At 60.0% G+C, this 115,343-nt stretch carries 92 protein-coding genes and 4 pseudogenes; 40 read left to right on the top strand and 56 right to left on the bottom strand.

The window, feature by feature from the left end:
• Positions 1–589: 589 nt before the first annotated feature.
• Positions 590–1,342, bottom strand: a complete 753-nt coding sequence (locus ACIOWL_RS13795; protein WP_400386100.1) for an ATP-binding cassette domain-containing protein — start codon at positions 1,340–1,342, stop codon at positions 590–592.
• Positions 1,343–2,336: 994 nt separating this feature from the next.
• On the opposite strand from ACIOWL_RS13795, the gene ACIOWL_RS13790 reads away from it, so the two are divergent.
• The gene (locus tag ACIOWL_RS13790; protein WP_400386097.1) at positions 2,337–2,633 is read left to right on the top strand and encodes a substrate-binding domain-containing protein; all 297 of its coding nucleotides are present in this window, start codon (positions 2,337–2,339) and stop codon (positions 2,631–2,633) included.
• A gap of 14 nt (positions 2,634–2,647) precedes the next feature.
• Here ACIOWL_RS13790 and ACIOWL_RS13785 read toward each other — a convergent pair whose 3' ends face one another.
• Both ACIOWL_RS13785 and ACIOWL_RS13780 read right to left on the bottom strand, forming a co-directional pair.
• A complete protein-coding gene (locus ACIOWL_RS13785) occupies positions 2,648–3,439 on the bottom strand; it encodes a TIM barrel protein (RefSeq protein WP_400386095.1) in 792 nt (263 codons plus the stop codon).
• Positions 3,436–4,527 (bottom strand): Gfo/Idh/MocA family oxidoreductase, encoded by a 1,092-nt coding sequence (locus tag ACIOWL_RS13780; RefSeq protein ID WP_400386093.1) that lies wholly within the window; start codon positions 4,525–4,527, stop codon positions 3,436–3,438. Before ACIOWL_RS13780 ends, ACIOWL_RS13785 begins: the two co-directional genes overlap by 4 nt.
• Before the next feature lie 93 nt (positions 4,528–4,620).
• Between ACIOWL_RS13780 and ACIOWL_RS13775 the strand changes: the two genes are divergently transcribed.
• Positions 4,621–5,646, top strand: coding sequence for a LacI family DNA-binding transcriptional regulator (locus ACIOWL_RS13775; RefSeq protein ID WP_400386090.1), 1,026 nt, complete (start codon positions 4,621–4,623; stop codon positions 5,644–5,646).
• A gap of 217 nt (positions 5,647–5,863) precedes the next feature.
• Entirely contained in the window at positions 5,864–6,013 is a 150-nt protein-coding gene (locus ACIOWL_RS13770) for a hypothetical protein (protein ID WP_400386088.1), read from the top strand.
• A gap of 59 nt (positions 6,014–6,072) precedes the next feature.
• On the opposite strand, the gene ACIOWL_RS13765 is transcribed toward ACIOWL_RS13770, so the two are convergent.
• Together ACIOWL_RS13765 and ACIOWL_RS13760 are read right to left on the bottom strand one after the other, a co-directional pair.
• A complete protein-coding gene (locus tag ACIOWL_RS13765; RefSeq protein WP_400386086.1) occupies positions 6,073–6,432 on the bottom strand; it encodes a universal stress protein in 360 nt (119 codons plus the stop codon).
• A gap of 3 nt (positions 6,433–6,435) precedes the next feature.
• Positions 6,436–7,866, bottom strand: a complete 1,431-nt coding sequence (locus ACIOWL_RS13760) for a sugar porter family MFS transporter (protein WP_400386083.1) — start codon at positions 7,864–7,866, stop codon at positions 6,436–6,438.
• 551 nt (positions 7,867–8,417) lie between these two features.
• On the opposite strand from ACIOWL_RS13760, the gene ACIOWL_RS13755 reads away from it, so the two are divergent.
• Together ACIOWL_RS13755 and ACIOWL_RS13750 are read left to right on the top strand one after the other, a co-directional pair.
• On the top strand, positions 8,418–8,621 hold the full coding sequence (locus ACIOWL_RS13755) for a hypothetical protein (protein ID WP_400386081.1): 204 nt from the start codon (positions 8,418–8,420) through the stop codon (positions 8,619–8,621).
• A 30-nt stretch (positions 8,622–8,651) separates the two neighbouring features.
• Positions 8,652–9,422, top strand: a complete 771-nt coding sequence (locus ACIOWL_RS13750; protein WP_400386079.1) for a Fic/DOC family protein — start codon at positions 8,652–8,654, stop codon at positions 9,420–9,422.
• A 260-nt stretch (positions 9,423–9,682) separates the two neighbouring features.
• Here the strand turns inward: ACIOWL_RS13750 and ACIOWL_RS13745 are convergent.
• The 10 genes and pseudogenes from ACIOWL_RS13745 to iolC form a co-directional block, all read right to left on the bottom strand.
• Positions 9,683–10,462 (bottom strand): annotated as a pseudogene (locus ACIOWL_RS13745) (SDR family NAD(P)-dependent oxidoreductase).
• 178 nt (positions 10,463–10,640) lie between these two features.
• Positions 10,641–12,131, bottom strand: coding sequence for a sugar porter family MFS transporter (locus ACIOWL_RS13740; protein WP_400386076.1), 1,491 nt, complete (start codon positions 12,129–12,131; stop codon positions 10,641–10,643).
• 496 nt (positions 12,132–12,627) lie between these two features.
• Positions 12,628–13,593: a sugar phosphate isomerase/epimerase family protein gene (locus ACIOWL_RS13735; RefSeq protein ID WP_400386073.1), complete on the bottom strand. Its 966-nt coding sequence runs from the start codon at positions 13,591–13,593 to the stop codon at positions 12,628–12,630.
• A 65-nt stretch (positions 13,594–13,658) separates the two neighbouring features.
• On the bottom strand, positions 13,659–14,543 hold the full coding sequence (locus tag ACIOWL_RS13730) for a sugar phosphate isomerase/epimerase family protein (protein ID WP_400386070.1): 885 nt from the start codon (positions 14,541–14,543) through the stop codon (positions 13,659–13,661).
• A gap of 7 nt (positions 14,544–14,550) precedes the next feature.
• Positions 14,551–15,564 carry a Gfo/Idh/MocA family protein gene (locus ACIOWL_RS13725; protein ID WP_400386067.1) on the bottom strand — a complete coding sequence of 338 codons (1,014 nt, stop codon included), beginning with the start codon at positions 15,562–15,564 and terminating at the stop codon, positions 14,551–14,553.
• Positions 15,565–15,605: 41 nt separating this feature from the next.
• Positions 15,606–16,529 carry a sugar phosphate isomerase/epimerase family protein gene (locus ACIOWL_RS13720; protein ID WP_400386064.1) on the bottom strand — a complete coding sequence of 308 codons (924 nt, stop codon included), beginning with the start codon at positions 16,527–16,529 and terminating at the stop codon, positions 15,606–15,608.
• 62 nt (positions 16,530–16,591) lie between these two features.
• Entirely contained in the window at positions 16,592–18,106 is a 1,515-nt protein-coding gene (locus ACIOWL_RS13715; protein ID WP_400386061.1) for a CoA-acylating methylmalonate-semialdehyde dehydrogenase, read from the bottom strand.
• 41 nt (positions 18,107–18,147) lie between these two features.
• Complete coding sequence (gene iolD / locus ACIOWL_RS13710; protein WP_400386517.1) at positions 18,148–20,079, bottom strand: 3D-(3,5/4)-trihydroxycyclohexane-1,2-dione acylhydrolase (decyclizing); 1,932 nt, start codon at positions 20,077–20,079, stop codon at positions 18,148–18,150.
• 32 nt (positions 20,080–20,111) lie between these two features.
• A complete protein-coding gene (locus tag ACIOWL_RS13705) occupies positions 20,112–21,059 on the bottom strand; it encodes a deoxyribose-phosphate aldolase (RefSeq protein WP_400386058.1) in 948 nt (315 codons plus the stop codon).
• Between the two features lie 2 nt (positions 21,060–21,061).
• Positions 21,062–22,054, bottom strand: a complete 993-nt coding sequence (gene iolC, locus ACIOWL_RS13700) for a 5-dehydro-2-deoxygluconokinase (protein WP_400386055.1) — start codon at positions 22,052–22,054, stop codon at positions 21,062–21,064.
• A 338-nt stretch (positions 22,055–22,392) separates the two neighbouring features.
• Here iolC and ACIOWL_RS13695 point away from each other — a divergent pair, with 338 nt between their 5' ends.
• The 3 genes from ACIOWL_RS13695 (at position 22,393) to ACIOWL_RS13685 (ending at position 25,690) form a co-directional block, all read left to right on the top strand.
• Positions 22,393–23,400, top strand: coding sequence for a LacI family DNA-binding transcriptional regulator (locus ACIOWL_RS13695; protein WP_400386052.1), 1,008 nt, complete (start codon positions 22,393–22,395; stop codon positions 23,398–23,400).
• A 104-nt stretch (positions 23,401–23,504) separates the two neighbouring features.
• Positions 23,505–24,677 carry a Gfo/Idh/MocA family protein gene (locus tag ACIOWL_RS13690; protein ID WP_400386049.1) on the top strand — a complete coding sequence of 391 codons (1,173 nt, stop codon included), beginning with the start codon at positions 23,505–23,507 and terminating at the stop codon, positions 24,675–24,677.
• Positions 24,674–25,690 carry a sugar phosphate isomerase/epimerase family protein gene (locus ACIOWL_RS13685; RefSeq protein WP_400386046.1) on the top strand — a complete coding sequence of 339 codons (1,017 nt, stop codon included), beginning with the start codon at positions 24,674–24,676 and terminating at the stop codon, positions 25,688–25,690. The genes ACIOWL_RS13690 and ACIOWL_RS13685 overlap by 4 nt, the downstream gene beginning before the upstream one ends.
• Before the next feature lie 133 nt (positions 25,691–25,823).
• On the opposite strand, the gene ACIOWL_RS13680 is transcribed toward ACIOWL_RS13685, so the two are convergent.
• From ACIOWL_RS13680 to ACIOWL_RS13660, 5 genes are all read right to left on the bottom strand, one after another.
• The gene (locus ACIOWL_RS13680; RefSeq protein ID WP_400386043.1) at positions 25,824–26,852 is read right to left on the bottom strand and encodes a Gfo/Idh/MocA family protein; all 1,029 of its coding nucleotides are present in this window, start codon (positions 26,850–26,852) and stop codon (positions 25,824–25,826) included.
• A 36-nt stretch (positions 26,853–26,888) separates the two neighbouring features.
• Positions 26,889–28,112, bottom strand: a complete 1,224-nt coding sequence (locus tag ACIOWL_RS13675) for an MFS transporter (RefSeq protein ID WP_400386040.1) — start codon at positions 28,110–28,112, stop codon at positions 26,889–26,891.
• 73 nt (positions 28,113–28,185) lie between these two features.
• Entirely contained in the window at positions 28,186–29,145 is a 960-nt protein-coding gene (locus tag ACIOWL_RS13670; RefSeq protein ID WP_400386037.1) for an ROK family protein, read from the bottom strand.
• A gap of 83 nt (positions 29,146–29,228) precedes the next feature.
• Positions 29,229–30,422 (bottom strand): low temperature requirement protein A, encoded by a 1,194-nt coding sequence (locus ACIOWL_RS13665; RefSeq protein WP_400386514.1) that lies wholly within the window; start codon positions 30,420–30,422, stop codon positions 29,229–29,231.
• A 137-nt stretch (positions 30,423–30,559) separates the two neighbouring features.
• Positions 30,560–31,822, bottom strand: coding sequence for an MFS transporter (locus tag ACIOWL_RS13660; protein WP_400386034.1), 1,263 nt, complete (start codon positions 31,820–31,822; stop codon positions 30,560–30,562).
• 247 nt (positions 31,823–32,069) lie between these two features.
• Here ACIOWL_RS13660 and ACIOWL_RS13655 point away from each other — a divergent pair, with 247 nt between their 5' ends.
• From ACIOWL_RS13655 to ACIOWL_RS13640, 4 genes are all read left to right on the top strand, one after another.
• Positions 32,070–32,684 carry a helix-turn-helix domain-containing protein gene (locus ACIOWL_RS13655; protein WP_400386031.1) on the top strand — a complete coding sequence of 205 codons (615 nt, stop codon included), beginning with the start codon at positions 32,070–32,072 and terminating at the stop codon, positions 32,682–32,684.
• A 47-nt stretch (positions 32,685–32,731) separates the two neighbouring features.
• The gene (locus tag ACIOWL_RS13650) at positions 32,732–33,631 is read left to right on the top strand and encodes an EamA family transporter (RefSeq protein WP_400386028.1); all 900 of its coding nucleotides are present in this window, start codon (positions 32,732–32,734) and stop codon (positions 33,629–33,631) included.
• A 310-nt stretch (positions 33,632–33,941) separates the two neighbouring features.
• On the top strand, positions 33,942–34,766 hold the full coding sequence (locus ACIOWL_RS13645) for an isocitrate lyase/phosphoenolpyruvate mutase family protein (protein ID WP_400386026.1): 825 nt from the start codon (positions 33,942–33,944) through the stop codon (positions 34,764–34,766).
• Positions 34,767–34,775: 9 nt separating this feature from the next.
• The gene (locus ACIOWL_RS13640) at positions 34,776–36,410 is read left to right on the top strand and encodes a DNA-3-methyladenine glycosylase 2 family protein (protein ID WP_400386023.1); all 1,635 of its coding nucleotides are present in this window, start codon (positions 34,776–34,778) and stop codon (positions 36,408–36,410) included.
• Positions 36,411–36,459: 49 nt separating this feature from the next.
• Here the strand turns inward: ACIOWL_RS13640 and ACIOWL_RS13635 are convergent, their stop codons facing one another.
• Positions 36,460–37,407, bottom strand: a complete 948-nt coding sequence (locus tag ACIOWL_RS13635; protein ID WP_400386020.1) for a patatin-like phospholipase family protein — start codon at positions 37,405–37,407, stop codon at positions 36,460–36,462.
• Positions 37,408–37,679: 272 nt separating this feature from the next.
• On the opposite strand from ACIOWL_RS13635, the gene ACIOWL_RS13630 reads away from it, so the two are divergent.
• Entirely contained in the window at positions 37,680–38,474 is a 795-nt protein-coding gene (locus tag ACIOWL_RS13630; RefSeq protein WP_400386018.1) for a carbon-nitrogen hydrolase family protein, read from the top strand.
• An 18-nt stretch (positions 38,475–38,492) separates the two neighbouring features.
• Here the strand turns inward: ACIOWL_RS13630 and ACIOWL_RS13625 are convergent, their stop codons facing one another.
• A complete protein-coding gene (locus tag ACIOWL_RS13625; RefSeq protein ID WP_400386015.1) occupies positions 38,493–39,737 on the bottom strand; it encodes an NADP-dependent isocitrate dehydrogenase in 1,245 nt (414 codons plus the stop codon).
• Positions 39,734–42,394 (bottom strand): aconitate hydratase AcnA, encoded by a 2,661-nt coding sequence (gene acnA / locus ACIOWL_RS13620; RefSeq protein ID WP_400386013.1) that lies wholly within the window; start codon positions 42,392–42,394, stop codon positions 39,734–39,736. The genes ACIOWL_RS13625 and acnA overlap by 4 nt, the downstream gene beginning before the upstream one ends.
• A 155-nt stretch (positions 42,395–42,549) precedes the next feature.
• On the opposite strand from acnA, the gene ACIOWL_RS13615 reads away from it, so the two are divergent.
• From ACIOWL_RS13615 to ACIOWL_RS13595, 5 genes are all read left to right on the top strand, one after another.
• Positions 42,550–43,218, top strand: a complete 669-nt coding sequence (locus ACIOWL_RS13615) for a GntR family transcriptional regulator (protein ID WP_400386010.1) — start codon at positions 42,550–42,552, stop codon at positions 43,216–43,218.
• A 177-nt stretch (positions 43,219–43,395) separates the two neighbouring features.
• The gene (locus ACIOWL_RS13610; RefSeq protein ID WP_400386008.1) at positions 43,396–44,418 is read left to right on the top strand and encodes a Bug family tripartite tricarboxylate transporter substrate binding protein; all 1,023 of its coding nucleotides are present in this window, start codon (positions 43,396–43,398) and stop codon (positions 44,416–44,418) included.
• Between the two features lie 35 nt (positions 44,419–44,453).
• Positions 44,454–44,834, top strand: a complete 381-nt coding sequence (locus ACIOWL_RS13605; RefSeq protein WP_400386005.1) for a universal stress protein — start codon at positions 44,454–44,456, stop codon at positions 44,832–44,834.
• Positions 44,821–45,378, top strand: a complete 558-nt coding sequence (locus ACIOWL_RS13600; RefSeq protein ID WP_400386002.1) for a tripartite tricarboxylate transporter TctB family protein — start codon at positions 44,821–44,823, stop codon at positions 45,376–45,378. The genes ACIOWL_RS13605 and ACIOWL_RS13600 overlap by 14 nt, the downstream gene beginning before the upstream one ends.
• The gene (locus ACIOWL_RS13595) at positions 45,378–46,883 is read left to right on the top strand and encodes a tripartite tricarboxylate transporter permease (RefSeq protein ID WP_400385999.1); all 1,506 of its coding nucleotides are present in this window, start codon (positions 45,378–45,380) and stop codon (positions 46,881–46,883) included. Before ACIOWL_RS13600 ends, ACIOWL_RS13595 begins: the two co-directional genes overlap by 1 nt.
• 135 nt (positions 46,884–47,018) lie before the next feature.
• Here ACIOWL_RS13595 and ACIOWL_RS13590 read toward each other — a convergent pair whose 3' ends face one another.
• The gene (locus ACIOWL_RS13590) at positions 47,019–47,765 is read right to left on the bottom strand and encodes a GntR family transcriptional regulator (RefSeq protein WP_400385996.1); all 747 of its coding nucleotides are present in this window, start codon (positions 47,763–47,765) and stop codon (positions 47,019–47,021) included.
• Positions 47,766–47,856: 91 nt separating this feature from the next.
• Here ACIOWL_RS13590 and ACIOWL_RS13585 point away from each other — a divergent pair, with 91 nt between their 5' ends.
• From ACIOWL_RS13585 to ACIOWL_RS13570, 4 genes are read left to right on the top strand one after another with little or no spacing between them, the layout of a single operon-like run.
• The gene (locus ACIOWL_RS13585) at positions 47,857–49,350 is read left to right on the top strand and encodes an APC family permease (RefSeq protein ID WP_400385994.1); all 1,494 of its coding nucleotides are present in this window, start codon (positions 47,857–47,859) and stop codon (positions 49,348–49,350) included.
• A gap of 26 nt (positions 49,351–49,376) precedes the next feature.
• Positions 49,377–50,531, top strand: a complete 1,155-nt coding sequence (locus ACIOWL_RS13580) for an NAD(P)/FAD-dependent oxidoreductase (RefSeq protein ID WP_400385991.1) — start codon at positions 49,377–49,379, stop codon at positions 50,529–50,531.
• 33 nt (positions 50,532–50,564) lie between these two features.
• Complete coding sequence (locus ACIOWL_RS13575) at positions 50,565–51,980, top strand: FGGY family carbohydrate kinase (RefSeq protein ID WP_400385988.1); 1,416 nt, start codon at positions 50,565–50,567, stop codon at positions 51,978–51,980.
• A 20-nt stretch (positions 51,981–52,000) separates the two neighbouring features.
• Positions 52,001–52,378 carry a RidA family protein gene (locus ACIOWL_RS13570; protein ID WP_400385985.1) on the top strand — a complete coding sequence of 126 codons (378 nt, stop codon included), beginning with the start codon at positions 52,001–52,003 and terminating at the stop codon, positions 52,376–52,378.
• Between the two features lie 743 nt (positions 52,379–53,121).
• Here ACIOWL_RS13570 and ACIOWL_RS13565 read toward each other — a convergent pair.
• Together ACIOWL_RS13565 and ACIOWL_RS13560 are read right to left on the bottom strand one after the other, a co-directional pair.
• Positions 53,122–55,413, bottom strand: a complete 2,292-nt coding sequence (locus tag ACIOWL_RS13565) for a family 78 glycoside hydrolase catalytic domain (protein WP_400385982.1) — start codon at positions 55,411–55,413, stop codon at positions 53,122–53,124.
• Positions 55,414–55,470: 57 nt separating this feature from the next.
• A complete protein-coding gene (locus ACIOWL_RS13560; protein ID WP_400385979.1) occupies positions 55,471–56,757 on the bottom strand; it encodes an MFS transporter in 1,287 nt (428 codons plus the stop codon).
• A gap of 145 nt (positions 56,758–56,902) precedes the next feature.
• Here ACIOWL_RS13560 and ACIOWL_RS13555 point away from each other — a divergent pair, with 145 nt between their 5' ends.
• Positions 56,903–57,505, top strand: coding sequence for a TetR/AcrR family transcriptional regulator (locus tag ACIOWL_RS13555; protein WP_400385976.1), 603 nt, complete (start codon positions 56,903–56,905; stop codon positions 57,503–57,505).
• 77 nt (positions 57,506–57,582) lie between these two features.
• Here the strand turns inward: ACIOWL_RS13555 and ACIOWL_RS13550 are convergent, their stop codons facing one another.
• Positions 57,583–59,829, bottom strand: a complete 2,247-nt coding sequence (locus tag ACIOWL_RS13550; RefSeq protein ID WP_400385973.1) for a glycoside hydrolase family 3 C-terminal domain-containing protein — start codon at positions 59,827–59,829, stop codon at positions 57,583–57,585.
• A 131-nt stretch (positions 59,830–59,960) separates the two neighbouring features.
• On the opposite strand from ACIOWL_RS13550, the gene ACIOWL_RS13545 reads away from it, so the two are divergent.
• Positions 59,961–60,536, top strand: coding sequence for a TetR/AcrR family transcriptional regulator (locus tag ACIOWL_RS13545; protein ID WP_400385970.1), 576 nt, complete (start codon positions 59,961–59,963; stop codon positions 60,534–60,536).
• A gap of 897 nt (positions 60,537–61,433) precedes the next feature.
• Here the strand turns inward: ACIOWL_RS13545 and ACIOWL_RS13540 are convergent.
• Positions 61,434–62,795, bottom strand: a complete 1,362-nt coding sequence (locus tag ACIOWL_RS13540) for an APC family permease (RefSeq protein ID WP_400385967.1) — start codon at positions 62,793–62,795, stop codon at positions 61,434–61,436.
• A 325-nt stretch (positions 62,796–63,120) separates the two neighbouring features.
• Positions 63,121–63,810 (bottom strand): TetR/AcrR family transcriptional regulator, encoded by a 690-nt coding sequence (locus ACIOWL_RS13535; RefSeq protein ID WP_400385964.1) that lies wholly within the window; start codon positions 63,808–63,810, stop codon positions 63,121–63,123.
• A 102-nt stretch (positions 63,811–63,912) separates the two neighbouring features.
• Between ACIOWL_RS13535 and ACIOWL_RS13530 the strand changes: the two genes are divergently transcribed.
• The 6 genes from ACIOWL_RS13530 (at position 63,913) to ACIOWL_RS13505 (ending at position 71,393) form a co-directional block, all read left to right on the top strand.
• The gene (locus ACIOWL_RS13530) at positions 63,913–65,544 is read left to right on the top strand and encodes an amidohydrolase (RefSeq protein ID WP_400385961.1); all 1,632 of its coding nucleotides are present in this window, start codon (positions 63,913–63,915) and stop codon (positions 65,542–65,544) included.
• A gap of 75 nt (positions 65,545–65,619) precedes the next feature.
• On the top strand, positions 65,620–66,654 hold the full coding sequence (locus ACIOWL_RS13525; protein ID WP_400385958.1) for a Gfo/Idh/MocA family protein: 1,035 nt from the start codon (positions 65,620–65,622) through the stop codon (positions 66,652–66,654).
• 244 nt (positions 66,655–66,898) lie between these two features.
• A complete protein-coding gene (locus ACIOWL_RS13520; protein ID WP_400385955.1) occupies positions 66,899–67,255 on the top strand; it encodes an SdpI family protein in 357 nt (118 codons plus the stop codon).
• Positions 67,256–68,297: 1,042 nt separating this feature from the next.
• A complete protein-coding gene (ccsB, locus tag ACIOWL_RS13515; protein WP_400385952.1) occupies positions 68,298–69,278 on the top strand; it encodes a c-type cytochrome biogenesis protein CcsB in 981 nt (326 codons plus the stop codon).
• A 166-nt stretch (positions 69,279–69,444) separates the two neighbouring features.
• The gene (locus ACIOWL_RS13510) at positions 69,445–69,558 is read left to right on the top strand and encodes a lasso RiPP family leader peptide-containing protein (RefSeq protein ID WP_400385949.1); all 114 of its coding nucleotides are present in this window, start codon (positions 69,445–69,447) and stop codon (positions 69,556–69,558) included.
• A 23-nt stretch (positions 69,559–69,581) separates the two neighbouring features.
• A complete protein-coding gene (locus tag ACIOWL_RS13505) occupies positions 69,582–71,393 on the top strand; it encodes an asparagine synthase-related protein (RefSeq protein ID WP_400385946.1) in 1,812 nt (603 codons plus the stop codon).
• A gap of 10 nt (positions 71,394–71,403) precedes the next feature.
• On the opposite strand, the gene ACIOWL_RS13500 is transcribed toward ACIOWL_RS13505, so the two are convergent.
• Positions 71,404–71,790 (bottom strand): lasso peptide biosynthesis B2 protein, encoded by a 387-nt coding sequence (locus ACIOWL_RS13500; RefSeq protein WP_400386512.1) that lies wholly within the window; start codon positions 71,788–71,790, stop codon positions 71,404–71,406.
• A 29-nt stretch (positions 71,791–71,819) separates the two neighbouring features.
• Positions 71,820–72,068 carry a PqqD family peptide modification chaperone gene (locus ACIOWL_RS13495; RefSeq protein WP_400385943.1) on the bottom strand — a complete coding sequence of 83 codons (249 nt, stop codon included), beginning with the start codon at positions 72,066–72,068 and terminating at the stop codon, positions 71,820–71,822.
• A gap of 298 nt (positions 72,069–72,366) precedes the next feature.
• Here ACIOWL_RS13495 and ACIOWL_RS13490 point away from each other — a divergent pair, with 298 nt between their 5' ends.
• Positions 72,367–73,269, top strand: a complete 903-nt coding sequence (locus ACIOWL_RS13490) for a cytochrome P450 (RefSeq protein WP_400385941.1) — start codon at positions 72,367–72,369, stop codon at positions 73,267–73,269.
• On the opposite strand, the gene ACIOWL_RS13485 is transcribed toward ACIOWL_RS13490, so the two are convergent.
• The 3 genes from ACIOWL_RS13485 to ACIOWL_RS13475 form a co-directional block, all read right to left on the bottom strand.
• Positions 73,231–74,493: an ISL3 family transposase gene (locus ACIOWL_RS13485; RefSeq protein ID WP_400385939.1), complete on the bottom strand. Its 1,263-nt coding sequence runs from the start codon at positions 74,491–74,493 to the stop codon at positions 73,231–73,233. The genes ACIOWL_RS13490 and ACIOWL_RS13485 overlap by 39 nt on opposite strands.
• A 541-nt stretch (positions 74,494–75,034) precedes the next feature.
• A complete protein-coding gene (locus ACIOWL_RS13480; protein WP_400385937.1) occupies positions 75,035–76,399 on the bottom strand; it encodes a hypothetical protein in 1,365 nt (454 codons plus the stop codon).
• Between the two features lie 302 nt (positions 76,400–76,701).
• Positions 76,702–77,313, bottom strand: coding sequence for a hypothetical protein (locus tag ACIOWL_RS13475; RefSeq protein ID WP_400385934.1), 612 nt, complete (start codon positions 77,311–77,313; stop codon positions 76,702–76,704).
• Positions 77,314–77,583: 270 nt separating this feature from the next.
• On the opposite strand from ACIOWL_RS13475, the pseudogene ACIOWL_RS13470 reads away from it, so the two are divergent.
• Positions 77,584–77,774, top strand: a pseudogene (locus ACIOWL_RS13470) (ISL3 family transposase); the annotation flags it as partial.
• An 86-nt stretch (positions 77,775–77,860) separates the two neighbouring features.
• Here the strand turns inward: ACIOWL_RS13470 and ACIOWL_RS13465 are convergent.
• From ACIOWL_RS13465 to ACIOWL_RS13445, 5 genes and pseudogenes are all read right to left on the bottom strand, one after another.
• Positions 77,861–78,847 (bottom strand): annotated as a pseudogene (locus tag ACIOWL_RS13465) (IS4 family transposase); the annotation flags it as partial.
• Between the two features lie 941 nt (positions 78,848–79,788).
• Positions 79,789–80,624, bottom strand: a pseudogene (locus ACIOWL_RS13460) (IS5 family transposase).
• A gap of 330 nt (positions 80,625–80,954) precedes the next feature.
• On the bottom strand, positions 80,955–82,832 hold the full coding sequence (locus ACIOWL_RS13455; protein ID WP_400385931.1) for a UvrD-helicase domain-containing protein: 1,878 nt from the start codon (positions 82,830–82,832) through the stop codon (positions 80,955–80,957).
• The gene (locus ACIOWL_RS13450) at positions 82,829–85,015 is read right to left on the bottom strand and encodes an ATP-dependent nuclease (protein ID WP_400385928.1); all 2,187 of its coding nucleotides are present in this window, start codon (positions 85,013–85,015) and stop codon (positions 82,829–82,831) included. The genes ACIOWL_RS13455 and ACIOWL_RS13450 overlap by 4 nt, the downstream gene beginning before the upstream one ends.
• Before the next feature lie 359 nt (positions 85,016–85,374).
• Positions 85,375–85,695 carry a hypothetical protein gene (locus ACIOWL_RS13445; protein WP_400385925.1) on the bottom strand — a complete coding sequence of 107 codons (321 nt, stop codon included), beginning with the start codon at positions 85,693–85,695 and terminating at the stop codon, positions 85,375–85,377.
• A gap of 341 nt (positions 85,696–86,036) precedes the next feature.
• On the opposite strand from ACIOWL_RS13445, the gene ACIOWL_RS13440 reads away from it, so the two are divergent.
• Positions 86,037–86,531: a hypothetical protein gene (locus ACIOWL_RS13440; protein WP_400385922.1), complete on the top strand. Its 495-nt coding sequence runs from the start codon at positions 86,037–86,039 to the stop codon at positions 86,529–86,531.
• A 24-nt stretch (positions 86,532–86,555) separates the two neighbouring features.
• Here ACIOWL_RS13440 and galK read toward each other — a convergent pair whose 3' ends face one another.
• The 8 genes from galK to ACIOWL_RS13400 form a co-directional block, all read right to left on the bottom strand.
• The gene (gene galK, locus ACIOWL_RS13435) at positions 86,556–87,752 is read right to left on the bottom strand and encodes a galactokinase (protein WP_400385919.1); all 1,197 of its coding nucleotides are present in this window, start codon (positions 87,750–87,752) and stop codon (positions 86,556–86,558) included.
• The gene (galT, locus tag ACIOWL_RS13430; RefSeq protein ID WP_400385916.1) at positions 87,749–88,876 is read right to left on the bottom strand and encodes a galactose-1-phosphate uridylyltransferase; all 1,128 of its coding nucleotides are present in this window, start codon (positions 88,874–88,876) and stop codon (positions 87,749–87,751) included. The genes galK and galT overlap by 4 nt, the downstream gene beginning before the upstream one ends.
• On the bottom strand, positions 88,873–89,664 hold the full coding sequence (locus ACIOWL_RS13425; protein ID WP_400385913.1) for a DeoR/GlpR family DNA-binding transcription regulator: 792 nt from the start codon (positions 89,662–89,664) through the stop codon (positions 88,873–88,875). Before ACIOWL_RS13425 ends, galT begins: the two co-directional genes overlap by 4 nt.
• Before the next feature lie 107 nt (positions 89,665–89,771).
• Positions 89,772–90,725 (bottom strand): aldose 1-epimerase family protein, encoded by a 954-nt coding sequence (locus tag ACIOWL_RS13420; RefSeq protein WP_400385910.1) that lies wholly within the window; start codon positions 90,723–90,725, stop codon positions 89,772–89,774.
• A 479-nt stretch (positions 90,726–91,204) separates the two neighbouring features.
• Positions 91,205–91,309, bottom strand: a complete 105-nt coding sequence (locus ACIOWL_RS13415) for a hypothetical protein (protein ID WP_400386509.1) — start codon at positions 91,307–91,309, stop codon at positions 91,205–91,207.
• Between the two features lie 530 nt (positions 91,310–91,839).
• Complete coding sequence (locus tag ACIOWL_RS13410; protein ID WP_400385907.1) at positions 91,840–93,342, bottom strand: family 43 glycosylhydrolase; 1,503 nt, start codon at positions 93,340–93,342, stop codon at positions 91,840–91,842.
• A 2-nt stretch (positions 93,343–93,344) separates the two neighbouring features.
• A complete protein-coding gene (locus ACIOWL_RS13405; RefSeq protein ID WP_400385904.1) occupies positions 93,345–94,622 on the bottom strand; it encodes an MFS transporter in 1,278 nt (425 codons plus the stop codon).
• Positions 94,623–94,665: 43 nt separating this feature from the next.
• Positions 94,666–97,380: a family 78 glycoside hydrolase catalytic domain gene (locus tag ACIOWL_RS13400; protein ID WP_400385901.1), complete on the bottom strand. Its 2,715-nt coding sequence runs from the start codon at positions 97,378–97,380 to the stop codon at positions 94,666–94,668.
• A gap of 101 nt (positions 97,381–97,481) precedes the next feature.
• Here ACIOWL_RS13400 and ACIOWL_RS13395 point away from each other — a divergent pair, with 101 nt between their 5' ends.
• The gene (locus ACIOWL_RS13395; protein ID WP_400385898.1) at positions 97,482–98,117 is read left to right on the top strand and encodes a TetR/AcrR family transcriptional regulator; all 636 of its coding nucleotides are present in this window, start codon (positions 97,482–97,484) and stop codon (positions 98,115–98,117) included.
• Between the two features lie 48 nt (positions 98,118–98,165).
• Here ACIOWL_RS13395 and ACIOWL_RS13390 read toward each other — a convergent pair whose 3' ends face one another.
• Together ACIOWL_RS13390 and ACIOWL_RS13385 are read right to left on the bottom strand one after the other, a co-directional pair.
• Positions 98,166–99,188, bottom strand: a complete 1,023-nt coding sequence (locus ACIOWL_RS13390) for a cupin domain-containing protein (RefSeq protein ID WP_400385895.1) — start codon at positions 99,186–99,188, stop codon at positions 98,166–98,168.
• On the bottom strand, positions 99,185–100,174 hold the full coding sequence (locus ACIOWL_RS13385) for an alpha/beta hydrolase fold domain-containing protein (protein ID WP_400385892.1): 990 nt from the start codon (positions 100,172–100,174) through the stop codon (positions 99,185–99,187). The genes ACIOWL_RS13390 and ACIOWL_RS13385 overlap by 4 nt, the downstream gene beginning before the upstream one ends.
• Positions 100,175–100,315: 141 nt before the next feature.
• Here ACIOWL_RS13385 and ACIOWL_RS13380 point away from each other — a divergent pair, with 141 nt between their 5' ends.
• Together ACIOWL_RS13380 and ACIOWL_RS13375 are read left to right on the top strand one after the other, a co-directional pair.
• The gene (locus ACIOWL_RS13380) at positions 100,316–101,215 is read left to right on the top strand and encodes a LysR family transcriptional regulator (protein ID WP_400385889.1); all 900 of its coding nucleotides are present in this window, start codon (positions 100,316–100,318) and stop codon (positions 101,213–101,215) included.
• A gap of 133 nt (positions 101,216–101,348) precedes the next feature.
• The gene (locus tag ACIOWL_RS13375) at positions 101,349–102,053 is read left to right on the top strand and encodes a FadR/GntR family transcriptional regulator (RefSeq protein WP_400385886.1); all 705 of its coding nucleotides are present in this window, start codon (positions 101,349–101,351) and stop codon (positions 102,051–102,053) included.
• Positions 102,054–102,069: 16 nt separating this feature from the next.
• On the opposite strand, the gene ACIOWL_RS13370 is transcribed toward ACIOWL_RS13375, so the two are convergent.
• Genes ACIOWL_RS13370 through ACIOWL_RS13360 form a run of 3 tightly spaced genes read right to left on the bottom strand, consistent with a single transcriptional unit; the run spans position 102,070 to position 105,019 of the window.
• Entirely contained in the window at positions 102,070–102,915 is an 846-nt protein-coding gene (locus ACIOWL_RS13370) for an enoyl-CoA hydratase/isomerase family protein (protein ID WP_400385883.1), read from the bottom strand.
• Complete coding sequence (locus ACIOWL_RS13365; RefSeq protein WP_400385880.1) at positions 102,912–104,144, bottom strand: CaiB/BaiF CoA transferase family protein; 1,233 nt, start codon at positions 104,142–104,144, stop codon at positions 102,912–102,914. The genes ACIOWL_RS13370 and ACIOWL_RS13365 overlap by 4 nt, the downstream gene beginning before the upstream one ends.
• A complete protein-coding gene (locus ACIOWL_RS13360) occupies positions 104,141–105,019 on the bottom strand; it encodes a fumarylacetoacetate hydrolase family protein (RefSeq protein WP_400385877.1) in 879 nt (292 codons plus the stop codon). The genes ACIOWL_RS13365 and ACIOWL_RS13360 overlap by 4 nt, the downstream gene beginning before the upstream one ends.
• A gap of 184 nt (positions 105,020–105,203) precedes the next feature.
• Between ACIOWL_RS13360 and ACIOWL_RS13355 the strand changes: the two genes are divergently transcribed.
• Positions 105,204–106,460 (top strand): DUF3500 domain-containing protein, encoded by a 1,257-nt coding sequence (locus ACIOWL_RS13355; RefSeq protein ID WP_400385874.1) that lies wholly within the window; start codon positions 105,204–105,206, stop codon positions 106,458–106,460.
• Positions 106,461–106,551: 91 nt separating this feature from the next.
• Here the strand turns inward: ACIOWL_RS13355 and ACIOWL_RS13350 are convergent, their stop codons facing one another.
• Positions 106,552–107,367 carry an IclR family transcriptional regulator gene (locus tag ACIOWL_RS13350; protein WP_400385871.1) on the bottom strand — a complete coding sequence of 272 codons (816 nt, stop codon included), beginning with the start codon at positions 107,365–107,367 and terminating at the stop codon, positions 106,552–106,554.
• A 149-nt stretch (positions 107,368–107,516) separates the two neighbouring features.
• On the opposite strand from ACIOWL_RS13350, the gene ACIOWL_RS13345 reads away from it, so the two are divergent.
• Both ACIOWL_RS13345 and ACIOWL_RS13340 read left to right on the top strand, forming a co-directional pair.
• A complete protein-coding gene (locus tag ACIOWL_RS13345; RefSeq protein ID WP_400385868.1) occupies positions 107,517–108,869 on the top strand; it encodes an MFS transporter in 1,353 nt (450 codons plus the stop codon).
• A 12-nt stretch (positions 108,870–108,881) separates the two neighbouring features.
• Positions 108,882–110,567 (top strand): FAD-dependent monooxygenase, encoded by a 1,686-nt coding sequence (locus ACIOWL_RS13340; protein WP_400385866.1) that lies wholly within the window; start codon positions 108,882–108,884, stop codon positions 110,565–110,567.
• A 250-nt stretch (positions 110,568–110,817) separates the two neighbouring features.
• Here ACIOWL_RS13340 and ACIOWL_RS13335 read toward each other — a convergent pair whose 3' ends face one another.
• Positions 110,818–111,522, bottom strand: coding sequence for a helix-turn-helix domain-containing protein (locus tag ACIOWL_RS13335; protein ID WP_400385863.1), 705 nt, complete (start codon positions 111,520–111,522; stop codon positions 110,818–110,820).
• Positions 111,523–111,742: 220 nt separating this feature from the next.
• On the opposite strand from ACIOWL_RS13335, the gene ACIOWL_RS13330 reads away from it, so the two are divergent.
• Complete coding sequence (locus tag ACIOWL_RS13330) at positions 111,743–112,255, top strand: ester cyclase (protein ID WP_400385860.1); 513 nt, start codon at positions 111,743–111,745, stop codon at positions 112,253–112,255.
• Between the two features lie 188 nt (positions 112,256–112,443).
• Here ACIOWL_RS13330 and mmsB read toward each other — a convergent pair whose 3' ends face one another.
• Positions 112,444–113,625, bottom strand: a complete 1,182-nt coding sequence (mmsB, locus tag ACIOWL_RS13325; RefSeq protein WP_400385857.1) for a multiple monosaccharide ABC transporter permease — start codon at positions 113,623–113,625, stop codon at positions 112,444–112,446.
• Positions 113,622–115,160: a multiple monosaccharide ABC transporter ATP-binding protein gene (mmsA, locus tag ACIOWL_RS13320; RefSeq protein WP_400385854.1), complete on the bottom strand. Its 1,539-nt coding sequence runs from the start codon at positions 115,158–115,160 to the stop codon at positions 113,622–113,624. The genes mmsB and mmsA overlap by 4 nt, the downstream gene beginning before the upstream one ends.
• Between the last annotated feature and the right edge of the window lie 183 nt (positions 115,161–115,343).

Genomic DNA, 115,343 nt, shown 5'->3' with positions numbered 1-115,343 from the left:
GCGTCCAAACAGCCCGATAGTCGAGGTCCTGAACCGCCATACAACAACCATTGAGGGTCATTCCGGAAAGATAGTGGACCGCAAAGAAAGTGCTCGTGCCAGTAAAAGCAAGAAATAGATAGCTGAGAAGAAGCGCGCTCGGCACGGAAAACCGGGCCGGGAGCCATAGGCCAAGGAAATAGCCGAAACAAGCGTGCGCCATGATCGCTAGTGTGAAGCCAAGTGGAACTAGCCAAAGTTGAATCGATATCTGCGCATCTGAACGGACCAACAAATAAGAAACCATCGAAAACTGGACGATTAATGCGGCCACGATACTGGGCCAGATCCGCGCAAAAACTCGAGCGAGGTATACTCGCGAAACCACTTCGACGACACCACGACTATTACGGTCACGACTTGCTTCAATCGCAGCGGAGATAGATGCAAGCAAACACGAAAAAAGCAATGTGGTCGAACCAGCTGTCATCGCTGCCTGAGAATTGCCGAGCAGAGTATCGATTTCCGTGTAGCTCGCGACGTATATCGCAGCGACCAGCCAGAACACTGGAAAGAGCCATAAAGCAGGGCGACGAATCAATGGGAGCAACTACGCCTCCCCTATAACAAGTTGCCCATAGGCCCGTCGAATCATGTCGCGCGGATCATTGGCCCGGTCGCCGCCTAGTGCCATAAATTCATCGGTTGTCCCATGGAATTTTTGTTGCCCCTGATCGAGGACGAATACCGAGTCGAACGTGCCATCAATGTCTTCTGTCTGATGCGTTGACACAAGAACCACTTTGTCGGAGTCGAGGCCCTGCAGAATCTCACGGAACTTCTCTCGCTGGTTTGGGTCCAACCCAGCGGTGGGTTCATCAAGGAGAATGACAGATGCATCGTGCGCCAAGGCGCCTGCTAGACCTAGTCTTCGTTGTTGCCCTCCAGATAAAGTTGTTGCTCGCCGTTTTGCCATGTCTTGAAGACCTACTTGAGCGAGAGCCTCACCTGTGCAAGCTTTAGCTTCTTTACGACTAACGCCACGAAGCCAGGCCGCATAAGTCACGTGTTCTTCTACGGAAAGCCCAGACGCTGGCGCGAAATTCTGCGGAAGCCACGCAATTTGCTCTCTGTACCTTCGGACTCGGTCGGAACGAATCTCACGTCGACAATCTTTCAGGATGACACTTCCGGCTTGGGGCACCAGCACGGTGGCCATCAGCGAAATCAAGGTTGTTTTTCCCGCACCATTGGGGCCCAAAAGCGCTGTACGCCCTGAAGTGAATTTAAAGCCTGCATCGTCGAAGAGCGCAGCACCTCGAGGGTAGGTGAATGTGAGGCTATCTAGTATCAAGCTTCTCATCAGTAAGTTTGCGTAACCGTCTTTGCGGTAAGTTTTACCCCGGAGTCATATCCGGCAATCTTCTGAATCGTGAAGTGATAGGTACTCTTCTTGCGAACTCCAAAGTTTGCCGATCCGCAACCCTTCGTTGTTTGTGTAGCAACAGTTTTTGCTGGAAGCAACACTCCTCGATGGTCAATTAGTCCAACCGTGATACTGTCCACCTTCTTGGGTGTACTCCAAGTTTCCGTGCAGGACGCGAACGAGGTTTTGGTTGCAACAGAATCGATATTTTTATCATTCCAACTCCGAGACGAGAACCCAGTTAGCGCATTCGTAATTGAAGAAGTCCATCGTCCTTCTGCAAGTGAAGGCGCCGCGGGTATCATGACAAAGCTAGCGATCAGGCCTGCTGTCAACGCAATTCTTCTTTTAGTTTTCATGTTTCTCCCATTGTCTAAGTTGCCCGGCCTAGCGTCGGATTGTCAGACAGGATACCTTAGTTAATATAGGAGATATTTTATAAAGCTTCAAATCGAGGCGCATTTCCAGCAGTTCGAGGGATCTCGAAGTGTAGTGCCAAGATCCTAGACTTTGGTTCAACAAAGATTCCGCCGCACTTCCGGAACGCTGGCAAAGACTAGTCTTCACGCCCTATTAGACTCACCAGAAACACTTTGGAATTAATGTGGTCGGATTCCGGGAGGCGTCAGTTTTTCCATGAACCACTAGCAGGTCCTATGAACCATAAGGGGCTAACACCCCAACTCCGCTGCATTGGCATGCGTGCGGCGAGCACCCCGCCCCGCAGCGGTTATACAAGTTGTTTGGCTGGTTCCTGCAGAACGGCTCTTTCCGCTTGGTCAATGCCTGTGGTCTGCGACCCCCTCAGCAAGCGCTCATGTTGCTTGTTCTTTGACCAGATTCACGAGTTACCTCGATAGGTCATAGCTTGTTTCAACGCTTTGGTTCCTACCGGATGAGAGACCGGACGCGAATACACCGCAAAAGCAGCATGAAACCGATAACGATCACTTGCGCCCTAGGCGCAGTGGAAGCACTGCTTGCAGCCGGATTGCAGATTCCAGAGGATATTGCGGTCACCGGCTACGATGACACTCCGGTGAGCCAGCTGAAGCTGATCAACCTCACCAGCGTGTGTCAGCCGCCGGACGAATTGGCCGACCTCGCGGTCACGGCGGCCATCAGAAGGCTAGAAGGTAATCAGGAAGAGCACCGTTTGGTTTCCGCCCCGGAACTTCGTCCGCGAGGCAGTTCCGGGAGAATTTCCGGAACTGCCGCAGAAAACTGATACTGCGCTGAGCGCTAAGCTTGGCTATCAGTCCAAGGCTCAAAGGCCGAGCGGAAAGCTTGAACGGCTTCCGAGCTATCGCCACTGGCGTATGCTTCAAGCCCTACCGGGCCTTCGTAGCCAAGCCGTGCCAGTGCGGAGGCAACCGAGCGATAGTTCACCTCTCCGGTACCAGGCTCGCAACGGCCGGGTACATCCGCCACCTGCACCTCGCCGATGTGCGGCAGCGCGCGGTCGAGCAGGTCAATCAGGTTTCCCTCGCCGATCTGCGCATGATACAGATCCAGCATCATTTTCACCTTCGGGTGCCCTACCGCCTCCACCAAGGACAAGGTGTCCTTGGCGCGGGCCAGGGGAATGCCAGGGTGGTCCACAATGGTGTTCAGGTTCTCCAGCAGGAAACTCACCCCGTGCTCTTCGCCAAGTTCTCCCAGCTTTTCAAGGGTTTTCGCTGCGGTGAGCCACATGTCCCCGGTGCTGCGGTACCGCGGCACCGCCGCCTGTCCATTGATCAGCTGGGCCGGGTGAACCACCAACCGGGTAATCCCCAAGCGCTGGGCCGTGGGAATCAGTTCCCGTGCGGTTTCAACCACACGGTGAGCGGTGTCGGGATCGCAAAGACTTCCATCGCTGTAACCGCTCATCGACCCGAAGCGCGCGCCGGTACGTTCAAGCGCAGCGAGATCCTTCCCCGCCGTGTCCCACAGTTCAACCTCGAACCCCGCCTCATTGAGGGCCACGGCCCGCTGCTCAAGGGGAAGTTCGGTGAACACCATCTCCGCGCAAACAGCCAGCTTCCGGGTCATTGGGCCACCGCCTGCCGGGAGGCCGCATCCAAACGCACCGGAAGACCGGATTCATGGGATTCCAATGCCGCGAGCGCAATCTGCAGGGCAGCACGCGCATCGCTTCCGCCGGGAACTTCCAGGGCCGCATCCGCGGTCCCCTGCTGTGTTCCACGCACCTTGCGCACAAAAACTTCCAGCTGCTTGCGGTAGGCATCGGCAAACAAATCGATGTTCAGTCGCGAGGTTTCGGCATGGGCACCCTGCGCGTCGAACAGCCCAGCGGTCTGCTGCACCGGGCCACCGGCCTGGATCATTCCGCCGCTGCCAAAAATCTCGCCGCGTACGTCGTAGCCGTAGGTGGCAGAGAAGTTCGCCTCGGCGACCGCAATGGCACCATTGTCATAACGTACGGTTACTACCGCGGTGTCCAGCAAACCGGTTTCCTTATGTTCCGGTGCCACCAACGCGTCGGCGATGGCGTGCACCTGAATCGCCTTGGCGCCCGGGTTGAACCAGTTCAGTGCGTCGAAGTCGTGAATCAGGGTTTCGGTGAAAATGACGTGGCTGCGAATTCCGGCAGGGTTCGACAATCCACCGACCACGGCCGGATCACGGGTCACCGAACGCAACAGCTGCACCTGTCCCACCGAACCCTCTCGAACCTGCTGGCCGGCCTGGGCGAAGTCGGTGGAGAAGCGGCGGTTGAACCCGACCTGGAAAACAACCTTCGCGTCCTCAATCTCAGCCAGCGCGGCATCCAGGTCGCTCAGCGCATGCGCGGTGGGCTTCTCGCAGAAAATATGTTTTCCGGCCCTGGCCGCCTGGGAAATGAGTTGCGCGTGGAAGGCCGAGGGTGCGCCGATGACCACCGCGTCAACCTGCTCATCTTCAAAAACGTCTTCGATGCGCTGTGTCGCCCGCGGGCAGCCGACTTCCGCGGCAAGTGCCGCCGCACGACCTTCGGCCGGGTCCGCCACCGCATACAACTGGGCTCCGGGAATATGGTCGGCAAGGCTGCGGGCGTGGAAAGCTCCAATCCATCCGGTGCCAATGACGGCAACACGCAGTGTTTCGGGGCGCCCGGACGGGATATTTTCGTAGCTCAAGATAGCTCCCTAGAACGTTCTAATTGATATGTCTTTACAAAGCATGGCACACTAGTGAGCACACGTCTAGAACGTTCTAGAAGAAAGTTTTTGATGACTACTTCCAACCCCTCGCCCAAGCGTCCAACTCTCACGGACGTTGCCACCGCGTCCGGCGTCTCCGTGGCACTGGCCTCCATTGTGCTGCGCAATGCGGAGGGTGCCAGCGAGGCCTCGCGGCAGAAGGTCAAAGAGGCGGCCGCGGCACTGGGCTATCGCCCGGATTCCAGAGCCCGCTCGCTGCGCAGCCACCGCAGCCGCACCTTGGGCCTAACCCTCATGCTCGGCGAACCGCTGCACGCTCAACTGGCGGATGCGTTGTATCAGGAGGCAGAAATCAATGGATATGAATTGATTTTGGGTGCCACCTCGACTCAACGCGATGAGCAACGCACCATGGACACACTTATCGACGCCGGGGTCGAAGGGATCATCGCGGTCGCCAGTTCGTTATCCCCCGCGGAAATTTCAAACCTCGCCACGCAGGTTCCGGTCATCAGCCTGCTGCGCAAGTACACCGGCATTCCTTCGGTACTCACCGATGAAGCCGCCGGGATCAAGCACCTGGTTGAACACCTGGCGGACACCGGGCATACCAGATTGGTGCACCTGGATGGCGGTAGCGCCGTGGCATCGCGCCAGCGGGCCGCCGCCTTCGCCAAGGCGATCAGCCACAGTGCCGGGCGGTTGCACGGTGAGGTAGTTCCCGCCGGAGCGTCGGAGCACATCGCGGCCCAGGCACTGGGGAATTATCTGGAACAACTTGATCCTGAGCACTGGCCCACCGCGGTGATCGCGTTTAATGACCGCAGCGCGCTCGGTGCCCGTCAAACAATACTTTCCCGCGGATTGCGGATCCCGCAGGACATGGCACTGACCGGCTTCGACGATTCGGAATTCGCTCGGTTGGCGTTCGCGGACCTGACCACCTCCCAACAGGACGTGAGCGCCCTGGCAGCAAGTGCCATGAACCTGGCCATTGCTCCAACCTCCGGATCCCGCACCGTGAAGCACCCGCCGCGGCTGGTGATCCGCAGCAGCGCCCCGGGCACACCACAGGCCGGACCCCACAGCTCCTGAGAACCGTGCGGACCGGCCTGGGCAGTTAGATCACCTACGGGCAACCATGCTTCTCGCGGGGTGCTGTCGGCAATCTGCACCGCGGCGCCGGAAGGCTGCGCAGCAACGGTCACCGCGTCGGGGTTCTCCATGTTGCGCGCCCGTCGGTGAAGCTGACGCAGCGGGGCAACGGCTGGTCCTCCTGCAGCCGGCGACCTCTTCGAGGAACGCGCGGTGCATGGAGTTGGCAATTACCGCGAAGACCACGTTGGCATCTCCAAGGGGCACCGAACGGATTTTCGGATGGCTCGGGCCATCACAGGGTGCTGGTCGCGCGGCAGGCGACCGCGTGGGCTTTGCCCGCACCAATCACAGCGGCACCGAGTGACTCCTTCATTTCTATTCACTGTTGATGACACCGCGAGTTGCCGCTTGTTGAATTATTTTTTAGGTCTGGGGCCGGACCGCGAGGACCGGAACGGGGGAATTTAATAGGATCCGCTGGCTCAGGCTTCCCAGCAGTGCCTTGCCCATGGGTGAACGTTTGCGCAAGCCGATCACCACTCGGGTCACGGTGGGATTTTCGGACAATTCTTCAAGCAGCGCATCAACAGGGTTCCGGTCGGCATGGCCAACCCGCTCGATGGCCCGCCAGCTGATGTCGTTGGGAACATCCGCGGGGTTAATCGGGGTGATACCAAGGTTGAAGATGATCAGCTCTTCCCCGCGGGCGCGGGCTTCTTCAATCCCTGCGTGCAGGGCAAGTTCACCTTCCCGGCTTTCGGCGAGCGCTGCGATGATGCTCACGACTTATCCCTTCACTTTTTCAATGAATCCCGTTTGGAATTCTTCTTCAAACTGTTCAAGAGATTTATTGCCGGTCTCGGGCAGTTCCCTGTGCAAGACGATGATTGCCACGATGCCCACCGCGAAGAAGCAGAAGAACGTTCCGGCGATCCCCAGCCCGGCGATCATCGGCGGGAAAACGAAGGCGACTACCGCGTTGGCCAGCCACAGTGCGGTTACCGCGGTGCCGGTGGCGAAGGTGCGGATCTTCAGCGGGAAGAGCTCGGAGAGGATCAACCAGGACAGCGGCCCGATGGCACCCTGCATGGAAACCACGAAACACAGGACGAATGCCAAGATCATCCACATCTTCGCGTTGCCTTCGGGCATCAAGGCCGCAGTCAGGGCAATGAGCAGGTGGAAGGTGGTGGTCAAGATGAATCCGGTGATAATCATCTTGCGGCGGGAGATCTTGTTGATCAGGAAGATGCAGATCAATACGCCGGTGACCGAGAAGAAACCGTTGAGGGTGTTGAAAACGATGGCTGCGTCTGCGGAGAATCCGGCGTCCTGCAGCAGTTGCGATCCGTAGTACATCACCGCGTTGATGCCGGAGAACTGAGAGAACACACCCACCAAAGCACCGATGATCACCAGCCGGCGAACCCAGGGCACCGCCAGATCTGACCACCCGGCGGTCTGGGTTTTTTCTTCTTCCTGCGCCAAGTGCTCCACCTCGGCCATTTCGGCTGCGGCACGCTCCTTGTCGCGAACCTGCACGAGCACTACCAGTGCGTGTTTGTGTTTGCCCTGGGAGATCAGCCAGCGTGGAGATTCTGGCAGGAAAATCATGCCGACCAGCAGTGCAATCGCCGGAAGCACCGCGACGATGAGCATGTAGCGCCAGATGAAATCGTGGTGTCCCCAGATTTGGTAGATCACTGCATTGATCACAAAGGCCGCGAACTGGCCGGAAACAATCATGACCTCGTTGCGGGTTACCAGCGAACCGCGCTGTTCCTGCGGTGCGATTTCAGCAAGATAGACCGGAACAACTGCGGAGGCGCCGCCGACTGCCAGCCCCAGAACGAACCGGCCCAAGGCGAGGATCTGCCAGCTCGGCGCCAAGGAACACAACACGGTTCCGAGGATAAAAATGATGGCCAGGTACAAGATGGTCTGGCGCCGTCCGGCTTTGTCGGCCAGTCGACCGCCAAGCAACGCTCCCACGGCTGCGCCGAGGATCAGGATGCTGACAACAAAACCTTCGGTGGTCGCACCAATCTGCAGTTCACGGCGCAATGGTTCCAGGGCGCCGTTGATAACTCCGGTGTCGTAGCCGAAGAGCAAACCGCCGAAGGTTGCCACGTAGGCAATGATTCCCAGACGCCGTGAGTGAGGCCCCTTGGTTAGTGGGGGCAATCGATAGTGACTGCTCGTAGTTTCTGATGCCAATGCGTGCTCCTTTGCCGCTGACCACCCCTCGGTGACCGCAATCACAAATCCATTTGTACTGACATTACGTCATTAGGTGCGCAGTGACAACGATTTGCAACGAAAATTTCAACGCCCCACGTCAGCGAGGGATTCTTTAATGAAATATTTGTCCTGTCATCCAGACGTAGGTTAGGTTTGTGCGTCAAACATGGCCGCTCGGCGACTCTCACAGCACTCCCCTGCGGCACCTGGCAGCATGTCCAGAAATCTCAATTCCGTGATCGGGACAGACCGAACCTCAAACGGTTCATCGCGCCTGGCTCCAGTGGCAGACCCGGTACCCTCACTCGAATCTGCCGGCAGATAATGCCAATGAAACTAATTGCCACCCCTTGCAAACTCCATCGCCGCAGGGAGTGCCGGAACGACAAAAACTGCACATCCACCCAGCAGCTGCACCACACCCACCTCAGGTTTCCGCGGTGATTTTCCACAGACGGTCGAAGGAAAAATGTCGACCCTCGGCGATAGAATTATGATGTCAGCAAAAGCATTGAGGAGGACATATCATGGCTACCACCAAAACGCTGTCGCAGGCAGAGATCGACCGGCAACTGGCTGGAGTTCGCGCAGCACACGAGATGGCTGGCGAGAAACCGACCACTGCGGACATAGACGCGGCGCGACGCATTCTGTCCGGCGAGGCATCAGTGAAGCAGGTCATCGCGGAGGGCTTGGCCGAGTTAGAAGCCGAATACCGGGCCGCTCAGTAGTCAAGCGCACTATGAAGGTGGTGAGCGACAATGCCTGATCACTACACATATGCCGGGTCCGAGGTGCTGGTGAATTTCCCCGGCATCACTGACTACGGTCTATGGAAAGCTTCCGAGAGACGCGTGGTCACCGCACACCTGGTGGATCTGACCTTGCGTCCAGTTCCAGGTAGTTTTGATCTGCCTCACCTGCAGGCAATCCATGCCCGACTCGTCGACGGATTCTATGCGTGGGGCGGCATCTTAAGGGATACCAATACTGGTCCTGGCGGCACCGGGATCGCTCACTGTCGACCCGAGTTCATCACGGCAGAAGCAGACCGGGTATTGACTGCTCTCGCGGACGCAGATCACCTGCGCGGGCGCGGACGTGGCCGCTTCGCCGAAGGGCTCGCCTGGGTCTGGGGTGAGATGACAGCGATTCATCCGTTCCGGGATGTGAACACACGCAGCCAGTTCGTGTTCTTCAACCAGCTCGCGACCGAGGCAGGCTGGGTAATCGATTGGAATCGAATCGATCCATACGTCTTCGCCCACGCCCGCACGGTCGCGATTGTCCACAACGAAGAAGGACTCGAGGCACTCCTTTACCCCGCCCTCTTGCCGGCTACCGAAAATAAACACAGCAAACATGAAGAACAGACGCCATCCGTCCCTGCAGGAATCCCCCAGCCCAAGGCGGGGCGCAGCCTAGAGGTGCTGGACAAAGAACTTCAGCAGGCAATCAAGGCTCGACAATCGTTTACCGATGATCCGCCCCCATTCCCTAGACAAACACCCTGGTCACTTCGGGCGCGCTGATCAAGAAACACCTGCCGGCTGCTTACCTAGCAACGTTCACGAACCGCACGGGGGTACTACACTGTTGCAGGCCTTGCTTCTCCATGCCTCGGCAATCTCGCATCCAGGTCCCGGGGGACGCTCCAAGAGAGTGCTCGAAGCGCCTCACCCTGGCCGATGATTATTAAAGGCAACGAAGTCCTTGCAACGGACGGCGTTGCGCCCCACCTACCAAGGCGAATTGGTACTTGGCGGAATAGGTCGGTTACACCCGGCTAACTTCAGACCGGGCGCGGCGAGCCATTCCCGGCGCTCATCCCGCCGTCAACCGGCAACACCACCCCGGTGATGTAGGAGGCCCGAGCGCTGGAGAGGAACACCACCGCGTCAGCCACCTCCCGCGGATCCGCAGCACGCTGAATACCCAAGCGGTCTGCGAGTTTTGCGCTGAACGCCGGGTCGTCTAACCGGTCTTGGGTAAGCACCGTGCGGGTGAAGCCCGGCGCTACCGCGTTCACCCGCACCCCGTCCTGCCGCAGGTCCAAGGCCATCGCCTGAACCAGCGCATTCACCGCCGCCTTGGTGGCGTTATAACCTGTCTGCCGCCAGTCTCCGCCCAGTCCTGCGACCGAGGAGATCGCAGTCAAGGAACCGCCCGACGCGCGCAGCTCCGGCACCACCGCCTGCGCCAGGTAGATCAGGCCGTCTAGGTTGATGGACCGCATCCGCTCCCAGGAAGCGGCATCCAGCTCCTCGATGGTGCCCGGCTCGCTGAGTCCCGCGTTCGCCACCACCACATCGATCCCGCCCTAGGCCTCCCGGGCGGCGTCCACCACCGACTGAACCTGCTGGGCGTTGGACATGTCCGCGCTGCAGATCAGCACCCGGCCCGGATCCTGATCGCGGACCACGTCATCCAGCGGCTCACGGCGGCGTCCGGCAAGCAGCACCTTGGCTCCCTGCTCCAAAAACGCCAGGGTGATCGCTCGCCCGATTCCCGTGCCCGCGCCGGTGACCAACACCCGCGCCCCCGCCAATTGGTACCCCTCGGTGATGCTCATCTTCTTCTCCCCGTACGACAGTCGCATTTATGACGTCTGGTCTCGAAACCTAAAATTGGGTCCAGTCTTGTATTTCTGCCGCGCTAAGATCATCGCTCACGTCACAGGATTAACATGTTTATTGGTGTGATGTCCGGCTAAACCACCGGTGACACGAACGATAAACGCGGCTGCAGTTCTAGGCGTCCACCGGGGCCTTGACCTGGTAGATTGCACCGGTGGAAACATCCTCCTCGAGGGCTTCGAGGGAGCGGCCGCGCGTTTCAGGCACCTGGGTAGCAACGAAGAGCAACGCCAGGGCACCGACGCCCGCGAAGATGAAGAAGCATCCGGTAATTCCGACACCGGAGACCAAAGAAGGGAAGAAGAGCGCCAGCACGCCATTGGTGCCCCAGCCGAAAAAGACCGAGATCCCGATCCCCAATCCACGCATATGCAGCGGGAAGATCTCAGCGAGCCAGACCCACACGGCGACGTTCAGGAAGGTCTGCATCGACATCACGAAGGCAACCACCAGAATCATGATGACAAGAGGGCGGATCGGGCTGCCTTCCGGCAGGAGCATTCCGGCGAAGGCCACCAGCAGGTGGCAGGTAGTGGTCAGCGACAAACCGATCAAGAAGGTCTTGCGGCGATCCATGCGGTCCATATTGCGCAATGCGATGATGCCGCCAATAACGGCCACCACGCCGAAGGCTATGTTGGCCAGGACCGCTTGCTGCTCTGACATTCCGGATTCTTCGAGCACCCGTGTTCCGTAGTACATGATCGAATTGATGCCGGTGAGCTGCTGGGTCATGGAGACACCGATGCCGATGGCGATAATGCGCAACAGCCATTTGTTGGTCAGGATGGCCTTGATACCCACCGGCTTGTTGTTGCGTTTTTCGTCCGCGGCCACGATTTCAATTTCATGAACCTCGGCCAGCGCGCGTTCTGGGGAGCGCACGGTCTTGAGCACCCGCAACGCGGCGGCGTAGTGGCGCTTCTCCACCAGCCAGCGGGGCGATTCCGGCATGCGCAGCATTCCGAAGAACAGCGCCAAGGCCGGCAGGGCGCAGATGGCGAACATAATACGCCAGACGCCCTCGACGCTGTCGCCGAGCGCCGTGCCAATGATGGCATTCATGACGAAAGCGGCCAGCTGGCCGGAGACGATGGCCAACTCGTTGCGACCGGTGATGGATCCTCGGATCTCATACGGTGCCAGCTCGGCGAGGTAGACAGGAACCACGGTGGAAGCACCGCCGACCGCCAGGCCGAGCATGATTCGACCAGCCACCAGGACGCTGAAGCCAAAGGGTGAGAAGGTTCCCAGTTCCGGTCCTGCTGGCGAGAAAATCACCAGCAGGGTTCCGAGGAAGAACAGCACAGCCAGCATGATGATGGTCTTGCGACGTCCCCATGCGTCAGAAATCTGTCCGCCAACGAGTGCGCCAATTGCTGCCGCGAAGACCAGGGAGCTGATCACCACGCCAACCTGCAGGAGGTTCAGGCCAAGTTCCGCCGCCATCGGCCCTTCGGCGCCGTTGGCCACTCCGGTATCGTAGCCGAAGAGCAGGCCGCCGAAGCAGGCGACGATGGAGATCAATCCGAGCCGCTTTGAATGCGGCCCCGCAGTCAGGGGCGGCAAACTCGATTTGGCAGAAACATTCTGCGCACTGGACATGGAAACTCCTTAGATTTTCCCGAGTGGAAACTCTGTTAGCCTGCGGCTATCCATCGGATCTGCTGTGACCCGGTATTTTCCATTCGGTGTGACGGGGTGCCGCATCGCATCATCGTGAACCCCCGCCATTAAACTGAAAGTGATTGGCTTCACAGCCCTTATGTAAGGACAATACGTCATCAGGGTTGCAGGAGCAAGCTTTTTTCACCAATTTGTCCTGACAAACAAATTTCCCTAGCTTAGATCGGCTGATTACGACCCGCATCCCGTGCCCGTTGCGGGCGCTTCCAGGCACCACCCCGAACGCAAAGTCGCTCACGGTTCCCGCGCAACCGGCCCTGGCGCGGACAAGCCCGGCAAGGCTAGGCCAGGTGACCCCTCCGCATTACCCGGGCGACGCGATCCGGGGCCCGGAACCATAGGCAGGTTCTGAACCCCGGCAATATCGCATCCAAGGGCTGCCTGATCCAGGACGGTGCCTCGTTTCCCAGCCGACTTACACCTGAGCGGGTTTCCAATCCGGTTCACCCTGCAGGACCACCCTGCGCAGCAGCCCGGCCGCACGGCGAACCCCCTCTTCGGAATTGACCAGCACGTCCTCATGCTCGATATTCAGCGTGCCGTCATAGCCGGCGGCGCGCAGCTCATACACGAAATCCGCCCAGAAGGCTTCGCCCGCCGGGTGACCCAGACCCAAGGTCACATAGTTCCAGGCCCGCTGCTGCCACTGCGTCATGGCGGTGCCATCAGGCAAGCCATTTGCGGCCACAACCGGTGCGTTCAAGCGCACGTCCTTGGCATGCACATGCATGATGGTGCCAGCCAAGGCGCGAATCACGCTCAGAATATCCGCCCCCATGGCCATCAGGTGCGAGGGATCCAGATTGGTTCCAACCCAGTCGCTGGCCACCGAATCGACCAGCCGCCTGGCGGTCGCCGCGTTGTACACCAGCTGCGTAAAACAGGGTTCGATCGCCAGCTTGACGCGGTGCTCCTCGGCGAAGCCGGCAAGCTCCCGCCAATAAGGAAGGGCCACCTGCTCCCACTGGTATTGAAGGATCGCCAGGTTTTCCGGCGGCCACGAGCTGGTCACCCAGTTCGCGCTGCGATCCCCCGGCGCGCCAGGCAAACCGGACATGCACACGACGGTGGGGACGTCCATGAGCCGAGCCAGGCGGATCGTCTTGCGCAGCACCGCGTCCTGCTGAGCGCCGGATACCGGATGCAGCTGGTTTCCATTGGCGTTCAGCGCGCTGATGCCTAGCCCGGCATTGGCAATCTTGCCCTGGTAGGCAATACGCGCTTCCTCACTGCCCAGCAGGATATCAAGGTCCAGGTGGGGAGCCTCGGACCAATTGCCGGTAGGCAATTCGATGGAACTCAGGCCAAGGCCCGCGGCAATCTCCAAAACCTCGTCGAAGCTTCGTGATGACAGTGAATCGGTAATCAGGCCGATCTCCATAGGTGATTCCTTCCTTTAAAGACTTGATGCCCAGCCCTGTGCGGGCTGGGCATCTGTGCTTGCGCCTAGACTCGCGCCGCCTGCGCGGCGGCTACGCGGCTGCGCATCTGCTCCAACTGGAATTTGGAGACTTCCACGGCGTTCTCGTTCTCCGCGAAAACGCTTGAGACCATCACGCTCTCCTCGCGGTCGAGGAAGCCATTGGCCTCCAAACCTGAGAAGAATTCATCCCAATTCACGTCGCCGTCGCCAATCTTCAGGTGCTGGTGCACCCGTACCGGGTTGCCTGGAGGATTGGTGATGTAGCGCAACCCGTGCGAGGCGTGGTGATCCATGGTGTCAGCCACGTGGACCACGCGAAGCCGCTCTCCCACGGTTTGCATGATCTGAAGCGGCTGATCCTTCATGTGGAAGGAGTGTGACGCCACGTAGACGAAGGACAGGTTCGGTGAATTCACCCCTCGGATGACCCGCCACGCGGCCAGCCCCTCCTCCACAAAATCATCCGGGTGCGGATCGATGGCCACATTGATGCCCTCGCGTTCAATGATCGGCACCAGCTCTTCCATCGAGCGGTAGAACGCGGCCTCGGACTCCTCGGCACGCTCAGGACGTCCCGAGAATTCCGTATTCATCTGGGTCACGCCAAGGTCCACGGCAATCTGGATGGCACGCTTCCAGTAGCGCACCGCAGCCTGGCGCAGATTCTCATCGGGCGAGGCCCAGCGCAGCACCGGGAGCACCGAGGCGATGCCCACGCCGGTCGCCTTGCACTGCGCGGCGAGCTTCGCCACCAATTCATCATCCGCTTTAGGGTGGGTGAAAAACGGAATGATGTCTGGATGCGGAGTCAGCTGAATGTAGTCATAGCCCAATTCCGCGGCAATCTTGGGAAACTCCAAAACCGAGTGCGTGGCATGAAACGGAGTCGGATCCAATGCGAATTTCATGATGCTCCTAGTTGTAGAGATCCGGCTTGCTGTTCAGCAACACGTCGACCTTGGCACCGGTGCGCTGGGCCTCAACGCCCGCTTCGCAGCAGGCTGCGGTGGCGTAGCCATCCCATGCGTTCGGCCCGCCGATTTCGCCGCGCAACGCGGCATCAACCCAGGACTGGATTTCGGTGTCGTAGGCCGCCCCGAAACGCTCCTCGAAGCCAGGGGTGACCTTGCCGCCCCACTGGCCCGCGGTACGCACGTATGGGCCTGTATCGTTGCCGATGGACACAATGCCGTCTTCGAAGGACGCCTGGGTGGCCACTTCGTAGCCGAACTTCGCATTGACGTAGATCTCCACGTCAGCGAGCACACCCGAAGAGGTTTCCAGCAATACATGCTGTGGGTCATGCTGCCCATTGGGCGCATTGCGGGTGGCCTTGCCCAGGCGCACCTGCACGCTGGTGATTTCCTCACCGGTGAAGAAGCGGATCGCGTCGAACTCGTGCACCACCGAGTCATTGATCAGCATCTGATTGGTGAATCCTTCCGGGGTGCTGGGGTTGCGGTGCTGGTGGTGCAGCACCAGCAGTTCGCCCAGGCCCTGGTTCTCAATCAGCTGGCGCAGTTGCTGGTACTCGGCATCGAAGCGGCGCATGAAGCCCACCTGGATGCGCTTGCGGCCCAGCTTCGTCTCAGCTTCAACGATCTCCCACGAAGACGCGGCATCCGGGGTCAGCGGCTTTTCGCACAACACCGGAATATCTGCTTCCAGGACCGTCAGCAGTGCATCGTGGTGCAAGAAGCCCGGGGTGGCGAGCAGAACTGCGTTCACGTCACCGTCGGCGAGCGCGGCGTCCAGATCGGTGTAGCCCTTGGCCCCTGGAATGCCGTCAATGGCGGCGTTGACCCGGTCCAGGTCGATGTCGACCACGGCAGCCACCTCGGCGCCGGAAATACGGTGGTGAATCCGCTGAATGTGGTCGGCGCCCATGCGTCCGGCTCCAACGACGGCGACGCGCAGGATATCTGGCACGATATGTCCTTTCAAGAATTCTTAACTAGGTTCGTTCTGGCTTAGACGCGGGTCCGCGAGCCGCAGCTGAGCAGGTACTGGCGGGTGCGGGTTGCAATAGGCAACGGAACCGAGAAATCTTTCACCGGGTACATGTCCTGTTCCACAATGCCGTAGATCGGGCGGCCCAGCTCTTCGACCGCGTTGAGCACCAGTTCCAGGTCCGGGATACCGGCCGGCGGTTCACACATGACCCCGGCCAGGTTTGCCGCGGCCCAGGTAAGGTCCTCGGCACGGACCCGCTCCAACACGGTCGGGTCTACCTGCTTCAGGTGCAGGTAGCCGATGCGTTCGGGGTACTTGCGGATCAGCTCCAGGCTGGAGGCTCCGCCGTATTCGGCGTGGCCGGTATCCAGGCACAGGTTGGTGTACGCCGGGTCGGTCAGCGCCAAGAACTTCTCAATATCCGGCTGCACACATACGTGGGAGTCGGCGTGCGAGTGGAACTGCTGCTTCAGCCCGAAGTCCTCGGCCAGGATCCGCCCCAGACGGTCGTGCCCGGCGGCCAACGCTTCCCACGCGGCCTCGTCCAAAGTTCCGGATTCAACGGCTTGGCCGGTCACGTCATCACGCCACATTGCCGGGATCACCACAATGTTTTCGCCGCCCACTGCGGCGGTCAGCTCAGCGACCTTGCGTGCTGGTTCCCACGCCTCATCCCAGGCCACGGCCGAGCCGTCCACGCCGCGGTGGAACGCGGTGAAAACGGTCCCGGCGCTGACCTTCAGATTGCGCTGGGCCAGCTCGTCGGCGAGTTTGGCCGGGTCGGCTGGAAGGTAGGCGTAGGGGCCTAATTCGATGGTTTGGTAACCGGCTTCGACAACCTCGTCGAGGAATCGCTGCCAGGGGGTCTGCTGCGGATCATCAGCGAACCAAACACCCCAGGAATCCGGGGCCGTGCCGATGGTGATGTTCTTGTGTGCCATGGGTCTTTTCTCTTCAATCAAAACTGTCTAAGCCACAAACCGGGTCCGACCGGACTGTGGATTTAGTTGGATGGGAAATTGAAGCTTGCGGTGGATTCCTGCGCAGGTTCTGGCCAGCGCTGGGTGACTGCCTTGCCGCGGGTGTAGAAACGCACACCGTCCGGGCCGTAGATGTGGTGCTCGCCGAACAGCGAGTCCTTCCAACCGCCAAAGGAGTGCCACGCCGCTGGGACCGGAAGCGGAACATTCACGCCGACCATGCCCACCTGGATGCGGCGGGTGTAGGTGCGGGCGTGGGAGCCGGAGGAGGTGAAGATCGCGGTGCCGTTGCCGTACGGGTTGGCGTTGACAACCTCAATGGCCTCTTCCAGCGACGCGACCCGCAGGATTACCAGGACCGGGCCGAAGATCTCCTCGGTGTAGGCGCTCATTTCGCGGCTGACCTGATCAAGGATGGTCGGGCCGACAAAGAAGCCGTTCTCGTGGTCCTTGACTACCAGGTCGCGGCCGTCCAGGATCAGGGCGGCACCGGCCGCCTGCGCCTCGCCGACAATCTTCTGCAGGCGCAACTTGGAGGCCGGGGTGATAACCGGACCCATGTCGGCGCCCTGGTCCAAACCGTGGGATACGTTCACGTCGCGGCCGCGTGCGGCGAGCTTGTCCACCAGTGCATCCGCGGCGCCGCCCACGGCTACCGCCACGGAGATTGCCATGCAGCGCTGGCCGGCCGAGCCGAAGGCCGCGGCGGTGATGTGATCAGCCGCCAGTTCCATGTCGGCATCCGGCATGATGACCGCGTGGTTCTTCGCCCCGCCCAGGGCCTGGACCCGCTTGCCGTGCTTGGTGGCGGTCTCATGCACGTACTTGGCGATCGGGGTGGAACCGACAAAGGAGATGCCGTCCACATCCGGGTGGGTCAGCAGCCCGTCCACGGTTTCCTTGCCGCCGTGCAGCACCTGGAACACACCGTCCGGCAGGCCTGCCTGCTTGAACAGGTCGGCGATCAGCAGCGCGGCGGATGGGTCGCGCTCGGATGGCTTGAGGATGAACGCGTTGCCGGTGGCGATGGCCACCGGGGCCATCCACATGGGAACCATGACCGGGAAGTTGAACGGGGTGATGCCGGCAACCACACCCAGCGGCTGGCGGAAGGAGAACACATCGATTCCGCCGGAGACCTGGTCCGAGTATTCGCCCTTCAGCGCCTGGGAAATACCGCAGGCGAATTCGACAACCTCGATGCCGCGGCCGATTTCGCCGGCTGCGTCGGAGAGCACCTTGCCGTGCTCGCTGGTGACAATACGTGCCAGCTCATCGGTGTGCTCGGTCAGCAGCTGCTGGAAACGGAAAAGGATTTTGGTGCGCTTGACCAGTGAAACTTCGGCCCAGGACTCGGCGGCCGCCTTGGCGGCTGCCACGGTTTCGTTCAGGTCATCCGTGCTGGCCAGGTGCAGCTGGCCGGTGACCTCACCGGTGGCCGGGTTGTACACCGGCTGAGTTTGGGTGCCGGTTCCGGCGGTGGCCTGGCCGTTGATGTAGTGGAAGATCTCGGTGACTTCGGTGGCGATTGCGCTCATGATTTATTGCTGTTCTTTCCGTGAATCAAAAAATTGTTTAGTTAGCCCAGGTAAGGCTTCTGGCGGGCCTTATGGCCTTCATAGACCTGGCGCGCGGCGAGTGTCGACTCAAGTTCCGCGACCTCGGACACCGGCACATCCCACCAAGATTCGCTGGAGGGAGCATCTGCGTACAGGTCCGATTCGATGTGGATCAAGATGGGTCCCGAGCCCTCCGGGGCGGCCTTGGCTTTGGCTACCGCGGCGCTCAACTCGTCGATGGCGTGCTCCCCCGGCGCGATGCGGATGACCTTGACCCCCAGGGATTCGGCGTTGGTGGCCAAATCGATGGGCAGGGTCTCCCCTTCGTCGAACGAGTGCGCGTCCGCGTCCAGCTTGCGGTACTTGGTGCCAAAACGCTGGGAACCCAGCGACTCGGAGAGCGAACCGATGGAGGCGTAGCCGTGGTTCTGGATCAGCACCGTGATCAGCTTGATGCCTTCGGCCACCGCGGTGACCAGTTCGGTGTGCATCATCAGGTAGGAACCGTCGCCCACCATCACCACCACGTCGCGGTTCTGCGCCGCGCCGCGGGCGCTTTCGTCCAGGACCGCGCGTTTCAGGCCCAGGCCGCCGGCGATCTCATAACCCATGCAGGAGAATCCGTACTCCACGTGGTAGCCGAACGGATCAGACACCCGCCACATCTTGTGCAGGTCTCCGGGCAGCGAGCCGGCGGCGCACACCACCACGTCGCGGGGGTCCATGGCCTGGTTCACCGCACCGATGATCGAGTTCTGGCTGACCAGCGGGCTGAAGCGTTCGGCGAACGCGGCGTCCACGGTGGCATCCCAACGCTGCTTTTCGCTGGCGGTCTGCACCTGAAGGGCACCATCCACCCGGTAACCGGTCAGTGCTTCACGCAGTGCCACCAGCGCCTTGCGGGCATCGGCCACGACCGGCAGCACGGTTGCGTGTTTGTAGGCATCCAGCGCAGCCACGTTGATGTTCACAAACTTCACATCCGGGTTTTGGAACGCGGTGCGGCTGGCCGTGGTGAAGTCTTCGTAGCGGGTGCCGATGCCGATGATCAGGTCGGCTTGGGCCGCCAGGGCGTTGGCCGCGGTGGTGCCGGTGGAGCCGATGGCACCGAGCGAGTACTTGGAATCCCAGGGGAGCACACCCACACCTGCCTGGGTGTTGCCCACCGGGATGCCGGTTGCCTCGCAGAAAGCCGCCAGCTCGTCGGTGGCGAAGGCGTACAGCACCCCGCCGCCGGCCACAATCAGCGGGCGCTTGGCCTCGCGGATCAGCTGCGCAGCCTGCGCGATGTCATCGCGTTCTGCCTCCGGGCGGCGGATCTTCCACTCGCGTTCGGCAAAAAATTCTTCCGGGAAGTCAAAGGCCTCGGCCTGCACATCCTGCGGCAGGGAAATGGTGACCGCGCCGGTTTCCGCCGGGTCGGTGAGCACCCGCAGCCCGTGGTGCAGCGCGCTGGCCAGCTGTTCTGGCCGGGTGACCCGGTCGAAGTACTTGGACAGCGGGCGGAATGCATCATTAACCGTGATGTCATAGCCGTGGGGCATCTCCAGTTGCTGCAGCACCGGATCCGCGGCGCGGGTGGCGAAGGTATCCGAGGGCAGCAGCAGCACCGGCAGGCGGTTGGCCGTGGCTAGCGCGGCGCCGGTGAGCAGGTTGGAGGAACCCGGGCCAATGGAGGTGGACACCGCGTAGGTGGCGCGCCGCCGGGTGTGCCGGGCGTAGGCCACCGCCTGGTGCGACTGGGCCTGTTCGTTGCGTCCCTGGTAGTACGGCATGAGGCTTGGGTCTTTGGCCTGCCACTGTTTCAGGGCCTGGCCCACGCCGGCCACGTTGCCGTGCCCGAAGATGCCGAACATTCCCGGGATCAGGCGCTCGCGGTAACGTTCACCGGCAATGGTGTCTACCGTGTACTGGCGACCCAGGAACTCCACAACCGCCTGTGCGACGGTCATTGTGCGGGTAGTCATGGTGCTCGATTTCTCCTTTAGTTTCCGGCAGGTGCGGGCAGCGCGGATGCGGTGGTGTTGTTCAGCAGGGAGGCGGCGGTGGCCACGGCGGCCGCCACGTCGCCATCCTCCGGGTAGAGCAGGGTGCGTCCCACGGTCAGCCCCTGGACTCCGGGCTGCGCCAGGGCATCCCGCCAGGAGGCGAAGACCTCCTCGGGGCTGCCGGCCGGATCCCCGCCGAGCAGCACCGTGGGCAAGGTGGTGGCGGCCATGACCCGCTCCATCTGAGCGACCACCGGGATCTTCAGCCAGGTGTAGGCGCTGGATTCGCCCAGTCCCGCGGCAATGCCCATGGACTTGATCACGGCGTCGGGGCGCAGATCGTTGACGACCTTGCCCTCCACGCGCTTGGAGATGAACGGCTCGACCATGGCGACCAGCTGGTGCCGGGCCAGATCGGAGACCGCGTCGGCGGTGGCCTGCAGGGTCTTGACGGTGTCCTGGTCCTCGTAGCTGATCCGGGTGAGCATCTTTCCGCCATCGGCACCCAGCGCCGCCAAGGCGGCCGCGGTATGCCCGGTGAAGCGGTCGTCGATTTCGTTGACCAGGCCGGTCAGGCCGCCGCGATTCATCGATCCGAAAACCAGCTTGCCTTCCAGCGCGCCGAGCAGCAGCAGGTCATCGAGGATATCCGGGGAGGCGAGCACGCCGTCGCAGGCTGGATTCTGCAGGGCGATCTGCAGGCGGTCCAGCAACTCGCGGCGGTCGGCCATGGCCGTGGCGCGTTTGCCGACCGACAGGGCACCGCGGGCCGGATGGTCGGCGGCGATGATGAAGTTCTGGCGCCCCAGCACCGGACCGGCATGCTTCCGGCGGGCCGCCGCGGCACGCTGCACCGACGCCGGGTCTTCCAAACGCTGGCGGGTGAGGAATTCATAGCGGCGTGGGTCTTCGCGATCCACGCGCAGCTCGGTTGCCTGTTGCATGACTAGACCAGATCTTTCTGGGAGGTGGGGACGGTGCGGCCGCGTTCAGCCAGCAAGGCGTTCACTTCTTCGGGGGTCGGCATCGCATCGGAGCAGGCCACCTGGGAGGCGACGATGGCTCCGGCGGCATTGGCGTAGTCCAATACCTGCTCCAGCGGCCAACCGGAAAGCAATCCGTGGCAGAAGGCTCCGCCGAAGGAATCCCCGGCTCCCAGCCCGTTGGCGGTCTGCACGGGAACGGGGGCAGAGACCACGCGTTCGGTGCGGGTCTTGGCCATCACGCCTTCGGGGCCGAGCTTGACCACGGCGATCTGCACCCCGGCCTCCAGGAGGCGATCGGCCTGCTCGTCGGGGGTTCCCGCGCCCACGGCAACCGTGCACTCGGTGTCGTTGCCAATGGCAACGGTGGCGGAAGCCAGCGCCTGGGTGACCTGCTCGCGGGCCTGCTCTACCGAATCCCAGAACATCGGGCGGTAATCCAAATCAAGGATGGTGAACTGGCCTTCGGCCAGCGAGCTGGCTGGGCGGGCTTCATAGGCCGCCAGCTGGGCGCTGCGCGAGGGTTCACGGCTCAGGCCGGTCACGGTGCTCCAGAAGATCTTGGAATTCTTCACCGCATCGAGGTCGATCTCGCTGGTGTTGATGTTCCAGTCCGGGGCCATCGGGAAGCGGCCGTAGAAGTACAGCGGAAAGTCATCCGGCGGCAGGATGGCGCAGAAGGTGACCGGTGTCTGCAGGCTGGCGTCTCGGGTGACGAGGGTGCGGTCCACGTTGTAGCGGTCCAGCTCGCGTTCCAGGAAGGTTCCGAAATCGTCGTCGCCGACCTTGGTGATCACCGCCGTTTCGCGCCCGTGCCGGGCCGCGGCCACTGCGACGTTGGTGGCAGAGCCGCCGAGGTACTTGCCGAAGGAGTTTACGTCGGCCAGGGATACGCCGATGTCATTCGGGTAGACATCAACGCTGATGCGTCCGAGGGTGAGTACGTCGTAAGTCACGCAGATCGACGTCCTTTCGAGTCAGGAGTTCAGGGATCGGCCAGCTGCCGACAATGTGAACGGTGCCACAGGAAATACTTTGCACCATGAAAGAGCCGCTGTCAAAGGTTTGTACTGACATATTTACAACATGAGTAATGTGCTGGGTGAAAATCCCCGGAAAATCAAGGTTTTCCATCGCCAGTGACACAAAAAATTAAGAAAACTTCGCAATACTATGTCCTGTCTTTATGACTTGGAAGACGAAGATTTGCGAGGCCAAACCGCCTGGGTCCGCGGCGCGCACGCGGGAAACGCTAGGCTCTTAAGGAAACATCCGTGACACCTAAGGAGGAACCGTGTCCGCAGAACGCCGTCGAGCAACCATCTATGACGTTGCCCAGGCCGCCGGCGTCTCAAAATCACTGGTCTCACTGGTGCTGCGCAACTCCCCCAGCGTCTCGGCCCCACGCCGCGCGGCCGTGCTGGCAGCCATCGCGGAACTGGACTACCGCCCCAGCCAGGCGGCCACCGCCCTGGCCGGCGGCACCAGCCAAACCGTCGGGGTGGTCATCGACGACTACACGAACCTCTGGTTCGTTCAATTGCTGCGCGGACTCCAGGAGGGGCTGGCCAGCGCGGGGCTGCGCATCGCCGTTTCCGACCGCACACTCAATGCCCACATCGAGTCCGACCCCTTGGACGGCTTTCTCAGCACCCGGGTCGAAGCGCTGGTGCTGGCCACCGAACCGACACCGGCCATGCGCTTCCCCTCCCACGTCCCGGTGATCATCGCCGGCAACAGGGCCAGCACAGTGCCCGGAGCGGATGTTGCGACCGGCGATGATCGTTTGGGTGCCAGGCGGGCCGTTGAGCACCTGATTTCCCTGGGGCACCGGAATATCGGCCATATCGCCGGCGGCGGCGGATCCTCGCATCTGCGAATCATGGGGTATCGAGATGCCATTGCATCCGCGGGGCTTGCCGAACACCTGGTAGCACTGAGCGAACTGACCACCGAACTCAGCGGATACCACTGCGCCATGGAGCTGCTGCGGCGCTCGCCCGAGACCACCGCCATCCTGGCCGGCAACGATTCCATGGCCATGGGAGCCCTGGCTGCGGCCCGGGAAAACAACCTCCGCGTTCCCGAGGATCTGTCACTCATCGGATACGACAATTCACCGCTGGCCGACACCCAGCTTCTGCGCCTGACCACCGTCGACTCCCGCAACCACGCCCTGGGACTGCACGTAGCGCAGCAGGTCCTCTCCCGGCTGGCGGACCCCGAACGGGCTTCACAGGTAGTGACGCTGGAACCGGCCCTGGTTGAACGCGGAACCTGCGCGGGCGCGCGCAATGCCTGAATAATTCTTTCCCGGTGGCCCCTTGACCGTTCACCGAATCCAGCTTTACACTTTTTTGGAGCGCTCCAAAATATTCGTTGAACCACTTCCTCCAGGAGGATTCCGTGACAAAATCTATCGGCATTGCCGTCATTGGTGCCGGCATGGCCGGGCTGTCGCACATCGCCGGCTACCGCACCGCACCAACTTTGTATAACTCGAATTTGCCGCCGCTGCGCTATGTTGCAGTAGCCGACGTGAACACCGAACTCGCCGCCAAGGTCGCCAAGCGCTACGGCTACGAGAAGGCGCTGGGCTCATGGCAAGAAGTCGCCGCAGACCCGGACATCGACGTGGTTTCGGTTGTCATCGCCAACCGATTCCACCGCGAGGCAGTTCAAGGGCTGCTCGCCGCGGGAAAACATGTTTTGTGCGAGAAGCCGCTGGCCGACACCCTTCAGGAAGCAGAGGCGATGGCTGACGCGGCGCGCAGCGCCTCGTCCATAGCCCGCGTTGGATTCACCTTCCGCCGCACCCCCGGGATCGCGACAATCCGCGACCTGATCAACGATGGCACCCTGGGCAAGGTGCTGCACTTCTCCGGCCGCTATTGGACCGACTACGGCCACAGCACGCAAGCGCCAATGAGCTGGCGCTTCAAGGGCCAACCCGGTTCCGGAGCGCTGGCCGACGTCGGAAGCCACCTTGCCTACGTCGCAGAATTCCTGGCCGGCGGCATCACCTCGGTCAGCGGCGGCCAGCTGAGCACCAGCATCACCGAGCGCTTCCTGCCGGCCGGCGCTGTCACGGGCCATGATCTGGTGGAACTCAGCGACAAGTCCGAGCCGGTGGAGAACGACGACTACGCGGCGTTCAACGTCCAGTTCGCCCAGGCTTCGGGAAGCCTGGAAGTTTCCCGCGTCGCGGCCGGGCATCCGAACACCCTGACTTTTGAAGTGTTCTGCGAAAAGGGCGCGGCACGCTTCAACCAGCTGAATCCCTCGCAAATCGAGGTCATGCTCAGCGACGGCGCAGCGGCCACAAGCGGCTACCGCACGATCAATCTTGGCTCCGAGCACGCCTACATCGGCGGCGGGCTGCCGATGGACGCACCGGGGGTCGGCTTCGGGCAGAACGACGCTTTTGGCTATCAGGCCCGCGCGTTCCTCGACGAAGTGTGCGGCGCCGAGACAAACCTGCCTGCCAACGCGACCTTTGACGAAGGTGTGCACAACATGAAAATCCTGCAGGCTGTGGTGCAGTCCGCAAGCAACGACGGAAAGAAGGTAGCCCTGTGAAACTCGGTGTCTATAACGCAATCCTGCACGACCGCCCGCTGCCCGAAGCACTGAAGGTCATTGCAGACCTGGGGCTGGCCGGGATCGAACTGAACACCGGCGGTTTCCTTCCGGCCCTGCATGTGCCGACCATGGATGAGATCCTCACCAGCGACGCGGCTCGTGATGACTACCTGGCGATCTTCCAGGGAAGCGGTGTTGAAATTGCCGGACTGAACTGCAACGGCAATCCGCTGCACCCCAATCGTGAAATCGGTGAGAAACACGCCGAGGACATCCGCCGCTCGATCCGCCTGGCAAGCCGCCTGGGCCAGAACCGCGTGGTCACCATGTCAGGCCTGCCCGGCGGCGAGCCCGGCGCCACCAAGCCAAGCTGGATCGTCAACGCCTGGAACTCGGCCGCGCTGGATCAGCTGGATTACCAGTTCGATGTGGCCGGCGCCTTCTGGAAGGAAACGGACAAACTAGCCGTGGAGCATGGGGTGAAGGTTGCCCTGGAGCTGCACCCGCAGAATGTTGCCTTCAACCCGGCCAGTTTCCGTGAACTCATTGAGCGTGCCGGAACCAGCAACATCGGTGTTGAGCTGGATGCCTCGCACCTGTTCTGGCAGCAGATGGACCCGGTGGCAGTGGTTCGCGACCTGGGTTCGCACGTGGTTCACGCCGCGGCCAAGGACGTTCGCATCAACCCGAACGCGGCGATCCAGGGAGTGCTGGATAACAGCTTCCGCAAGCTGCGCGAAGATGAAGAGCGCACCAACCTCGGCGGGGACGAATGGGCCAACGAATGGCCCAAGAACTCCGCCTGGGACTTTGTTGCGCTCGGCAAGGGACATGACACCGATTTCTGGGCCGAATTCTTGCGTGCCCTGCATGAGGTGGACCCGGAAATGATGGTGAACATCGAACATGAGGACACCGAGCTGGGCCGCGTCGAGGGGCTGGAAGTGGCCGCCAAGGTGCTGCTTGACGCGCAAGCGCTCCAGCAGGGTTCCCTGGCCTCCCGCCCCTGAGTGCGGCACAACCAGGCTTGAGCCTCCGATCCACCACTGACCAACACGCACGGTGTGTGCCCCCTCCGGCAAGGATGGGGCACACACCGTGCGTGTTGTGTTTGAGGCTGTGTTTGCGCGCAGCGCAGAAGCCTTATTCGCCCAGGGCTACGCTGCGGCCAAGCCGGTCGCTGTTCCGGGCAGCATCAAGAATGTCGATGGTATGCAGCGCCTCGTCCAGCCGCACCGGGAGCTGTCCGCGGCCCTGCAGCGCCGCGAATAGCTGGCGGTAGTATTCCGTGTAGTTCCCGGGAACCGGTTGCACCGTGCGCTCACCGGTGCCGGTGCGCAAAACCCCATGGTCTTCACGCTCAACCTCGCCCCAGGTCCCCGGGGTCGCTGAGGGGCGCTGCCCGGCGAGCATCTGCTCGATCTGCCGATCCGACATGGCCGAGGAGTAGGAACCGCCGCTGGCGTACAGATCCATCAGCCGCGCCTCGCGGCCGCACAGCTTGCTGGCGGAGACCTGCGAATAGGTGCCATTTTCATGATGCAGCCCCAAGCTGAAACCTACATCGACGCTGATCCCATCGCGGGTCAACCAATCCAAAGCCGCATCCACCCGCGCCACCGGGCCCAGCAGCTGAACCGCCTGGTCCACCAGGTGTGTTCCCAGATCCCGCAGCAGTCCGCCTGTCGGATCAAAATCCAGGGTGCCGGGGTCGGCTTGATCCATCACCAGGTGGGCACGGAAAATCTGGCCCAGCTCGCCGGAGTCCGCCACCTGCTTGAGCGTCAGGAAGTCGGTATCCCAGCGCCGGTTTTGATACACGGTGAGCACCTTGCCCGCGGTCTGGGCCGCCGCGGCGAGCTCCCGAGCGGTGGCCGCGTCTGCGGCCAGGGGTTTATCCGCCACCACGTGCACACCGCGCTGAAGCGCACGCAGCACCAGCTCACGCCGGGTCTGCGGCGGGGTGGAAATCACCACCACCTGGGCGCCTGCGTCGATGAGTTCATCCAGGGAATCAAAAACCGGCAGCTGGGGGTATTCGGCGCCTAATTGTTCACGTCGTGGCGCTGACCGGGTGACAATCCCGGCGATTTCCCAACAGTCTGCGGCCTGAATGTACGGAAGATGAAAGTGGCTTCCACCAAATCCGTAGCCGACCAATCCAATACGCATGCACCCTCCTGAGGCTGCTCTGTGAGTTGTTTTCCTTCACCGGCCAAAAGCCGCTGAGAGTTTAAGGTGCAAGGCCGCGCAGCACGCCGCACTCAGGACAACCGCCAGCCCGAACCAGCTGACCGCCTGGGCTTCGCCAAGGAACTGGCCAACCCAGCCCAAACCCAAGGCGCCGGCGGCAGTGAGCGCATAACCGAGCACCCAGAAGGCTGAACTGGCGCTGCCGCGCTGGCCCAGTTCGATGTCCTGCAGAACGATCCCCAGGCCCACCGGGAATAGCGCGCCGTGGCTCAAACCGGCGGCGGTTAACCCCGCAAGATAGATCACCACGGCGGCGTTTCCCGGCAGCAGCGGTGCCACGCAGATCAGCGCGGCGCCGGTAGCCAGCCCCGCATATCCGAGCAGGGCATGGCGGCGAATCAAGGATCCGCCAAGCTTCTGGCCAATGGCGGTCGCGGCAAAAATCAGCGAGCCGATCAGCCCCAAGATCCGCAGGTCGCTAATGCCAAATGAACGCACCACCAGGATGGAGGTCATCGCGGTGCACCCTCCCATCACCGCAAAACCCAGTGTCATCAGTCCCCCAATGGCAAAGTTCCGCAGGCTGCGGCGGGGAACCAGCGGAAGGCTGGGATACAGGCGCAACCGGCGGACGGGCACGGACTCGGGCCCGAATCCCAACAGGAGCAAACACATCCCGGAAACGACCGCGTGAGTGGTGAAAGCGATCATTGGAAGGCTGGGGACGGCATAGGTCAACCAGGCCGCCAGCACCGGGCCGCTGCCCAACCCAATCATGTTGGCAATACTTGAAATCCCCGCCCCGCGGCTTGGGCTCCCCACCAGATCGGTGAGGTAGGCGGTGGCCGTTCCGGTGACCAAACCCGCACAGATTCCGGAGAGCACCCGAGCGGTAAACAGCATCGGTGCGTCATCCGCGAGTGAATACAACACCCCGCTGGACAGCGAGGCCCCCAAGCCGAGCATCATCACCGGTTTGCGCCCCAGCGCATCGGACAGCGAGCCAAAAGCACACAAAACCAGCAGCACCGTCACCGCATAGATGGCGAACAGCTGCGTTGATGCGGCGGTAGAAAGCCCGAATTGATCTTGCAGCGTGGGGTACAGCGCCGTGGGCATGGTGGTGCCGCACATCGCGACCGCGTAGGTGACCAATACCGCCCACAGCGCCCAGCGTTTGGGCGCGTCGGGGCGCACGGAGAGTTCCACGGAAGTCTGCGCGGGGATGCGACGGGTCATCAGGACACCTCATCACTGGTTTATAGCTAACAAACCGAGCCTAGATAAGTCCTAATGTCCTGTCAATGTTAATTTAAGCTGATGACTGGCGGGCCAGGTCCGCTGCCCCGATCAATCCAGCCGAAGGCCCCAGCTGGGCACGGCAGATTTGGGCGAAGGGCCGGTATCCGCGTCCGGACAGTGTGCGCCGGTAGTGAGATTCGGCGACGGTAAGCAACTCGGTCGGCGCTGATCCCAAGCCGCCGCCGATCACCACCATGCCAGGATCCAGCACGGAGACCAGATTTGAAATACCCAACCCCAGCCACTGGCCCATTTCTTCGATCAGGTCCCGGCACGCCGAATCCCCCTGCGCCGCAAGGTCGGTGACCAGCGAGCCGGTCACCGCGGAAGGATCATCACCGCAGGCCGCACGCAGGTTGTGGGCAACCGGGGATTTTGAGCGCACCAGTTCCGCGCCATCGCGGCCCAGCGCGTTGCCCGACGCATATTGTTCCCAGCATCCGCGGTTGCCGCAGGCGCAGCGATGCCCTCCGGGAACAATGCTCTGGTGGCCGAACTCCCCGGCGATCCCTGAATTTCCCCGGTACACCTCACCGCCGAGGATAATCGACCCGCCAATACCGGTTCCCAGAGTCAGGCACACCACATCATTGACTGAGCGGGCCGCGCCGAAACGGTATTCGGCCCACCCTGCGGCATCCGCGTCATTCACCAGTGTGACCGTCCGCCCCAGCTGGCTTTCCAGTCGGTCGCGCACCGGTTCATCACGCCAGGACAGGTGCGGACTGAAGAGCACACGGCTTGAATCGCGGTTCATCCAGCCGGCCGCCCCGACGCCCACCGGGCAATGCAGCTGGCCGCCGCTGAGCTCCTGGACCAGTTCCACGATGGCGCGTTCAGTGGCAGGAACGTCTTGGCTGGGGGTGGGGTGATAAATCTGTTTGGTGATGGCTCCATCAGCGTCAACCAACGCCGCAAGGATTTTGGTTCCGCCAATATCGACACCAATGGAAGGCTGGGAGGATTGCATAGTCACACAGCATAAACCCGCCGGCGCCTATCCCTGAAAGTCGTCGCGGTTTTTGACGGCCTTTGCGCCCGGTGGCGCACGCGTTAGGCCACCGGTTTGCCGGTTATCGAATCGTTTGGCTCACGGATGCCGGAGGCCTCAATCAGCACCACCAGCATCACCATGACCGCTGCCGCACCCAACACCGCAACGACCGCGATCTGCACATCCGCGATATCCGTTGGGGTCAACAGCGGCAACAGGGGCGCTGCGGCAATCAGCAGTGCCCCGGTGGGGAACACCCATTTATACGCCCCGCGCAGGCAATGCCGCAGGATCAAGGCCCAGGCCGCCAACAAAAAGATCGTGACCGGAACACTTAGGGTGGCAACGGCCACGGCTGAGCTCAACCCCGAGTTCCCGGCCTCATGGTCAAGCAGTACTTTCACTCCCGCGGAGAATGCACCGGCCGCGGCGAACACCAGGTAGTGCCCGTAGCCAAAAATCATTGGCCTGCGCCGCCGGCGCAACCACGCGCTCGCGTCGGCCGAAAAGTAAACCCACCAAAGCCCCGCAACGAGAATAAAGGCGCCTGCTCCCAAGAGCGCGAACTGCACTAGCTGGCTGGCATCTCCCACCGCGTTGGCCGCGGCCGCGGTTGAAGCCAAAACCGATTCGCCCAACACAATCAGCGTGAACGAACCGTAGCGATCAGCGATGTGCTCGGGGTGCCAGGGGGTCTGCCCTGCTCGTTCGGCAATCAACGGAACCAACAGCTCAAAGATCACCAGCAGCAAGAATGCTGGTCTGGCCCATTCGAGAGGAACTAGCGGGTAGCAAATCCAGAGGACCTGAACGAGGCAAATCCCCACAGCGTAACGCAGGGCTGTTTTGCGTAGCGCCGGATGGCTTCGAGATGCACGAATCCACTGCGCCACAAGCGCCAGCCGCATCACGACGTAACCGACAATGATCAGCTGGTAGTCCCCTTCGGTCATGGCCGGAGTGGTTCCCACCGCGAGGATCACCACTCCGGCCATCTGCGCGAGCGCCAGCAACCGGTATAACCAGTCATCGGCATCAAAAGCACTGGCAAACCAGGTGAAGTTCATCCAGGCCCACCAGACGGCAAAAAACACCATGAGATAAGCCAACAAGCCATCAAAGATATGCGCGTGGATCTCCGCATCAACCAGCTGAGCCGAGGCTAGAGAAATAGACACCGCAAAAATCAGGTCAAAAAACAGCTCTAGAGGGCTAGAGGATCTGAAGATTTCGGCGGGATCCCTAGGACGCATGTGTTGAACCCGCAACCGATGCGGGAAACGTGACTGGTTTTGGGACATGGGCAGCCCTCGATACGGTTAGTGACAAAAATGATTTCCGCTCAAGCCTATGAGTGCCGGAACGAATAATCTATTCCCGCGTCGGCGAGTTATACCTCGCCTAGCAGCACGTCCTGGGCGACTTCCTGCGGAGTTTCATGCGCCGCACCAATATGGCTGAGTTTATGCCCGGCAAGGATGAGCACCAGAATCGATACCACCACGGCGCCGGCGCCAAGCCAGTACGGAGCAGCCGCACCTGCGGCAGCCGCCAGGGGGCCGGCGACTGCAGGAGCCACCGCGCCGCCCAGGAAACGCACACCAGAGTAGGTGCTGCTGGCGACATTACGCGGCAGATCGGTTGCTTCCATCACCGCTTCGGTCAGCGCGGTATTCATGACGCCGAGCACCAGACCAGCCACGATCACCAAGATGATGAGCATCTTGAGTTGCTCGTGGAAGACCGCCATCGATCCCAGGAGGATTGCCAGCAGGCTCAACATGGTGAACAACACCGGACGCAGGCCGAACTTTCGGGTCGCTGGCGGAGCGACGAACACTGAGGTGATAGCCAAGGCCAAACCCCAACCGAAAAAGACCAGTCCAAGCTCGGTGGCTCCAAAACTAAGCCCAGCTGCCTGCGCCGCGGCTTCGAGCGGGAACGGCGTGTAGGCCAAGAGGACAAAAAATCCGAAGTTGTAAAACACCGCGGTAATCGACAGGGCAAGCAACGCGGGGTTGCGTAGCGCCTTGAAACTAGCGGTGATAGAAATCTTGGCTGGGGCCGGTGAAGACGCCGGAAGTTTGAGGAATGCAAGGATGGCGATCAGCGCGATGGCCATGAGCACCGCGGTGCCAAAAAATGGACCGCGCCACGACAGGTTGCCCAAAACACCGCCAACCAGTGGCCCAACGGCCATTCCAACACCCAGGGCGGCTTCGTACAACACGATTGCCTGGCGGCTGCCGCCGCTGGCTGCGCCCACAATGGCGGCCAATGCGGTGGAAATGAACATGGCGTTACCCAGTCCCCACCCGGCGCGGAAACCAAGGATTTCATTAACACTGGAGCTGGCTCCGGCGAGCGCGGCGAACACGACGATGAGCACCAAGCCGATGATCAGGGTCTTTTTAACACCGAGGTGACCAGAGACCCAGCTGGTGAAGAACATTGCGATACCGGTGATAAATAGGTAACTGGTGAATAGCAGCATGGTCTGGGATTGGCTTGCTTCCAAGGCCTTGCTGATGGCTGGAAGGATGGGGTCCACCAGTCCGATACCCATAAATGAGACCATGCAGGCAAAGGCGATAGCCCAGACCGAACCTGGTTGCTTAAGCAGCGAGGGCTGCGTGGTTCCGGTTTGTTTCATTAGATCCTCCTCGTTTTTCTTGGCGGTGCGATGATTCGCTGATGACGTGTTGCGCTGCACCTGCGGGATCAAAACTCAGATCGCTCAGTACGGCTCCCAGCGCAGCACGGGTCAATACATAGGAAAACTATACATTTCTATACATAGGCTGGCTATACAAATATCTGAAGGCTCACACTTTCACTCCACAGCTCACCTCGGCGCCCGAGTGTAGACCAGTGCACTATAAGTGCACTATTATGCATTTGTGGATGAGAATACTCAGGCGCTCGCACATTCCATCGGCATGCGAGTTAAACAAGAGCGGCTAGCACTCGGGTGGACGCTGGATCAGCTTGCCACGCGCGCTGAAATCAGTCGCCGCATGCTGGTGAACGTTGAGCAGGGCAGCGCAAACCCCAGCGTCGGCACCCTGCTGCGGCTCAGTGACGCCCTGGGTGTCGGGCTGCCGACGCTGGTTGAAACACCGAGCTCCAAACCGGTTAAGCTCACCCGCAAGGGCAAGGGGGCCGAACTGTGGACCGGCGAGTTCGGAGGACGCGGTGTGCTGCTCGGGGCCACTCGCTCGCCCAACGTTATTGAGCTCTGGGACTGGAGGCTCCAGCCAGGCGAACACCATCATAGCGACGCCCACAGCGACGGCACCGAAGAATTGCTCCAAGTTTTGGAAGGTGAGCTCACCGTTGTTGTGGGAACCGAAACCTACGTGCTCTCAGAATCCGACGCACTGTGTTTTCCCGGCGACGAGCCCCACGGATATGAAAACAACTCCTCCACGGAACTGCGTTTCACATTGACAGTTTTCGAACCGGGTGCCGGCACCTCCCACCTTCGGCACGGATCCGAGACCCCCACCAGCTAACACCTCCAACGCCATGGCTTTGGAACCCTCGCAAGGAGAGAACAATGATGGCCCGCCTTTCTGGCTCCAGCCTTCCGCCGTGGACGCTGGCAGTCGCCGCCATGCTGTGCATCCAGCTTGCCAATGCGCTGTCCGTCGGCGTACTGCAAGAAGTTGGCCCGGCAGGCACCGCGTGGCTGCGACTGTGCTTCGGAGTGGTGTTTTTGTGGATCATCGCCCGCCCCTCGATCCGCTCCCTTCGGCGCAAAGACGTGCCGATGCTGCTCGGACTGGGAGTCGTCACCGGGTTCATGACCGTGTTCTTCTTGGGTGCCGTCGAACGTATCCCGCTGAGTACCGCCGTGGCCATAGAATTTCTTGGCCCGCTGATCCTTGCCGGAATCATGAGTGCCCGCCGGTCGGCATTAATTTGGCCTGCGATAGCTTTGGTTGGCATTGTTTTGCTCACCGAGCCGTGGACCGGCTCCATCGACCCGGTTGGCGTGGGTCTGGCGCTAGCCGCCGGAGCCTGCTGGGCCCTGTATAACCTGCTCACCCAACGAGTGGGTGATCGCTTTGCCGGTGTCAGCGGACTATCACTGACCATTCCGATTGCAGCGCTGGCCACCATGCCCGTTGGGCTTCCGCAAGTCATCCACGGCAATCTGCACTGGTGGGTGCTGCCCACCGCCGCCGGCATCGCCTTGATCACCCCGGTCATCGCCTTCGGGCTGGAAATGCTGGCGCTAAAACGCATGAACCACACGGCCTTCGGCACGCTGTTATCCATCGAACCGGCATTTGGTGTGCTTATCGGGCTTTTGATCCTCAGCCAGATGCCATCCTTGTTCCAAGTTGTTGGCATCGTTGTAGTGGTAGCCGCGGGTGCGGCCGCGCAATGGAACGGCGGTCGCCAAAGCAGCGGCGAGCTCACCGAGATCCCAGCATCCCAGAGTTCACCACCGTAGCGGGCCGCTGGCCTCCTGCCGAGGGCCAGCCATCACCCCTACTCGGCGCACCCCATTCAATGGCTCGCGCGCAATCGCTTGGATACCTGTGTCGCCGCGGTAATCAGGAGCTTGCCGGTGCTCTCTATGCGGCCAGATAGCCGTGCGCTCGGCCCACAGTGATTGATGCTCGTCCCCACGCAACACTATGAACGACCGGCTACCCTCTTGCACCGAGAGTACAGGGACCTCACCCACCAGTTGCGCATTCCTACTGGCAAGGTCCGAAAACCGCCAGACACACCTGCCCCGTGTCGGCTGTACTTAATCCATGACCAACACATTGACCACTGATTATTCAACTTTCCGGGCACTTCACCAGCTGGGGAATCCACTCTTGCTGAGCAACGTCTGGGATGTGGCCACAGCCCGACTGGCCGCTAAGGCAGGCGCCCAAGCCGTCGCTACCACCAGCGCAGGTATTGCCTGGTCTCTGGGATTGCCTGACGGCAATCACCTTGACCAAGAAACCGCGCTCGAAGCCATTGGCCGTATTACTCGCGCAGTGGAACTACCCGTCACGGCAGACATTGAAAACGGGTACGCAAGCTGTGAGGCCGAGGTAGAGGCAACGGTGCGTGCGGTGGCCGAGCTAGGAGTTGCGGGCGTCAACATTGAAGATGGCACTCTAGCGCCGCAGGAATTTGAAGAGCGTATATCAGCCGCCCGCCGGGTCTCGGGCAAGCGCGGCGAAGGATTGTTTATCAATGCCCGCACCGATGTTTTCCTTTACGCAGGAGCTAGCCCCGAAGAGTTGTTGGCCGAAACAGTCCACCGCGCACAGAGGTACCTCGACGCCGGAGCCGACGGGATTTTTGTTCCCGGTCTCACCGATCCACTAATGATCAAAAAACTTGTTCAGCTAATCCCGGCACCGGTGAACATCATGGTTGGCCCCGGCTCACCAAGCGTCACCGAACTAGCTACACTCAAGGTAGCGAGAATCAGCCTCGGTTCGGCTCCCGCCCAAGCCGCCTATGCCACGGCGTACCGCGCAACCCAAGAGCTGCTCTCTACCGGCACCTACCGCAGTGTGGAGCAGCTTGTGGATTACGGTGAGCTCAATGAACTGATACTCTCCCCCACCGCACGCTAGGTGATTGGAATGGAAACCACCGTGAACACCGTTGCCCGCCACACACCGTCAAGCCCAGTTCCGGCTTCGTGGCGTCCTGGCGATTCGTCATTTGCAGAACGGTACCGGGCGATTGATGCCCGGGACCACCGTTTTGACGGCCAGTTTTTCACGGCGGTTTCCTCCACCGGGGTTTATTGCAGGCCTTCCTGCCCGGCCAAAACTCCCAAGGTGGAAAACGTAGTTTTTTATCCCACCTCGGCCGCCGCACAGGACGCGGGTTTCCGCGCGTGCAAACGCTGTTTCCCCGAAGCGACCCCCGGAACCCCTGACTGGAACGTCCGCCAGGACCTCGCGGCTCAGGCCATGCGGTTGATCCTTGATGGTGTGGTGGATCGTGAAGGGGTGGGTGGGCTTGCCCGGAAGCTTGGCTACACCACCCGGCATCTGCACCGCATTCTGGTTTCCGAGCTCGGCGCCGGCCCGCTGTCCTTGGCCCGCGCCCGGCGTGCCCAGTCGGCGCGCGCCTTGTTGGTGGGCAGCGATTTGCCCGTTGCCGACGTCGCCTTTGCCGCTGGTTTCGGTTCCATTCGGCAATTCAACCTCACCATGCAAGAGGTCTTCGCCAGCCCACCGGTTGAACTGCGAACACGCTTTGGTTCCGGGAAAACAGGACGACCTTCCCACCCCTCTTCCGAGGCCGGCCAGCCAGCGCCATCCGCCGTCCAGTTGGGAATTGACCTGCCGGTCCGACAACCATTTGATGCACCGGGGATCTTCAACTTCTTGGCCGCGCGTGCCGTTGCCGGGGTGGAATCAACAGAACTGAGCGACCCCAATAACTTGGTTTATTCCCGGACGCTCGCTCTTCCCGGGGGTCCGGGCGCCTTTCAGGTCACCGCGCATCGAGACCCGCACCGCGGCTGGGCGCTGCGAGCCGAGCTGGAACTGGCTCGATTGCAGGACCTGACCCCGGCAGTCTCTCGTATCCGCCGGCTGCTGGACCTGGACGCCGACCCGCACGCCGTGGACGAAGCGCTGAGCCGTGACCCGGCCCTGCGCCCAAGTGTCCAGCGCACCCCGGGTATTCGAGTTCCCGGGACCGTTGACCCTCACGAAGTGGTAATCCGCGCCATCATTGGTCAACAGATCTCGGTTAAAGCGGCTCGCACCCATCTGACCCGCCTGGCCGCCACGGCAGGTGCCAGCTATCACTCCCGTTTTGACTCTCTAAGCAGGCTGTTCCCCACACCGGAAGACATCCTCAAACATGTCCCCGAGCCCATGGCAGATCAACCACTTGATCCACAGCGGATCCTGAAACTGCCACGACGTTCAATCGCCACGCTCCTCAGGGCCGCCCGTGCGCTTGATTCCGGCGAACTGTTGGTAGGTTTTGGCAACAGCCCGCAAACCCAGCAGTTAAACCTGTTGCAAACTCCGGGCATCGGTCCGTGGACCGCGGCCTATCTCTCCATGCGAGTTTTGGGTGATCCCAACATCTGGATGCGCAACGACGTTGCACTCGTGGCCGGCGCTTCCCGCTTGGGCATCCTCGATCCGCTTCCTTCGGCGAGCGCCACCCACCGGGCTTTGGAGGACTACGCCCAGCGCTGGTCTCCCTGGCGTTCCTACGCGTCAATGCATTTGTGGCAGGCGGCCTGAGAATACGGGCCAATTCGTTTTGTGCGAGGCGTGCTGAACGAGCAACCCGTCAGTTCCAAAACTCGCGGAGCTCACCGGCGCGTTCACGCCCTTGGAGGAATCCCTGGATAGCAGCAGGGGCACGCAGGGACTGGTTCATGGCGTTGGTTCCCATATAGTGCTCCGCAGCTGCAGTTGGCACGACTACCTGAACCTGGCTTCCGGACCGAGAAAGCTGCTCGATCTGCGCCGAAAGTTCCATGCCCCAGTCCGCGGGGTGCAGGCTTTTCCCGCCCAGTGGCGAAAGCACCAGGACCTTTGCATAACCCTCCGCGAGGTCCGCGTTTTCATTGCGCCGGTAACCGCCATCAATGTATGCACGATCGCCGATCCAAAAAGGCAAACCGCTGGAGCAGCTGGCCGCCACCGCATCAACCAGCGGGAGACCTCCAGAATTTTCGAAAACCACCAAGGCCCCTGTTTGGGCCTGCACCGCAGTGAGGTACAGCAAGCGCTGGGGCCAGTTGGTGCTGGTCAGCCGCGATCGGACCACGGATTTCCAGCGGGCACTGAACTCAGTGTCCCGGGCGCCGGGCAGTTCCAGGGCGGCCTTACCCATTTTTTGATGCATCATCTGCGGCCCATGGGATGCTGCGCTGATGGCCTTGATTCGGGAGAGCTGGTCGGTGACACGGGCATCCACGGTTTTCCCGGTGTTTCTCCCAGAGGGAGCCGGCGCAACCGGGGTTGTGAGGATCTGTTCATACAGCTCTTTAGCCGAGGCACCAACAAGTTGGGCAGCCGCGGTAGCTCCGGCCGAGGTTCCCACGGTTAGTTGGGGTGCTGTGACATCGACTCCTTCGACTGCCAACCCGGCGAGCACCCCAATCAGCCAAGCATTTCCAGTTGACCCACCACCATCGAGGACCAGTGCTCTGGCACCTGCAGTTGCGGGAAGTTCGTCCAGATAGGGGGATGCTGCGCTGACGCGAGAAGTTTGGTAGGGGAAGTAGTTCATGGCGGTTGCCTTTCAAGAGTTTTCCTGAGGCTCACCCCCACGGCCTAAGCTAACAACGCTTGGCCGTTTTGAGGATCAGGGGTGTACCAACGGTCGGTCGTGCGGACATCTGGTACCACCTGCTTCACTCGAAAAACGAACTAATGCCTCCAGCATAGGTCCAAATTCGCTCCCCGCACCGGACCGGCAGTACCTTTGTTCGCCACCCGTCCTTCGGTAGAGTCGAGGTGATTGTGGTGCGCACCGTGCGCCGCGGGTGAAAGGACTAAATCATGAAGATCGCGCTGGCACAGGTATTGAGCACCGCGGATCCCCAGCGCAATCTGGCGATCATTCGCGACCACGCCAAACAGGCTGCCGCCGCAGGAGCTTCGTTGATTATTTTCCCCGAGGCCATGCAGGTGGCCTTCGGTAATCCGGTGGAAAAGTTCGCCGAGCCGGTCAACGCCCGCTGGGCGGGGCTGTTGCGCCAGCAAGCCCGCGACCTGGGCATCGTGATTGCCGCCGGGATGTTCACCCCGGGTGAGGAAGGACGGGTACGCAATACCTTGCTGGTGGTCGGCGGCGACGTCGATACCCACTACAACAAGATCCACCTTTACGATGCTTTCGGGTACCGTGAATCGGACTCGGTCACCCCGGGCGATGCCCCGGTGCAGTTTGAATTGGATGGCACCACCATCGGGCTGGCCATCTGCTACGACCTGCGTTTCCCTCAGCTATTTGCGCGCAACACCCGCGCCGGCGCCCAGATCAACATCGTGAGTGCCTCGTGGGGTGCCGGCGAAGGAAAAGTCGAGCAGTGGAAAACACTCGCCCAGGCTAGGGCCTTGGACACCACCACCTTTGTGGTCGCGGTGGATCAAGCCGACCCTGAAAGTGTCGGCCGGTCGCTCCAAGGCACCGTGCCGCTGGGGGTGGGACATTCGCTGGTGGTTGATCCCCTCGGTCGTGTCATCGCCCAGGCCGGAGCCGAGCCGCAGCTGCTCGTTGTTGACCTGGATCTGGATTTGATTCAGGCAGCCCGCTGCCAATTGCCGGTCTTGGCCAATACCGTTGAGCTCTGACCGATCCCCGGCCCACCGTCACTTCAGGTGCTGACGTGGCCGGCCCGCCACCTGCCTGAATTCATTGAACCGGTCTGCGACCGCGTTGATGAACTCGCCGGTGGCTACCCCGCTTTCCACACCGCACAGGGTGGCTAGGTCATCGGTGAGGACACCGTCCTGGACGGTGCTCACAACAGCTTGTTCCAGGGCGTCGGCTTGGTGCAACAACACGGTGTTTTGATCCAGCTGCGCCCGGTGTTGCAGCGCCCTGGACCACGCAATGATGGTGGCGATGGGGTTGGTAGAAATCCTGGCTCCGGATTGCCACGCCGGATAGTGGCGGGCCACCGTCCCGTGGGCTGCTTCAAAGAGGCAGCTGCGCCCGTCAGAAGAGGCGAGCACCGAGGTCATCAACCCCGGTGAGCCGAATCCCTGCGCCACGACATCCGCTTGCACATCCCCGTCATAATTTTTCAGCGCCCAAACAAACCCCCCACTGCTCTTCAGCCCAAAGGCCACCATGTCATCGATCAATCGATGCTCATAGTGCAGCGACCGAGCGGCGAAACGCTCACGGAACTCATCGGCGTAGAGTTGCGCGAAAATCTGCACAAATTGGCCATCGTATTCTTTGAGCACCGTGTTTTTGGTTGAGAAATACAGCGGCATGTTCAGGTCCAGCGCCCGGGTGAAACAAGCTCGCGCAAAGGTGCGGATGGAATCGGTGTTGTTGTACATCCCCAGGGCTACTCCGCCATCGGACCCGAAGGTCGTCACGGATCTATTCACCGGTTCGGAGCCGTCTTCCGGGATAAAACTCAGTACCAGTTCTCCGGCCCCGGGCACCACAAAATCTGCCGCCTGATACTGATCGGCGTTGGCGTGCCGGGCCACCACAATTGGTTGTTTCCAGCCCGGGACCAGCCGCGGCACCGTTTCAAGCACCACGGGTTCACGGAAAATGACCCCGTCCAGGGCCTTGCGCAGGGTAGCGTTCGGCGATTTCCACACTTGGGACAGGCCCAGAGCTTCGGCACTGGTTTTATTCGGGGTGATGGTTGAACACTTCACCGCGACGTTGGCATCTTTCAGGGCTTCAGCCGCCTCGCGGGTCACCTGGTCCGAGGTGGCTTCCCGGTTGCTCAGTGAGAGGTTGAAACTTTGCAGCGGGACATCAAAATACGGTGTGATCAGTTTTTCGCGAACCAAATTGAAGATGACATTCGCTGTTTCGTCTCCACGAATCTCAATGATCGATCCGTTGCGGGCAGTGGAGTTCACGCCTGGTCCTTTCCATAGGTCGCGAAGGTGTCTGAGAGCAGCTGGGGAATCACTCCGCCGGCGCGCAGCAGTTTGATATCCAGTTCGGTTTCCGCCGCGATCTGCGCGGCAAAGCGATACGTCGCTCCATCGGCCCGGTGCACCGTGACCGGCACCGTTCCCCGCACACTCAATGCCTGCGGCTCGGCACTGATTTCTATCCGTTCGGTCGGGCGCAGCGTTTGGAGAACCTCTTGGGCCTGGGCGGGAACCTGCAGCGGGAGCACCCCCATCCCCACCAGGTTGGAACGGTGGATTCGTTCAAAACTTGTGGCCAGTACCGCACGCACACCCAGCAACCGCTGGACCTTAGCCGCCCAGTCACGCGAGCTGCCGGTGCCGTACCGTTTTCCGGCCACGATCACCACCGATTCGCCCTCTTGCTGGTAGCGGATGGCTGCCTCGCGCAAGGGGAGCACCTGACCGGAATCGGCATGCACGGTATGAGCCACGGGGAGTTTGCCCTCCAGCCCTGCACCGAGTTTGTTCTCGACGCTTTTCGCGTGGAAACCACCGCGCACCATCACCTCGTAATTTCCCCGCCGGGAAGCGAAAACGTTCAGATCGTTGCGGTTCTCACCGCGCGAGACCAGATAGTCCGCCACGAGAGATGCCGCGGGGATCGCGCTGGCGGGGGAAATATGGTCCGTGGTCACGTCATCACCGAGTACCAGCAGCGGATGGGCGCTGTAGCTGCCGAGCTGGCTGCCCGCGTCCAGCGAAGCGAAGGGCGGGCGGCGCAGGATATTTGATTCTTCGTCCCAGGCGTATTGCGCGCCGGTCGGGGCTTCGAGCCTCGACCACAGCGGGCTGCTGGTTGCGAGTTTGAACTCCCGCGCGAAATCCTGGCTCTCGTGGGCCACCGCCCAGAGGTCATCAATTTCCTCTTGGCGCGGCAAGAGGTCATCAAGCCTGACTGCCCGGCGGTCTTGGGCTGCGGGAAGAAACTCGTAGGTCTGCAGGTTGATATCTGCTCGTCCGGCCAACGCATATGCGACAACCAGCGGCGGGGACATCAAAAAACCCAGATCCAGGTCCGGGTGGATTCGCCCGGCGAAGTTCCGGTTGCCGGAGAGTACCGCGACGGGACGCAACCCGCCCTCGGCCAGCTGCGTGGCGATCGGTTCACTGAGCGGCCCGGAGTTGCCGATGCAGGTGGTGCAGCCAAAACCAACCACATCAAAACCCGCGTATCCCAAATCTTCCAGCAACCCGGCCCGGCGCAGGTAGCTCATGGCAGCCGGGGAGCCAGGGGCCAGTGAGGTTTTCACCCAGTGCGGCACACGCAACCCCAAGGCCCGGGCCTTGCGAGCCACCAGCCCCGCGGCGATCAGCAGTTTGGGGTCACTGGTATTTGTGCAGCTGGTAATGGAAGCCAGGGCGAGGGCGAAGCGTGGCATTCCGCTGGCAGGCGCCGGTTCGTCCCCGGCTTCGTCCTGCAGAACCTGCGGGATGTCGGCGAGCTGAAGCAGGTCTTGCGGGCGGCGCGGACCGGCGGCCCGCAACCCGATGCCGGACAGGTCCAGGTCCAGAACCTCGGTGTACTCAGGCTCGTTGTGAGCGTCGAACCACAGGCCGGAGGCCTGATAGTAGGAACGGACCAGTTCCACCTGTGACTGCTCTCGACCGGTCATCGACAGGTAGTCCAGCACATTCGCATCTACCGGGAAGTAGCCGGTGGTGGCTCCGTATTCGGGGGCCATGTTGGCCACCACCGAGCGCTCCCCCACGGACAGGGTCGAGACCCCGGGACCAAAAAACTCAACAAATTCTCCGCTGACCCCGCGGGCGCGCAGCATCTGGGTGACCGTCAATGCCAAATCGGTTGCGGTGACCCCCACCGGAAGCCTGCCGCGCAGGCGGAACCCGATAACATCCGGGATTCGCAGTGTGGTGGGCATGCCGAACATCACCGTCTGGGCCTCCAACCCGCCGACTCCCCAACCCAGCACACCAAGCCCATTAATCATGGGAGTGTGGGAATCGGTGCCGATCATCATGTCCGGAACCACCAAGGGGGCTGCGGGGTCCTGGCTATGTTCGGCATCCAGGTGCGCCACCGTAGCCAGTTGTTCGAGGTTGATGGTGTGCATGATCCCGGTACCGGGAGGGTTGACGTTCACGGTGTCCATGGACTGTTGCGCCCACTTCAAAAAGCGGTACCGCTCCTGGTTACGGCGGTATTCGTGGGCCAGGTTTCGCGATGCGGCGTCCCTTGTGGCGTAGTCTTCCACGGCCAGCGAGTGGTCGATTGAAACCTGAACTGGAAGTTTGGGACTTAACACCCTGGGGTCGATGCCGGCTTCGGCCAGGGTGTCTCGCATGCCGGCGATATCCACCAACGCCGGGGTGCTGGTGGTGTCGTGCATCAGGATGCGGTGCGGCCAAAACTCAAGTTCTTGCTGCGAAGTGCGGTTGCCCAACCACTCACGCAGATTCTGAATCGTGCGCGCACTTTCCGTGTCCGTTGAACGGCGTACGGTATTTTCAGCCAAAAGACGCAGCACCACCGGAAGCCGGGTGAAGTCAGAGCCGAGGATCAAGTGAAGATCGGTGGCCTGGTAGTTCTGGCCATTGGCACTGAACACCCGGTAGGGGCCGCGTAGTTTCGCTGGCATCTGCATCTCCTCGCTAATTTTATAATTTATAAAAGTGTAGCGCATGCCCTCGGGTCCGCAAGCGGCGAGCAAGATTGTGAATAATTTATAAAAAGGACTCTGTAGGCTATAAAGCACTAAGCTTTCAACCCCAGCGCAAGGACGAGGAACCGATCGTGGCCCAGCCAGCACTGACAAAAAACGCCTACGCCTACCAAAGTGTGCGCGAACGCATCATGAACGGCTCACTGCCCGCCGGGGAGGCCTTGGCACAATCGCAGCTCGCCGCAGACATCGGGGTGAGCCTAACTCCCATGCGCGAAGCGCTGCGCAAGCTGGAGGCCGAGGGACTGGTGACCATTGACGCCCACCGCAACGCCAAGGTTGCACCCCTCACTGCCCACGAGGCCACCAACCTTTTCCAGGTCCGTGAACGCCTGGACCCCATGGCCGCCTTCCTGGCGGCCGAAAATCGCAACGAGCATGACATCGCGCAGATCCGGGATGCCGCCGAGAAGATGAAGCCGCTGGCCAACACCTCGGACCTTGACGCCCTGGCGGCCCACCGGGAGTTCCATCGAGCCATCTACCGCGCGTCACACAACGACCTGCTGGTCAGCATGCTCGAATCCCTCTGGGATAAGGCGGATCGCTACCGCCAGGTCGGCCTGTCGGCTCGCAAGGACTCGGCGGCGGACACCCAGCGGATCGCCGGGGAACATGAACGCATCATGCAGGCAGTTATTTCCGGCGAACCGGAAACCGCAGAGGCGGAAATGACCGCCCATGTCCGCGGCAGCCTGGGCCGCCGGGCTATCGACGCGCTCACATCCCCCGCGCCGTAATCCGGCACCGATAGCCGGCCCACCACCGGCCGCCCCGAGGCCAAGACCTCAATCGGTGGCCGATTTTTGCTTCCAGCCCCACACTCCCGGTTGACATGAGCTGCATCACACCCTAGCGTATTAAGTTATAAATTATAACTTGTAACTCGTTTCGGCCTTGAGACTGAAGGGACTTTCATGCCTCAAACAACCACACCGCGCACGACAAAGATGCCACGCCCGCTGCGCACCAGCCTCCGTTTGGGCGCGGCTGCGGTATGTGTTGCCATCGTCGCGCTGGCCACATTAAACGCAGCCAGCACCGGCGGCGCAGGGGACGCACGCTCGCAACTGACACTCATCGCGCCCGCCGGCGCAGGCGGCGGCTGGGACGGGGCGGCCCGCGAAATGCAGCAGGCAATGCGCGCCCAAGGAATCGTCAACAACGCCCAGGTAGTCAACATCCCGGGCGCCGGCGGAACTATTGGGCTCAATAAATTCTCCGGAATGGAGGGCGAAAGCAGCACCCTGATGCTGATGGGTATCACCATGCTCGGCGCGATCAACATCAACGGCTCGGAAAAAACCGTGGAAGACCTGACCCCGATTGCTCGGCTCACCGATGACTATGACGTTTTGGTTGTTCCTGCCGACTCGCCCTACAACTCGGTCGACGAGCTGGTGGCGGCCTGGACCCAAGACCCGAATAGCTTCGCCTTCGGCGGCGGTTCGCTGGGCAGCGTGGATCAGATGATCATCACCCAGCTGGCGCAGCGCGCCGGCATCGATCCCACCACGGTGAACTACATTGCCTACTCCGGTGGTGGCGAACTAGCGACCAGCCTGATGAGCGGCACCATCAAGGCTTCGGTCTCCGGGTGGGTTGACTTCGCCGACCAGATCGAGTCAGGGCGGCTCAAGGCGCTGGCGCTGTCCGCACCGCAACCGGTTGATTCCATCGATCTGCCAACATTCAAGGAACTGGGGTACGACATCGAGCTGACCAACTGGCGCGGGATCGTTGCGGCCCCCGGAATCAGCCCCGAGACCAAGGCCGAGCTCGAGCAGATTGTGACCGAAGTGGTGCAGACCCCCGAATGGTCCGATGCCATTGAGCGCAACCAGTGGACGGACACCTTCCTAGCAGGGAAAGAGTTCGAGCAATTTCTGAGCACCGAGCGAGAATCCGTCGACGCCATCTGGAACGAGTTGGGCTACTAGTCCGGCGGTTCACCCCTACAACACCTGGAGCACCCATGACCATCTTGGTTGGATACACCCACACCCCGCAGGGAACCGCTGCGCTGCGTCACGCACGCACAACCGCCGCCCTGCTTAATGAGCCCATGGCGATTTTCCCCCTCTTCACACCCGACGAATCACAGCCTTGGCCGGACCCGGAGCTGGAGCTGACGGCGGAGCCCGGAACCCGCTTGCTGGAACCCACCGCGGAGTCGGTGCGCCCGGCCGAAGACCTCTTGGACTACAGCAACCAGTTGCCCGCCACGATGATCGTGATTGGTGTCCGGGCGCGTTCCCGGGTCGGCAAAATCCTGATGGGATCCGACGCCCAGAACATCATCCTTTCCGCCACCGTCCCGGTATTGAGTGTCAAGGCTGATAATGATGAAGAATGAATCAACGCTGCCCGCGGTGCAAGAGTCAGGGAGCGCCTCCGAGGCTGAGGCGCCCGAGCGAAAATTCGGCACCGGGCGCAGCGGACTGGTGATCCCCGGGCTGCTGCTTGTTATCGGCACGTATCTGCTTATCGGCATCGTCAACATGCAGGTCCCCGACGGGGCGAAAGCCCCGGGCCCAAAATTTTTCCCCATCCTGATCACCGTCGCCATTTATGTTTTGGCCGCGCTGTTGGTGATCCAGCTGCTGCGCAAACCTGAACCCGCCCCGGCGGATCGAGTGGCGTATCGCAGTTACACGGACTGGAAAACCGTGGCAAAAATTGTGCTCGGGTTTTTGATTTTCGCATTGCTTTTGGTCCCCGTGGGCTGGCTGATCTGCGCGGCGTTTCTTTTTTGGATTGTCTCCCACGCGCTGGGCAGCAAACGGGCCCTAGGTGATGTCGGAGTCGCAGTGGTTTTCTCCTCCTGCATCCAGCTGGCCTTCGGCGCCGGACTTGGTTTGAACTTGCCTAGCGGCATCTTGGAAGGACTGATCGGCTAATGGAATCCCTCTCCCTATTACTGGAAGGTTTTTCGCAGGCGCTGACCCCCATCAACCTGCTCTGGGTTTTTGTTGGCGCATTCCTCGGCACGGCGGTCGGCGTGCTGCCCGGTTTGGGCTCGTCAATGGCCGTTGCGTTGTTGCTTCCGGTGACGTTCTCCCTGGACCCGGTCGGGGCATTCATCATGTTCGCCGGGGTGTACTTCGGCGGGCTGTTCGGAGATTCCACCATGGGTATTTTGATGAATACTCCCGGAGGTTCAACCGCCATTGCCACCACCTTCGAGGGGCACCGCATGGCCAAAGACGGCCGGGCCCCGCAGGCCTTGGCCACCAGCGCCATCGGCGCATTTATCGGCGGGCTCATTGCCACAACCCTGGTGGTGTTTTTCGCGCCCAAACTGGCTGAGATTGCGGTGATGTTCGGCCCAGCGGAGTATTTCGCTTTGGCAATATTCGCCTTCATCGCCACCGCCTCGGTAGTCTCCGACTCTGCGCTGAAGGGGCTGACCTCGCTGGCGATCGGCCTGGCCTTTGCGGTGGTGGGAATCGACGGGATCTCGGGAGCCTCGCGCTTCACCGCCGATATACCGCAGCTGTTCGACGGGATCAGCATCATCGTGATCACCGTGGCGATCCTGGCCCTCGGCGAAGTCCTGCACGTGGCTTCGCGTATCCACCGCGACGACAAACTGACCGCTATCACGGTCTCGGGGCGCCCGTTCCTGTCTCGGGGCGAATTCCGCGAGGCGTTACCCGCGTGGCTGCGCGGCACCGCCTTTGGTGTTCCCTTCGGCGTGATTCCGGTGGGCGGAGCCGAGGTGCCGACCTTCATGGCCTACGGCACTGAACGTAAATTGGACCGGCGGCGCAAACATCCGAAGTTCGGCACCGGCGCAATCCGCGGCGTCGCGGCCCCGGAAGCCGCGGGTAACGCCACCAGCGGCACCGCAATGGGCGCCTTGCTCGCCTTGGGCCTTCCCACCAGCGCCACCGCGGCGATCATGCTGGCGGCATTTCAGCAATACGGTCTGCAGCCCGGACCGCTGTTGTTTGAACGCAACACCGAGCTGGTGTGGGCGCTTTTGGCCAGCCTGTTTGTTGGCCTGGTGATGCTGCTGATTTTGAACCTGCCATTTGCACCGTTGTGGGCCAAGTTGCTGCTGATCCCCAAACCGTACCTTTTTGCCGGCATCACGGTGTTTTGTGCACTGGGTGTTTACGCCACAAGCTCCACCGTGACCGACCTTTTGCTGGTGCTGGGAATTGGACTGCTCGGATTCCTGATGCGCCGCTACGGGTTCCCGCTCGCGCCGGTCATGATTGGTGTGGTGCTTGGACCGTTGGCAGAGACCAGCCTGCGTAATGCGATGATGTCCAGCGGCGGAGAGCTTTCAGTTCTGGTTGGCTCGGGCATCACCATCACACTGTATTCAGTGCTTGCAGCGGTCATGGTGTACACCGTCTGGCAGCGCCTTGCAGCGCGCCGGCGCCAGGACGTCTAGCTTTTCGGCGTCACAGGCATTGGATATGGGAAGGGGTCGTAGCGGCAATTGCCGCTACGACCCCTTTCTACTTTCAGCGTAGGGCCGCGGAAGTCCACAGCACATCAACGATGATCTTTGCGCTCAGTGGCGCGCCTACTCATCGTCAACGGATCGCTCAATGATGAGCGATACCCTATCCGCACGGTAAATATCTACGGCGTATTCCACGCATGCACCGGTATCGGTAAATGTGCGTCGCGTCAGCTGAAGACCTCCCGAGGCACGTTGGGCCGAAAGGTGTTCACTCGTTTCCGAATCAAGCACAATCACCTCAAGTTCTGCTGAAGTTCGGGTTAGGGTGAGTTGAAATCGGCGTCGCACTTCATCCCAGAGTGAACCGGTAAGGTTTCCTTCCAACAAGCCAGGAACCAAGTCAGCACGGTAATAGGTGGTCTCCAGGGCCAGCGGCTCACCGTTTGATCGACGCAAACGCTGAAGCGCGTAGATGCGATGCCCCCTGCTCACATTCAGCCCTGCGGCAATCTCCTCGTCCGCCGATCTCTCTTCAGCCCAAAAGAGCTCGGCACCTGGATGACGCCCAGCACGGGTAACTTCACGGGAAAAGGAACCGAGCCGCAGTTGCACCCGCGGTTCGGAGACAAATGTACCTCGCGTAGCGTCGCGATGAACCCTTCCTTCCCGCTCAAGTACACTCAAAGCCCGTCGCACGGTCATCCGGCTAACATCAAATTCCACACATAATTCCCGCTCCGGAGGCAGTGGTGTACCTGTGGCTAGGATTCCACTGTCGATGCGCGACCGAAGCTCTCCCGCGATACGCACGTAGGCCGGCTCAACTGGTTTCGAATGGGCTAAATTTTTCGTTGATTCGGCACTCATGCTTGACATGTTACCTCCAACAGATCTATCGTTCCTTGGTATATACCAAGTTGGTCTATACCAAGACCACCCGTCGACCGAAGGTCAGGCCATGGAAACTCCCGATGAAGTAAGTTCCACGACGTCACCACAACCCGCAACCCACATGAAGCGTGAGCTTGGGCTTTACGCATCCTTTGCAGTCGCTTTTGGCTTCGTCTCAATTGCCACCGGCATCTTTACCGCGTACGGAGCGGTTCTCAACACGAGCGGCCCGCGCGGAATCTGGGCATGGCCCATCACCGTGGTTGGCCAGACGATGGTTGCACTCATTTTCGGTGCCCTCGCTGCACGAATCCCCATTAGCGGCTACGCGTACCAGTGGGTTTCCCGTCTTGCCAACCCCATCCTTGGATGGCTCACCGGTTGGGTATCCTTCGCATTCCTGGTGATCGTGGTGGTAGCAGTTGACTACACCATTGCAGCCACGATCCTTCCTGAGTTATTTGGCTATGTCCCGACTGCCGCGAACTGCTGGGTAATCACTTCCTTGGTGATGTTATTGCAAGCGATCCTTGTCGCAGTCAGTACTAAGCTCACCAACAAGGCCAACGAAATCGCCGTCACGGTGCAGATCATTGGAATGATTGGCCTGACCATCCTGCTATTCGTTGTAGGCGCCATACTCGGTCGCTTAGATTTCGCGACGCTCTTCGCCGCCGCGCCCGTTGCCGAAGCTTCCCATTGGGACTTCGGCGGCCTGACAAACGCCGGCCCATTCCCCTTGGCATTCTTGCTCGGAGCGTTCACCATCGTAGGTTTCGAGTCGGCAGCCAACCTCGCCGAGGAAACAAAAAACCCCGAACGCGTGATCCCTCGGGCAATGGTGCAGGCAGTGATTGCCCTCGGTGTTTTGGGTATGCTCTTTCTCATCGCAGTCACCTCGCTGGCAGGTGATACCACCGAGCTTGCGAAGTCCCCCACACCGGTCGCCACGGTGATCACCTCAGTTCTTGGTCCGATTGTCGGAAAATCCTTACTGGTACTCGTTGTCGTCTCGATCTTCTCCTGCGGCCTGGTGATAACCCTCAGCGGGACTCGACTGATCTGGGCAATGTCCCGCGACGAACGTTTCCCGGCCTGGCAGTTATTGCGCAAGGTCAGCCGCAACCGCCATACCCCGCTCGCCGCGACCGTCGGCTACTTCCTAGTCACGCAAGGAATTCTTGCAATTTTCAGCGGTACCAGCGATGCCTTGTTTGTCCTTTTCTCCGCCGCGACGCTGCTGCCTGCCATCATCTACGCAGGTACCGTTCTGCTCTACATCGTCAAACGGAAATCACTGCCGGCCAGCAAGGGCTTTACTCTCGGAAAGTGGGAAATCCCCGTGCTGATCCTTGCCAGCATCTGGCTGATCTACGAACTGCTGATCTTCCGGGATGTATCCTTCGAGCAGCCCCGGATGTATGTCGGAATCATGTTCGCCATCGGGGTCGCCTACTTGGTTTATCTGGTCGCTACACGAGGCCGCAAGGGCCTGAGCATGCCCGACATGCAAGATGTCGACAAAGCATTTGACGAAGATACCGTCAGCGAAGCCCAATGAGACCATCTAAAGAAAGAAGACCCATCATGAGCTCCAACGCTTCATCCCGGCCCATCGCCATTATCGGCGGAGGTATCGTCGGATCGGCCTTGCTCTATACCCTGGCCCACCGCGGCGTTAAGGCGATCCTCCTTGAATCCGAAACCGATCTGGGCCTTGGAGCCAGCGGCACCAACTCAGGTGTGCTGCACACCGGTTTCGATTCGAAACCCGGCGAATTGGAAACCGAACTCATTCTCCGCGCCGCACGTATTCGCCCGGCAGTTCTCGAGTCGCTGAAAGTCCCGGTGCTCCACACCGGCGCCCAGCTAGTACCGCATAGTGCCGAAGACCATCAGACAGTTCAGGCGCTAGCTGCCAACGCAACGCAGAACGGAGTCGAAGTACACATCCGCCCGTCCGACGGCGCGCTATTGGTTCCCGGTGAGTCCGTGAGCGACCCGGTCGCCTTCACTCAGGCACTGGCCGCCTCCGCCGTGGCGGCCGGAGCCGCGATCGAGCTCAACGCGAAGGTTACAGCGATCACCCCACAAGATGACGGCCTGCAGATCGAGACCAGCGACGGGCGTCGATTTGATGTTGCCGCGGCCGTTAACGCTGCGGGTTTATACGCGGACGAGGTGGCACTGTTGGCGGGCGACGATTCCTTCGAGATCTACCCGCGCAAGGGCGAGTTTTTCGTTTTCGAACTTCCCGGAGGGCAGACCCTGGAGCACATTATTCTCCCGGTTCCCACCAAGCGAACCAAGGGTGTGCTGGTATTCCCCACGCTTGATGGAAAAGTCGTCGCCGGCCCAACCGCTATTGACCTTGATGATAAAAATGACTGGACCGTTCGTCCGGAAGCGCGCGAGGAAATCCTCGCCAAAGCGGCGCAGCAATTCCCAGCCTTGGAAGGACTGGAGCCTATTGCCAGCTACGCGGGGCTCCGCCCTGCCGGTCGCGACTGCAACTACGTCATCAAACGCTCAGCAACCTATGACCGATTCATCAACGTAGCCGCAATTCGGTCCACCGGCCTCACCGCCTCGCTGGGCATCGCTGACTATGTCGCCCAGATCCTCTCCGAGCTGGGTATCCGCGTCGGCGAGCTTCGCCCCACAACACTTGGCGACCCCGCGGTGGAAGAAGGGCCCTGGTGGCTGCGCACCGCGCAGTACCGGAAGGCTCCCACCGCCTGAGCACCCACCCGCTTAACTCTAAGGACCACTACTATGACCACCGTTCTCGCCATCGATCAGGGAACCTCTGGTACTAAAGCCGTTGTTGTTGATGGATCGGGTGAAATCCTCGCCCTGAGCGAAGTGCCCATCCGCCCAACCTACCTGCCCGGAGGAGGCGTCGAACACGATCCCCAGGCGCTGCTTGACTCGGTTCTCCGTGCTGGCCGGGTGGCGGTTAATCAGGCCAAATCCGAGATTGATATTGTCACTCTCGCTAATCAGGGTGAAACGGTGCTGGCGTGGGACCCAGAAACCGGTAAGCCCCTGTCGAATATGATCGTTTGGCAGGACCGCCGTGCAGAGTCAATCTGCGATAGACTCCGGCCGCACGCCAAAGATATCGCCACGGCGACTGGACTTGTCCTCGACCCCTACTTCAGTGCCCCAAAACAGGCTTGGATTCGGGAGAACATCACCACCGAGGGAGTGGTTACAACATCAGACAGCTGGTTGCTGCATCAGCTCACCGGCGAGTTCGTCACCGACGCCTCAACTGCGAGTCGCTCACTGGCCATGGGCTTGGATTCCCTTGCCTGGGAACAAAACCTGCTTGAGCTGTTCAAGCTCTCGGATGAGCGCATGCCAACCATTCTGGCCTGCGACGATATAGCGGGTACCACCTCTGCCTTCGGCGGGAACGTCGCGGTCGGCGGACTGGTTGTCGATCAACAGGCCGCGCTGGTGGCACAGGCCTGCCTGTCTCCAGGAGAAGCGAAGTGCACCTTCGGCACGGGGGCATTCCTGCTTGCAAACACGGGAACCAACGCCGTCCGCTCCTCAAATAGACTGTCGTCATCCGTTGCCTGGCAACAAGCCGGTCAAACAACATACTGCCTTGATGGGCAGGTTTACACGGCAGCTTCAGCCGTGCAATGGCTGGAAAAGCTGACGTTTATCGACACAGCCGCAGATATGGATCATGTCGCTGCTGATGATTCCCATGGGGTGTTGTGCGTGCCGGCCTTGGCCGGACTTGCCGCGCCCTGGTGGAGGCCCGAGGCGACAGCAACCTTCACCGGCATGACACTTTCCACCGGCAGCGAGCACCTTGTCCGCGCCGTACTGGAAGGTATTGCCGCGCAGGTTGCCGAACTTGCCCGAGCCATGAGCGCGGACCTTGGTCAGCCATTGCAGCGTTTACGCGTCGACGGTGGACTGACCCAAAGCCGGGTACTGATGCAGGCCGTCGCCGACCTGATGCGTATTCCGGTGGATGTATACCCCTCGCAGCATGCAACGCCCTTGGGCGCAGTTGCCCTAGCCCGTTGTGCTATGAATCCCGGGCTGAGCCTTGAGGAAGCTGTCATCAAATGGCAGCCTTCCCAGACTTATGAACCGCAATGGTCCGATGCGCAAGCCGAAGAATTCTCAGCTCGCTGGCGAAGCGCCGCGCAGTCCCTCATCTAAATCCCCACGAAAGGAAACCAATGACCAAGCGCCAGAATATTCCCTCCGGATCGCCCCGAGAGCCCCTGCTTGGGTACTCCCGTGCAGTCAAGGTTGGAAACCTGATTTTTGTTGCCGGAACAACATCCGGGGGCGTGGGAGAGACCGCAGCAGAGCAGACTCGCGAGATTTTTGCACGCATCGAGAAAGCTCTTGATACCGCAGGAGCAACACTTCGCGACGTAGTGCGAACAAGAGTCTTTCTGACCAACATGGATGATTTCGACGCCGTTGGAGAAGTTCACGGAGAACTGTTTCGCGAAGTCCTTCCGGTTACCTCGACGATCGGAACGACCGCCCTCGCGGCTCCCAACCTTCTGGTTGAAATCGAAGTTGATGCGGTTTTGGCGGATTGCTAAGTTAGCGTCGTGGTGCTTCCCGCGGAAAACGCAACGCATAAGAAATTAGCGGGGGTGATTCCAGCTCTTCGGCTCGGAGTTGCTTCAACCCCTACACCATGAGAACAGCTTCGATAAAATCAAAAAGGGTCGCAACAGGTGACGTTGCGACCCTTTTCCGCGAGCAACTTTAGCTCTACTTAACTACAGTTTCGGGAAATAGGTGCCTGCCGCATCCGAGAGATCCTTTCGGCTTCCGCCGCGACCGGCAGTTCGATACGTTGCCCGCCCACATGCTGAACCCAAGCAGACCCATGTTTCTAACATGCCCAAGAACCCCGATACTCCACACCGTGAAAATTCTTCCGAAACTTGATGCCCGAGAGTAACTCAACCAGTTGGCTACCACTGCTTCCTCAACGACATTTCTCCTTCGCCACGGTCGCCGGATGCCAACGACCTGCGTTCTACCAGCCACACTTCCCTGCTCAGTGAATGCTCGTAAGTGTCTCTGCCGTGGTTCGCAGCCCTAGGCCTCAGTTTCAGGACCCGTGGCGGGACTTCACCGCTCATTCTCTTTACGAAGTGCTTGACCACACTGCCATGGCAGGCCCAACAACCTCTGTGCAACAAGACGAGAGGCCGAGTTCCACCGCTGGAGCACCAACCTCATGGTTGGCCTCGCCGCGATGCACCCGACCTCTCATCGTGAAACTTTCCGGCACCGACACCGTCGGCGCACGAAAACTCACTGAGTTTTGACCCTAGCGGGCGAGCTGTCCGGTCTCGATTTCTTGGATGGCCACCGATCGCTGGTAGGTTCCGGCGCTCACCGTTTCTTCGCTGCCATCAGGCATCCGCAGGGTCGCGGTAGCTCCCTGCGGAACCGTTGCCTCCAAGCTGAAGAGGTCGCCGTCAAGCTTCCATTTCACCTGAACCAAACCGTTTGGAGTCTGCAGGCTGGTGGTGGCGTGGCTCAACCCGCCGCCTGGCAGCGGTGCAATGAGGATGGAGCTGTACCCCGGGCTCAGTGGTGAGATTCCGCCAACGGTGCGGTGCATCCAATCGGCAACGGCGCCCAGCGCATAGTGGTTGAAACTGGTCATGTTTCCCGGATTGATGCTGCCGTCCGGAAGCATTGAATCCCAGCGTTCCCAGATGGTGGTGGCACCCATCGACACCGGGTAGAGCCACGACGGGCATTGCTTTTCGGTCAGCAACCGGTAGGCGGCATCCACGTGGCCGGTCTGCGTAAGTGCATCGGTGATAAACGGGGTGCCGGCGAATCCAGTGGAAACACGGTATCCGTTGGCTGCAACCAGCTGCGCCAATCGTTCGCCGGCCGCCTCACGTTCCACCTCCGGCAACAGCCCGAAAACGATGGCCAGCGCGTACACCGTCGGTGCATCACTGTGGATCCGGCCTTCAGAGACATAGTGCGTGTTAAATGCATCGCGCAGTGCGGCGGCGTAGCCGGCAAATTCTTCTTGCTCCGCCCCGCGCCCCAGCTGCCCGGCGATCTGTGCCAGCATTTGCGCACTGCGGTAGGCCGACGCGGTGGCCACCACCGACGGGTCGGCTTTGGCCTTCCATGGTTCGTCCGGGGAAGCATCCGGGTCCAGCCAGTCGCCAAACTGGAATCCGGCATCCCACAGCCCGTTCTCGGAGAGCAGGCTCTGGACTCGGCGCACATGCGCAGCCATCGATTCGAACTGCTGCTGGAGCACCTCGGTATCACCGTAGGCCTGCCAGATGGCGTGCGGCACCCAAACCGCGGCGTCGCTCCAGATGGCGGTGGTTTCAAGCGCCGGGAAGTCCTTTTCGATATCCGTGTATTTCAGGATATCCGGGACGGTGAACGGGACAATTCCCTGGGTGTGGCGCTGTTCGGCGCTGACATCCCGCAGCCAGTCGGCCAGGAAGTCGCGGGTATCAAACAGGAAGGCCGCGGTAGGCGCGAAGACCGCAATGTCCCCGGTCCAGCCCAGGCGCTCGTCGCGCTGCGGGCAGTCGGTGGGTACATCCAGGAAGTTGCCGCGCATCCCCCACACCACATTCGAGTGCAGCTGGTTCAGCAGCGGATCCGAGCATTCAAAATGGCCGATACGCTCTAGCTGCGAGGACACCACCACGGCCCGCACACTGCGCTCGTCGAGGGGCAGCCCCTCCGGCCAGCCGGTGACTTCCGCATAACGGAAACCATGGAAGGTGAAGGTCGGTTCGAATTCATCCTCAGCGCCGCTGAGGATAAAACGGTCCACGGCGGCCGCGGTGCGCAGCGGACGCACCCCCAGCTCGTCGTTTTCCAGCACCTCAGCATGGCGTACGGTGATCTCCTGGCCGGCCTCTCCGCGCACCGTGAGCTTCAGCCAGCCCACCAGGTTCTGCCCGAAGTCGATCAGGGTTTTGCCCGACGGGGATTTCCAGACCTTCTGCGGGGTCAGCTCGGCTACGCGCTGCACCGGCGGGGCCGTATAGGGTTCAAAGTCCGCGGCGGGGGCATCCACACGCCGTGCCGGCTCCCATCCCAGTTCCTCGCCGGCAACGGTCAGCCAGCGGTCATCACGCAGCCGCGCATCAATGTGTTGGCCCTGGTAGAGGTCGTTGTCTCCGACCGCACCGGAACCGGCAAGCCACTGATCCCCGGTTTCAAAAACCAGTTCGCTGCCGTCCTGGTAGCTGATCACCAGACGTGCCGAGGCGGCGATGTCCGGTCCGTAAAAACCCTGCTCTCCGGTCCAGCCGAGGTACCCGTGGTACCACCCGCGGCCCAAGGCCAAACCCAGAACCAGGCGCTCTCCGGCGTCCTGGACTGCCGTGGTGACATCGTAATCGGCATAGCGAATACGCCACTCGTAGCTGCTCCAGCCCGGGGTGAGCACGTCCTGGCTGACGGGTGCACCGTTAATCCAGGCTTCCACTACCCCTAGGGCGGTGAGCCGCAGCGAAGCACCGCGGATCGGCCCGCGATCGGTGGGCAGCTGAAGCTCGCCGCGTAGCAGCGGGGCAGGCTGCGTGGTGTCGGGTGAGGCGATCAGTGGGGCGATACTGGACATTGAGGTTCTTCTCTCCTGTATGCGGTTGGTTAGTGTTTGCAGTTCTCTGGGCTCTGTTTAGCTCAGCTCGGCCGGGCTTTCTTCGTCAACCGGCGCTGCGTCCGCCTCAGCCTTGGGCAGGCGAGCCACCCAGAAGAAGCCAATGGCGCAGGAGATCACGGTGGCGGCAATCAGGAAGATGAACATGTTCTGCGGCCCGCTGGAGATCAGTGCCGGGGTGAACAAAGCCACCACCGCCACCACACCGCGGGTCACGGCGATCATGGTTCCCTGGGCGGTGCTGCGCAGCAGGGTGGGGAATAGCTCCTGGGCCCAGACCTTGAACATCGGCTCGCCGGCAATCGCCCCGCCAATGGCGAACAGCACTCCAAAAATCGCCAAGGTCGGCACGGTGACCCCGAACAGGGTTGGAATCAGCAGCCCGACCACGGTGATCAGCGACGCGATCCCGAAGGCCGGCATACGGTATTTGGTGTCCACGAGTTTCATCAGGGTGAGCATGCCGATGATGCTCACGCCTACGGTGACCAGACTGATCAGCGAGGACGTCTGGACCGTGGAGCCGGCGACGTTGACATACAGGTAGGTGCCGAACTGGCCATTGGTGTTGGCCAGGATGTTGGCGGTGACGTAGAACAGGCCCACCGCAATCAGCGGGATCACGTACCGTGAGCGGAACAGCTGCGAAAGGCTGCCGGAGGGTACCGCCTGCGGGTTTCCCTCTTCGGAGGTTTTGCGGCGTTGCTGCAGCTGGTGGGCGTTAAGCCAGAGCGGGGATTCGGGCAGGGTGGTGCGTGCAATCAGCACCAGGATGGCAACCGCCAGCAAGAAGCCATACAGGATGCGTGCCCCGGTGGCGCCCATCCCGCCAAAGATCGCGCTCAACGCAATGATGCTCAACATCCCGGCCATCCACAGCACGTGGGAGAAGGTGATCATCTTGCCCTGCTGCCCTTCCGGGGCGGTCTCGGCAATCATCGCCATCGACACCGGCAGGTCGGCTCCGGCGGCGAAACCCAGCAGGATCAGGCCCACGTAGAGCCAGAGGACGCTGGGGGCCAGCATCAGCGCGGCGGCCCCGGCGACAAATACCAGCATGGTCACGGTGAACACGCGGCGCCGCCCGTAGCGGTCACCCAACCGTCCACCGATCAACGCACCGATGGCAATCATGACGGTCAGCAGCGCAGAGAGCTGTCCGATCATGTTGCCGCTGAGGCCCAAGTCGTCCTGGAACAGGACGAGGGCGGTTCCGGTGGCCACAATGGCTCCGGCATCAAGGAATGAGGCCATCCCCGCGATGGATGCTGTCCACCAAGGGTTTCGAGCCAAAGACTGAGTCACCAACGCCGTTCTCCTTCGAACTATGAATCGTTTCAATTTCACAACATGGTCATGATGTTGTGCGTCACAAAAGATAAGGTAGCACAAATTTCTAACGAGTATTAGATTTTTGTTGAAAGTTGTTCAGAACGGCTAGTCTGAAAACATGAGCAATGCACCCACCAAGCGCGGTGAGTACGCGAAATCAAGGACCAGGCGGCAGGAAATTCTCGAAGCGGCTTTCGAAGTTTTCGCCGTGGGAGGGTACCGCGGAAGCTCCATGCGGGAGATTGCCGAGCGGGTGGGCATGAGTCAGCCCGGGTTGATGCACCACTTCCCCACCAAGGAATCCCTGCTGGTTTCCCTGCTGGAACTGCGCGATGAACGCACCACCGATCACATCAACAGCAACCCTCCGGGACTGGCCACGATTCGCGAACTCATCACCCATATGGTCGCAAACCAGAACTTTCCCGGGCACATTGAGCTGTTCGCCCTGCTCTCCGCGGAGGCCATCGCGGCGGACCACCCGGCCCACGCGTATTTTGCCGAGCACTACCGGCAAACGCTGGACATGATCAGCGCATCCTTTGCCACCATGTCCGCCCAGGGACAGCTGCGCGAAGATGTCTCTCCGGAGCGTTTGGCTCGCCAAATGGTTGCACTGATGGACGGGTTGCAGCTCCAATGGTTGCACGACCGCAGCAGCCTGGATATGGCAGTTGAACTGACCGCTTGGCTGCGCGGCATCAGCACCGTGGAGTTCTGAACTCCTGAAATTTACCCCGCAGGCCGCCAGGCGGCACCCGTTTTTCGATGCCACCTGGCGGACTGCCCATAGGGGAACTACGCCGAAGCGTTTGCCTGCTGAAGCAATTGCAGGAGGTCCTCGCGCTGCAGGTCGGGAGTGAAACTGGACATGCGGCCAATCGGGAAGCTGCCCATCAGCTTCAGCACCTCCCCTTCGGCCTCGCCTTCACCGATAAACGCGGACAGCGCGCCACGGGCCATGGGGCCGGCCACCGGATGCTTGATCAGCTCGGCAATCGTGCTGTTCAGATCCAGGCTCTGGCCCACGGCGTCTCCCTCAAGCTTCAGGCTGGCGGCGGAGCGCAGGTCCCGGCTGGAAGCACCAACTTCGAACAGGTACTCGGCGTCTTCAACCACGAAACGCTCGGCCTTGAGATTCCAATAGGCTAGATCTGCGCGGGATACTGTGAAGCTCACCTCGCGGGTTTCACCGGCAGGGATCTGCACGTTCGCAAATCCCTTGAGCTCACGGGGCGCCCGCTGCACCGCGGAATCCTTCACCGAGACATACAGTTGCGGCACTTCCCGGCCGTCGCGGGTGCCGGTATTGGTCACCTGCACCGTGGCGGTGATGCCCTCCGCGGTCGCCGCGACCGCTAGCGGCCCGTAGCTGAATTCCGTGTAGGACAGGCCATGGCCAAAGGGGAATGCAACCTCCAGCGCCCGTGCGTCGTACCAGCGGTAGCCCACAAAAAGTCCCTCGGAATACCGGACCTTCCCCTGATCACCCGGGAAGTCCAGGTAGGCCGGGCTGTCTTCCAAGCGCTGCGGGATGGTCTCCGCGAGTCGACCGGAAGGGTTCACATCGCCAAAGAGGACATCACTGGTGGCGCTGCCGCCGGCCTGCCCCAACAGCCAGCCTTCAAGGATCGCCGGGACCTGGTCGGCAAAACCAAGCCGTACTACACCGCCGTTGGATAACACCACCACGGTGCGGGGGTTCGCTTCAAAGACCTTGGCCAGCAATTCAAGCTGCGCGGCAGGCAGCTCAATGTGCTCACGGTCAAAACCTTCGGATTCCTCGGCACCCGGCAGGCCAAGGAAGAGAACCGCGGTCTTCGCCGCGCGAGCCGCCGCAACCGCCCCGGCTTCCAGCTCCGGGTCGCGTCCCTCAAGGGTGAAACCCGGCTCAAAGCTGACCAGCTCGGCATTCTCATGACGCTCACGAATGGCATCCAGTGCGCAATCAACGCGAGTCGGGTTGATCAACGAGCTGCCAGCTCCCTGATACCGTGCGGTCCGGGCAAATTCACCAATCACCGCCACGGAATCAGCTGGGTTCAGCGGAAGCAGCGAGTCCTCGTTTTTCAGCAGCACCATGCTGCGCCCGGCAACTTCTCGGGCCAGGGCATGATGGGCGTCGAAATCCACTTCAACCGGAGGCTGCCCGGCAGCCACGGCGGCGCGCTGGGCCAACCGCACCATACGTTCGGCGGCCAGATCCACGTCGGCTTCGTCCAGTTCTCCGTTGCGAACCGCCTCGATGATTTCTTGATCGGTCCGGCCGTTGGATGAAGGCATTTCCAGGTCCAGGCCCGCATGCAGGGCGTTGGTTCGGGTATCTACCGCACCCCAGTCGGAGACCACCAAGCCGTCAAATCCCCACTGCTCACGCAGCACCTCGGTCAACAGCCAACGGTTTTCCGAGGCATAAACCCCATTGATGCGGTTGTAAGAGCACATGACGGTCCACGGCTGCTCTTGGGTCACCACCTTTTCGAAACCCTTGAGATAGATTTCGCGCATGGTGCGCTGGTCAACCTCGGCACTGACCCGCAGGCGGTCCGACTCCTGGTTATTCAAGGCAAAGTGCTTCAGTGAAGTGCCAACTCCTTGGGACTGCACACCGTGAACCAGTGCGGCGCCCAGACTGCCGCTGAGCTGTGGATCCTCGGAAAGATACTCGAAGTTTCGCCCGCACAGCACCGAACGTTTGATGTTGATCCCGGGGCCCAGCAGCACTGCGACCTGGGCGGCGCGGGCTTCGGCGCCCAGCGCCTGCCCCACGCGGGTCAGCAACTGGGGATCAAAGGTTGAGCCCATACCGACAGCCGGTGGGAAACAGGTCGCCGGAACACTCTGGGCCAGTCCCAGGTGATCGTTTCCTTCTTGTTGTTTGCGCACGCCGTGGGGGCCATCGGTCAAGAGCATTGAGGGGATTCCGGCCTCGGGGACCGCCTTGGTTTCCCAGAAGTTCGCGCCACTAGTCAGCGACGCCTTCTGCTCTAAGCTAAGGCCGGCGACAATTTCGGCGGGGTCGCCGTGCTGAAAATCTGTGGACATCTGCGCTCCTTTGGGGACAACCTAGGCGCGTGCAATCGACGCGCTACAAAAACCTTATGACATTCGGTTTTGTTTTCCAAGAGTGCGAGGGATCATAATTTTCAGATTTTTTCCGGGCTACGATAGAACTCATGAAGCAGAAGGGACCCTACGCCAAGGGCATTGCCAAGCGGGAGGAGATTCTCTCCACCGCTCTGGACGTGATCGCCAGAAACGGTTACCGCAGGACCTCGGTCAAGGAAATAGCCGACGCCGTCGGGTTGAGCCAGCCAGGAGTTCTTCACTATTTCAGCTCCAAAGAAGAGCTGTTCACACAGATTCTGCGCAAACGCGATGACCTCGATATGGGCCGGGAACATGAAGCGCCGGAATTCTTGGGCAGGATCAAAGATACCGTCGAGCACAATTCCAAGGTGGCCGGGCTGGTGCGCCTCTACACGCAGCTTTCGGCGGAAGCCACCGACGCAGACCATCCTGCCCATACGTATTTCGCCGAACGCTACGAGCTGTTGCGTGATTCGCTCACCGTCGAGATTCAAGCGGGACAGGAATCCGGTGAGCTGCGCGATGACATTCCGGCCGCGAACCTGGCCATGCTCACCATCTCCGTCATGGACGGAATACAGGTGCAGTGGCTCTATGACCCGTCGATCTCCATGGTTGACCAGCTTTCGCTAGTGCTGACGCTGGCTTCCCAAGCAGGCTGAACACCGGAAAAGAAACATGCCTGAGCAGCTTCGGTGTCGCCGTGTTTTGTCGTGGCGCGATTGATTCCGCGGCCTTCCCGCACCTCGCCGAAGCGCCCGGAGGCGAAACATCCGTCGGCGCATATCAGACACGTCGTGCACTGCATCGATGACCCCGCCAGCATCCGATATCAGGTCCTTACCGATGCCGGTCGGATTCGCGCAGTGATTCCCACCAACGAAAACGGCCAAAAGCCGCAGCGTAGACTCGCAGAAGGAATCATTGGGCATCGCGTACTGCTCGACGGATAACTCTGCTGCCCCGAAAAAGCTCCAGACTTGGTGCTCGCCCAACAATTCGGCATCCATCCGGCTCCGCCAAGGGTGGATAGCTGATGCCGTTCATCTGCGATTCCGCGAAGCTCTTGCAGGTCCGCCGCTGCGTAGTTCCAGACGGGCTCATCGCCGAGATCGCCACGACTCCGACGCTAGTTCAAAAAAATCCCACGAATCAGCCGTTTTATACAGGGTGAAAATTCACAGCGACTCCGATGCCCTCTACGCGCAGCTGGCTTCATACCTCGGCAGTGACGTCGCGTTTTACGGCCACCTCGACACCGCAGGTTTCCCCGAGTCGAGGCACATGATTGTTCATGCTCTCGCTGTTGCCCTGACACCGGAAAGCTGGCTCGATCGGCATCTAACAACCTAGTTCAGCATCGAAACGACAACAGAGGGTGCCAACCTGAATTTTCTGGCTGGCGCCCTCTGTTGGGAGCTGCTGGTTTCGAATCATGCCTCGCCTCCGAAGCCAACGGACAGCAGTGATCCTCGGTATCGCTGCGTTGCAGCGCCGCCTGAAGCTAAGTTCCTGCTTCCCCAAGTTGAGTTGCGCTCATTGCGTTGTATTCCACGTTCTCACTCAGACAGATCCATCATTGGCGCCTTCCGCTTGAATCCACCGGTGACATAACCCAGATAGGCGAATCCCAAGACGATCCAGGCCAAACCGATCTGCAAGGAGAGCGGGCTCAGGCTGGTCCAGAGCCAGATGGTCAGGCACAAACCAATGCTCGGCAACACCAGATAATTGAGCGTCGCGGCTAGTCCCCGGAGGCGATGGGCTAGAAAATAGTACTTGATCACGGCAAGGTTGACGGCTGAGAACGCCACCAGGGCCCCGAAGCTGATCATCGCCGAAACCATTTCAAGACTGGCGAACAACGAGGTCAGCGAAATCAGCGACACGATCAGGATGACGAAAGTCGGAGTCTTAAACCGCGGATGAAGGTAGCCGAAGACGGCGCGCGGAAGAACGCCATCGCGTCCCATGCTGTATAAAATTCGGGCCACCGACGCCTGCGAAATCAGCGCGGAACCAAGCGCGCCGCAGATGAAACCGGCGGTGAAGAAGATCGTCAAGAAGTCGCCACCTGCAGCGAAAATTACCTGAATTGACGCGGAATCCGCATTCTCAAAATCGTGACTCGGGTAAACCAGATGAGACAGATAGGCAAGACCCACAAACATCAGCCCGCAGATCAAGGTGGTCAGCAGAATGGCTCGCGGCATATCCCGCTTGGGATTACGTGCTTCTTCGGCGAAGGTTGTAATCGAGTCGAAGCCCAGGAACGAAAGGCAGAGGATGGCCGCGCCGGCCGCCAGGGGCGCAAACCCTCCGGGTTCGCCATTGCCCCTAAACGGTGCCCAGAAATCCACAGTGACCTGATCCTTGAGATAGGCAACCGAAAAGGCGACAAACAAGATGATAAAGAGAAACTGGAAACCGATGATCACGATGTTGGTTCGAGCCACCGAAACAATGCCTACGATGTTCAGCGCGGTGACCACCACCATTCCGGCCAGCATAAAGGCCCAGGGTGGAACCGCTGGGAAAAACTCGTGCAGGTAGATGCCGAGCAGCAAGTAGTTGATCATCGGCAAAAAGAGATAGTCCAGCAGCAATGCCCAGCCAGCCATGAAACCGATATTCGGCCCGAAGGATCGCTGCGTATATGCATAGGCCGAACCGCCGATGGGGAAGGCCTTGGACATCTGCCCATACGAACGAGCGGTAAAGATCATCGCGACCATGGTGATCAGATACGCCAAGGGCAATCGCCCACCGGTCAGCTCGGTGACAATGCCATAGGTGCTGAAAATCGTCAGCGGGACCATGTAGACCATGCCGAAAAGCACCAAGCTTGGCAAGCCCAGGACCCGGTTCATCTGGTCGGTTGCCGGCATAGCGCCCGGCGGCTTGAGTGGAGTTTTCGGCATGGTGGGCACCTTTCCGTTCGCTACCCAGCGAAACTCACCAACCGAAATTGTGTGGTGTCGAGTGCCAAGTGCCAGAAATAAATGAAGAACGTTCACTAAGATAGTGAGTGATGTCACCCGGCGCAAGGGGTCTTGCGGCGCAGAAATGTTGAACCGGAGTCACAATTCCCTGGATTTGACCCGAAGAACCACCCCTAGATTTGGCCCAATAATGGCATTTCACTAGGCAATACAAGACAATCCAGGGATATTCGCAGGCGGGTCGCGAACCCCCTAGAGACCCTTCAAGAAAATTTATATTGTTAATTTGAATGCAACATTGGTGTTACACGTCTTCGCGATCGCGTTGCGACACTTCGCGCTCAATGGCGGCAATGATCGCCCGCAGGCCAAAGTCGAAAGACTGCTCACTCACCGTCGACCTGGCTTGTTGAGCAAACTTCTCGCCCTGTGCCAGAACATCCACATGACGGGTCTGGCGAACCTTGGATTCACCATCCGGCGCCGAAGTCACGTGCGCTCCGGGGGCTACGATATCCAAGGCGGCGCCCACCACGAGGGATTCAATGGCAATCATGATCATCAGAATGCGCGGGACCGCAACTCCGGCGCGACGAAGGATCGCACCAAGTTCCTCGTAGATGAGCCCGGATTCGGATTCTTCGGTGATCGGAGTGGCAACAATGAGCTCCACCGCCGCCGGGACCCGGAGCAACGAGTCGCGGAACAGCTGCCCGAAATGATAGAGCGCTTCAGGCCAAGGAAGCGCCGAAATGAGACTGCGATCGATGGAGCGAATCATCTCGCGCCGCATGAGATTAATCAGATGCTGACGGCTATCGACATGGTTATAGAGGGCAGGGGTTCGCACACCTAGCGCCCGTGCCAGTCGGCCCATCGAAAAGTCCTCGGCCCCGCCGTCACTCAGCAATGAGAACGCGGTCTCCACGATGAGCCGCTGGGTGAGGATTGGTTTGACCGGACGTCCGGCAACACGGTGTGACGTAGAGGACATGCACTTACTCCCTTGGTTATTTCCTATCCAATCATGGACAGCATGCCGGTCAGTGATTAGACTCATCAATAATTAAGACTGTTCATTTAGGAAGTTGAGCCGATGAAAACACCCGAAATCATAATCCTCGCAGACACCATTCACAGCCTCGACGGGGAGAAAAGGTACACGGCCATGGGCATCGCTGCCGGGGTGATCACCCACTTGGGCTCACGGTCCGATGCCGCTGGCTGGACCGGAACGCACACCAGAATCATCGATCACGGGGAAGCGACCATCACCCCCGGACTCGTTGATGCCCATATTCACCCGATCTTCGGACAGTCGGTTGCCCGCGGGGTGTTTTTAGGTGATGCCAAGGACCTTGACGATGCAAAAGAAATTTTCGCCCGTCACGCAGCGACTATCCCCGATGACCGTCCGGTTCTGGGCTATGGCCTGAACATGACGATTTTCGGGTCGGACGAACCACATGGCGGCCTACTCGATCAGGCGGCCCCCGGCCGGCTCAGCTATGTGACCTGCTTTGATGCGCATTCGGCGCTCGCCTCGCAGCCCATGCTTCAGGCCGCGGGCATCACCGGAACCGAAAAATTCGACGACGCATCCAGCATTGTGGTTGACCCTGCCGGAAACCCCACCGGCTACATCCGGGAGTTTTCCGCTATGACGCTGCTCGAATCAGCACTGCCACCGCAAACTCTGGAGGACAAGGTCGAAGGGGTGGTGCAGTTACTGCGCAGCATGGCGTCCTGCGGCCTGACCGGAGGTGAAATGCTGGATTTGGCAGACCCGGATTCACTGGAGATTCTTCGCCTGGTGGAAGAGCGGGGCGATCTGCCGATCAAACTTCGTGTCGCACCGTGGATTATGGCCAGCGACCCTGCGGAACAGGTGCAACACCTGATCACGCTCCAGGGGCAGCGCGGTCGACGCTGGCAGGTCCGCGGGATCAAGCTGATGATCGATGGAACCATCGACAACGGAACCGCGTGGCTCTATGCGCCAGACAGCGAAGGGGAATCCACCTCATCACTCTATTTGGAACCGCAGCGCTACATTCAGAATCTGAACACGTTCTCCCAAGCAGGCATCACTACCACCACCCACGCGATCGGTGACCAAGGGATCGGTTTTGTCATTAAGGCCATCTCCTCCCTGCCGCGCAACGGCGTGGCTCACCGGATCGAGCACCTCGAAGAGCTGACCGACGAGGATTTCAGTGCACTGCAGGCCAGCGGCGCAACGGTGAGCATGCAGCCAACGCACTGCACCCACTTTGTGCGGGCGGACGGCTCGGATCCTTGGTCCCGCCGGCTAGGCAAACACCGCGCCTCATTCGCATTCCGCCTGCGTGATGTGCAGGATGCAGGGATGGTTTTGGCGCTTGGCTCTGACTGGCCGATTGCTCCCTATGATCCCCGATTGATCCTCGCCGACGCCCAGACCCGCCGACGCACCGAGGTTCCTGGCAGCGATACAACCCAGCCGCGCCACAAACTCAGCGCCCGCGAGGCGCTGGAAGGTTATACCGTGAACGTTCATGCAAGTACGGGGGTTGATGCCGGCCGGCTGGTTCTGGGTGCCCCCGCGGACCTGACTGTTTTTGCCGCCGACCCGCTGGAACTGACTCCCGAGCAGCTATGCACGGTAGAGGTGGTGGGAACGTACCTGGACGGCGAGCCGGTGAATTCCAGCGACCCGATGCTGACCGCCTCAAACACTGCGGATTGATCCTACCGGCGAGCGCCCAACGGCACTAGTGTACAAACTAGACCAACCCTGTTCTCGGTGCCATTGGAGCTTTGCGTGAATTCAGCCCTTCGTTTGCCCAGCCTTGATCTGCCCGACCCGCGAACCGCGCCGCCGCTTGGCTGGGGCATCGTGGGGCCGGGCTGGATTGCGTCCCAGTTCGCCACCTCGCTGATAAACCTCACCAATTCCCGGGTGGCGGCGGTCGGCTCGCGGACGGAACAGCGCTCCGCTGATTTCGCCCTGCGTTTCGGCGACTCGCAGACCGCGGCCTATGGTTCCTATGCCCAGGTCTTCTCCGACCCAGCGGTTGACGCCGTTTACGTGGCGGTGCCGCACAGCGGGCACCATGAGCTGGCGTTGGCAGCCATCGCCGCAGGCAAACCGGTGCTGGTTGAGAAACCGCTGGCGTTGAACGCTGAGCAAGCCGCGCAGATCGCCCAAGCGGCCCGCGACGCCGGGGTGTTTGCCATGGAGGCGCTCTGGTCTCGGGCGCTTCCATCCGGTCGCGTCATCAAGGAGGTTCTGGAGCGCGGTTTGCTGGGCGAAGTGCTAACGGTCCATGGGGATTTCGGGTCGTGCGTCGAATTCGACCCGGCCTCCCGCTTGTTCGACCCGGCGCTGGGCGGTGGGGCACTGCTGGATTTAGGAGTTTACCCGGTGGCCTTGGCATCCCTGGTCAGCCCCGCGCAACAGGTGCTTCATGCCAGCGGGAGGTTGGCTCCCACCGGTGTGGATTCCACCGTCAACGCGCTGCTCCTGAACCAGAATGGCTCCACCGCCAGTATCTTCACGAGTGTCGAAACGCAGACACCGCAACGCACCTGGATTGGCGGAACCCGGGCAACCTTGGAGATCGAACGGGCCATCTACGCTCCGGCGCAGCTGGTCCTGCGTGATGCCGATGGCCAGATCGTTGATACCCAGGACTTCACCGAGCAGTCCCCTGCCGCCGGCCTGGGTTGGGAAGCGGCGCATGTGGCTACCTGTCTGGCGGCCGGGCTGCTTGAGTCAGAGTTGCTGCCGTTGGATGAGTCCGTGTCCATTGCCCGTACCCTGGACCAGATCGCCGCTCAGCTTCGCAGTGCCTAAACTTGGATCCACCGATTAGAATCCAGAACCAGCGAGACCAGAATTTACTGCGATGCTCGGGTAGAAACACACGGGTTTCCGGCTTCGGGTCGCCAAAATAGTCGGTCCTACTACAGGCGATGTTCCACAAATACTGACAGGGGACCAGCAACTACAAGGCTCACAGTTGGTTTGTCTCTCGCCTATGTTTGGCTTGTTGAGCAGCTTAGCTGTGTTTTGAGGCGCAAGGAAAGGATCATTAGTCATGGCTAGCCCAGGTTGGGGTGCTGCTATTGGTTGCGCAGTGTTGCTCGTAGTTTTGAATTCGACGTTGTGGATTTTTGTTTCTCAAGCAGCGTCAGGCGCCAAGCGTAACCACCTTTCGGGAATTCGATTGCCTGCCTTGATGAAGAGTGACGAGGCTTGGCACGCCGGCCATGTCGCAGCCAGTGTAGCGATGCCACTCTATTTCGTTGCCGCAATGATTACGGCAGTTCTGTCAGTACCGTTGCAGTTGTTTCCAACCGTGTATGTGGTAGTCCTTTGCTTATCGATGATTTTGAGCGTTACATCATTGCTTGTGGGAAGCATTGTCGCTGTAAAAGCCGCCAAGAAGATTTGAAGGATCAGTGAATCGTCCCGGGTTTCAGGAAAGTGTTGTTGGCAGCGATACTCGTAGCGCGAGTGTAAATCTTATGTGGATTCGTCATGGCGAAAGTGATGCAATGATCATAGCTTCGAGGTGCTCAGCTGCTTCACGGCTGTCGACGTCGTTACTATTCCGCATCTCCCAATACACTAGCGCTGCATCAGCAAGGTCTAGGTCCTCAAAGCTGGGGAAGGTTCCGACCTCGGTTAGCCGCCACACAGTGGGATCTTCAGGAATGCAGGTGATCAGAGTGGCTTCTTCTAGCGGGGCGGGGACAAAGCCGCTCCCGGCAAGGTCGACAGGGCTATCAATGAAGATCCGACCTCGCGTCGGGAGTTTCCATGGCTTCAACCGGTCCGCGGCTACGTCCCCACTCACTAGAGGGCGCGCGTCAAGTAAACGGGCTTCTTTTACAGCATTCAGCGTTTGCATAATGATGGGTTCCAGGCTGTACCATCCGAACTGCTGTCCGCCAGCCCCGGGGTATTCTTCCCCCCATTTCGCAAGCAACTCCTTGGGCGCCAATAGATGCGTTCCGGTAGATGTGCCACTCATCCAAGGTCAGAGATTCTTGGCAGTCTTTGAGACTATTGATTTCCAAATACCAATGCTCCGCTTGTTCCTGCTCATCCCCATCTGACGGAGCGAACGCAATCACATACTCACCCTTTCTGCAAAACGACTAAATCATTTGCGAAGCAGATAACCGATATCTGCATCCATGCTCAGAACGATACGCGTTCCTTGTCCCGTACAACAGGACAACGGGCGGTGGACACAACATGAAAAAACGAATAATCATATACGTGGCGTTGCGGAGGCATGTTTCTAAGATTGGTAGCCCAAGCCAAGCTCCTGGCGCTCAAGAATATTTCCCAAAGACCAGCGTCGGCTTGAACTGAAGATGACATTAGGTTCAGACTTGGGATAGGTATTTTTACAAAATGTAGAAAAGTTCCTTGAGAGTAGCCACCTGTTCTCAGTAAACATGGTCGTCAGTAGGAGTTGGGACAAAATGTTATTGCCAGTCAATGAAGGGCTAGGGGAGGTCAGTGAACTACTAATGCTGAGCGCATCACTGATTTATCTGATGGCTTTCATTTTTTTCGCCTGGGATATGGGAACACTCTCCACTTTGCGAGTCACCACCAGAAGCAAAGCACGGGCTCATGCAGGTACACCGCAGAGCCAAGTCGCCAGCAGCGCAGGGGATGCAGCCTCAGAACGCGACACACAACCACCAACCAAAACTGGTAAGGTCGCGCTGGGCCTCTCGGTTCTCGGATTCATTGTTCACTTGGCCGCCGTTACAACTCGTGGGGTTGCCGCGCGCCGTGTTCCATGGGGGAACCTATATGAGTACTTCACAACAGGAGCACTAGTTGTAGTCACAGTATTCTTAGTGTTACTAATATTTAAGAACTTACGCTTCCTAGGAACATTCATCATTGGAATCGCCCTACTGATGATGTGTGCAGCAACGATCGGGTTTCCAACCCCCGTAGGGCATCTCGTGCCGGCACTTCAGAGCTACTGGTTAATCATCCATGTTTCAGTAGCGGTTATCGCGTCGGCACTTTTCACGGTGAGCTTCGCCCTAGTCATCCTCCAGCTACTCAAAGCCCGCGCAGAAGCAGGTGGGTCAATAAGACGCTGGATTTGGTTAGAACGAGTTCCAAGTAGCAACGAACTCGATAATTTGTCATACCGACTCACAACCGTTGCATTCGCCTGCTGGACTTTTACCCTGATAGCTGGCGCGATATGGGCTGAGCAAGCTTGGGGCAGGTACTGGGGCTGGGACCCCAAAGAAGTCTGGACCTTTGTCATATGGGCAGTCTACGCAGGATACCTACATGCTCGCTCTACAGGCGGCTGGCGAGGAACCCGCTCTGCAGTAATCAACATCGCAGGGTTCACATGTATCATCATCAACTCAACATTAGTGAATGTTTTTGCAAACGGTCTACATTCCTACGCGGGCCTCGACCAGTGACGCACCCTCGTAACAAAAAGTAATTTAACAAATATGTCCATTGCAATCACTGTTCACTGCTAGCATGAACACAGGAGGCAAGTAGCTCCACGAAGTAACACTATTGATAAAATGAACTTGTCAATTGATTTAATCAAGACGAGAGCGTTCCGAAAGGGGACAAAGCATGAAAAAGAGCACTTATGTTGCACCCGTACTGACAGTTGCCGGTGACTTCCACGACGACACGCGCGCAGTAGCCGGACTTGGCTTCGACTGGTACCTGCTAGCACGCTCGTGAGCGAATTTTTGAACAATTCTTCGATGGCCCTATCGGAGAAGCGTTTCGGCCGTGGAAACGATTGGTTTGTTATCTTTGAAGATAACGCTTACTCCGCTTCCACGGCCGAGGTCGTTCTAACCTGGGCTAACTTTATTCTCAGATATGCTTCTGGCAGGCCGTTCTTAGTCGCTAGGATGCTGCACACCCCTGTGAACTACCATCACACTGCTGCTCAGTCTGCAGTTGTTTTAGGGCATACTGACATAACGTCCTCTCAACATTTGGAATCCATTTTTACCGGTACGCAGATTGCCCTGGACACTCTGCCCGGTGACACTTTCCGAATTATTCGCGAGGAGAACCTGCTAAAAGTGCGCGGAACAGTATCCGGCACTCGAAAAGTTTTCGTATCAACAGCGAAACCAAAAAATCAATTCATCTCTTCAAATGCCGATATCGCAGCATTTCTAGCGCAGTCTGACCTCAACCACGGCTCTCTTGCGGCACGTCTCTTTTTTCCAAGTGTCCCATATGCGCTCAGCCATGCTTCCGTCTGGAACAACGTCTCCGTGCTGCCTGAGGGGCACGAATTGATTTTGAATCTAGATACTGGACGAAGCATTTACAAACAGTTTTGGCATGTACCTCAACCAGAGCTATCGCTTGATGACGGCGCCGAGAAATTTGCAGTGGCCCTCACGGAAGCCATCAAAATTCGCAGCATAAAACCTCAATGCGGTGCGGACGTATCAGGCGGTCTGGACTCAACTCCAATCGCATATATCGCAGCAAATAATACGAGAAGCCCTCTGGTTACTTTCTCCTCGGGAAGTTCCGATGAACTTCATGACGATTTGTCATGGATTGACAGGAGCTTTAGACACTTTCCTGAAGTGAGAAAAATTAGGGTTACCCCGAGTGAAATCCCATCGCCATTCGAGGACTTCAGTAAATGTCCAATAGCGTGGGATGAACCGTTCATTGGCGCCGCTCAGTGGAAACGCATCAGTTACACCGCTGGGCTTTTGCGATCCGAGGATGTGAAAACACACTTATCGGGACATGGTGGCGACGAAGTACTCCTCTCCCCCACGAGCTTCATCCACGATCTTATACGGCAAAAGCCGTTACTTGGATACCGCTTGGGGCGTCAGTATAAATCGCTTTACCATTGGGAAAGATCCTCGCTAAGGCGTCTCATCACTGAGCGGATAAGCTATAAGTCCACCCTAATTAAAGAGCTCCGTAACATCAAAAAGCCTAGCCCGGGAGTTCGGGATGCCGCGAATCCGTGGAACATTCAGTCCTTCCGCGCAGCTCCTTGGATGAGTGATTTTGCCGTGGAATCTGCCAGTAAATTCTGCAACGAAACAATTGAGGGCATACAGGAGCCCGCGCAATCTAGAACTCAATCTGCAGGAATCGAAAGCATATTAACTTCAGGGAATGCCGCACGAAGCATATCAACAATAATGGGTAACTATGGGATAGATTTTAACACTCCATTCTTGGATGAAAAGGTGATTTCTTCCGCACTCTCAATACGCCCAGAAGATAAATCTAATCCTTTCGTGTTTAAACCACTAATCAAAAAAGCGATGTCGACTTTGGTTCCGCATGAAATTCTCAGCAGGCCCACTAAAGCGGATGGCACTGCAGATGTGCATCGAGGTCAAAGCGTAAACTCTGAGTTTATCCTCGATTACATGGAGACTTCAATTCTTGGCTCGATGGGTTTAATCGAATTTGAAAAATTTAGATATTACTTCTCCAATATGTCGCTGGGACAAGTGCCTCCGGTAGCGTTCTGGGCAACATTGAGTGTTGAGAACTGGTTACGGTCGCATAATTGACTCCATGACCTTATCCAGCCTTGGCTACAACGCGGTTTAACGTCTGAAGGTATCCGGCGGGAAAGGGCTCTCTGATGGGCTCTCCGTTCACTTCTAGCCAAGCATGTGCCATGAATGGTTCTCTCCGAACGCCAACGCACCATTCCGGCCATACACCGTTCATTCTGCAAAGTATCGATACTGCAATAGAGCGAGGGAGGCATCCTTGCCCTGCGCAGACCAGGCTAATCGCTACCACAGAGTCGATCGCCCTAGAGACCTCAACGGCGGTTGCTGGCCGTGCCCTTCGGCTAAGAAATCTTTGAATTTTCTCAATCTGATAAGGTTTCGCCTTAGAAATCAAACCTGCTACAAGTACTGAAATTCGCGCTCGTATTGATTGCGTCGGTGGTTCCATCGGACGCATGAGTTGTTCGCTGGAAACCATTATTCTACCAGCCCCTTCTTTTTCAACAGATTCGCTAGGCTCTCAATATCCTGCGCGCATGAAACTGAATCGACACTGAATTCTGACGACAAGTATGACGCTATTTCTCCTATCGTCTCCCCAGACAAGAGTCGATGGAGGATTATGCTTCCAGTTGCATTGAGCTGAAAATATGTTCCCCTCTTGCCGTCGAGTAGGTTGGCCCCATTGTCATCACCGGCAAGCGAGACATGTTTACACAGCTTCATCAAATTTCTCCTTTACGTAACCTGAGAATTTTATCATTCGTTAGAACTAGTCGAGTATAATCATGACTTAATATAGCCAAGGGGTATTATGTCGATTCCGTTACCAAGCAGTGGTCCAGAACTTAGCCATCCTTACCAATTTTTGAGTGACCAAAGCCGCAGTGGCGGCGTTCCCGTGAAACTCTTTACCGGCCAGTCGCTTCGCATGTTCACAACATATTCTGATGTCAAAGACGTACTAACTAGCCCGAGCTTCACTCGGACACCTCCTCGTTCAGAAGGGGCCAGGGAGGGCTTCATGAAAAAATTTGAGGATCTTATGCCTCCAGTAGACAGGATCCGGAAGCTAACTCTGCCCGCTCTGAGCCAACGGAGGATGGCCGGGACTTCTTTCGAGATACTAAATCTTGCTGAGACTGTTTTGGATAGCCTCTGCAAGAGAGGTAAAAAGTTCGATCTGTTTACCGAATACTTCTTAACTGTATCTGCACAAAGCCTCAACGCTTGGCTGGGAGTCCCTAATGCATACCGTGGTGAGCATGAAAGACTCTACTCCCGACTTAGCCCCGATCTAGGTAAAGGCGAGGACAGTAACCCGGAAGATGCGCTTGAACAACTTCTAGATTCATTCGTTCGCATTGCATCCAATGATTCAATCGCGCCCGGATTGATTGATGATTTGCGCAGAAAGCAAGTATCGCCGACCGAGACTGGCACAATATGCTGTTTGATGGTCATGGCAGGTCTCGAGCCAACAGCGAACGCTTCCGCTTTAGCCTGCCTAGCCCTCGGTATCAGTGATATGTCGAAAGTCTTTTCATTTAGTGACTTAAACGTTGATGAACTTCTCCGATTCGATGGCCCGGTATTCCCTGGTGCTTTCCGGTGGGCAACCGAGGATACGAATATTGGGGGTACTGCAGTTTTCTCAGGCGAGATGATACTGCTTAGCTTGGCTGCTGCAAACAGAGATGAAAGCGTTTTCCCGTCCGCAAAAGATCTTGTCCCGAGTCGCCCAAATGCATCTCAACACCTCGCTTTCGGGGCAGGATTAAATCGGTGCGTTGGGGCACCCTTAGCTAAAATTATTATACAGTCGTCAATTACCGTTATAGAAGACTTTGAATTCCGAAAAATTGAAACGAAATGGCGAGATTTTGCACTAAGAGGATTCGTCTCTATTCCTGCTGTCCCGGCATGATTCCAACCAGCAGGGATCTCGCTTGTGCATTGCGTGACGATGCGGCTCTTCAGGATTGAGGGTGTAACCGCGGCCTAAACCCGCCGGTCTCCAACAGCGACCGTGCGATATAGTGCGTCGAATTCTTGAATCCCAAGGCGATACCCCGCAGATGTTCCAGCCAGCCGTTGCTTCGGTAGGCCCGTTCGAGCTACCGATATGGTCAAAATACGCGAGGATGTCCGTCCTTCTGCGCCACAGTGTCCCGCCGAGCTTCTGCAGCTCTGGCAACCCTTTCGGTACCTTCGTCCCGATCTCGGCGATGAGTTGCTCTATCGCCCACCGGCCAACCTCGGGCTTCGGGTGCCGGTAGGCATCAACCATCCGCTGATACACGCTCCAGACCAGTTGCACTGGCTCATGCTCCGGCTGTTTGAACAGGGATTCGAGCTTGGCTTTCTGCTTTTCCGTGGCCAAGGATAGCCCCGTGGTCAGGGTGCGCCGAGCCTTGTAGAGAGGATCTTCTTTGCGTCCTCGCCGGCCGTGGACCTCGCGCTGAACCCGCTGCCGAGTTTGATCCAGGGCTTCGGAGCCAAGCTTGACCACATGAAACGGATCCAACACCTCCACTGCCTGGGGCAGTTCCTCAACGGCTGCGGTTTTAAAGCCGGTGAACCCGTCCATCGCCACAACTTCAATGCCTTGCTTCCAGTGCTCATCTTGCTCAGCCAGCCAGGTTTTGAACACGGCTTTGGAACGGCCTGGAACCATATCCAGCAGCCTGGCAGTGCCGGTACCGTCACGCACTGCGGTGAGGTCCATGATCACGGTGACGTACTTGTCTCCGGTGCGGGTATGCCGCCACACGTGTTCGTTCACGTCGAGGACTTTGACGCCGTTGAAGCGGGTGGGGTCGTTGATGAGCAGGCGTTGACCTTCGGCCAGTACCGCGTCATTGGCGGTGTTCCAACTGACGCCGAGGCCTTCAGCGATGCGGGAGATGGATAGGTGTTGGCAGACCAGCCCGACCAACGCCCAGCGTAGTCCGGTTTTACTGATTTTCTGCCGTGGGTCGGCGGCTCGGGTGAGGTCTTCACGCCACAGGTGTTGGCAGTGGGCGCACCGGTAGCGGCGGTGTTTGATGACCAGGGTGGTGGACCGGGCCGCCAGCCGAAGGGTTGGTGGGCGAGCCGGCGGGTGACGGTATCTCGGGGAATGCCCGTTGCACCGCACGTACGGCACCACGGGTTCGGGGTGGTGACCTGGCAGAGGATCTCGGCTTTCGCTTCGTTCACGTGTTGGCCGGTCACGGTCAGGCCCAGGCCGTCAAACCCGGCGAAGGTCGTGAGGTCTGGTGCGGTGAAGGTAGAATTGAGCAACGTCGAGGTCTTTCAAGAATGGTGAGTGTGGTAACTTCCATTCTTCTGGAAGGCCTCGACTTTTTCGGGCTCGGCGACATGCCCGGGATCCGGAGTGTTGGTTTGAAACGGTTACACTCTTATTTCTGAAGAGCCCGTTGTGACAGGCGTCCAATTTCTTGGCACCGCGCCCTCATCAGCAATCACCCTGCTGCCTTCCCAGCCTCGGTGGCAACACCCCCGGATCATTGGTTGGACAGGGGCAAGACACCATGCCGAGGCTGGTCGGCCGCCAGTCCCTATGAGCCTCTTTTGAGGGACTATCAAAAAGATAACGGGATTGGTGAAGTATCGGTGGGCGGGCAGGCCTAATCGAAAGCCCTAATATTGGCGAGCTACCGATTGGTGCAATTTCTTAGCAGCGAAAATCACGTAAGAAAAATCAACTCATCTAGAACGCTAATTGACGACTCTTCAATCGCTTTGAGCCCGAGTGCTTCCAAGGGAGAAATTGTTCTATTTTGGTCACCACCGTCGAACTTCTCCCATAGTTGGTCTAGAACCTTCTCCGTATCCGAATCAGCACCAGGTTCTATCGTCAGCCCAATAGCAGTTGCAAGAACATCTGTTTGCGACTCGTCGCAAGGACTCTCGACGCAAAACTCACTTCCAGCCCGATAGCTTCCTATTGTTTTGGAAACCTCCGATTGAATCTCAGGAAGGTCGAAAACGGATCCAAGATATTTATACTTCTGAAGATCAAAAATCATTTTCGAATCCTGAAATTTTAGTGATTCAACTTTTGATTCAAGTTCTACTGGGATGCCTAGGCTACAAGTATCGAATGCTGCGGTAATCTGAGTGAGCTGCCTGACATCAAGACTTTCCGATTTTTCAATAAGTTCCGATAGTGCCCACTCTATGTTTCGCATATCAGTTTCGTCTAGCACATCCTCGTGTTGATCAATGCTGCAAGCTTGGAAAATCCCGAGCAGATCCTTTTCAGGTCGATCCATATATTCACGAACAATTTTGCGGGAGCTGTTTGGGACAGCATTACATTGGGCAGTGAGCGTGCTCGATTCGTAGGATGAGGCTAGATCCGCTCCGAAGTCTGGACTAATCCAGCCTGTGGCCGTCACCTTTGAAATCACTGCTTCTTCTATGCCTTGATCTTGGATGAGACCTATTTCCCTAGCATAATAAGTTGCCTGCGGGTCAAACCCGTCTCCCGAGATGGAGTAGAGGCCGTTACTGGTACGAAGTGCCTCGAAACGTGATGGATCAACGCGCTCGATTGTGTAATCAATCGATTTTGCCACGAGTCCTAACCGATAATATGCCGATAGCAAAGAGGGATCGTTCGCAATCGACGATAGTCTTTTCTGCCATGAAGCAAGGAGGTCCTTTGTTGCATCTGCTTTTACGAGGTCTAGTTCCGCGGCTGCAGAGAGGACAGGAATGCCGATTTCATCTATTTCCCCAGATTGCATATTCGAGTTTAACGTTGAAACTTGTTGCTGAATATACATCTGAAACTCTCTCGGAGGTTCCGAATCAAGCAGTGCATAAATATCAGCAGCCAGCATCGCAGCGCGGATATCCGGCTCATCGCCAGATTCAGCGGAAACGCTGCCTTCTTCTGAGATCAGCTGTCCTAATTCCTCCTGAATTTGCTGAGAAGTCTGACTAGATAATGTTCCTGTGGAGTGCAGGAGCATGGATGACAAATGCACTTGATCTATCCTGCTTTGCGATAACGCGTCAAGCGGCGCATCTTCCGGATTGATCAAGACTCCAGTCGCCAGAGTAGAAACCCTTGAGGTGTCCAGCGCTGGAGGTTGGGAATCTAGTAGCTTCATACGCCAAGCTGTTTGATATAGCGACGGTTGTAATAGATTCCCGTGGCCAAAGTAGCCTTTGCCCGGCGATGACTCCAACGCCAAAGTCCTAGGTAAGAATTCAGCGCACACTTCTGTTTCAACCTCGTTGGGTCGACTCGGTGTCATTGTGCATGCGTTCAATAGCAAAGATAGTAGCGGCATGACTAAACATACCGCCACTATCCGCGTCTTTTTTTTAGACAAACCCGCGCCTACATCTGTCCGACATTGTTATCATAGGCGGCGCTGCCGAAGTGTACGGCTCCATTGAGTCCTTGCTGGACTCGGTATACTCCCATACCGCCAAATTTCCAGTTCCGCAGGGTGTGCGAAATACTCTTCTTCTTAGAAGCTGATGACGACCAGGTCATGTTTTTTGTGGTCAGCGAGCCGCCCACGTTGACGCCTGAGTTCGAAGCGCTTGCGGTCAGTCCAACTCCGGAGACAACGATTTTATCAGTTAGAGAGATCTTGCTGGGCACCTTGGTTCCCTTCCAGATGTTTTGAGATTCACCTGAAATGGTTGCCTGAGAAGGCATGAATGCTCGATTCAGCACCACTCCGCTTGAGAATGAGATTCTGAAGGAACCTTTGTGTTTATTTACTTTTTCTGTCGCCGCCCCGGACAAGACCCCACCACGGGACGTGCTGCTAGCAGCTGGCATCGCAACATTCAGATTGTTGCTGGTTGGAAAAGTAACTGAGTAGTTCTGTTCGTTTTCAGGGTTTACGAGTGAATCGTCTGCAGTTGCACCGGCAATTGGTGCAATTGCAAGGGAGAGCCCTGCGAGAGTGGCCGTGATTAATCGATACTTCTTTGACATTGCTTACTTCCTCTAGGTTATAAAGTGACAAGGTGAGGAGCCGATGACTGCCAATCTAATCACCTCAGTGGATAATCTAGTAAACAGCGGGCAATAAATCAAGCGGCTAAAACATTCGGATTGCGATTTCCTTGCTGGCCCTTCCGGATTTAGAGTGTAACCACCTCAAACCAACACCCCGAATCCCGGGCGTGTCGCAAAACACAAAAAAGTCGAGACCTTCGCGAAGAATGGAAGTTACCACACAACCCTCTTCGAAAGACCTCGACCGTGCTTAATCCTACTTTCACCGCACCAGACCTCATAACCTTCACCGGCCTTGACCAGCTGGGCCTTACCGCGACCGGCCAACACGTGAGCGAAGAGAAAGCTGAGATCGTCTGCCAGGTCACCACCCCGAACCCGTGGTGCCGCACATGCGGTTGCAGCCGGTGCCCCGCGATACCGTCACCCGCCGGCTCACGGCATTGAGCGTGATCGTGAAACTCGCACGATCAGGATCCAACCAAGGATCCTGATTCGTCGCTTCACTCGCCGTGCGCAACAATTGCTCAGCAAGCAACAACCCATAAATCTCTTGCCCCACCATCGCGGGAGTCTTCGACCGTAGCACCGCGCCCTGAAGCAACGATGCTTTCACTTCACGAAAACATGTCTCAACTTCCCACCGTTGGTGATAAACCCCAGCCAGCTCAGTCACGGTTCCATCCCTGACCTCATGCAGGGTCGTCACCGAAGAATACTTCTCAATACGGCACGCTTCACCAGGAGTTTCAACACTAATCGTTGCGTGAAGAACTCTCACTTCGAGCCCGCCAATCCTGGACAGATACGACCCGTCAGACAGCTTCTTCAACACCGGTAGGCGCCGGTTGTTTCTGATTCTGACGAGAAAATCAGCGCCTGTCTCAGCGATCTCAGTGAGCATGCGCGCACCGTCAAAGTTCCGATCAGACATGAGGAGCATCCCTGGATGCAAGGAGAGTAAGAGGCGGCGGAAGTAGTCGTTTTCCCCGGTGCCGAAGGCTCCGAACGTCGCGTCGATAATATTTCTTGTGTCGCAGGCGATGACTGCCACCAGGCGTGCTTGGGCATATCCAGAGATCTGACGGCCCGGATATTTCTGGTAGCGGGTGAGGTTGGATTCGGTGTCTGCGACGGTCACGAAGGTTCCGTCAACAGCGCAGTGGCGTAAACCCCGGTAAAAGGAGGCGTGTTTGTTCGTGGTGACTGCTGGGCCGCGGAGCATTTCAAAGAGCCATTGTAAGGGCGCTGTGCCGAGTCGTCGGCGTGCCAAGCTCAACGCTGTGGCGGTGACTGGTTGAAGAACGTTGCCGCCAAGTCGAAATTTGGTGAAGACCTGTTCGTATCCTAACGAGGTGAACAGTGACAGGGCGATGACGAAGTACACCACGACTCGTGCCGGTAGGCGCCGTCGTCTTTTCTCGGTGGCACCGGTGCTGGCCAGTGCTTGATCGATGAGATCTGCTGGTAGCTGCTCGGTCAGGTCGCCAAGGTGCCCTGCGGCCCACATGTTTGAGGTCTTGGATTCGGTGGAATGGGTTGAAGGGCGAGAGAATGGCATTGAAGAAGGAACTCCTGTTTCTGTGGTAAGCGTCGAATACTTACATGCTTAACAGGTGTTCCTTCTTTTCGTATAGTCAGGTCAGGTGGTCATCTCGCATTTTAAGACGGGACCGCTCAGGGCTGGTTTAATGCGTGCTTTCCTTAACTTAACGGCATTGCAACTAGCGGGCAAATAGGCTAAGAGCTGGCTGATTGCGATCGGCTTGTCGACTATTTCAGGTAAGATTGGCCATATGAATGAGCAATTGCCATCGGATCAAACGTCAGCCGCCTATCGCTCCCTCTTTCTAATAAGCGCTTCAGTGCTGCTCTTCGCATTTGGCTCGATCTTCGCGTTCGGCGACGGGACAGCAACCCCTGGGAGTATCCTGATTCTTTCTGCGTGTGTCCTCTACGCAAGTTGCGAGCTGAAATACTCCATCGACAAGAGTGCTTCCAGGAAGTAGCATTGGCTCACGCTCGAATTACAATTTCACCTATTGTCGCTTGAAGGCGTTAATGTTGCTCCGAGCAGGAGTCAAATCGGTGAGTGGCTCCCCATGCGCTTGAGTTACCTTCAACGTAATTGTTTGACCGACGCGCCGCCAGAATTTTAGCTTCACCGCCGTACCGGCGTTCCAATAAAGTCCGTCGTCTGATTGCGTCATGCACCCATCGCGCGCGTCCGCATGCTACTCATCATATTCGATTACGAGCTCATTATGAACTGATAGCCACCGGCACGTAGAATGGGAATCATCCTCAATCGCACCAGCAATGCGGACCGTCATTTCGGCTAAGTGCAGCTACCGAGCCCTGAACTAGATATTTGATTGTGCTGTAACCCTCAGCAAGTGTCAGTGAGCCAACCTGATGCACAATGACGGTAAACGCCTAGGACGCGTCTCTTTATTGGCTCAAAGCCGCGCTCCACACCATCACAGCATGCATGACCACTGCGGCTCGGTAAGTGATGGCGAACTTATCGGATAGGGTGGTCAATGAGCGCCACTGCTTCAACGAGTTTAAGCTGTACTCCACGACATGACGGCGTGTCGACGTCTTGTCATAGGACACCGGCCGCCCGCCCGCGGAACCCTTGCGCGTGCGGTTCGCGTTCTGATCTTCCTTTTCCGGAATGACGCTTTGGATCCCGCGATCGCGCAAGTATTTCCGGGTGGCCCGGGACGAATAAGCCTTATCGGCCACGGCCCGCACCGGACGGGTTCAGGCCGATCCAGGCCCGAGCTTCTCCACGCGAACCGAGTCCATGAGATTTTCGAACATCGAGGCTTCCCCGCCTTGGCCTGGTCCCAACAGCAAAACCAGGGGACAGCTATTGCCGTCGACGAGCGCATGAATTTTCGCACTCAGTCCACCGCGCGATCGGCCGATGGCATGATCAGCGGGTTCGATCGCCTGATTCTTGTGATTAGACAGATCCCCCTGTGTGGCGGGTGGCGTTGGTGCCGTGCTGGTGGGCACGATGGATCGTGGAGTCCACCGAGTACCTCCCAGTTGATCAGATCTCGTGAATCATCATGGGATAGCAGGACGCCGAGTGCGGTATCCCAACTGTCGTCGCTACTGAAGCGGCGGTGGCGTTTCCAGACCGATTGCCTTGGCTCGAACTGTTCTGGCAGGTCAAGCCATGGAATTCCAGCTCGGTAGCGGTAGACGGTCCCTTCAACTGTTCTTCGATGTTCGTTGAAGGGGCGTCCGCGTTTTCCAGTGGAATCGGGCATGAATGGGGCTAGTTATTCCCATGTCGGCGTCTGCCGAGAAGTGGTGGCGAGAACTCACCTTTTACTAAGTTGGCAAATCAGCGCGGAGGAATTAGAAGACACGCCCTAAGCGGCCTGGCGCACCAACACAGGAGCCGCCCCCTGTACGGACCTGAAATATTGCTGTGCAGATCGCGGCACAAAAGTGACGACTGCCATACTTCAAGCCAAGCGGGCACCGTGACCTAAGTTGGACCACGGAGGCAAGAACCCTGTGAAAAATTCTGATCAGAAAGACCCATGAGCCGCCAGTACCAACCTTGTGTGTAACCGGTGTGCGATCCGCCTCCGTCATGTCAGCGGTAACAAGTCACCGACGGTAAGAACCTGAACATGCTGCCCGATCGCTGACTCCCGAACTGCCTCGACGGCTCGGTCCATGTCATCGGTAAACAGAACTACGGCGATTGACTCCCGTGCACGAGAGACGCAGACGTAGAAGAGCCTGCGTGTCCTCTCGATTGCAGAGTCGACACCCTTCGATTGGTTTTCAAGATCAGTAGTCGACAGCTCTTTCAGGCCGAGAAACTTGTCATACGAGTACAGGGGGTATCGCCCTTCCTTGTCGTCGAGGACCACAATCACGCGCTCAAATTCTGCGCCTTTCGTACCGTGCTGTGTGGAGTACGGTGACTCGTGCTTGACATAAGCCAAGTAACCCTCAAACTCGGACAAAACGCACTCGGACATAGCATTCAACACGTCGACCACCGGTTCATCGAGCACGACGCTGTGCTCGCCTCCCGGGCGGAGGTACGCAGCCATTCGAGGATCAAGTTCGAGGAGACCATCGTTGAATGCGGTGCGGAGCAGGTCGCCCAGCTTTGCGGTGAAAGGATCTAAGGCGAGCTGGCGCAACTTTCCAACGGCCGCCTTGCCCGATGCCAGGACGGCCTTTAATTGATGGGACGCCTGGCCGGTACGCAGAAGGGGGCTGTTCTCTCTCAGCACCGCCAGAACTGCCGGCGAACTTGCATCTTTCGCTAAGCAGAGCGGCAGGATCACATCTCTGAACGGAGTCAGGGGCCACGCGTTGCCTTCCTCGAAGGCCTTATCCAGACCGCCGGCCTTTTGGTCTTTGAACGCTGCGTAGAGATTCTCGAAGCCAAGTCGCTTAGCCGCCATACGGTGCGTGATCATCAAGATCTTAGAGCCGTCCTCGCGCGCGGGGCGGGTCCAGTTCCCAGAGGTGCTATGCTCGTCGAGCCACGACCGAACAAGCTCCAGCCGATCACTCCGTTGGTCGTCTGACGGAAGAACGAAACAGAACGCCTCACCGTCTGCCTGCACCGATAAGCCACTGATCTGTTGGAGCGCGTCCCCTTCTGAACGAACGGCGTTCACACAAGCCAGCACCCGCTTTGACGAGCGGAAGTTCTGTGGCTTGTCGACATTCACCCACCCGGGCTCCGGTGGCACCGAAACGACACCTTGCTGATAAATCTGCTGCATCGGGTCACCGAAGAAGCCGAGGCACACCGTCCCACCCGCGAGCGACCAAACATGCTTCAGCGCCTCGACGATCTCAGGGAAGGTGTCCTGACTCTCGTCCACAAAGATGAACGGAAACTGCCGGCCTACAAGCTGGGCCAGGAGCCTTCGTTCGAGGATCATCTCAGGCACCATCTTGATCACGTCCGCATGGCCGATGATGCCGTGGGCGTAGTCGGCACCGATACCGTACGTCCACCGCTTGACGTCCTTCACAGCATCCTGCTGATATCGACGTTTCTCTAGATCCGCTGCGTCGTTGTTCTTGGTCGTCTGATGCGTGCGGGACTTATAGTTCGCTTGCTTCTCACGAAGCCCCGCTATCTGCTCGTCAATGCGAGCCGCAACCCAGACGCTGATATCTTTCTGGAATGGCTTCACCAGCTCCCACAAGAAACTATGGATCGTTGATACAGAGGCGAGAGGATCGTAGCCGATCTCCTCATGGATCTCCCTCGCGGCAATCTCGGTGTAGGTGATGCAGGCGACGCGCTGTGTCTTTGCGAGCAACGACGGCCCGCGGGTTCTCGTTACATGCGCCAGCGCCTTCACTAGCGACGTGGTCTTGCCTGATCCTGCGCCGGCCACGACGGTGAACCCGGTCAGTTGATTTCGGTCCAGGATCGCTTGAATCTGACGATCGGCTTCAGTGTCGGGCGCGTCAACTCGTGTCGTCATTCTGCCTCGGACTCCCCGGTTGCCTGGTTGACAAGTTCCTCCGGCACGACAAGCTGCAGTTGCTCACGCAGCCACTCAAGGCCTTCGGTAATGTACGCGGGAGGTTTCCAGGACTGCTCTGCCGCCGCAATCACGCCAAGAGCGAAGGCAGTCTTGTCGAAGTGCGAGCCCTTAACGCGTTTGAAGAGCCTCTCATGCAGCTCCGTGATCGACAGATCTGACGCCTTAGGGATGCGCAGTCCGAGATCTTTGCCCTCCACGCTCTGCGTCCAATCGAGATTCTGAAGTGCGAACGACTCTTCCAACGTCCGACCTGCTCGAATCGCTTGGGCCTTCTGCCAGGAGACCGTCTCACTGGTTTGATAGGCAACTCGAACCAAGCCAGGGCTACCGTCAGGACTAACGGGCGCCTTCTGGTCAGCGCTGGCCGCTAGCAGTTCACCGATCTCCTCGATTTTCGGGAGCCATTGCTTCAGCGTCTCATTGGAGGTGATCGCTCCAGGGGTATCTACCGCGCAGGCAGAGGCGCGCTTGTCATCTTCATCGTCTGTTCCCGTGGTGTCGGGAACAGCCACACTGTCGAGGTCCGTGATGACGAGCGTCGGAAGGCTCAGGAAGTCCAAGAGCTTGGCGAACTTGTACGCGAAGGCGCCGCCGACTTCAAGGATTGTCAGGTGACTTGAGCGGAGCTCGGGCACGAACCGCTCAATGACGAGTGGTAGCAGCAAGCGCTCGACGTTCCCTTCAACGAGAACGGCGGCATCCGCAAAGAAGAGATCACAATGGGTCAGCTTGATGTATTGCTGCAAGAACTCCCGTGTCGTCGCCTCCTCGTCGTCGTAAAACACCGACAGATTCTTGACGTCACTGCAGTGGAGTCCGTTCGGCGCGACCGATCGGCAGAAGTACCGGATTGGTTTGAAGTTGCTCTCATAGATGATGTGCGGCGAGTGTGTCGTGACCACCAGTTGGGTCTGAAAGTCCAGCTCGGGTGCGGGCAAGATCTCAAGAATCTTCCGGATGAACACTTGCTGTAGTTGAGCGTGCAGGTGGGCTTCTGGCTCCTCGATCATGACGAGGTGGATCGGCGGCCGGTCGCTCTCGGCGTCCGCCCAAGCCTGATGGAAATCAAGCACTTCTACGACCATGTAGATGAGATTCTTGAAGCCAAGGCCATTGTACTGATCGGGAAGCATCTGATCGATGGTCACGCCCGCACTCGATGGTGCCGGGAGCGAGTAGTGGACTTTAGCGCTGGCGCTGAGAATGCCATGGGCGTTGAACGATGCTTTGACTACCAAACCAGGATTGGCGACGCCGGGATAGCCCACTTCCCTCAGCCGCGCGAGAGTCGGTCCGAAGACGTCGGCGAAGTGCTTGTTAAGCCGTTCCTCCGACTCCGCGATAGCTCCGAGAGCTTCTAAGTCGTTATCCAACTTCTGAAGACCCCGCTCATAGAAGCGACTCAGACGCTTCGAGAGGTCCTCGCTCCTGCCCTGTGAGTTAGCATCGGCCAGATGACGCTGCGCATTCAGGAAGTCGACGCGGATAATCGAGTCAACGATGCTCGACGCGCCCGTTGTGTGAGTGCCAAGGAAGAACGGCTCATACCCGTCGTTCGGAACAAACTGGTCGTCGCACTCATTAGCGTCGAGTGCATAATACTTGATCTCGTACTCCTGCTGAAGCCGCTTCGTCAAGTACTCCACCATAGTTTGTGGCCACGGCTTGTAGGACGTCTCGACGCCACCAGTAGTCGCCTCGGCGTTATCACGAGCTTCCTTATAGTTCGCGACCAATTTGGCGCCGTCCCGTGGCGCGTACACCATGCGGACGCCTACGGGTTCACCTTCCCAGTCCAGGCTCGGTAGGAGATCGAGCACTCGGTGGAGGTTATCCTCGTCGACCTCGAACCACAGATCGAACGTGATTCGAGGAAGTTCGACGTCTGGATCCCCGTCGTCGATGTCGAAGGAATCGAAGACTTCCCAACAGTCGGCAGTGAAGTCGTAAATCTGAAACGGCGCACGAGGATTCTGCGACAGAAACATCTGGAACAGTTGCGTGGCCGAAGTCTTACCGCTGTTGTTTGCGCCGACAAATATGGTGCGCTCCTGCTCGAGGTCAACTCGAGCACTCTTAAGCCGCCTGAAGTTCTCAACACGAAAACACTTAATTTGCACTACAAACTCCCCGCGCTGGACTAAGGATAATCATAGCTCTACTCCGTGCATGGTCACACAAATGAGAGAGATGCCAATTTATGCGACCGTTCTGAGAAGACGCCTGTGGAACAAGGTCCTGCATCTGAGACAAGTCGCCGACGATTCGTGGAACAGACCAAGGTCTTCCGCGCCTGGTGCCTCATACACGAGCACTGACTTACCTCTCGCGCAAAGTCGGCCTGACCGTTTTCTGTTTGAGCAGCGTGCTCCGAGGCCTGGGGCGAGCATCGAGGGCTCCTCTCGGGGCGAGGCGAATTTGTTGCCGCTTCCCGCTATGACCACCCTCACTTGGACGGCAGCTCCCCTTGGGTGCGCGACTAGTCGGCCAATTGGTTGAAAACTTCCTCATAGATTGAGTCATCAATCAAACCAAACATGACAGCGTTCTCCACGTCCGTAAACGTACCCGTGGCGTCACCCTGAACTTCGCCAAACTCATTGAACTTCGGCGTATCGCTGTACGGCCACGCTACCAGCCCGCGCACAACTTCATCACGGTCAATCAGTCCCGCCGCATAGCGCTGGCAAACTTCATGCGGCGATGCAGCTTTGAAGTTCGCAACAGTCTCAGGAACCTTCGCGGCCCGCTGCAATGCCGTTGCAACTGCAGGCTGCGATATACGCAGAATTTCTGCCATCCGAGTTTGCGTCATCTGTTTGGCTGCCGTCCTAAGCATCGCTTGTAGTCCAACAGGGCTACCTCTGAAAGCTCCCTGGCGCGAAGCAGCTCGGCTGCCATCTCGCTATCGCGTGGTGATTCAATAACGTGGCCCACGACTACCTCCTGAGGCTTGAAAATAGAATCCCTACACTCCAATTTATAATATGTGTTATAAGGCTATTGCTGGGGCTCGTGCAATCAGAGGTACAGCAGATTCTTTCCTTGGGTAACGTTCTCACGGGAGCGCCAGTCTTCCGGGGAACGAAAGCCTCGAATATCAATTGATCATTGCCAAGGTCCACGCTCTAAGCTGAGCACATGACCCAACTGCGTGTGAGCCATCCTTCCGAACTGTTTTTTGGCATGCTTGGTCGAGGCGCTGTGGCCGGTGCAGTGATGACCGTTTTGTATACCGTGTTCATGATCTTCATGAGCCAGTTGCGCACACGTGAACAACTAGAATCCGTCGCCGCATTGAGTCCCCTTGCTGACGCGCTGTTCACCATCATTGCTGGCCTCCCGATTGGTATCGTCTTCGGGTTGCTGACGGCAGCGGTCGCCTATGCGGTATTGCGCCTATGGCATCGACGCTGGTCCCTGCCCCCAACACGTTTTCCCATCGTGGCTGCCGTGAGCTCCGCGGTGCTGTGCCTTGTGCCCAATCTCTGGATGTCATTAGCCATCGGAGACACCCTTGCCAGCTTCATCGTCGCCGCCTTGGTACTGAACGCCGCGACATGGGTGATCGCAACCGTGGCCACCACGCACGCCATCCGCATCACCGAGCGCCGCCTGAACGCCGGACGGCCATAACCCGGCGGCGGGACAACGCTCGGCTTAGGCCCGGCCGGCGCCTTCGTCAGCAATCACGGTGAAAATGTTCGGACGCAAATACCCTGCCTGCTCAAAGCCCTCGTAGACCGCCTGGCTGACCGCGGGGATCTGCTCCCTGCCGATCAGCGCGATGGCGCTACCGCCAAAACCGCCACCGGTCATCCGCGCGCCGATTGCCCCGGCGGACTGTGCCGCTTCTACCGCGGCATCCAGTTCAATACTTGAGATTTCATAGTCATCACGCATGGATTCATGAGACAAATTCAGCAGGGCCCCCACCGCGTGCAGATCACCGGCACGCAGTGCTTTGACGGTATCCAAGACCCTCCGGTTTTCCGTGACGATGTGCCGGGCGCGGCGCAGTGTCACCGGGTCGCTCAGTGCCTCAAGTTCGCTCACCGAGCTGATCTCGCGCAAGGCCTCCACGCCCAGTGCGGCGGCCGCGGCCTCGCAGCTGGCTCGACGAGCCCCGTACCCGCCGTCAACGTGCGAGTGCTCCACCCGGGTGTCGATCACCAACACCACCGCGTCGTGCGCGGCCAATGGCAGCGGTACCGCACTGGATTCCATGCTGCGGCAGTCCAAAAACAGTGCATGTTCGGCGTGGGACATCAGCGAGGCGCTTTGATCCATGATGCCGGTGGGCGCACCCACAAACTCGTTCTCCGCCCGCTGGGTCAGCCGGGCCATATCGGTGGCCGAAAGCCCCAGCTCGAATAGTTCGTTCAGGGCCACAATGGTGCCGACCTCCAGCGCATGCGAGGAGGACAGGCCCGAGCCCACCGGCACGTCGGAGTCGACCAGGAGCTCGAAACCCGAGAGATCGACTCCGTCCTGCTGCCCCAAAACCCAGGCCACGGAGGCTGGGTAGGCGGCCCAGCCGGAGACCGATCCCGGCTCCAGGTCCGCTAGCGGCACACTGGTGATGGGCGGCTGAGCACCGGCTTCAAAGGTGGAGGCGAAATCCAGTCGTGCGGCATCCGGCTCGTTGGCTGACTTGCGGCGCACGGCGACCAGCGCATTTTTGTCGATGGCGAACGGCAGCACAAAACCCAGGTTGTAGTCGGTATGCTCACCGATCAGGTTGACCCGACCCGGGGCACGCCATACCCCGTCGGGCTGCCGGCCATAGGTGCGGGCAAATCCCTGGCGCAAGGCGTCAATGCGGGTGGTGGTTTCGGCGGATTGGCTGGCGCTCACAGGTTGACCTCACGCAGTCGGGCCGCGGTCTGCTCCGCGGGAACATCATTGATAAAGGCGCCCATCGCGGCCTCCGAGCCGGCAAGGAACTTCAGTTTGTCCGCGGCCCGGCGTGGGCTGGTCAGCTGCAGGTGCAGCCGACCGGCTTCCCGCGCCGGGGTCAGCGGGGCTTGATGCCAGGCGGCGATGTACGGGGTGGGAGTGTCGTATAACGCATCAAACCTGCGGGTCAGGTCCCGGTACATCAGGGCCAATTCGTCCTTCTCCGCGTCGCTCAGTGCGGCGAAATCCGGCACGTGCCGATGCGGCACCAGGTGAGCTTCCAACGGCCAACGCGCCGCGTACGGAACAAACACGGAGAAGTGCTCGCCTTCGACAACCATCCGCGAACCGTCCATGCGCTCTGCCGCCAGCAGGTCGCCCATCAGGGTGCGGCCGGTTTCCGCCAGATAGGCCACCGACCGTTCGGAGATTTTCTGCGCGGTCGGGGTGAGGTAGGAATAGGCGTAGATCTGTCCATGCGGGTGATGCAGGGTCACACCGATGTCCTGCCCACGATTCTCAAACGGAAACACCTGCTGGATTCCGGGCAGCGCGGAGAGCGCTGAGGTGCGTTGGGCCCACGCCTCGATCACGGTTCGAGCCCGGGTGTCATCCAGCTGGCTGAAAGATCCGTGGTGTTCGGAGGTGAACACCACGACCTCGCAACGGCCAAAGGCGCTAGCTGGCACCTGTTGCGCAGACAGCGGACCCGGCTCGGGCAGCGCCGCGGCGACCGGGCCCAGCGAAGGGAAACGGTTTTCGAAAACAACCACATCAAATGCGTCGGCAGGGATCTCGCTCAGGCGCTCTCCGGTGCTGGGGCACAAGGGGCACTCTTCCTGCGGAGGAAGGTAGGTGCGGGCCTGACGGTGGGCTGCCACTGCAACCCAATCACCGGTCAACCGGTCGTAGCGCAGTTCCCCCGGTTGCCCGCGCGGGTCCAACGGGCGGCGGTCAATCACCGAGTCCGGCAGCTGATGGCCCTCATCGGCGAAGAAGATTGCTTCGCGCCCGTCGGCCAGGTGATGGGTGTGGTGCGTTGCGGCTGACACCGGGGCTGTACCCTGAGGCGATGTGTTCATTCTGAAATCACCTGTTCCAATCTAAGGTCTTTGATGTGTTCGGCAAGGGTGCTCACTGCTTCTTCTGGCAGCCCGGCATCGCTGATGAGGATATCCACGGCGTCTAGCGGTGCGATGCTATACAGTCCGCGCAGGTTCCATTTGGTGGAGTCGGCCAGCACCACCGCGCTGTCGCTGCGTTCAAGCAGCAACTGGTTTACTTCCACCTCCAACATGTTCGGAGTGGTTAACCCGTCGGTGCCGCTGAACCCGTGGATACCCAGAAAGCTGCGATCCACGTACAGGGTTTTCAATGCGGCGGTGGCCAGCGGTCCTACCAGCGCGTCCGATACGGTGCGTAATCCACCGGTGAGCAGTACGGTCTGACCGCTGGCCGGAGCATCGTGCAGCAGGTCAGCGATGCGTGGTGAATTGGTCACCACGGTCAGCTCCGGGATGGTGCGCAGTTCGCGGGCCAGGGCGTAGGTAGTGGTGCCCGAGGATAACGCCACGGACATCCCCGGTTCAACCAACCGCGCCGCAGCCTGCGCAATCGCCGCCTTTTCACCCAGTTGCAATGCGGATTTGCGTGCGAACCCGGGTTCTTCTGCGGAGGCGCCTTCCTGGAGCAGGGCACCTCCATGCACCTTGTGCAGTTCCCCGGCCTTCACCAACAGATTCAGATCCCGGCGTACCGTCATGTCCGAGACGCCGAGCTCCGCCGCCAGTTCGGCCACCTTGACCGCGCCGGTCGCCCGCACACGCTCCAAGATGCGTTGGCGCCGTTGTCCGGGCAGGTTCTCATTCATGGGCTTGGGTCCTTGACGGATGACGGGGACAGGTGATCGCTACTATTCAAACACAAAATGTTTAGTTCAACATCCTTTGTGTTCGATTGTGTTCATTTAGTGGTTGTTCACTCGCTGTCAGCGGCTCCCACCGCACCGATGGTCCATGCCGCTTCATGGCTTGCCCCCGGAACCAAACGAACAACATCCGCGCCGGAATTAAATGCATCCGGCGGGCAGGTCATCGGCTCCACGGCCAGACCGGTTCGGTTCAGCTCCGGCTCGGGACGGTCGGCGGTGTGGATCTGCACCCACGGGCAGGCCTGATCCCAGGTCATCTGGGAACCCGCACCAGTCGCATCGGTAACACTCACCCGGTAGATCCCCGCGCTGCTTGCCGCAAGCCCGGTGTAGGCGTGGTCAATAAACGTGCTCCCTAGTGGGCGCGGGGTCTGGAAATCCAACTCAGGTGCCTGTTCCCTGACCCGAACGGTGCCCTGGGGAATCAAGCGCTCCCCTTCGGTGAGCTGAATGTTTTCCGCAGGAAGGTGGAGAATCCATTCATCAACACTGCCGCCGGGAGCCACCAGATAGCTGTGCGAACCCCACCCAAAGGGCACTTCCCCCGGGCCGTGATTGGTGGCGGTGGCGACGGTCCGCAGCCCCTCGCTCCCCAAGGTGAATTCAACATCCAAGCGCACCGCCGCCGGGTAGCCCTCTTGAACCGGAATCAAAGCGCTCAGTTGCACCGACGATTCGCTGTGCTCAACGAGCTGAAAATCGGTATTAACAACCAGCCCGTGCAGCGCATGGCCACGTGCCGGTTCGGTGATGGCGAGCTGGTGCTCCGCACCGTCCCAGCTGTAGCGCGCGTCAATCACCCGGTTGGGCCACGGTGCCAGCAGCGCCCCCGCATAAACAGGGCGCACGCCGTCTGGATCAAAACTTCGCACCAACGCTCGGCCTTGATACTCAAGCGAAGCCACCGCGGCCCCGACGGTTGCCACTTGCGCGGTGTATCCGTGAGCTCGCAAGGTGAGCACCAAGCCATTGGGGGTGGAACGTGGGACGTTAGTGGACATCAAGATGTCCTTTCCTGGTTGTTGTGGCAACAGAAGCGTCTCGGCCGTGCGCGAGCTGAAAAACGATTAAAGCATCAGCCCTTGACCCGTGTTTCTCGCGCCTCGAAACCGACTGCCCATTCAGACTGATTGGGATAATGTTAGCGCTAACACAAGCTAAGTCACAATAGCGTCTCCGTCGACTCACCGCATCCAGATTCGGCATCGTGAGCAGGTGAACCCGTCCTGGCGCGACATTCAATCAGTAAATCGTTCACTTAGGGCCTGGCCGAGTTCGAAACCTAAGTTCGGGAGAGCAGGACTACTGCAGATTCCAGAAACGTTCGACCGTTTCGGATGTAGAAACCCATGCAAAGGGCTACACGCCAGCAGCTTTTGCACCCAGAGGTTTTGGCGGATGGCAGGACCGGAGTGATAGGTCGCTGCATCGCAGCTGGACCGCCGGCGACGTGCAGCGAAGTCCAGTCGATTCGCGCCGTCTAACTATCGCGAGACTCCTTGGGCTGCAGGACTAGCTCCATTCCCAAGGCGTTGGCCAACTTGACCAACGTGTCACGCGTGGGATTTCCGAGGCCGCGTTCAATCCGACTAATGTCTGCCTGCTGGGCCCGGATTGCTTGGCCAGCTGGGGCTGACTCAGGTAGGCCGATTCGCGCGCCGCGGCAATCTGTCGTCCAATAGCAACTTGTGCGCTAACTTCTGCCTTGAGCTGTGAGCTCAGGCGTTCGGATAGATTGACCGCGTCCAGACTCCACTTGTCACAGCTTTTGGCAACAACCTCTTCATAGGAACGTGCAGGCATCAGGACCTCCCTATGATCCACGTTTTCTCAATGCGAGTACGTGTTAAGGCCCATAGACATGTCGAGTTCCGTTTCCCATGCACGGAATTGTGTCCCGGCTTGTTTAGTCTCGCGCTCTTGGTGCTTTGGGGAAGGATCTTTTCCTTCGTCGTACCACTGAACGAGGAGGATGATCCGGTTTCTGTGAAAATGCAGAAGTTGCGTAGAAATACGGTCGTATCCGCCTAAAGCAGTTCCAGCGTTCATCGACAACACGACAATGCCACCGGCTCGTGTTCCACAACACGATCCGGTGGCATTTTCCCCTCCAACTTAGAGCAAAAACGCAGGCAAAACCGCGCGCTGGCGAGGTTCAAGCTGCTGGGACTCCACACGTTCAAAACGTGCCTCGCCTTCACCGACATGGACCAGCATCAGGTGGGTGGCGACAAACCATTCGGCGGCTTCGGCGGAGAGCAACCTGGCCGCCAGCTCTCCCACCGGTTCGCCACCAACCGTGAAGTAATACCGATCCGGGCGCGCCTGGATTTCAAATTCCACCTCACCCGTTGCCGCAACCGGCACCACCCGTTCGGTTTCCAGTCCGTCAAGGCTGACACGGAATGCCACCTGCCGGCCTCCTGCCTCGGACTGGAGCACGGCATAGGCGAAGTGGCTTTTATCCAGGTAAACCCCCACCCCGGCCATTGAGCCTTCGGGAAGGTCTCTCAGCACGGCGGCAAAACGCTCGTCGTCAGCCCGCTGCGGACGCAAAACCAGCCCTGCCTCCCGACCTGCCTCGGGCAAGGCCCCACCACGCAGCAACACCTCGTCGCCTAGGACGGAGCACGGCACCGGCCAGCGCAATCCAAGCCAATGCTCGGTGGCGGCGTTGGCACCCTGCACACCAATACCCGGGGTGTCCCGCTCAACGAGAAGCTCGGTGGTTCCCGCGTCGCCCACCACCGGCCACCCGCCATCGGTCCATTGCACCGGAAGCAGGAAGGTTTCACGACCGATGTTGTGGTGCTGGGCCAACGGTGCGTGCCGGGTTCCCAGCGCCACCACCCACCAGGTCCCATCGGCGGCTTCAACAAAGTCCGCATGCCCCAAGGACTGGATTTGGTGCCCCACCCGGTCGCGGTGGGTCATGATCGGGTTGTGCGGGCAGGCCTCGAACGGGCCCCACGGCGAGGCGCTGCGCCCCAGCGTCTGCATGTGGCCTTTCCAGCTGCTCCCTTCGGCGGCTGTGAGGTAGTACCACTGGCCACGCTTGAAGATGTGCGGACCTTCAATGTCATTGGTGACAAAACCGCCGGACCCGGGGGTCGCTGGCAGGAACTCCCCCAGCTCCCCGGTCTGGACATTGATGGCGGCCGTGACGATCGGCCCCAGGGCACCGCCCTTGTGCTCCGGGTCGAAACTCCGGCGGCTGTAGTACCAGGCGCCGTCGTCATCCCGGAACAGGGACGGATCAAATCCTTGCTGATCCAGCCAGATGGCATCCGACCACTGGCCGGCAGGATCCGTGGTGGTGACCAAAAGATTTCCCTGACCCGGATGGGCGTTGGTGGTCACGAGGTAAAACGTGCCCGCGTGATACCGCAAGGTGGGGGCGAAAAGCTCAATCGGCCCGTCCTGGCCGTCGCGTCGATACTGCGCCGGGCGGGTGATGGCGTAGCCGATCACCGTCCAATTGACCAGGTCCCGCGAATGGTGGATGGGGATCCCCGGCAGCTTGTTGAAGCTGCTGGTGGCCAGGTAATAGTCCTCGCCCACACGCACAATACTTGGATCCGGGGCGTGGCCGGTGATCACCGGGTTGCTGTAAACCACGCCTACTTCACTCCCTTGATCGGCAGCACCACGAGGGCGCCAACTACAGCGCAAGCCGCTCCGGCAAGGAACAACGCGGTGAAGTTTTGCGGGTTCGTGGCGCTGGCACCGATCAGCAGGAGTGCCGGGGCAACCGCTGGGACCAGCGAGGAGGGAAGCGAGCTGGCCAGGTTCATGATGCCCAGGTCCTTGGCCGGATTGTCCTGATCCGGCAGCACCTCCATGATCAGCGCGTAATCCACGGCGAAGTAGACTCCCTGGCCCAAACCGATCACCGCGACGGCCAGCAGGAACATGGGGTAGGTGGTGGCCATGGCCACCAGGCCCAGTCCGATGGCGAACACCAACGCGGCACCCAGCACAAATGGTTTGCGTCGGCCGGCCTTGTCTGAGAGCTTGCCGAAAATCGGCGCGAAGATCATGGAAATGGCGGTCATGATCAACGTGGCCACAAAGATCGAGGTGCCTACGGTGGCGGGATCAACATGGTGCACCATGATCAGGTAAAACGCCTGGTAGGCGTTGACCGCGGCGACACCGAAGAAGATCATCAACCGGCTCCACCAGGCCCAGCCGAAACCCTGATGGCGCAGCGGGTTCACCCAGAAGGTCCCCGCGAATTCTGCGAAGGAGAAGGAAGGGCGTTCCTCACGGGAGATCGCGCGGTCCGAGATGGAGAAGGTCAAGAGCACCAAGGCCAATGCGGCAACACCGGCAGGAAGGAAAAGCATGGCGGCCAGGTTCGGCTGGACCAGCTGGGCCAGGAACAGCCCCAGCACCGCACCCAACGGAGCGCCCAGGCCAAGCATCGCGGAGGCGGAGCCACGGAATTCCGGGGCAATCTGGTCCGGCACCAGCGCGGTGCAGGCGACAATGGCGCAGACCGCACCGAGGGTGGTCAGCGCATACCCGGCCGCGAGCACGGCGGTCCCCGTCGCCGCCAGGGTCACTGCCGCTCCCAGCAAAATCAGCACGGCGCCGGAAAGCAGGTAGGGTTTGCGCCGCCCGAAGCGGGACAGGGTCCGGTCGCTGAGGCGTCCGAGCACCGGGTACCCCACCAGTGCGAAGATGCTGCCGACGCCCACGGCAATCGACAATACCGTGGTGGCGGCCGCCGAGCTGATCACACTGGACTTCAGTGACAGGGTCAGAATGGCGTTCGAGAGCTGGGCGCCGTTGGCGGAGGCAATGGCGAAGGCCAGCAGGATCATAAATCCTAGTTTTGGTTTGCCCCGGGTGGCTTGTTGAGCCGCCGGGCTGGTTGCGAGTGTACGTGCCATGGGTGTTCTCCCTTGAACTTGGGTGGGTGTTGCGAGTGTTGGCCTAGATGGCCGGGGTGAGCACAGCCAGCCGGTGCTGGCTGGTGCCCGGTGTCAGCTGGATCCGCTGATCTGCAAGCTGAAGGACACCGGTGATTCCGTGGGGTACCACGGTGTCGATGACCACGTGCTCGTTGTCCAGCTGCCAGCTCACGGCAAGGGGTCCAAAAGGTGTTTGGACACCGGCCTCCGCGTGCTGAAGCCCGCAGGAAATATCCGGGTTGATACAAACTTCCCGCCAGCCCGGGGCGGTGGGGGTCAGGCCCGCGATCTTGCGGAACAGCCAATCATCCACGCAGCCAAAGGCGTAGTGGTTCATGGACACCGGCCGCGGAGCCCCCGAGGGGTCCACCGCATCCCAGGCTTCCCAGATGGTGGTTGCCCCACGGTCCACCTCGTAAAGCCATGACGGCGCCTGGTCTTGCCACAGCACCGCGCGGGCCAGCTCTTGGTGCCCGGTATCCCACAGCGCATCCAGCAGATACGGGGTGGAGAGGAAGCCGGTATCCAGCCGGTTTCCGCGCGCCCGCACCAGCGCCGCCAGATGCTCTCCGGCGCGGTGCCGGTGGGACTCGGGCAGGATCTCCAGGCCTAGGGCCAAGGCGTACAGTCCCTGCAGCTGAACCGGAAGGGTGGAATCTTCTCCCACGTATTCCTTGCAGAACGCGCCGCGGACTTCGGTAGCGCGCAGGGAATACTCTTCGGCATCCGCCTGGTGGCCCAGTACCTCGGCCATCCGGGCGGCCAGGTCCAGGGTGTGGATCTGGAACATCGGGGCAATCAGTTCACTGGTCAGCCGCGGGGCGATTTCCATGGCCTCGTGCAGCGGGAAATCCCCCTCCAGGGTGGACGGGGTCAGCCAGTCTCCGAAGTGCAGGCCGGTGTTGTAGAGCAGGCGCTGGCGGGCTTGGCGTTCGGGGCTCAGCGTGAGGTGCATTAGGGACTCTGGAATCTCGCGCTGCGCCTCGGTTGCCTGGTAAGTGATCCAGCGGCCCACGGCCGCGTAGTTTTCTTCCAGCACCTTCGGGTCCGCGTAGCGTTCGTAGAGTTTCCACGGGACAATCGCCACCGCATCGCTCCATCCGGCGGCGGCCACAATGGCCCCCACCCCGGGCGCCTCTGCGGCGCTGAGGTCGTCGAATTCCGAGCGCGGCGACACGATGGGCACCCGCCCGTCCTCCAGCTGGTCGGCCCGCAGGTTATCCAGCCAGCGCGAGAGGAAGGTGTAGACCCCGGCATTGTTGCTGGCCGCGGCCGCGAACACCTGGGCATCCCCGGTCCATCCGGCCTTTTCACGTTGCGGGCAGTCGGTGGGGATGGACAGGAAGTTCGCCCGCTGGCTCCACACCACATTCTGGTGCAGCCGGTTCAGCCGGGCATCCGAGGTGCTGAATTCTCCGGTCTGTTCCAGGTCGCTGGACAGGGCAATGGCCGTGACGTCCCCGGGATCCAGTGAGTCCAGTCCGGTCACCCGCACGTAGCGGAATCCATGGAAGGTGAATTCCGGCTCCCACTCTTCCACCGGGTCTCCGGCGCAAATGTAGTGATTCGTCTGTTCCTTGTTGGCGCCAAGGATGTTCTGGAACCAGTCTCCGTTGGCGTCAATGGTTTCGGTGTGCTCGATCATGATCTGCGTCCCGCGCTCTTGGCCTCGCAGTTTCAGCCGCACACGCCCGGCGATCACCTGCCCGAAGTCCAGGAGCAGTGCCCCCTCGCGTTGTTCCACCGAAACCACCGGCAGCTGGGCCACCCGGCGGATCGGTTCACCGCGGAAGGGAACAAATCCGGTGGCATCCACGCCGAGTTGGTTCACCGGAGCCCAGCTCTCCTGCGCGAATCCCGGCTGCAGCCAGGAAGTGTCGGCAAGCCGCGCGTCGTAGTGTTCACCGATGAACAGATCCGAGTAGTTCCAGGGGCCGGTGGCGCTGCGGGCGGAGGAATCCGAGGTGAGCACTTCGGTGCTGCCGTCGGTGTAGCCCAGGTGCAGCTGCCAGGTCAGGCCCAACCGGTCGCCGAATTGGGCGCTGGACCCGGTGATCCCGATCCGCCCGGCCCACCAGCCATCGGCCAGTGCGAAGCCCAGGGTGTTCTGCCCGGATTCAAGCAACTCCAGCACGTCGTAGGCCTGCACGCTGAGCCGGTGCCGGTAGCTGTCGAAGCCCGGGGCCAGGACCTCGTCGGAGATTTCCCGGCCGTTGATCCAGGCCGAGTACACCCCGTGGGCGGTGGCGTAGAGCCGGGCGCGGGTCAGTTCCGGGCGGATTGCCACCTCTTGGCGCACCAGCTGGGCCGGGCGCAGACGCTGCGCGGCGGGAGCCTGTTCGGTTTTGCCCAGGATCCAGTCCAGGAATGAGTGCCGTTCCAGGTGGGTCGGGTCCTGGATTGGTTCAATCCAGCTGGCCTCCCAGGCTCCCAGGTCCGGGGTGGTGGCGAAGCTCGATTCGCCGGTGTGCACGGCGTCGCCCGAGTGGCTGTGCACAACCCAGAGGTAGTCGGTGTCATGCTCAAGGCGCTGCCCGCTGTACTCAACCAGCGTGGTTTGATTCCCGGTCACCAGACCGGAATCCCAGACGCTGTCCCCGGCGGCGGTGCGCACCTGCAGGCGGTAGGAATCTTGGGCATGCTCCACGATCCAGGAAAACCGCGGACGGGTGGTTTCAAGCATCAGTGGACGCTCCAGATGCTCAACACGCAGGTTCCGGCAGCTTGGTTCGGTCATGGAGTGCTCCTTTGTTTTGCCTTGTGACTCACGACTCATTCAACGGTAAATGACAAAAACCTTATATGCAAGGTTTTTAAATTGGAAGCTAAGCTTGGGGCATGGCACGAAGCAAACGCGGCAGTTACACGGTTGGCCTTGAACGGCGTGAACGCATCTTGGAGGCGGCGTCCCAAAGATTTACTTCATCAGGGTATTCACGCACGTCACTCGCGGAAATTGCGCGGGACGTGGGGATCACAACACCTGGACTGACGCATCATTTTCCAACCAAACAACACCTGTTGCTGGCTATCGCCGAACGGCGTTTTGACGTCGCGCAGAGCATTGCTGAGGCGGCCCTAGGGGAGCTTGATGGGACCCGGACGCTACGGGTACTGCTGAGCCTGAGTGAACTTTTTGCGGAACAGCCAGGACTCATGGAACTTTTTGTGTTGATTTCCGCGGAGGCCGCCGATCCGAACAGCCCGGCCCACGAACTTTTCCAGGAAAGATACACCCGGATCGCCACGGAAATTGCGACATTTTTTATGGCGGAGGTTGCCAGCGGCGCACTGCGTCCGGATCTTGATTACCAGGCGATTGCGCGCGAATGTATTGCAGTCAGCGACGGACTGCAGCTGCAGTATGTCCTCTCGGAAGGAAAACTGGATTTGGTGGGGCAGTCGCGTGCCCATCTTGAGCGGCTGGCGTCCTCGATTCTGCTTTCGGGGGGAGAAAAGGTGTCTTTGGCCTGACTGGCCGCACGGACTGGCTCCGTGCGGCCACGACGGCCGTCAGTCGGCCTACAGGCCCGGTGCGAGCGTGCGCTCAGGCGGCGGGCCCACCACCTGCAGGTCCAGGTCCGGGTTCGACTGGATCCCTGCAATCACCGTGGAGGGGTCAACCAACCCTTCGTTGTACACCGGGGCGTCGGTCGCCTGCGAGGTCACGTCGAAGAACTTTTCAAACACCCCGCCGGTGAGCAACCCGAGCATCTGGGTGTTGTGCGCACCGATGGCGAAGCTGTGCACCGTGCCGGCTGGCGCGTGCAGGAAGTCTCCGGCGGTCAGCAGCACCTCGTGGCCATTGACCCACAGCCAGACACGTCCGGACAGGCAGATGAAGTTCTCGGTGTGCAGGCGGTGGAAGTGACGGATGATGTAGGGCTGCACGGCGGCCAGCGTATTCACCGCGAAGTAACGCCCGCCAGTATTGGCCGGCCGCGCCAAATAGCTGTTCAACGCATCAGGCCAGGCCCGGTGGTCCCCGCCGCCGGCGCTGAGGAAATATCCGCCTTCCCCGGAAGGCAGCGCCAGCGAACCGGCGGAATCAACACCCTGCGGCAGCTGCAGTTGCGTGGCACTCGCCGAATCCATGGTGAACAGGTGCCGTTCGGTGCGCTCTGCGCCGCCCAAGAGGTCGGCGAGCGCACCACCGGGCGCGCTGAACATAAAAAGTCGGCTCATGTGGCTCAGCAGCCGGTATTCCAGACTCTCCCCCGGTGCGACATGGAACGAGTCGCCCTGGACCAGGATGCGGGTGCGTCCGGCCACGGTGGCCTGCACGCAGCCATCCACCACAAAAAATGAGCGCTGCACGGATTCCAGTGCGGAGCCGGTGCTCTGCGCTCCGGCAGGGCCCAGGATAAAGGCCGCTTCGAACAGTCCGCCGGTGTCTTGGGTCCGCGCGACAACTGTCACCAGCTGCCCATCAACTTCGTGGCGTTCACCTTCGCCGGAGGCGAGGTAGTAGGGCACCGGTTCGCCGGGCAGGGCGTTGATCACCGGGGCCAGGGAGTGGATGCTCTCCAGGTCGATTGTTCTCATGATGGGATATCTCCTGATGTGGTGAGGGGACGTGTGGTTGTCTGCGGATTCGAGTCGGACACACCCAGGCGTTCGCTCAAGAAGTTTTCAATGTCGGTGAACCCGAAGAACACGTCCTGGGAATCAGGGTGTCCGGTTACCTGAGCCACCGCGGCGGCGCTCACCTCGGTTTCCAAGCGGCCGTCGTCCATGACGGCGGCGATCTCAACGTCCAGGCGGCCGGGAGGGTTTACGAATCCGTGCCGGTAGCCTTCAAGCAGGTACAGCCGCGCGTGGACCCCGGCGGACTGGAGCTGGTCAAAAAGTTTTTGCGAGTGAAGGTGCGGCACCAGCACGTCCGCGGTGCCGTGGCAGAGCAGGAAGGGCGGGGCCTGGGCGGACAGGTGGGTCAGCGGGTTCGCCGCCCGCGCGATCGCTTGGCCCGCCGCGGTGTTCGGCTCCACTCCCAGCAGGCGGCCTTCCGGGGTCTGGTCCCAGGTTTTCCCAGCTGGACGCTGGTTGATGATCAGTTCCAAATCAACCGGCGGGTAGCAGGCCACCACGCAGCTCACCTGGGCATCGGCAGGCGCATCGGCCTCAGCGGAGGACGCGGTCAGTGCGGACAGGGCCGCCAGGTGCGCCCCGGCGGAGGCGCCCCACAGTCCGATGCGTTCAGCATCCAGCCCCCACTGCGATCCGTGGATACGCAGGTGGCGAATCGCGGCAATCACGTCATCCAGCGGCGCCGGGAAGGTTGCCTCGCCGGAGAGCCGGTATTCAATGGAGGCAAAGGCGATGCCGGTACGTGCCGCGGTGGCGGCGAGATCCGGAGCCAGGGTTCGGTCTCCGGTGAACCATCCGCCGCCGTGCAGCCAAATCACCACGGGAACCGAGGTGGCGCCGGTGTGCGGAAGGTAAAGATCCATCAGTTGCGCGGCGCCGTTGCCACCGGCGTATTCCAGTGCCGCTTCGCGGCGCACCGGATAGCTGAAAGAAGGGGTAGTCATACCATCAATCCTGAGTGACCCAGCGCACTATTGACCATCTCGAAAAGTTGAATTATCGTTCGGAAAACCCGAAGCACCACGTCAACAGCGACCTGCAGGACGCACCGCGGCTTTGGGACCCGGATACGTTAGGCTCGAAACGTGGATCTTACCTTGCACCAGTTGCGTTGTTTTATCGCGGTGGCCGACACCCTGCATTTCGCCCGGGCCGCCGGGCTCTTGCACGTGAGCCCCTCCACGCTCAGCGGCCAGATTTCCACCCTGGAGCGCCAGCTGAATTGCAAACTTTTTGAACGCAGCCCCCGGGCGGTGCTGCTGACCTCCCACGGTCAAGAACTGGTGCCTTTGGCCCGCGAGACCCTGGACGCGGCCGAACGGATCACCCGCTGGTCCAGGGACCCGCAAGACTCGGTAGTGCAGATCGGCACCCCGGCCTCCAGCGCCGGGTTGCGGTCGATCCTGCAGGCGGCGGCCGCACGGATGCCGAGGGTGGCCCTGAGGCTGCGGCCCAGCGGTTTCACCGGCGGTTTGCGCGCGGTCAGCACCCGGCAGGTCGACTGCGCGTTCGTTTTTGACCTGGATCCGCACGCCCAATACGCCGGGCTGCAGACCCTGGGATTGTGGTCAGAGGACCTGGTGGTGGCATTGCCCGAGAACCACCGCTGCGCGCACCAGGACCGGGTGGCGGTCAGCGACCTGTTTGGCGAGACGTTGATCGGCCCGACCAGCGAGGAGCTTGGCGGCGAGACACCACGGCTCAGCTGGTATGAAACCATCGACCCGCGGCTCCCGCAGCGCTGCACCATCAAACAGCTGGTGGACTCGGTTGACGAGGCGATGGAACTGGTATCGGCCGGGATCGGGTTGAACATCGCCGGCTCGTCGGTAATCTCCTCCTACACCCGCCCCGGGGTGCGTTTTGTTCCTCTGGAAACCGACTACCGGGTGTGGGTTTTGCTGGCCGCACGCGATGAGAAGGCCACCGCGGAGCTGGAAACGTTCCTGAGGATTGCCGCCGAAACCGTCACCGAGGTGTTGTGACAGGCCAGCGTCAACACACCGGGGCTGCCACGCGTCACTCAGGTTATATAGTTGACTCGTTCCTCGGCTTCGATAACAATCAGCATGCGGAGCCCCTTCCACCAAAGATCTACAGCACCGGGAGTTCGCCGCGATGACCCCTGACAGCCAGCTGAGCACGAGCCTGCCTCGTTCCCGCGCCGAAGAGTTGGCACTGTCCATTCAGGAGAATATTCGCCAACGGCAGCTGGCCCCGGGAGAGATGGTCAGCACCCTGCAGGAAATCCGGTCGCAGACAGGTTTAGCCCGTTCCACGGTGAGCGAGGCCGTGCGCCTGCTGCGGGAACGCGGCTTGCTGGAAATCCGCCCGGGTCGCGGCGGCGGACTGTTCCTGGCACAGCCAACACCGGTGGTGAAACTGCGGCACACCCTGCTGACCGTGGCCGACGGGACCACCGCCACCAAGGATGCAATTGAGCTGCGTGAAACCCTTGAACTGTTCATCGCGGTGCAGGCCGCGCGGCATCGCACCGATGACGACACTCTCCGGCTGCATCGCTCCCTTGAGGCCATGCGTGAGGTGCAGCAGGATTGGGAAGCGTTTATGCAGGCCAACTGGGCGCTGCACCGGGACATTGCGGCCATCTGCCCCAACGAGATGGCGCGCGCCGTGTACCTTTCAACCCTGGGTTATCTCCAGCAGTCCACCGCACCGGCGCTTGTCGACGGGAGCACCGCAACGGGTACGGAGTATCGGCGCCGGCGCGTGGCGGTCCACGAAAGACTGGTCGAGGCGATCATCAGCGGGCGTGAAGCGCAGCTGGCGGACATTGTGCTGGAGCACAATTCACCGGCCTGATAACGCTCCCCCGCAACTATTTCCGCGGCGCGGACCAGAATCTCTCGCCAGACCACTCGAAAACCGGGGCCTGCTTACCGAGGAACGCAAGTCTTCCTAGGTGGGCATCCGGGCCGGCGGCGACCTGCGCGAACAGGTCCTGGATTATTTGATCTCCCGAGGGTCGCCCAGTGTTTTCCCCGGCGGCGGCAATCAGGTACTTCTGGGCTTGCACCGACAGCTGCGAGTTGCGTTCCAGCCGGCCGCATAAATCCAGAACCTCATGTTCCAGATCCTCTTCGGCCACCACCCGGGTGAGCATTCCACAGCGCCGGGCCTCTGCCGCGGTGATGGTATCGCCGGTGAGCAGCAGCTCGGAGGCAACCGCCGGACCGACCATGCGCACCAGCATGTTGATCCCGTATTCGGGGTAGATGATTCCAATCCGCGACGGGGTTAATCCAATACGCACGGACTCGGCCGCCACCCGCAGGTCGCAGGCCTGGGCCAGCATCCAGGCCCCGCCCATGCAATAACCTTCAAGCACACACACCGTTGCCTTGCGCACCGCGGCAAGCGCTTGGGCCGCCCGGGTCAAAAGGCCCCCGCGCGGCACACCGGTGCCGTTGTCGATCAGGCAGTCCAGCACCTCGGCGATATCCGCCCCCGCGGAGAAGGTTTTGCCCGCTCCACGCAGCCCGATCACCCGCACCGTAGGGTCTTCATCCAGCTGCCGAAGCATCTGGGGCAGCTCTGCCCACATCTGCGGTGAGAGTGCGTTGCGTTTTTCCAGGCGATCAATGATGATCCACGCGGTCCCCGCCTCGCGGGAAACCTTCAGATGCTCGGTGCGGGTCCCGTGAACTACCGCGGAGGCGTTCATGGCCGACCGGCCCCGCTGGCCACCGGCTCGTGTGCGCCGAGAACAACACCGGAGCGTTTGAGCTCCTCGATCTGTTCGGGGGTGAACCCGAAGCCGGAGAGCACCTGCACGGTGTCTTCACCCAGGCCGGGAGGCGCCTTGCGCACCGTGGTGGCGACCCCGTCAAGATTCAGCGGTCCGCGCAGGATGGGCAGGTCGCTTCCATCCTGGCGTGTCAGCTGTTGCACCATTTTCAGCGCCTGCACCTGCTCATCGGCAAAGGCCTGCGCGTAGTTGTAGATCGGGCCGCAGGGAATACCGTCGGCGCGGATGGCTTCCATCCAGGAGGCAGCCGCACGGGTCGAGAGCAGCTCTTCAAGCAACACCTTCAACTCGGCGCGGTGCGCGGTGCGGTCCCGTCCGGTGCGGAACCGGGGGTCGTCGGCAAGGTCCGGATTGCCCAGGATCTGGCACAGCTGTTGCCACTGCCGTTCGTTGCCCACGGCGATAATCAACGGAATATCAGCGGTATTAAAAGTTCCATAGGGTGTCAGCGAGGCGTGGTCATTGCCCAACGGAACCGGGATGTCGCCGGTGCTGAGGTAGCGCTGGCCGTGGAAGGCGGATAACGCGAGCGCTGATTCAAGAAGTGAGGTGGAAACCCACGGGCTGTGGCCGCCGGTGGCGCGGGCGGCCAGCGACGCGGTGATTCCTAGCGCCGTGAAAATTCCCGAGACCATGTCGATGATCGGCACCCCGAAGCGGTAGGGGTGCTCGGCGTCCGGCCCGGTCACCGACATCAGTCCGGCCATCCCCTGGGCCACCTGGTCCAGCCCGGCGGCATCCTGCAAGGGGCCGGTTGTCCCGAATCCCGTAATGGACGCCACGATAAGTTCCGGATACTTCTCACGCAGGTTCTGCGCCGAGAGGCCAAGCTTGTCCATCACCCCGGGCCTGAAATTCTCCAGCAGGACGTCGCACCCTGCCGCCAATTGCCTCAAGACCTCCTGGCCTGTGGCCGAATACAGGTCCAGCGCGATGGATGACTTGTTGCGGTTGGTTGAGTCGAAGTACAGGCTGTGCTCCCCTTCAAACGGGGGCCACTGCCTGGTGACATCCCCGCCCTTGAGGCTTTCGACCTTGATGATCTCGGCGCCGAGGTCAGCGAGCAGCGCGCTGCAGTAGGGGCCGGCCAGGGCGCGGCTCAGGTCAAGGACCTTCACACCCTCCAGTGGCAGCCGCGCGCTCACCGCAGTGCTCCCTCGGATGCGGCGAGCGCAGCGTGGCGTGCTTCGTTGCCCACGATGGTATTGCTGATTTTTCCGATGCGTTCAATCTCGACTTCCACGGTGTCCCCGGGCTGAAGCAGCCACTGGGGTTCGCGGGCGTACCCCACCCCGGAGGGTGTTCCGGTCGCCAGCAGGTCTCCGGGCCTGAGCGTGAAGGTTTTGGAAATATGCGCCAGGGTTTCTCCGAGGGTATAGACCATTTCCTGGGTGTTGCCATCCTGGACCACTTCCCCGTTGACTCGGGTGGTGACCTGCAGGCCGTCGCGGAGATCTCCAACCTCAGCGGCTGGAATCATGGGGCCTAGCGGGCCGGAGTTGTCCGCGTTTTTGCCAAGAATCCACTGCGAGGTCAGTTTCTGTGCCCGGCGTGCGGTCAGGTCGTTGAAGGCAGAGAAACCAAGCACCGCGTTGAGTGCCTGATCAGGCTCGGCATCAACCAGAGTGTCGCCAACCCAGGCGACAATTTCTCCTTCCCAGTCCAGCCCGGCTTCGCCGGTGGGAACCGGAATTTCGGCCCCGTCAACGGTCAGGGATTGGGTCCAGCGGGCGAAAAGTGTTGGGTATTGCGGAAGTTCCTCGTTCTTGAAGCTGCCTTCGGCGACATGCTTCAGGTAATTAAGTCCCACACAGATCACCCGCGCTCCGGGCAACACCGGTGGAACAAATTCAATACCCGACGCGGAAATAACCTGGCCATCTCCCGCTTCAGCCACGAACCGCGAAGGGGCTTCCCAGAACTCCTCCAGGCCGGCGAGGATTTCAACACTCTGCCCGTCTTCAGCCAGGGAAGCAACGTTCACCTGACCGTTTTCAGCCTTCACACCAACAATCTTCATGGGTTTTCCTCCGTCGATTTCTACCATTTCCCAAAAGGTCTAAAACATTCGCACCTTTTATGTTTGAATTGGAGCATGACACAGATCCGGGTTCATGTACAGCCCGAGATCATGTTCCCCGCACCAGCAGATAGTCTGAGCCAACGGTGCTTTCCCTGATCCTCGAGTCCGAAGGAGTGAACTCATGACCACCGAATTCCGCCGCTACCTTTTCCCTGAAGGCCACCCTCGCATTCAGGAGGTCAAAGGTTTGGACGCCTACGAATACCGGCTGGCCGCACGGGCGAAAGGCAGCTTTACCGGAAATCTCATCGAAGGCTGGACCCCGCTGTATCTGCAGCCATTTCACGGAGTCACCGAGGCCGGCACCCTGCGCGAAGGGCTGCACCCATTCCAGCCGGCGCAACCGGGTGAAGAAGCCCCGGTGGCCGCCATGGTCGAGGCCGCCGAATCGCTGCTGGGCGACCTTGCCCTCGAAGATCGCGAGAAACTTCTCTACCCGGTAGATGCGGTGCAGTGGCAAACCTGGGCCAACCCGGAATTCATGCAGTTCGACACCGGACTTCGCCTGGAATTCCAGCCTCCCCAGGTGCGCGCCAAGGTCCTTGAGCTTGTGAAAACATCACTAAGCCCCGAAGGCTACGAACTGGCCCACGGCATGATGCTGATCAACGGGTTCCTCGGGGAAACCGTTGGCTTGGAAAGCATCCTCAATGAGTTCAGCTACAACTTCGCCATCTACGGCACACCCCATCCGACCAATCCCTGGGGGTGGCAGCTTTACGGGCATCACTGTGCGGTAAATTGCCTGGTGGTGGACGGCCGGATGACGCTCGGCCCGGTCTTTTTCGGCGCCGAACCCAATGAAATCGATGAGGGCCCGCACCAGGGGCTGCGCGCCTTTGACCGGCGCATCGACCTCGCCACCGAGCTGATGGCCGCCTTGCCTGCCGAGCTGCGTGGCGCGGCAACCCTGTATAAGCAGATTGTCGACCCGGCCATGCCCGAAGGGCGTGTGCACCCAGGAGACGAGCGGCATCTCGCGGGGGCCTTTCAGGATAATCGTGTCATTCCCTTCGAAGGAATCCGCGTGGCCGACATGGAATCCGAGGCCCAGAATCTGGTGTTTGCGATCCTTGATGAATTCATTTCGCCGCTGCCCAGCGGTCCCCGGGCAGCCAGGCTGCGGGAGCTTCGGGAACACCTGGACGAGACGTGGTTTTCCTGGATTGGCGGCAGCGCCCCGGGTGATGTTTTTTACTACCGCATCCAGTCTCCGCTGATCATTGTGGAGCTTGATCATCATTGCGGTGTTTTCCTGGACTACAACTCACCCAAACGATTCCATGTGCATACGGTGATGCGAACCCCTCACGGAAATGACTACGGCCGCTCCTGGGTGCGCCAGTGGCAGCAGGCGCACTCCCAGCCCGTCGCCTAGCCGGCTTCCCACCCGGTCCCCCGCCATGCAGCACGCCGGCATCCCACGCTCATCAACCGTGGGATGCCGGCGTTTTTGCCACCCGGCTCGTTCAGTTTTGAGGTGAGGACCTGAGCTCCTGCACGTACCCGGGGGCGGTCGGGGAGCTGTACCCCAAGCTCCGGGATATGGTTCTGGCCGCGGTCCCCACCGCAGGCCACAGCGACTGCGGCGCCGCGGACCCTTCCGGCATCACCACCGACAGGGCCGCAACCACCTTGCCGGCGTCGTCCTTGATCGCGGCGGCCACCGAGATGGTCCGGCTCGGCAGCGTCCGGCGCACCACGCTGAACCCGGTCTGTTTCACATGCGCCAGCACCTGCCGCATCCCGGAAATGTCCAACGGTGCGCCACCCGGTTCGGCTTCTGGTTCCTGCTCCAAGATCCGGGTCGTTTCTGCCACCGTGCAGTGAGCCAACAGCACCCGGCCAACCGCGGTGCTGCGCAGGGGCATGCGCCCTCCCACCCGGTAGGCCACTTCGGGAGCCTGCGGCGAGGACAACCGATCCACCATCACAGCCTCTGCCCCGTCCCGGATCGCCAGGATGACGTGGTGGCCGGTTGCCGCATACAGGTCTTCAAGGTGCGGAAGCGCAATATCGCGGATTCCGTGCCCTCGGGGCGCCAACGAGGCAAGTTCCCACATGCGCACACCGATGACATACCGGCCGTCTTCGGTTTTCTCCAGCGCTCCCCACCGCGTGAGGTGGCCGATAAGCCGCCACGCGGTTGCCTTGGGAATTGCAGTGATCCGGGAGATCTCAGAAACCGATAAAACGCGCCGGGTGTCTTGAAAGGCGCCAAGGATGGCAAACGCCCGGTCGATCACCGGCTCCCCCTGGGCAGGCCGCCCACCAGCAGTTCCCAAATAAACCCAGCTCCCAACGTGATCTACTCCACAAATTATGTTCCACTCATTGAAACACCCGCACTTTCGGCCTGTCAAAAACCGCAAGATTCATACAGGGCCCTCGCGTGGGGGCGCCACTGTCCAGAATCTTGCCAAGGGAGACAACGATGACACCGCTAACCGCCACCCATCGGTCACGAACGCTTGTGTACTTCATTTGCTGGCTGAGCCTCATTGCCGACGGTTACGATCTCTACGTCTACGGAACAACGCTTCCGGCACTCATCGGCCAAGATCCTTTTAATATCACCGCGGCGCAGGCGGGAACCGTGGGCAGCCTGGCGTTGGTCGGCATGCTCATCGGCTCCCTGGTGGTTGGAATGCTGACCGACAAACTAGGCCGGCGGAAAATCCTGATCGGTTCCGTGGTGCTCTTCTCGGTATTCATGCTGGTTTGCGCCTTCGCACCCACATGGGAAATTTTCGCGGCGGCACGCTTCATCGCCTGCTTCGGCGTCGGAGGGCTGCTGCCCACCGCGGTGGCGCTGGCCAATGAGTTCGCCTTGCCCGAGCGGAAGTCGCTCACCCTGGGAATTGTGCTGACCGGCCCGGCCTTGGGAACGGTGATCGCGTCGCTGAGTTCCATGCTGCTGATCGAAACCTACTCATTCCGCCCGGTCTACGCGATTGGCTCCTTCGGATTGATTGCCGCGGCGCTGGCTTGGAAGTACCTTCCCGAGTCCCCGGCGTTTTTGGCCAACGCTGGCCGTTCAGCCCAGGCCGCACAGGTCTGCGCCGCCTATGGCCTGAATCCACCGGCACCGACGCACGCCGCCGTGTCCACCGCGGAGCAGCTAAATCCCACCCGGCGCCTGTTCGGCGCCGAGCTTCGGGCCCGTTCCATGCGCATCTGGGTGGTGACCCTGCTGTCCATGCTCACCATGTTCGGGGTGAGCACCTGGCTGCCGCAGATCATGCGCAACGCGGGCTACGGCCTAGGTTCCTCGGTGTCATTCCTGTTGGCCTACTCGATCGGCGCCATGCTCGGCACGGTCATCGCCTCCATGATCGGGCAACGCATCGGGGTCAAACCACTGGTGGTGTTCGGCTTCTCCACCGCGGCCATCGCGCTGATGTTAATGACTTTCAACCCTCCCACCGCACTGATGATGCTGCTGGTTGCGCTGACCGGTTTTGGCGGCATGGGCACGCAGAACCAGATCAACGACTACATCGCCCAGTTCTACCCGGCCTCCATCCGGGCCACCGGCCTGGGATGGGCGCTGGCCATCGGACGCCTGGGCGCCATTGCGGGGCCAACCTACGGAGCGCTGATCATCGCCACCGGAACCGGTGTGGCCGGAGCCGCCATCGCCTTCGCAGTTCCCGCAGTCTTCGGGGCGCTGATCATGCTGAGCCTGCCCCGCGTCAAACCCGGCGCACCGGCCCCAACATCTTCCGACGCGGCAGGCGCCGTTCCGGCCCCTGCACCCTCCCCCACACTGCCTACCTCAAAGTGACATTAGGAAATCATGAGCACCACACAGCAACACCCAGCCTGCCCCACTCACACCCCGGTGGTCATTTGCGGCGGCGGCCCCAGCGGCCTGTTCCTGGCCCTGGATCTGGCCCAGCGCGGCATCAAATCCCTGCTGATCGAACCTCGTGAGCAGATCGATCACCTGCGCCCCCGCGCCAAGACAACCAACGCCCGCACCATGACCCATCTCAGGCGCCTGGGGCTGGCCGATACCCTGCGCCAGGCGGCCTCATTGCCGATGGAGTACTCCCAAGACGTCATTTTTTGTTCCACGCTGACCGGTTTTGAGATCACCCGCTTCCATGAGGCGTTCCAGCTCTCCCGCGGGCCCTACCGCTGGCAGCCCGAATGCGGCCAACAGGTCCCCCAGCCGATTGTCGAAAAGGTGCTCCGCGCAAAGGTCGCCAGCAACCCGCTGATCACCACCTGGATCGGGCACACGGTCACGGGTGTGGCACAACTTTCGACCCTCAGCGCCTACGGCCACCCTCGCCATCAGGTCAGCTGCGAAGATGCCGCCGGAAATCAATACTCCGTGAGCGCCGACTTTGTCATTGGCGCCGATGGCTCAAGTTCCGTGGTGCGCAAGTCTCTGGGCATCAAGCTTGAGGGCGGCTCGGCGGCGCTGTCCAATGTCAGCGCGGTATTCACCGCGCCCGAACTGGCGCAGCGGGTGGAGCTCGACCCGGCGGTCCAGTACTGGGTGCTCTCCGAAGGGGTATCGGGCATGATCGGTAGGATGGATCTGGCAGATACCTGGTGGGCGATCATCCAAGGTGTGGACGCCCAAGACCCCGACTTCGATGTCACAGCCGCCATCCACACCATGGTGGGCGCGGACGTTGACCTGCAGATCTTGGCCACGGACCCGTGGACCGCGCGGATGCTGCTGGCCTCCTCCTACGGCCGTGCCGGCGTCTATTTGGTGGGGGATGCAGCGCACCTGAACCCGCCGTGGGGCGGCCACGGGTTCAACACCTGCATTGGCGATGCAAGCAATCTGGCGTGGAAGCTTGCCGCGGTGCTGCAGGGGTGGGCCGAGGTGAAGCTGCTTGAAAGCTACGAACCGGAACGCCGGCAGGTAGCCCAACGCACCATTGCGGATGCGGCGAACAACGGCAAGGCGCTGGCCTACGATTTTGCCAGCTCGATGCTGAACACCGCGGGCCCAGAAGGTGAACAGGCCCGAGCCGTGGCCCGGGAACAACTCGAGGTCAAGGCCAGCGAATTCCACTCGCTCGGCCTGGTGCTCGGCTACCACTACGCGGATTCACCGATTATTGTCCCGGACGGCACCCAGCCGCCGGCCGCGCATCCGATCAATTACACACCCAGCACGACCCCCGGCTGCCTGCTGCCCCATGCCTGGTTGGGTCCCGGCCACGCCCTGTATGACGAACTCGGAACCGGTTTCACCCTGCTGTTGGACCGGCAAACAGCACACGGTCAGGAGAACCTGCGAACTATCGCTCAAATCCGGGAGTTCGCCGAGACTTCGGGCATCCCGCTCACGGTCCGCAACATCGACACCCAACAGCTGCCCGAAGACAGCCGCTGGTCGGCGCAGGCGTTACTGGTTCGCCCGGATCAGCACGTGGGGTGGCAGGGCAACGACCTGAGCAGCGTCATCGACGCGTTGCAATTGTGCACCGGGAGCCGAAGCGCCACCCTGGTGTGAGTGACGGATCTGGCCGGTCAGCAGCCCGCCACCCAACGCCCTGCGCAAGTTCCCAACCTCTGGGTTTTGCCAGCAGGTAGCTTATGGGCTCAGCCTGGCGCGCAGATCCCTTGGGTGGTCACCTCCAAATGCCGGTGACTACCCAAGGCTGTGCGTGTCAGATTGGAAGCTTCCGGACAGTGAAGGCCAGTCCCGAATGATTGAGTTTCGGCATTCAACGGGTAAAAACTTAAGCATTCAATGCTGAAAGTCAATCAGTCTCCCCCGTAAATGAGGCGCGCCACGAACCAGGAGTCTGGTGTTCGAGCCGCTTGAAGAACTTCGCGAAATTCGCGGTGTCATCGAATCCCAACGTTTCCGCCACGGCTCGAATGGGCAAGTCCGGGCGATACGCGAGATGGCGTTTGGCTTCGAGCACCAATCTTTCGTCGATTGCCTGTTTCACGGTCCGGCCGCTTCGCTCCTTGACCGCTTCATTGATTTTTTTGGCCGAGCAATCCATCAGGGTGGCGAAGTGCTGCACCGAACGCTGTACGCTTCCGTCCACATCCAGCAGTGAAACGAACTGCTCGTAAACGCTCAGCCCGCGGAGGCCGGTGTTGGCGTGAGCTGCGGCGGGAAGCTGCAACAACAGTGATTCAAGGATTCTTTCGGCACTCAAGTTCGGTGTCGAGTCGTCCGAATTTTCCGTGTCCCGGAGGATCTGCACCAACGCCGCAGCGTGCTGCGGGATCTCTTCGTGCCGGTAAACGGTCCTGAACCACACTTGTGAATGGTGCAGGTGCTCTATGGCGGCGGGGGTCAGGATTTCGGATCTGAAAAGCACCGCAAGTCCGGTGACACCCGCGAGGCTTCCCCACTGTTGGATTTGATTTGCATGCACCCACAGATAATCTCCGGCGGCCACGCGGTAGGGTTCGAAGTCGACATCATGGCAGAGCGATCCTGAATTCACCGTTATCAGCAGGTCGAAATTCGGCCGCTGCGCTTTGTGAAATGACGCCCTGCGCGGCCCGGTCACACCAAGTTTAGACAGCTCGACAACTTGCAGCCGTTTGGTTGAATCGGGGGTCTGAAAGGAAATATTGGGAATGGGGTTGTTGCCGAAACCTACCACTGATCCTCCCGAATTTACCTTGAAGCACCCACCGGACGAAACCTAATCTGGACGTGTTATGAAAAAAATCAAGACCTCACAGGCATTGGCATTGGCCGCAATTTTCCCTGCAGTCCTGGCCCTTGCCGCATGCAACACGTCCGAACCCGCAGCAGAAGTCTCCAGCTCATCAGCTGCCGGTGCCCGCGATCTACACAACGAGGAAGCCAACCGAAAACTCGTTGTCGATTTCTATAATAAGTTCTTCAATGAGCACGAACCAGAAGAGGCAGCCGAAGTTGTTGCCGACGACTACATCCAGCACAACCCCTCGGTGCCGGATGGCAAGGAACCGTTCGTCTCGTTCTTCAGCGGCTACTTCCTGGAGAACCCCGAGTCCAAGGCAGAGATTGTCCGCAGCTCAACGGACGGCGACCTGGTGTACCTGCACGTCCGCTCGACCGACGCCTCGATTGACAAGGAAACCGCTGTTGTCGACATCTTCCGTGTTGAAGATGGAAAAATCCTTGAACACTGGGACGTTATCCAAGACGTCCCTGACGAGTCGGCCAACCTGAACACCATGTTCTAGGAAGCTTCGTTCGTTTTTGTTGGTTTCCCCTGTTCATCGGCCAGCAAAAACAGTGTTCGGATTGTTTGGCCCAGATATGGATTGCGCGGCCTCCCGAAGCCGCATCCATGGTTAAACAACAGTGTTCCCCAGGTCCGCCACTGAGATTCAGTGCGGACGCTGGGGAACACGTGGTTTGCCGCTGTGGTTTAGTTCGCTTCCCCGGCGCGACGCTTGTTGTAGATATCGAAGGCTACGGCAATCAACAGCACCAGGCCCTTGACGATCTGCTGGGTGGAGGCGCCCACACCCATCAGCTGCATGCCGTTGGAGAGCACCGCCATCACCAGGCCGCCAACGATGGCGCCGGTCACTCGGCCCACACCGCCGGTGGTGGAGGCACCGCCGATGAAACAGGCCGCAATGGCATCAAGCTCAAACATGTTGCCGGCACCCGGCTGGGCGCCGTTGGATCGCGAGGAGAACAGCACGCCGGCGATGCCGGTGAGCAGACCCATGTTGATGAAGATCCACAGGTTCACCTTCTTCACGTTCACACCCGAGAGCTTGGCTGCTGACAGGTTGCCGCCAATCGCGTAGATGTGGCGGCCGAACACGGTCCGGGTGGTCAGCACGTGGTAGCCGATGATCAGCACACCGAGCACCATCAGCACAATTGGCATGCCGCGGCTGGTGGCAATCTGCCAGAAGAACCAGAGGATGATGATGGCCGACAGGCCGTTCTTGATCAGGAACATGGCCAGCGACTCGACCTGCTGGCCGAACTTGACCCGGCCCTGGCGGGTACGCCACTGCGAAAAGACCAGGCCGGCCACGGCAATCACGCCGATGATCATGGTGAACAGGTCATACCCGTAGCCGCCGAGCAAACCGTTCAGGAAGCCGCCGGCAATCTGCTGGTATCCACCGGGGAATGGGGAGAGCGAGACGTTGCTGAGCACCACGTAGGTCAAACCGCGGAAAAGCAACATGCCGGCCAAGGTGACGATAAACGCCGGGATTCCCACATAGGCAACCCAGAAACCTTGCCACAGCCCGCACAGTGCACCCACGGCGATACCGGCAACCAAGCCGACCCACCAGGGCATATCTTGTTTGATCACAAGCACCGCGGACACCGCACCAGTCAGCGCGACCAGCGAACCCACGGACAAATCAATGTGTCCGGCAACAATCACCATGATCATGCCCAGGGCGAGCACCATCACGTAGGAGTACTGCAGGACAATGTTGGTGATATTGGTCGGGCTCAGCAGCAGCCCGTTGGTCAGAATGGTGAACAGCACCACGATGAGCACAAAGGCAATATAAATGCCGCTGGTGCGCAGATTTTTGGTGAAGAGATTCTTCAGCTCGGTTGTTACGGTCATCGGGTGCTTTCCTTCTCGATGGTCATGAGCTCCATGAGGCGTTCCTGGGTGGCCTCGGCAACGGGCAGCTGCCCGGTCAATCGACCGTAGGCCAGGGTATAGATGCGATCGCAGATACCCAGCAGTTCGGGTAGCTCCGAGGAGATCACCAGCACGGCCTTGCCAGCGGCCGCCAGTTCGTTGATGATCGTGTAAATCTCGTACTTGGCACCCACGTCGATGCCGCGGGTGGGTTCGTCAAGGATCAGCAGTTCCGGTGCGGTGTGCAGCCACTTGCCCAGCACCACCTTCTGCTGGTTGCCGCCGGAAAGGTTGCCGGTTTTGGCCATCACGTTGGGGGTTTTGATGCGCATCGACTTGCGATAGTGCTCGGCAATTTGGATTTCCTTGTTGCCGTCCACAAAACCGTTGGTGGAGATCTTGGACAGGCCCGCCGCGGTGGTGTTCACACGGATATCTTCAATAAGATTCAGGCCGAACTTTTTGCGGTCTTCGGACACGTAGGCAACACCGGCCTTGATCGCGTTGCCGACGGTGGAGGTATCCACCAACCGGCCGCCCATGTGGACCTCGCCGCTGATGTTGCGCCCGTAGCTGTGTCCGAAAATGCTCATCGCCAGCTCGGTGCGGCCCGCGCCCATGAGCCCGGCGATCCCGACAATTTCCCCGGCGCGGACATCCAGCGAGGCGTTGTCCACGACCTTTCGTTCGTGCTGGGTTGGGTGGTAGACCGACCAATCCTTGACCTCGAAGACAACGTCTCCGATCTGCGGGGTGCGCTCCGGATACCGTGCGGACAGTTCGCGGCCGACCATACCCCGGATGATGCGGTTCTGGGTGGAGGCCGGGTCGGACATGTCCAGCGCTTCAACGGACTGGCCGTCGCGGATGATGGTGGTGGTGTCCGCAATGTCTTCGATCTCCCCGAGTTTGTGGGAGATGATGATCGAGGTGACCCCCTGGTCACGCAATTCGCGCAGCAGCTGCAGCAGATGGGCCGAGTCCTCGTCGTTCAGCGCCGCGGTGGGCTCATCGAGGATCAGCAGCTTCACGTTTTTGCTCAGCGCCTTGGCGATCTCGACAAGCTGCTGCTTGCCGACACCGAGCTGGCCGACCGGGGTAACCGGCTGTTCGGCAAGGCCGACACGGGAGAGCAGCTGCGCGGCACGCTGGTTGGTGTCGTTCCAGTCAATGAATCCGCCGCGTTGGTTTTCATTCCCCAGGAAAATGTTCTCCGCCACCGAAAGGTAGGGAACCAGGGCGAGTTCCTGGTGGATGATGACGATGCCTTGGGCTTCGGAATCCTTAATGCTGGAGGCTTTGAGTTCCTGCCCCTCAAAAAGGATGCGTCCCTCGTAGCTGCCGTGCGGGTAGACCCCGGAGAGCACCTTCATGAGGGTGGATTTGCCGGCACCGTTCTCGCCGCAGATGGCGTGGATTTCATTCTGGCGCACCGTGAGATTCACGCCGTCCAGCGCCTTGACTCCGGGGAAGGTCTTGGTGATGTCCTGCATCTGCAGGATGGTGGTCTGCATGGTACAGAGGTCCTTGCTGTGATCTGTGATCGATGTGTTGGGTTGGGGGGGGGGGGGGGGCGCCCCCCCCCCCCCCCCCCCGGGGGGGGGGCGGGGGGGGGGGGGGGGGGGCCGGCGTAAGTGGGGTGGGGTGGGGGGAGGAACCCCCCGAGCGGGGTTTGGTGGGGCGGCCCGCCCACCGCG

The sequence above is a fragment of the Glutamicibacter sp. NPDC087344 genome (genome assembly GCF_044744225.1).
Classification (GTDB): domain Bacteria; phylum Actinomycetota; class Actinomycetes; order Actinomycetales; family Micrococcaceae; genus Glutamicibacter.
This window is presented reverse-complemented; position numbering and strand designations above follow the sequence as displayed.

Coding starts and splice junctions, on each gene's coding strand:
- ACIOWL_RS13795 (WP_400386100.1), bottom strand. CDS start 1,342: ATGAGAAGCTTGATACTAGATAGCCTCACATTCACCTACCCTCGAGGT.
- ACIOWL_RS13790 (WP_400386097.1), top strand. CDS start 2,337: ATGAAACCGATAACGATCACTTGCGCCCTAGGCGCAGTGGAAGCACTG.
- ACIOWL_RS13785 (WP_400386095.1), bottom strand. CDS start 3,439: ATGACCCGGAAGCTGGCTGTTTGCGCGGAGATGGTGTTCACCGAACTT.
- ACIOWL_RS13775 (WP_400386090.1), top strand. CDS start 4,621: ATGACTACTTCCAACCCCTCGCCCAAGCGTCCAACTCTCACGGACGTT.
- ACIOWL_RS13770 (WP_400386088.1), top strand. CDS start 5,864: ATGGAGTTGGCAATTACCGCGAAGACCACGTTGGCATCTCCAAGGGGC.
- ACIOWL_RS13755 (WP_400386081.1), top strand. CDS start 8,418: ATGGCTACCACCAAAACGCTGTCGCAGGCAGAGATCGACCGGCAACTG.
- ACIOWL_RS13750 (WP_400386079.1), top strand. CDS start 8,652: ATGCCTGATCACTACACATATGCCGGGTCCGAGGTGCTGGTGAATTTC.
- ACIOWL_RS13740 (WP_400386076.1), bottom strand. CDS start 12,131: ATGTCCAGTGCGCAGAATGTTTCTGCCAAATCGAGTTTGCCGCCCCTG.
- ACIOWL_RS13735 (WP_400386073.1), bottom strand. CDS start 13,593: ATGGAGATCGGCCTGATTACCGATTCACTGTCATCACGAAGCTTCGAC.
- ACIOWL_RS13730 (WP_400386070.1), bottom strand. CDS start 14,543: ATGAAATTCGCATTGGATCCGACTCCGTTTCATGCCACGCACTCGGTT.
- ACIOWL_RS13720 (WP_400386064.1), bottom strand. CDS start 16,529: ATGGCACACAAGAACATCACCATCGGCACGGCCCCGGATTCCTGGGGT.
- ACIOWL_RS13715 (WP_400386061.1), bottom strand. CDS start 18,106: ATGAGCGCAATCGCCACCGAAGTCACCGAGATCTTCCACTACATCAAC.
- iolD (WP_400386517.1), bottom strand. CDS start 20,079: ATGACCGTCGCACAGGCGGTTGTGGAGTTCCTGGGTCGCCAGTACACG.
- ACIOWL_RS13705 (WP_400386058.1), bottom strand. CDS start 21,059: ATGCAACAGGCAACCGAGCTGCGCGTGGATCGCGAAGACCCACGCCGC.
- ACIOWL_RS13680 (WP_400386043.1), bottom strand. CDS start 26,852: ATGCGTATTGGATTGGTCGGCTACGGATTTGGTGGAAGCCACTTTCAT.
- ACIOWL_RS13675 (WP_400386040.1), bottom strand. CDS start 28,112: ATGACCCGTCGCATCCCCGCGCAGACTTCCGTGGAACTCTCCGTGCGC.
- ACIOWL_RS13670 (WP_400386037.1), bottom strand. CDS start 29,145: ATGCAATCCTCCCAGCCTTCCATTGGTGTCGATATTGGCGGAACCAAA.
- ACIOWL_RS13665 (WP_400386514.1), bottom strand. CDS start 30,422: ATGCGTCCTAGGGATCCCGCCGAAATCTTCAGATCCTCTAGCCCTCTA.
- ACIOWL_RS13660 (WP_400386034.1), bottom strand. CDS start 31,822: ATGAAACAAACCGGAACCACGCAGCCCTCGCTGCTTAAGCAACCAGGT.
- ACIOWL_RS13650 (WP_400386028.1), top strand. CDS start 32,732: ATGGCCCGCCTTTCTGGCTCCAGCCTTCCGCCGTGGACGCTGGCAGTC.
- ACIOWL_RS13645 (WP_400386026.1), top strand. CDS start 33,942: ATGACCAACACATTGACCACTGATTATTCAACTTTCCGGGCACTTCAC.
- ACIOWL_RS13640 (WP_400386023.1), top strand. CDS start 34,776: ATGGAAACCACCGTGAACACCGTTGCCCGCCACACACCGTCAAGCCCA.
- ACIOWL_RS13635 (WP_400386020.1), bottom strand. CDS start 37,407: ATGAACTACTTCCCCTACCAAACTTCTCGCGTCAGCGCAGCATCCCCC.
- ACIOWL_RS13630 (WP_400386018.1), top strand. CDS start 37,680: ATGAAGATCGCGCTGGCACAGGTATTGAGCACCGCGGATCCCCAGCGC.
- acnA (WP_400386013.1), bottom strand. CDS start 42,394: ATGCCAGCGAAACTACGCGGCCCCTACCGGGTGTTCAGTGCCAATGGC.
- ACIOWL_RS13610 (WP_400386008.1), top strand. CDS start 43,396: ATGCCTCAAACAACCACACCGCGCACGACAAAGATGCCACGCCCGCTG.
- ACIOWL_RS13605 (WP_400386005.1), top strand. CDS start 44,454: ATGACCATCTTGGTTGGATACACCCACACCCCGCAGGGAACCGCTGCG.
- ACIOWL_RS13600 (WP_400386002.1), top strand. CDS start 44,821: ATGATGAAGAATGAATCAACGCTGCCCGCGGTGCAAGAGTCAGGGAGC.
- ACIOWL_RS13595 (WP_400385999.1), top strand. CDS start 45,378: ATGGAATCCCTCTCCCTATTACTGGAAGGTTTTTCGCAGGCGCTGACC.
- ACIOWL_RS13590 (WP_400385996.1), bottom strand. CDS start 47,765: ATGAGTGCCGAATCAACGAAAAATTTAGCCCATTCGAAACCAGTTGAG.
- ACIOWL_RS13585 (WP_400385994.1), top strand. CDS start 47,857: ATGGAAACTCCCGATGAAGTAAGTTCCACGACGTCACCACAACCCGCA.
- ACIOWL_RS13580 (WP_400385991.1), top strand. CDS start 49,377: ATGAGCTCCAACGCTTCATCCCGGCCCATCGCCATTATCGGCGGAGGT.
- ACIOWL_RS13575 (WP_400385988.1), top strand. CDS start 50,565: ATGACCACCGTTCTCGCCATCGATCAGGGAACCTCTGGTACTAAAGCC.
- ACIOWL_RS13570 (WP_400385985.1), top strand. CDS start 52,001: ATGACCAAGCGCCAGAATATTCCCTCCGGATCGCCCCGAGAGCCCCTG.
- ACIOWL_RS13565 (WP_400385982.1), bottom strand. CDS start 55,413: ATGTCCAGTATCGCCCCACTGATCGCCTCACCCGACACCACGCAGCCT.
- ACIOWL_RS13555 (WP_400385976.1), top strand. CDS start 56,903: ATGAGCAATGCACCCACCAAGCGCGGTGAGTACGCGAAATCAAGGACC.
- ACIOWL_RS13550 (WP_400385973.1), bottom strand. CDS start 59,829: ATGTCCACAGATTTTCAGCACGGCGACCCCGCCGAAATTGTCGCCGGC.
- ACIOWL_RS13545 (WP_400385970.1), top strand. CDS start 59,961: ATGAAGCAGAAGGGACCCTACGCCAAGGGCATTGCCAAGCGGGAGGAG.
- ACIOWL_RS13540 (WP_400385967.1), bottom strand. CDS start 62,795: ATGCCGAAAACTCCACTCAAGCCGCCGGGCGCTATGCCGGCAACCGAC.
- ACIOWL_RS13535 (WP_400385964.1), bottom strand. CDS start 63,810: ATGTCCTCTACGTCACACCGTGTTGCCGGACGTCCGGTCAAACCAATC.
- ACIOWL_RS13530 (WP_400385961.1), top strand. CDS start 63,913: ATGAAAACACCCGAAATCATAATCCTCGCAGACACCATTCACAGCCTC.
- ACIOWL_RS13520 (WP_400385955.1), top strand. CDS start 66,899: ATGGCTAGCCCAGGTTGGGGTGCTGCTATTGGTTGCGCAGTGTTGCTC.
- ccsB (WP_400385952.1), top strand. CDS start 68,298: ATGTTATTGCCAGTCAATGAAGGGCTAGGGGAGGTCAGTGAACTACTA.
- ACIOWL_RS13510 (WP_400385949.1), top strand. CDS start 69,445: ATGAAAAAGAGCACTTATGTTGCACCCGTACTGACAGTTGCCGGTGAC.
- ACIOWL_RS13505 (WP_400385946.1), top strand. CDS start 69,582: ATGGCCCTATCGGAGAAGCGTTTCGGCCGTGGAAACGATTGGTTTGTT.
- ACIOWL_RS13500 (WP_400386512.1), bottom strand. CDS start 71,790: ATGGAACCACCGACGCAATCAATACGAGCGCGAATTTCAGTACTTGTA.
- ACIOWL_RS13495 (WP_400385943.1), bottom strand. CDS start 72,068: ATGAAGCTGTGTAAACATGTCTCGCTTGCCGGTGATGACAATGGGGCC.
- ACIOWL_RS13490 (WP_400385941.1), top strand. CDS start 72,367: ATGAAAAAATTTGAGGATCTTATGCCTCCAGTAGACAGGATCCGGAAG.
- ACIOWL_RS13475 (WP_400385934.1), bottom strand. CDS start 77,313: ATGTCAAAGAAGTATCGATTAATCACGGCCACTCTCGCAGGGCTCTCC.
- ACIOWL_RS13455 (WP_400385931.1), bottom strand. CDS start 82,832: ATGACGACACGAGTTGACGCGCCCGACACTGAAGCCGATCGTCAGATT.
- ACIOWL_RS13445 (WP_400385925.1), bottom strand. CDS start 85,695: ATGGCAGAAATTCTGCGTATATCGCAGCCTGCAGTTGCAACGGCATTG.
- ACIOWL_RS13440 (WP_400385922.1), top strand. CDS start 86,037: ATGACCCAACTGCGTGTGAGCCATCCTTCCGAACTGTTTTTTGGCATG.
- galT (WP_400385916.1), bottom strand. CDS start 88,876: ATGAACACATCGCCTCAGGGTACAGCCCCGGTGTCAGCCGCAACGCAC.
- ACIOWL_RS13425 (WP_400385913.1), bottom strand. CDS start 89,664: ATGAATGAGAACCTGCCCGGACAACGGCGCCAACGCATCTTGGAGCGT.
- ACIOWL_RS13420 (WP_400385910.1), bottom strand. CDS start 90,725: ATGTCCACTAACGTCCCACGTTCCACCCCCAATGGCTTGGTGCTCACC.
- ACIOWL_RS13405 (WP_400385904.1), bottom strand. CDS start 94,622: ATGGCACGTACACTCGCAACCAGCCCGGCGGCTCAACAAGCCACCCGG.
- ACIOWL_RS13400 (WP_400385901.1), bottom strand. CDS start 97,380: ATGACCGAACCAAGCTGCCGGAACCTGCGTGTTGAGCATCTGGAGCGT.
- ACIOWL_RS13395 (WP_400385898.1), top strand. CDS start 97,482: ATGGCACGAAGCAAACGCGGCAGTTACACGGTTGGCCTTGAACGGCGT.
- ACIOWL_RS13390 (WP_400385895.1), bottom strand. CDS start 99,188: ATGAGAACAATCGACCTGGAGAGCATCCACTCCCTGGCCCCGGTGATC.
- ACIOWL_RS13385 (WP_400385892.1), bottom strand. CDS start 100,174: ATGACTACCCCTTCTTTCAGCTATCCGGTGCGCCGCGAAGCGGCACTG.
- ACIOWL_RS13375 (WP_400385886.1), top strand. CDS start 101,349: ATGACCCCTGACAGCCAGCTGAGCACGAGCCTGCCTCGTTCCCGCGCC.
- ACIOWL_RS13370 (WP_400385883.1), bottom strand. CDS start 102,915: ATGAACGCCTCCGCGGTAGTTCACGGGACCCGCACCGAGCATCTGAAG.
- ACIOWL_RS13360 (WP_400385877.1), bottom strand. CDS start 105,019: ATGAAGATTGTTGGTGTGAAGGCTGAAAACGGTCAGGTGAACGTTGCT.
- ACIOWL_RS13355 (WP_400385874.1), top strand. CDS start 105,204: ATGACCACCGAATTCCGCCGCTACCTTTTCCCTGAAGGCCACCCTCGC.
- ACIOWL_RS13345 (WP_400385868.1), top strand. CDS start 107,517: ATGACACCGCTAACCGCCACCCATCGGTCACGAACGCTTGTGTACTTC.
- ACIOWL_RS13340 (WP_400385866.1), top strand. CDS start 108,882: ATGAGCACCACACAGCAACACCCAGCCTGCCCCACTCACACCCCGGTG.
- ACIOWL_RS13330 (WP_400385860.1), top strand. CDS start 111,743: ATGAAAAAAATCAAGACCTCACAGGCATTGGCATTGGCCGCAATTTTC.
- mmsB (WP_400385857.1), bottom strand. CDS start 113,625: ATGACCGTAACAACCGAGCTGAAGAATCTCTTCACCAAAAATCTGCGC.
- mmsA (WP_400385854.1), bottom strand. CDS start 115,160: ATGCAGACCACCATCCTGCAGATGCAGGACATCACCAAGACCTTCCCC.